Below are 115343 nucleotides of genomic sequence, written 5' to 3' on the forward strand. Positions count from 1 at the left end.
CGTTGGCACTGATGTTGATTTGATCTACTCCTGCCGGTAGAGCCGGATAGCGGAACATGGCATTCTTGACTTGCATGTCAATATTGAATGCGGGAACGGTATCTCCTTGCAGGATACCTTTGGCCGTTGCGGTAAGTGTTGCAGTTCCGTCTGTTTTCAGACTGGAGAATTCTGTGGCGTAAATGGCGGGAATCAATGACAAAATTTCCTTGAAGCCTATATCATTCGTGTTAAGTTTCAAGTCCATGTCAATAGCTGGGTCTTTCAAAGCTACCCAGCCGTCGATACCTGCTTGAATGGCGTTGAGGCGGATGGTGTTGTCTTTTAATGTGTATTTGTTGTTGACAAGGTCGGCATCTACGTCCATTTTAGCGGAGATATTGGCATTTGCCAGGAAAGGGATTCCATTCATCTTGTAGGTGAGTGATTTAGTTTCCGCTTCCAGTTTCAGAGTGGTATGTTCGCTTCCTAAGTCTCCGGCGCAGATAGCGTTGAAGTCGCGGATATCAGCATACATTTTACCTTGTTGGTCGTCATAAATCAGATTCATGTTTTTGATAACAAAGCGTTGCAGTTTCACTTTGAAGGGAGAAGATGTTTCTTCTTCTGTAACAGACGTTTCTGCTGTTGCTGCTGTATCCGGTTTCATGATATCCCAGTTGGCACGTCCGTCCGGTAAGACAATAGCATGTAACCGTGTGTCTTCAATAAATATTTTAGAAATATCGTAACCGCTATCTCCGAAAAGAGAGAATAAGTTGACTGCGGCGGTAACTTCTCCGGCTTGTACAAGAGTGTCATTGGCAAATTCACCTGTACCCTTCAGCCAGAAATCCTCGAGAGTGACAGAAGCCTGTGGAAAATTGCGGAACAGACTAATGTTAAGGTTCTTAAAGTCAAATTGTGCGTTAAGCATCTTGTTGCCTTCTGTTTTTACAATGTCGGCTATCTTTCCTTGGAAGGCGAAAGGAAGAAGGAACATCAAAATGATAATTACTCCTACGGTGATAGCTGCGATTTTCAAACCTTTTTTCATTTGCTTCTATTTTAAGAGTTTGATATATTACAAAGAACAAAACTAATAAAAGTTTTTGATATAGAGGGAGAAAGAAGTTATTTTTAGGGAAACTGTATCTAATTTAATTTCATCTGGTGCAGTTTTGATTCTTTTCACCACAGAAAGGAATTAAAACAGATCTAAGTTGTTTTATTAATTTCCGTACTGAAATGAAAATTGATATATTGATTACCTGGGCTATTTTTTCTTTCTAAGTTCTTCCGCAATTCTCCATTGCAGGGCGGCTTCTCCTTCTTTGCCGGCTTTTAACAGGGCGTCTCCGAAAAGTTCGTGTGCGCCGGCGTGTTCGGGTTTCAGGCTGGTGGCTTTGTCCAGGTCGGCGATGGCGCCTTCTGTGTTTTCTGTTTTTAGTCGGAGCTTTCCACGGTTATAGACTGCTTTAAAGTTTGCAGGATGGAGGTTGACAGCGGTGTTGAAACAGTTTTCAGCGTCGAAGTACTCTTTGTTGTTGAAGAGTGTGATTCCTTTTCTTATCCAGGCATCTATGTAGTTGGGATCGAGGCTAAGGGCTTTGTCGTAGTTGGCGAGGGCGGCACGTATGTCGTGGGCTTGGGTGACACATTCGTTTCCCATTAACAGATATTCGTGGGCGTATTGTCGTATACGTTCCTGTTGTTCGCGCATCTGTTCTTTGAGTTTTTTGTTTTGTTCTTTCAGTGTATTGATGATGCCGAGTTTGCGGCGGATCAAACGGCGGGGAACAGGTTTCTCAATATCGTAGCGGGAATGGATGGCACGGAAAAACTGTTCCAGACATTCTTCCATATCCCCTTTGTCGAAGGCGCGTGAGGCTGCGACATATTGCACATCGGCCTGTGCTTGTTTCAGGGCTTTGTCGATGGCTTGGCGGTTGTTGAAACGTCCGGCAAAGTTGACGATTTCGGGGCGGACGAAGACATCGGCACGGTTAACAGGCTTTTTGAGCTGGATGCCATCCAGTGAGGTACAACGGCTAAGTGCTACGTATGCTTGTCCTCCTGCAAATACACCACCTGTGAAGTCGATGACTACACGGCTGAAGGTCAGTCCCTGACTTTTATGAACAGTGATGGCCCATGCTAACCGGATAGGGTATTGAGTGAAGCTGCCTAACACTTCTTCTTCTATTTCTTTTGTTTTTTCGTTGTAGTGGTAGCGGATATTTCGCCATGATTCCAGTTTTACGTCACATTCTTTTCCATCGTCGGTGATGACGTAGATAGTTTCTTCTTCCTCATCAACTCCGGCAATGACACCAATCGTACCGTTTACCCACCTGCGGTCAAAATCGTTTTTGATAAAGATGATTTGCGCACCGGGTTTTAACACAAGCTCTTGTGAAGTGGGCAGACTGCTTTCCGGAAAATCTCCTTCGATAACTCCTTCAAAAGTAATGGGATCTCCGGGGAGTTCTGCTAATTTCTTTTCATTAATGGCGTCGACCGTATCTCTTCGGGTAGCGAGTGTGATGTACATATCCGCTTCAGATTCTTCAATCTGGCTTCCGTAGCGGGTGTTGAGTAGTTGCAAATCTGCAGCTCCGGCAGTATTGGTGCGGATATGGTCGAGGACGCTGACAAATACAGGGTCCGTCTGTCGATATACTTTTTGAAGTTCGATAGAGACCAGGTCTATTTGTCCGAACACTCTGGCAGAAAAAAAGTAAGGAGTGGGATAGAAGCGGTTCAAAATTTCCCGCTCATCGTTCTTCACGACGGGTTCCAGTTGGAAGACGTCACCCACCAATAAAAGTTGTTTTCCACCGAATGGTTCGCGAAGATTATGTGAATAAACTCGTAAGATACGGTCGATGGCATCAATGATGTCTGCGCGTACCATGGAGATTTCGTCGATAATGACCAGTTCTATTTGTTCCAGCAACTTACGATGTGGCTTGGTGTATTTGAAGAACTCGTGAATACGGCCACGTTGGAGACTTAAATTAGGATCATCCGGCAATAACGGATAGAAAGGTAGTTTGAAGAAACTGTGCATGGTACTTCCACCGGCATTGATTGCGGCAATTCCGGTCGGTGCAAGTACAACATGCTTCTTCTTGGTATGCTCGCAGACATAACGCAGGAATGTAGATTTCCCCGTACCAGCTTTTCCGGTCAGAAAGACAGATTGACGGGTATATTGAATCAGATTCAGTGCATCTTGAAATGCTGTGTTATCAGTATCTACGCTCATTTAGCACGTTGACGTATTTGCAAATTATTAAATGATTCCGAAATGTTTCATTGCCTTACTTATTCCGTCCTCGTCGATGGGAGCCGTGACATAATTGGCGGCAGCTTTCACGTCTTCTTTAGCTTGCCCCATGGCCACCCCGATGGCTGCGTGGCGAAGCATGCTGATGTCATTTCCTCCGTCTCCGAATGCCATCGTTTCTTCTAGTTTAATATCGAAGTAACGGATCATTTCATCAATTCCTTTCTGTTTGGTATCTCCTTTTGCCGTAACGTCTGCAAAGGCAGGATACCAGCGTCCTATCTCGCAGGTAGGGATGGACGGGCGGATTTCTTTTTCTTCTTCCTCCGTGATAAAAGGAGTCATCTGTATAATTTCCTTGCTTGTTGCTTCTTCAAAAGATACAGTAGGGATCACATTCACATGCAGAAAATCGTAGAATATCTTTTTCACCATATCATCAGGTTGGCAGACAGAGATATGATGTTCTTCTACGAAAATGCAGGGAACACCTTTCTTCTCGCAAAAAGCTGCCATTGCTTTCACTTCTTCCTGTGGTATGGCACTTTTATAAATAACCTGTTCACCGACAAAACAATAGGCTCCGTTCATGGTTATATATCCATCGATAAGGTTCCGGTCCTGCAATTCGGAAAGATTGTTGATAATGGCTTTCGGGCGTCCGGTAGCGATAAATATCTTTAGCCCTTTTGCGCGGGCAGCTTCCAGCGCCTCGATGGTAGAAGACGGTATACGGTGAGTTTCAAAACTGACCAGTGTTCCGTCTATATCAAAAAATAAAGCTTTCGTCATAAATTCCTTTTTGAATTGAGCACAAATGTACTACTTTTGTCTCACATAACATAAAAACATTATGCTGTATGAACTATAATTTTGATGAAATAATAAACCGTAACGGTACAGATTCTGTAAAATGGGATGCTGTAGAAAGTCGTTGGGGACGCAATGACTTGATTCCAATGTGGGTAGCTGATATGGATTTTCGTACGGCTCCTTTTGTAATAGAGGCTTTGAGAAAACGCCTAGAACATGAAGTGCTCGGATATACTTTTGCTTGCAAGGAATGGTCGGAGTCTATTGTTAATTGGCTAAAGGAGCGTCATGGCTGGACGATCCGCGAAGAGATGCTGACTTTCACTCCCGGTATTGTCCGCGGATTGGCTTTTGTTATTCATTGTTTTACGCAAAAAGGTGATAAAGTAATGGTCATGCCTCCTGTTTATCATCCTTTCTTTTTGGTAACGCAGAAGAATGAGCGTGAAGTAGTATACAGCCCATTGGTACTGAAAGATGGACAGTATCATATTGACTTTGACCGTTTTTGCCGGGATGTACAAGGATGCAAACTGCTGATTTTGAGTAATCCCCATAACCCGGGTGGACGCGTATGGACGAAAGAGGAACTTTCTCTAATAGCTGATATCTGTTACGAAAGCGGTACTTTGGTGATCTCTGACGAGATTCATGCCGACTTGACCTTACCTCCTTATAAACATCCTACTTTTGCTTTAATTTCGGAAAAAGCACGAATGAATTCACTTGTCTTTATGTCTCCGAGCAAAGCATTCAATATGCCGGGGTTGGCCAGTTCTTATGCAATTATTGAAAATGACGAACTTCGTCATCGTTTCCAAAAGTATATGGAAGCAAGTGAATTCAGTGAAGGACATCTGTTTGCTTATCTTAGTGTAGCGGCAGCTTACAGTCATGGAACAGAATGGCTGGATCAAGTGGTAGCCTATATTAAAGGAAATGTGGACTTTACAGAAACATATTTGAAAGAACATATTCCTGCCATTAAAATGATTCGTCCGCAAGCCTCTTATCTTATTTTCCTGGATTGTCGTGAGTTGGGACTCAATCAGAAAGAATTGAGCCGGCTTTTCGTAGAAGATGCTCATCTTGCATTAAATGACGGAACAACATTTGGCAAGGAGGGGGAAGGCTTTATGCGATTGAACATCGCTTGTCCGCGTGCCGTGTTGGAACAAGCATTGAAACAATTGGAACAAGCAGTAAACAATAGATAGATTTATTTATTTATTTATTCTCAACTGTACTTATCCCTATGAGAAAAAATACTCATACCTATGAGAATATATTTCCATTGGTATGAGAATCTTTTCTCATAGGGATGAGAATAATCTCTTGTCTGCATGGAATGAAACAGCGTTTATAATCACTTGTCTACTAGCTTGTAACTACCTGAAAAGGTTGATTACTTTTCTTCTTATCTCTAGCTTCAGTTGACAAAGTGCGTTGCTTATCCCTAACGAGATATTTTCCTCTTTTTCAATCCTTACTTCTGTATAAAATCTACCGGAATCAATCGTACTTCACTATTCAAACCAGAAGGCATAGGAGCCCAATGCCCATAATTAGCCGGACGATATCTTAAATCTACAATATTGATTTCCTTGAATTTGCGCCACTGCACTCCCTGTCTGTCCAATTCTGCAATCCGATTCGCAGGGAGGTTAGTGACTTCTATCTCGATGTGGTTTTTTCCAGGTTTCAGGAATTGCCCTACCTTAAGCTGATAAGGCACTGCCCATACACAGCCAGCTTCCTGTCCGTTGATTCGGACACGGGCACTTTCGCGTACGTCTCCCAAGTCAAGAATCCAATTGTCAGCTTTCAGAGCAGGCAACTCAATATCCAAAGAATACACGCCAGTTCCCATATTTGTTTGGGCTGCCGGATGATCTATGTTTGTCCATGAACATGGACGGTCTATATTAAATGTACCTTGAATTTCCGGTTTACTTTCAGCAAAGTGCAATTTCCAGCCACGATCCAGGCGGAGACTAACGGGTTGTTCTTTTACATACTTCCACGGCTTGGATGCCTGTAAAGGTTGTCGGTATGTTTGCAGGATGATAGACTCGCCCGATTTTAATTGTAGATAGACTTGTGTCTTTCCGTCTACCTGACGTACTTTCGCTTCTCCACATTCTCCGGTCATGGGGTTAAAGAGAGCGGCTGTTACGGCATTTGTACCTAAAGTGATCCAACCATCTACTCCTTTGTTTTGCAATGAAGAGATAAAGTAATGATGTCCTGTGTCATTTACTCTCCGAATGGTCTGTAACCCGAATTTTGTTTTCATTTCTTCCGCAGGGATATTGCAACTGGCCAATGTACGTGCATAATCCGTTCCAGTGATAATCTTACCTTTCCCAATCGGAGTAACGGTTGTTTCTGAAAACGATACGGCAGGCAGATTTTTCAAAGTCTGTTGATAACTTTTCCGTTTCTGTTCCAACTGACCATATCCCGACACATCTGTCGGATAGTTTTCGAGGAATACAATGGTAGCTCCTTGCTTGGCTAGTTCATAAAGATGTGCCAGCACATCACTCGGCATCAAGTGCGCAGCAGGTACTACCAGTGCTTTATAACCAGTGCCTCCCGATGTAACTAACCGTCCGTCTTTGAAACGGGTACTGCGAATAAAGTTGTCAGAGATATAATCCCCGTCATATCCGCTATTATTAATACGATGGATAGCATTGATAAATTTGGGAGCGAGTTTATCCATGTGGTGGATGGTGAAAAGTAACAATCGTCCCGGTTGCTCGTTCCACATATCATATACCGGAAGGTAAATCAGGAAATCATTATCCGGCCGTCCCATTTGCAGAAAACTCTGGCAACGGGTAATGTAATTGAAGAAAGAAGGAGCATCACGCCAAATACTATTTGTCGGGCTCATATTGATAGAAGCATAGAACAACCATCCGGGCCATTCAGCTTCTTTCGGAGAATAAGGAGTACCGTGGAAAAACATATGATTGACTCCGGAAACAAACATCAAATCCATATCCGGTTTACATTGCGACAGGGAAGTACGGAAATGCTCTGTCAGCCATGTAAATGTCTCGGAAGAAGTATATGTTTTTCCTGCAATGTGAGCTGCAGAGGAGGCATATTTCAGCATAGACAGGTCTGAATCATTCTTTTTGGTCAATGAATCCTGACGCAATCCTTCGATATGGAACTGCGACAGTCCGAAACCTTCACATTCCGGAATATCCACAGAAGCATAAATATCAATCAGATTACCGGGCGAACCATGTGCCTGATTACGGGTGATACTACCGTTCTTGTGTGCCCAGTCTGTCCATTGATGACTGAAGTTCTCCAATAAGAGGTCGGAAATGGTTTCCCGGTAATCCGACACGATGCGTTTGCTAACTTCCGGACGGTTTGCATCCAGAAACTCGGAGAAATGTTCTTCCAGTTTATACCCCCGTCTACGAGCGAACTGTTCCAGGAAATCATCCGTCCAGTCAGCTTGATAAACTTCGTATGAATCGTTGAAGAAAGTGTGTGGATAACTTGTCTTGCTACTTTTGAAAGCACGGTCAAAGCGGGAAAGATAGTTCTTTACTGCCTTTTTCGAGAGATGATTCATCACATAGCCTTCTCCTCCCGGAGCTGCCCGTTTCACTTTCTGCCTTGTTTTTCCGATGTAAAGAGCGATCACTTTCCATTTGCCGGCAGGCGCTTTCCATTGCAGCTTGTCTTTTTTGACGTGAGCAGTCAGGTTGATACATTTGCCTTTCTCATCGTATGCCATCACCCGGCTTAGTACGGAAAATGGTTGTTGCTTGGGATCGGTCACATTGATATCCTGTTCAATCTCTTTGCCGCCCTCTATTTCGTATGTCTGGAAGATAGCCTTGGTAGCCGCATCTTCGATACTGACTTCAGGTCCGCCAAAAGGCCATCCGGTTCCGGTGTTCATATCAATCTCAATACCCGTACGTTTTCCTTCCGCCTGTGTATGCTTAAGCACTTCCATCCAGCGCGGAGAAAGGAATTGAATTTCATTCGCGTCATTGCCTTGCACCCCGTAGATAGGAGTAATTTCTACTGCTCCCATTCCGGTACGTGCGTATTCTTCCAGATTATACGTCAGATTTTTTTCGTCTACGGCACTTCCCAGCCACCACCATCTGGCACCGGGACGTGCTTCCACCGGAGTGTCCGGCCATTGTTGTGCTTGCATTACTCCACCTGCGGCGAGCAGGCAAAGAACTATCAATTGTCTCTTATTCATCATTCTTTCGGTGTGTTATAGTATTCTATGTTTTCTGCGTCATCAGTTACAAAAAGCGGTCGACCGTCCGGCTGTTCAAAGTGGAAGCGGATGCCGTCGAAAGTAATGTTCCGTGCATGGCGGATATAAAACCCTTTAGCGGGAATAGTGCCGAACATCCAAGGTTCGGGATATACTTTCTCCTGTTCGGGCGGAATACGTTTACCATCTTCTTCGCTATATCCTCCTTTATAATAGAGGTGAATATTTCGGAAAGTTACGTTTTCAATACATGCACCCGGCACTCCGCTGATGATGGAAGAATAACGGCTGTCGGCATTCCAAACGTTGATATTGCTGATGAGAATGCGTTTCATGGTGCCTACAGGTGTACCTTCGGGGCTACGCATACGTGCCCCCAACCGGAGGAAGATAGGAGCGTTGACAATATTCCTCATCGTTATATTGTTGATAACAATATCTTCCAGATGTCCTCCGTCTACAGTTTCCAATGCCAGTCCCCTGCAATGTTCAAAGATACAATTAGTAATCGCAATATTGCGGAAGCCTCCACTACTTTCTGTTCCCAGTTTGATGCGGCCGGTGCGGTAACCATGATCGGGGGCTTGCGGTTCATCCAGTTGCCAGGTACCATCCAATACACTTCCTTTATCATAACCGCTTACGTAACAATCGCTGATTGTTACATTTTCCGTATCTTGGAAACATCCTAAACCGTAGGATGCTTTTAGTACAATGGCATCATCCCAAGGCGAGTTCACCGAGCACTGGCTGATACGCACATTCCGGCAACAATCGATGTCGAATCCATCCCGATTTGTATCTACTTTCAGATTCAGAATAGTCAGATGATCTACTCCTGTAGCCAACAGGGCAAAATGTCCGCAATGCAGCATGGATAAATCTTTCAGAGTCACATTTCTACACTCCTTCAAGCTGATAGCTTTATTGCCTACACCCGGCAGACGGCTTTCCTCCCGAGTCAGCCCTTTGCCGTAGATAAGTCCGGGGCCACTGATCGTTATGTTCTCCAGCCCGATTCCCCAAATTAAGGAATTCTTCCAGTGGCTGTGCCCGAAATCCTGATATTTGTTATGTTCATTCGGTTCGGCACTATCATATCCTTCCTCTTTTCCGGGGAAAGCGGCAAGAATACACGCACCTTGTTCCAGATACAAATGAATGTTACTTTTTAATCGGATAGAATAACAGGCATATTTTCCGGCTGGTAGGTAAACCGTACCCCCTCCGGCTTTTGCAGCTGCTTCAATCGCATGATTGATAGCAGGAGAATCGATGGTTTTTCCATCCGCTTTGGCTCCAAAGTCCTTAACGTTATAAATGGCTGCATGTATATAGATGCAACCAATTAACAGAGTGAATAATAAATAAGCTCTTTTCATTTTTTGTCGATTTGGGCAAAAATATCCGGTAACATATAATAGTTGTAATCCGCTTTTTCATTCTGTTCGTAGAAACAGAAGTAAAGTCGGAGTGGCTTAGTGACCTTTTCTTGAGAGAGGGTAGGAGATAAATTGCAACACCCGGTCAATACCGGTCGGTCTGTCCGTTTGCCCGATTCGTAAAGCATCAGGGGAGTTTCATCCTTATGTCCGTTGCTCAAGCGAATATCATCGCTGGGAGTAACAGCCTGTAAAGTACGTAATTTCATACTTTCTCCATAATAGCAAGTGAAAGCCTGTCCTTCCACACTGAAGACATTGATATCCGAATCCGGCTGGCAATCGCCGAAGCTCCAAAAGAGTTTATCCGCTTTTGATGTGGAAGTTACTTCTACTTCCAGGATAAATCCATGACTATCGGGCAGAGCTTTCCATTGGAAATGGATCCCTTCTACTTTTTCTTTAGGTTTCAGCCAGTGACTTTCATTTCCCTTTGATATTCCCAGCCGGAAAGTACCGACAGGCGGAGTCAGGGATTGTGCCTGTGCATCAATGAGCAAGATTCCCAGCAGTACGGTGGTCAGGAGCTGTTTCAGCATAGTTGAAGTGGATATTACTTTGTTCATTTTCCTTTAGTTCAATAGCGTTTTTGTCTTTCACATCCAATGTGATTTCAGACAAATTGAAGTTTTTTGTATAGCAGATTTTCCCCGGTTTATTGGTCTGCGCTTCGATGGCATAAAGATAGAAATTTTCCAGACGTAACGAGTCATTCCAGCCGGAAGCAGAGATAAATTCATCTACATTTTCTGCTTTGATTTTCGATACATACACATTGCGGAAGCGCGGATAACCTTTTTCGGGTGGTGTTACCGGAGTCAGCATCACTCTCCAATGTTCCGGAATATCTTTCCCTTCATACTCTTTAGGTAATACACTGTAGCTGTAACTGGGATTCCAGTTCAGATCCGCAGCCAGTACGTGGCGGACGTTTTTAGCTTTTACATCAGTCATATAGATATTTTCTATCGTTCCTCCGCGGTTCATGGCACTCTTTAACCGTAGTACAGCCGAGGTGCCGACTGCTTCAAGATTGTATCCCAATATATTCCGTATGCTGCCGGAGGTTTCACTGCCACAGGTGATGAGGCCTGCACCTTTGCGGGCTATACAGTTGCGTATTACTACATTTTCTGTGGGGAGATTGACACGCAATCCGTCTGCGTCACGTCCCGATTTGATACAAATATTATCATCATTGCAATCGACATCGCAGTTTTCAATCAGAATATTAGTGGACGAGTCGATGTCGATGCCATCCGTACTGGGGCCGTGTCCTCCCAAGTTATTATTAATGACCAGTCCGTCTATGGTACAGTAATTGGAATAAAGAATCTGGCATCCCCAAAAGCCTGTCCGCATCAGGGTGAATCCTTTGAGGGTAACGTCCGAACTGCGTTCCACGAGAATACCCCGTACACGTTTGCAGTCGTAATCTACAATCCAGCGTAATCCTTTCGCTTCATATTCTTTCCGCATTTCCCAATATTTATCCCAAAAGACTTTGCCCTGGCAATCCAGCGTTCCCTCTCCACTGACGGCAGCATTCTTTTCGTTGACAATGTTGATCACTGCTGCCGGCCATGTCATCTCAATACCTGCAATTCGCGAGTGGAATTCAGGATAGTGATGAATGTGAGGACTAGCCAGTAGAGTCACTCCCTTATCCAGTTGCAGGTTGACACCGCTTTTTACGAACAATGCCCCTGTCTGATAATATCCCGGTTGAAGGGTGACCGTGCCTCCGCCGGAGACGGAACAACTGTCGATTGCTTTCTGGATAGCCTCTGTGCTGAGCACCGTGCTGTCTGCTACTGCGCCAAAAGAATTAGCGGATAAAATAAGACTGTTTCCGGGCATTTGCCGGCTTCCTACACTGTCAGCCCATGACAAATCCGGTTGTTGCGGTACTTGCCCCCATTCGAAGCTGTTGCTTCCTGCCTGTTTGGCCGTTGGGGTGACGCAAGCTGCTGTCAAAAGTGTGCCTGCCAATAGGAACAGGGGAAAGATGCTTTTGGTTTTCATATTTATCTAATGCCTGATACTTAATACTTAATGCCTAATACTTATCTCCTAATTTCCGTCCGGTTTCTCTATTTCTGTGAAAGGTGATTCGTTCCAGTGGAAAGTGTTCACATCATCTGGGTGTGCCGGGTTATATGCCGGGTCTATTTTCAAGTGTTTGGCTAACTCGGGTACGGCTTTCTTCATACCTTCAATCACACACTGGGCTATCTGATAAGCGCCGTAGGGGTTAAAGTGGGTATTGTCTTCAAAAGCCTTGGTCTGTCCGGGATAAGTCCCTGCCGGATAGTGTACGAAGGCACGTTTGGATGTTTCCGTGCCTAATGCTTCATATAGTGTCCGAGTCATTTCGTTGAGGTCAATCAAAGGAATATTTTCTTTGGCGGCCAGCCAGCGCATAGCCTCCGGATAATCTTCATGTGTATCGCGGATATGTCCGGTTGCGTCAAAACTCCGGCGTTGGGTGGGAGTAACCAGTACGGGGTGTGCTCCACGTGCCCGCGCTTCGTCGATGAATGTTTTCAGGCTGGTCATAAAAGAGTAGTAAGCTCCTTTTCCGGGACCTTTCTGCTTCTGATCGTTATGTCCGAACTCCATGAAGAGATAATCGCCTTTCTTCATCTGACTCAATGCTTTTTTCAAACGTCCTGCTCCGATAAAAGTATTGGCCGATTCACCGGATTCCGCATAATTGGCGATACAAACATCTGTTCCGAAGAAATGGGGAATCATCTGTCCCCAACTAGCCCAAGGCTCGTTGTCCTGATCGACTACCGTACTGTTACCGCACAGAAAAACAGTGATAACCGACGGATCGGCAGGCTCGATACGGATACTTTGACACACAGGCGCATCCCCATTAAATTCCAATGTCAGTTTATCATCCCAGTTCAGTTTGGCTTTCTCACGGGGCTTGATTCGTACATATTCTTTTTCGGAGATACGAGGGGTACGCTTATTGATGATAAATGTTTCGTCTACGAATTGTCCTTTTTTAGTTGGCAGGTTCTCAATAAATAACCGACGTGACTCGCCTCTTACGGTGGTCACTCCTGCTTGTTTTTTACTTCCCAGGCGTACGGTAACTTTGTAATTTCCGTCTGGAACACGGACAGAGAAGAAGAAAGGTGCTTTACTTCCTTTCTCGGGTGTGGAGGTGAGGTCGTATCCATATCCCGTCTCCTCGCTATATCGGGGGGCGTCCGACAGTTGGTAGGTTCGGGCTTCTTCTTGGGCATTGACGGTTATTGTAGCCAAGAGTAGTAAGCCTATGATAGTAGTTTTCATTATAAATAATATGAATGTATATTGTTTATGGAATTTAGGCACGGATTACGCAGATTTTACGTTTTTTTAGAATTACGCACTCTATAAAGCAACAGCGTAATCCGTGCCTGATAATTTCCCATTTAGTTAATTTTCGGTTTGAGCTCGTCCGGCGAATCTTTGGTATAAGATTTTACGTCTCCTGCCACTTTGGTGAACAATGCCTGAATCAGCTCCGGAGATATATTCTCTGCCGGACGGAAAGCGTCTGAATTCATATAATCCAGGATTGCCTTGTGCATCTGGCGAGCAACGATTCGTTTTTCCGGTTGAGAAGTGATATCCATGCTGGTCATCATCAGTTTACCGTTCAATACGTTTGCTTCAAACAACATTCCGATTTTCCGGCTGATGAACCAAGTGTCGATGCTTTGAACGGTTGGCTGGAATTCTGCCGGGAAGTCGGTAAATTGCATCACCTGGGCTTTATTCAATAATTCCCACCATTGCAGGTTACTATGAAATTCCGTAGGAAATTCACGGAAAAGAGGATGATATTCATTCAGGAAAATACCAGTTGTGTGCGGCGGGCGCATCTTGAACCAGGAAGTATTCCAGAATACCGGGGTAAAGTACTGTTTGACTTCTTTTCCGTATTGTGTTTTGCCGGCTGCCGTAATCAAGACATTTCCCCCTTCTTTCAGTACGGAAATGGCTTTTTCATCCAGTGTGTCGGTTGTATATACATTTCCCTGTGTCAGTTCCACTTGTGCAGGATATACCCAGAAATCCCAGTCATTGACGGCATCACTGCCTTCAATACACACTTCCAGGTTTAGTTTCTGCGGAGTATTGATCCCGTTCAGGTTCATATCCACACTGCCTAGTGCACAAAGGTTTCCAATAGGAATCGTTTGTGTGCCGACAATTCCTTTGGCATATACCTTTCCGAACTTGTCTTTGATGGTATAGCTAGTTTTTGCTCCTTGCAAAGGGGCTGCACCAAAGTGGGAAACTTCGATGTCGGCATGGAATGTTTCATCATTGGCATATACAAACTTCGGAATACGGGCTAAGGGGACGGTCGGACTGCAAAAACGTCTGAATTGTTCTGCATTGATATATCCTTTTTCTTCAAAAAACACATCCAATACACCAACCAATGCCGTTCCCTGACCCGAATAATCGTTGAGAGCTAGCAATTGGAAACCTGCATAATCGGGGGTGCGCAATGTCTTTTCAATCTCATGTTTATAGCAAAGTGCCTGCAATTTGCCCGAAGCCATCATAAAATCATAACTTTGGCTTCCCATGTGGTTATCATTTAGAATATCCCTGAAAATCTCAAAGTTCTTCGCCTTGTTGACTCCGGTATATTTGCGGATTTCGTTGAAGTTCGGGAATACGCACCATTGACCTGTTTCGTGTGATACATACGGTTGTTTTACGGTGTCTATCCTTGCACGATAATCTGATTCGCTTTCCGGTTGTGCACCTGTCCAACTCAAACCGCGTGCTCCGGCTTTCACATGAAATTCATTGTGAGGTTGCCACTGCCAGCTGTTTCCTACGGAAGCTCCCGTGTATACACGACGCGGATCTGTCGCTTTCCAATAATCGACAAACTTGCTCACCCATGCTACCCAGCGTCCGGAAGGTTCATTACCACAAGCCAGCATACAGTAAGATGCATAATTTCCGTATTCTTTGGTCAGGGCAATTGTTTCATCCATCAGATATTTGTCAATTGGCTGGCCGTTACCAAGTCTTGGTCCGTGATTCGGCCAACTCGGACCTTCCGGTTGGAGATAGAAACCGACCAGATCGGCTGCGATAAAAGCTGCTTCCGGCGGGCAGAAAGAATGGAAGCGCATATGATTCAAACCATAGTTGCGGCAAATGCGGAACACTCGTTCCCAAGAAGCTACATCCATCGGAGCATAACCGGTCAATGGGAAGTCACAGTTTTCCACTGTGCCGCGAAGCATTGTTTTGCGACCATTGACGTAGAACCATTTTCCTTCTATTTTGAAATCGCGCATTCCAAATTGTACCTGTTTGATGTCGGTCTGTTTACCGTTGGTCAGTCTTGCTGTCAGTTTATACAGTGCAGGATTGAACTCATCCCACGTGAGGAAATCTTTTCCCATGGGAAGTTCCATCTCTATCGAATTGTCTCCCGGATGGATATTGAAGCTTTGCTGAACAGGAGCTACTTTGTGTTGAGTATCCGTATTGAAACTTTCGGCAGAAAGTGTAATATCTCCTTTGGTGGAAGAGGCAGACTGTATGTTCATGCGTACCAATGCTTTCTGATTGCTTAAATCAGGGTATATCTGAATGTCTTCAAAATGAACTTTGGGAGTGGCCTGTAATTCAATTCGTCCTACAATTCCATTCCAGTTACCTTGGGTCTGGTCGGTGATGCTGTGAGAGTCGGGACCTACATTGATTTCTTTGATACGGTTGTCGATGCGGATAGTCATCAGGCAGGTTTTGCCGGGAGTAACAGCCGAAGTCAGATCATACACATGAGGGACACAAAGACTGTTCTGCATACCGAGTTCCTGTTGATTGACCCATACAGTTGTTTCGATGTGCGGGCGTTCCAGGAAAAGAGTGATTCTTTCTCCTTTCCAGTTGGAAGGTATTGTAACTTTCTTTTGATACCAGGCTACCCCTACAAAATGTTTGTCGGGAGTCAGGAAAAAGGGAAGTTTCACTTGTCCTTCTATTCTGTATTTCTCCATGTATGGATTGAAATAGTAAGAGCTGTCATACAAGCTTCCGGTCCACCGGGTGCGGGCGGTTACTTCATCTCCTTTCAGCTTTTCGGGCATGGAGCCGGGGAGATTAATCTGATCATCAAGGCTTTTTTTGAACCATTGTTCCTTGGTGCCGATATCTTCCCGGTCTATCTGGAAATTCCATTTGCCGGATAAACTGAAAGAATGATTTTGCCCCGCTACGGTCAGTATAGAGGCAAATACGATGGCAATACTTACTAAAAGTTGTTTCATGATATTATAGAATTGATATGTTTTTCATCTCTAATTATAAAATCTGCCGCTAAAGTAGAGCTTTTTAAGGGTTTAGTAAATAGAAAGATGTACAGATACATAGAATATTGTATCAAAATGCACTTATAGGACGGATGGTGTACAAAACTACATGGATTTGAAATATTGTCCATGCTCTTTATCTTTGAGGAGGTTGAGAGATACCTTATCTTTGCGAGGTAAACTTTTTAATCTTAAAAGGAACCGTGAAAAAAGTAGTTGTTTGGATGGCTCTAAGTCTTTGCTCGGTAATGACAATCTTCGCCGGTGAAACTGCTTATCTCTTTTCTTATTTCATCAATGACAGTAAAGATGGATTGCATTTAGCTTATAGTTATGATGGGTTGAACTGGATACCTTTGAATGGCGGACGGTCTTATCTGACACCTTCTGTTGGTAAAGATAAATTAATGCGAGATCCGAGTGGCTGCCAGGCTCCGGACGGAACTTTTCACATGGTTTGGACTTCTAGTTGGACTAATCGGATTATCGGCCATGCTTCTTCCCGTGATTTGATTCATTGGAGTGAGCAACAGGCTATTCCGGTGATGATGCACGAGCCGACTGCCCATAATTGTTGGGCACCTGAACTCTTTTATGACGAACCTTCACAAACTTACTATATCTTTTGGGCGACTACCATCCCCGGTCGTCACAAGGAAATACCTACCAGCGAAAGCGAGAAGGGATTGAATCATCGTATTTATTATGTGACAACAAAGGATTTCCGTACTTTTTCAAAGACGAAGATGTTCTTCAACCCTGATTTCAGTGTGATTGACGCTGCCATTGTGAAAGATCCGAAGGCGGAAGACTTGATAATGATAGTCAAGAATGAGAACTCCAATCCGCCGGAAAAGAATTTGCGCGTTACGCGTACGAAGAAGATAGAAAAAGGATTCCCGACTAAAGTATCAGCGCCTATTACAGGAAAGTATTGGGCGGAAGGACCTGCTCCTCTTTTTGTCGGTGATACGCTTTATGTTTATTTCGATAAATACCGTGACCATCGTTATGGTGCCGTTCGCTCTTTAGATCATGGCGAAACATGGGAAGACGTGTCCGATCAAGTCTCTTTCCCGAGAGGTATCCGTCATGGAACGGCGTTTGCGGTAGATACTTCCGTGGTGGAGGCATTGATAGCCAATCATACTTATAATCCTTTAATCCCCGATAATGTGGCGGATCCTTCTGTTTCTAAGTTTGGTGATACCTATTATCTCTACGGAACCACTGATTTGGAATATGGTCTTGAACGTGCCGGAACACCTGTTGTGTGGAAGTCGAAAGATTTTGTAAACTGGAGCTTTGAGGGGTCTCATATTAGTGGTTTCGACTGGTCGAAAGGATATGAATATACGAATGATAAAGGGGAAAAGAAAAAGGGATATTTCCGGTATTGGGCTCCCGGGAGAGTGATTGAACACGATGGAAAGTTTTATTTATATGTCACTTTTGTCAAACCCGGTGATAAGATGGGGACTTATGTGCTTGTTGCAGATCGTCCGGAGGGGTCTTTCCGGTTTACCGAAGGAAAGGGGCTCTTTGCTTCTGGAGAAGAAGTCGATAGCCCGGCTATTATTAATGATATCGACGGAGAGCCTTTTATTGATGATGACAGTACGGGATATATTTTGGGGCGTCGTTGGAATGCGGCACGTCTTTCCGCTGACCGGCTTCATTTGGATGGGGAACCGGTGACATTGAAAACAGCCCGTCAGGGATATTCAGAGGGGTCGATAATGTTTAAACGCAAAGGTATCTATTATTATATTTATACATTGAGCGGTCATCAGAATTATGCAAATGCATACATGATGAGCCGCGAATCTCCTCTTACAGGTTTTGCAAAACCGGAGGGCAACGATATCTTTTTATTTTCTTCTCCCGAAAATCAAGTGTGGGGACCGGGACATGGCAATGTGTTCTACGATGAAGGAACGGATGAGTATATCTTTCTTTATCTTGAATATGGAGATGGTGGAACCACCCGGCAGGTATATGCTAACCGGAGTCAGTTTTACTTTACCCGCCCTACTGAAGGACATACGTGGTGGTTAGAGAAATCGATGGATGGAAAAAACTGGCGGACATGTGCGGAACAAGCTAAAGTAGAAGTTCGCTCCCCACATTTGGCGAAGAAGATAGGCGAGGCCCGTTATCTTCGTCTTCATATCCGCAGGGGAGATGCTGGATTATGGGAATGGAAAATCTATGAGAAATAATAATTTTCAGGCCCGGATTCTCTATTTATAAATTAATATTGAACTAATAATCACACTGATAATCTCATCGAATTTATGAAGTATATGATAAAAAGTAAAATGTTGGCAGCTTTTTGTGCCGCCTGCCTGCTGACCCTTTCAACCACAGCACAAACCTCTTCTTGGTTTAATGACAAAGATCTGACACTGACAGGCGTCTACTATTATCCTGAACACTGGGATGAAAGCCAGTGGGAACGTGACTTCAAGAAAATGCATGACTTGGGATTTGAATTTACTCATTTTGCCGAGTTTGCCTGGGCACAATTGGAGCCGGAAGAAGGGCGTTATGATTTTGCCTGGCTCGACAGAGCGGTAGCTTTAGCTGCTAAATATGATTTGAAAGTGATAATGTGTACGTCTACTGCTACTCCTCCAGTGTGGATGAGCCGGAAATATCCTGAAATTCTATTGAAGAATGAAGATGGAACGGTACTTGATCACGGAGCCCGTCAACATGCTTCATTTGCTTCTCCTCTTTATAGGGAGTTATCTTATAAGATGATTGAAAAACTGGCGCAGCACTATGGTAACGATCCTCGTGTTATCGGATGGCAACTTGATAACGAGCCTGCCGTACAGTTTGACTATAATCCGAAAGCGGAACTTGCCTTTCGTGATTTCCTTCGAGGCAAATATAATAATAACATCCAATCTTTAAATGATGCATGGGGAACTGCTTTTTGGAGTGAGGCTTATTCTTCTTTTGATGAAATAACGCTTCCCAAGCGTGTACAGATGTTTATGAACCATCATCAGATTTTGGATTATCGTCGTTTTGCAGCAACGCAAACCAATGATTTTCTGAATGAGCAATGCTTGTTAATCAAGAAATATGCGAAGAACCAATGGGTAACGACCAATTATATACCGAACTACGATGAAGGACATATTGGTGGTAGTCCTGCGTTGGATTTCCAAAGCTATACTCGTTACATGGTATATGGAGATAATGAGGGAATTGGTCGTCGGGGCTATCGTGTGGGTAATCCATTGCGTATTGTCTGGGCGAATGATTTTTTCCGTCCGATACAGGGAACGTATGGTGTAATGGAACTGCAACCAGGACAAGTGAACTGGGGCAGTATCAATCCCCAGCCTCTTCCGGGAGCTGTCCGTCTATGGATGTGGAGTGTATTTGCCGGTGGAAGTGATTTTATCTGTACTTACCGCTATCGCCAACCGCTCTATGGTACAGAACAGTATCATTATGGAATAGTGGGAACAGATGGAGTGACTGTTACCCCCGGTGGAAAAGAGTATGAAACTTTTATAAAAGAGATTCGTGAACTTCGTAAGCATTATGCTCCCCGTGAAGCGAAGCCTGCTGATTACCTTGCACGTCGTACTGCTATTCTTTTCAACCATGAAAACTTCTGGAGCATTGAGCGACAGAAACAAAATCGTACATGGGATACTTTTGCACATATTGAAAAGTATTATCGTACCTTAAAATCATTCGGAGCACCCGTCGATTTTATTTCAGAAGCCAAGAACTTATCCAATTATCCGGTCGTCATTGCGCCGGCTTATCAATTAGCTGATAAAGAACTGGTGGACAAATGGAGTTCTTATGTGAAGAATGGCGGAAACCTCATTCTGACTTGTCGTACGGCACAGAAGGATCGTTATGGTCGTCTTCCGGAGATTCCTTTTGGTTCTATGATTACTCCGCTGACCGGAAATGAAATGAATTTTTATGATTTGCTTCTTCCCGAAGATCCCGGTACTGTTGTTATGAACGGAAAAGAGTATGCCTGGAATACATGGGGAGAGATTCTGAATCCTCCGGCAGATGCTCAAATATGGGCTACTTATAAAAAAGAATTCTATGAAGGAAGTCCGGCCGTGACTTTCCGCAAACTGGGGAAAGGTACGATTACTTATGTTGGAGTGGACAGCCACAACGGAGCATTGGAAAAAGATATATTGAAAAAACTATATGCACTGCTGAATATACCGGTAATGGATTTGCCTTATGGCGTGACAATGGAATACCGGAATGGCTTGGGAATTGTTTTGAACTATTCAGACCAGCCCTATGCCTTCAACTTGCCGAAAGGAGCCAAAGCATTGATTGGAACTACAGAGATTCCTACAGCGGGTGTATTGGTGTTTTCAATGTGACCGACTATAAACTAATATTCTTATCTTTAATGTGTTTGAAGAATTAAAAATATGATACTGTAATGAAGACTTACTTACTGAAACCGATGGTAGTTGTCTGCCTTTGCTTATTGACAGCTTCCCTTACTTTTGCCGCTGATAATTATAAAATGGTAAAGGTGAAAGCTCCTTTCCCTTAAAGTATTTATCTATCCGGACAAAGACTTTCTGATTACAGATTACAGAGCAAAAACCGGAGGTGAAGTAAACAATACAAAAGCGATTGCTGCCGCTATTGAAGCGTGTCATAAATCTGGAGGCGGACGTGTTGTTGTTCCGGCAGGTATATGGTTGACTGGACCGATTTATTTTAAAAGTAATGTGAATCTTTATTTGGAGGAGAATGCAATTCTGAATTTTACGGATAATCCTTCTGATTATCTTCCGGCAGTGATGACTTCATGGGAAGGTTTGTAATGTTATAATTATTCTCCGTTACTCTATGCTTTTGAATGTGAGAATGTGGCAATTACAGGTAAAGGGACTCTTCAGCTGAAGATGGACATCTGGAAAGTGTGGTTCAAACGTCCTCAACCTCATTTGGAAGCATTGAAAGAGTTATATACGAAAGCTTCGACCGATGTTCCTGTTATTGAACGTCAAATGGCAGTAGGTGAGAACCACCTTCGTCCGCACTTGATTCATTTCAATCGCTGCAAGAATGTTTTATTGGAGGGGTTTAAGGTTCGTGAAAGTCCGTTTTGGACCATTCACCTCTATATGTGTGATGGAGGACTGGTGTGTAATCTGAATGTAAAAGCGCATGGACATAATAATGACGGTATTGATTTCGAAATGAGCCGTAACTTTCTAGTGGAAGATTGTTCTTTCGATCAGGGGGATGATGCGGTAGTGATTAAAGCCGGACGTAATCAGGATGCCTGGCGGTTGAATACTCCTTGTGAGAACATTGTTATCCGTAATTGTCAGATTCTTAAAGGGCATACTTTGCTTGGCATCGGAAGTGAAATCTCGGGAGGAATACGAATATCTATATGCACGATTGTACAGCTCCTAACTCTGTATTACGTCTTTTCTTTGTAAAAACCAATCATCGTAGAGGTGGGGTTATAGAAAATGTTTATATGGAGAATGTACAGGCAGGAACGGCTCAACGTGTACTTGAAATAGATACCAAAGTGTTATACCAATGGAAAGACCTGGTACCTACTTATGAAGAACGGATTACCCGGATTGACGGTATTTATATGGATAAAGTCACTTGTGAGTCGGCAGACGCTATTTACGAATTAAAAGGCAACTCCAAACTTCCGGTTAAGAATGTGAAAATCAGAGATGTAAAAGTAGGAAAGGTGAAGAAGTTCGTGAAGAAAGTGATCAATGTGGATAATGTAGTGGAACAGAATGTGACCTATGAAAGGGAGGCCAAATAATCATTTTCTGAAATTGGCAGAAAAAATCGTACTGTCATATTAGCATAATTTAGTATATTAGCAGCAAAATTGAAAACTTTATTCTAATATGAAGAAATCTTGTTTTTTGCTGCTATTAGCTATTTTATGTAGCAGTATAAGTTTTGCTCAAAGTCTGAAATCTGTCTCTATTTTAGGCGACTCGTATTCAACATTTGAAGGATACCTGCAACCGGATACTAATAGTATTTGGTATTACGTCTCTCCACGACAACAAACGGATGTGATTTCAGTAAAACAGACGTGGTGGCATAAATTCATCAAAGAGAATAATTACCGCCTCTGCGTCAATAATTCATTTTCGGGTGCAACGATTTGTAATACGGGGTATCGCAATGCGGATTACTCGGATCGCTCTTTTATAACCCGTATGGATCAACTGGGTTGCCCGGATGTGATTTTTATTTTTGGCGCAACTAATGATTGTTGGGCTGGTTCTCCGCTTGGAGAGTATCAGTATGCGGGATGGGCTAAAGATGATTTGTATAAATTCCGTCCGGCTATGGCTTATATGCTCGAGCACATGATTGATCGCTATCCTAATGTTGAAATCTATTTTCTATTGAATTCCGGTTTAAAGGAAGAGTTTAATGAATCAGTCAGAACTATCTGCAGTCATTATAATATTGATTGCATAGAATTGCATGACATTGACAAAAAGAGTGGTCATCCTTCAATAAAGGGAATGGAGCAGATTAGTGAACAGATTAAAGAGTTCATGGTGAAGAAGACGAAGTAAAAAAAGATCTTTAAAATATATTGCTATTTGTTGCTCTCTCTGATTAGAAAATGTAAGTAGAATTTAAATAGGTACCCTATCTTAATACCTCGAATATAACATTCTTTTCTTCTCTTTTTCATTGCTGATTCTCGAAATACCGATTTGTCTCTTTTTTAATTCATCTATCAATAAATCAAGTTTTCGTACATTGCTTACAGACATTTATATCTGGTCTGTGAATGATGTGCTACTGCTATCCTTATCTGATGTCTGTTATTTGATAATTTTTTAGTTGGAACAATTACAATTGAAAAATTCGCCATATAGTTTTTTAGGTTTATAAATTACTGTTTTCCATACAATAAAATAGAAACAAGAAGGTCCATATTCATTGGGCATTAATCTAATAATCACCCATAGCATGGAATATCGTGCAAAAGACGGTATTTTCCATGCATTTGTACGATTCTGCATTGCTATATCTTGATTAAGTCGTTATGTTTGGAACACTTTTTCACAGGTAGAGCGTAAAAAGTTGCTTTTAAAAAGAGAATCTAACTTTTGTTTAACTTAATAAATATAAATAATGCGAATCAGTATTTGATTCCTTAGTTAAAAATTAGAGTAATTAATGCGATGGCAATTTTTCCCATCGTATGTACCAGAAGTCCAGATGTAGATCTGACTTTCATCGCTCTTTGAATATTTGTTTTTTCATTCAACCAGTTGAATAATGCTTCAATGGGTTGTCTGACTTTTGAGACTGCCGTTGAAAACAAGTCTCTTGCCGCTTTCTCCCTTTTTGTTATTTCAGGTGATTCTTCTTTGATAGCTTTTACAGGAGTAAATAGCTTGAGTTTTTTGCATTCTTTTGTCTCTTTATAGAATGGTATATCCGAATATATTTTATCGGCATATATTTCTCTATTGTTCAGATTTCCCACACATTCTTTTTTGAATACAGTGGAGTCATTTTCATCAGCAGCGGAAAGTGAGCATTTCAGGAAAAGGTATAGTCCCTTTTCTACGGAAAGCCCCTGCATGGAGTTTTAGTCCGAAGTAATACATGTTCTTTGTCGAACAATATCCTTTGGAAGTAATCTCAGTGGCTACTTTTCCTACTTTGTTCTTTCCCGTGCAAGTAATGATAGGCATTGAGTCAACTAATGATTTCATACTGTCACAATCTTGAGTGAAGACTCGTAAACATCGCAGATATACATATATATTTTTATAAGTTTTAATTCTTTCTCCTTGGGAATCATAATTAGAACAATGAGTGGCTTTATTCTTCTAATATACTGATTTTTAGGGAGATTAGAAAATTAAATTAATGAGATAATTAACTGGATAATAACATTCTAACAAGCGAAAAGGTAGATGATTATCAACTGCTGATTCGCATTATTAATAGATTACGGGATAAGTAGCATACTCTATTCCTTATGCTCTTATTTTAAATAATTCTTTAATGGGCAATTGCTCTTTTTCAACCCTTCAGCAATGCTTTTCGCATTCATGTGCGCTCCTTTTAAGGAAGTGTGTGTATGGTCATGATTATAGAAAGTTGCCGCTTTCTTGATACCTGTCTTTTCCAGTTTATCGGCACTAATCTTATTCAGGTCAATGAAATAAGCTCCCGTAGCTTCCGCAGCTTCACGTGTCCACTTGCCAAAAGACTCGGTATTACGTTCTATCTTTCCATCTTTCCATTTGTTGCGTGGCGTATGACTTAGAACGATGGGAATGGCTCCTTTCTCTTGAACATCCATGATGAACTTCCGAAGATACCAGCCAAACGTATAAATTACCTGATACTTACCGGTCTTTTCCATTAGAAATACTTTGCTTTCATCACCGGAACCACGTAATTCGGCACGGGCCTTTCCTACATTAATATCTCCTGCATCATTATGTCCGAACTGAATCAGAACGAAGTCTCCCGGTTGCAAAGCATTGTATACCTTATCCCAACGACCTTCATCCAGGAAAGTGCGTGCACTTCGTCCTGCCATAGCCCGGTTCTCAACGGAAATCTTATTCAGATTAACCTCGTCGGCAATGACGCTTCCCCAACCCCACATACCGTTTTTATCTTTATCTTCATTTTTCACTGTACTGTCTCCAACTGTAAACAACACCGGACGTCCTTCTTTCCGGCTAGAACCTGTCACTGTATCTTTCTCAATAGGTTTCAGATAATTGGCTAATTCCAGCCCTTCATACGCACGTATTCCGTCAGCAGCAGATTCTGCATTGACTTTAGCACCGAAAGCACTTGTATGTATACGGTCGATGTAGAACATATATTTCACCTTATTCTTGCCGAACTTCTCAAATTTGCGGGCACTGATATCATTCAAATCAATAAAAGGAACACGCTGTTCTTCGGCTACTTGCTTTGCCCACAATCCGAAAGTCTTGTTGACACGTGTGATGATGGTGCTGTCTTTATCTTCCCAGGCATTGCGGGGAGTAAGCGAAAATAGGATAGGATGAGCACCTTTGGCTTTTACATTCTGAATGAAACGACGCATATATTCCCCGTAGGTATATACGGTTTCTTTTACTCCGGTTTCTTTAATCGTTACGTTCAGTGTATCTTTGCCAATTCCGGGAATGGAAGCACGGGCACGTCCGCTGTCGTATGGGCCGTTGTCATTGTGCCCCAATTCGATGATAACCCAGTCTCCCGGGCGTACTCCTTTGATTACATCCGGCCATAAACGGTTATAGAAAGTACGGCTACTGGTTCCACCCAATGCATGATTCTCTACAGTAATCCGGTTAGAGTCGAAATAATCACCTGCATAATAGCCCCATCCCCATTGTCCGTTGTTGCCGTTTCCTAAAGTTCCGGTACGCATGGTAGAGTTACCTACCAGGAACAGAACTGGGTTGTCACCTTTCCGGCTGGAACCGGCTTCCGGTCGCGAGGTACGTGCTTTATTCAGGCTGTCCAGCGTGTTGTCAATTACTTGATTGACATCTGCCATGGGAGTGGAAACTTTATTTTGCGCTTGCAGTTGCAAACTGAATGTAATGGCCGTCAGCCAACATATATACGGGAATAATTTGTTTTTCATGAATCTGTTTTCTTTGAAATCCCTCACTGACCGGTGTCTAAACAGTCAGTGAGGGAACTAGCTACTAACTAACCTCTAACTAAACCTAATGAATGATTATCTTTAAACCTAATGAAAAAACTGTCTATGTTATTTTAATTTATAAACTTCTGTTCCGGCAAGCAGGAAACAACCGACTCCGTAGTCTTCAAAGTCGGGCACACTCTTATAAGTAACCGGCTGTCCGTCTTTAGGCTCTTTGCCTGTTCCCTGCACATATCCCAGGAATCCGTTCGGGTGTACTGCATCTTTCACCATAGCGTTCCATGCTTTTAAAAGGACGGGAAGATATTCTTTGCGGTCGAGTAATCCGTTGCGCACTCCCCAAGCCATACCGTATACAAACAGCGCTGTTCCGGAAGTCTCTTTGCCTCCGAAGTTCGTCGGATCATGAAGGCTCACATTCCAGAAACCATCTTCACGCTGACATTTTTTAAGTGCCTTGCTCATAGCGAGAAAATCATTTGTATAGTCCTGACGATGTGTTTCATTAGTAGGGATTTCATCCAATACCCGTACAAGAGCTGCATATACCCAGCCATTTCCACGACTCCAGTAGCAATCCTCTCCATTCGGTTCTTTGTAAGGAGGATCAAAATCATGATCGCGCCACCATAAGCAATCTTTAGGATTATACATTCCGGCTTCTCCGTGCACGTTACGAGTATAAGAATACATATCCCACATCTTATCGTAGTATTTCTGTTCACCGGTCATTTTTCCAAACTTTGCGTAGATTGGCATTGCCATCTGGATAGCGTCAATCCACCACCAATCGTTCACCTGCGGAGTGTTGACTACCATATCGATACTTGCTTTTATATTCCGGATCATATTCGGATCGGACGGACACATATTATAAAGGTCGATATAAACTTGTCCGCAGCAATGATCATCTGCGTTACGGGTCGTATTGCCGTTTCTCATTCCCCATTTGTGGAAATCAGCCCAATCGTAGGCATACTTATAATAATCCTCACGCGGGTAAATGCCATACAGAGCCATTAATCCTTCATAATATACGCCTCTCGTCCATATATTGCTTGGACGAACTCTGCCAAAGAAAGAAGGCAATGTGTAATCGGCATACTTTTTCATAAAATAGTCGTTTACTTTTACGATAGTCTCTAAAGTCTCTTTTTGTGCAGGTAACTCTTGTGCCATGACCGGCTTTCCTGTCATAAGACAAAGAAGGGTTACTGTAAAGAATGAGAGTAGTGATTTCTTCATGGTGAAATAATTCTGTTTTATTAATTGGGGGGTCATTCTAATTTTCATTGGCAAAGATAAGGGACGCACTTTTCTTTTTCAATGGATTTCCGTTCAGATATATTCATTTTTGTTCACCGGGTAGTTATAATATGGTTTAAAAGTAGGCTATATGATGATTTCTACATAGATCTGTACAATATTCTATTTTATAAGTAGGCTGTGCCACTTACTTTTGTGTTGTAAATTGATTAACGATAAAACTATGAAATGCATAAGTGCTTTTTTAAGTCTGTGTCTGATAGCTGCTTTTGTAGTGGCGCAGCCGAACTATGACTTTTCGAAACTAAAACGCGAACATTTGGGACGCGGTGTGATTGCCATCAGAGAGAATCCATCTACCGTTGCCGTGTCTTGGCGTTATCTGTCCTCCGATCCGATGGACGAATCTTTTGATGTTTATAGAAATGGTGAAAAGCTAAACAAGCATCCGGTAAGAAATGCGACTTTCTTTCAGGACATATATAAAGGTACGGAATCCGTACTTTATACCGTCAAAGCTATCAAATCAAAAACGGAAAGCTGTTATCAACTGCCGTCCGATGCTCCGGCAGGTTATCTGAACATCCCGCTGAATCGTCCTGAAAACGGTACGATTCCAACCGGACAAAGTTATTTCTATGCTCCTAATGATGCTAGTATCGGCGATGTGGACGGCGACGGGGAATATGAGATTATCTTGAAATGGGACCCGTCGAACGCACACGATAATTCGCATGACGGTTACACCGGAGAGGTATATTTCGATTGTTATAAATTAAACGGGAAACATTTATGGCGCATTAATCTGGGACGCAATATACGTGCCGGTGCACACTATACCCAGTTTATGCTGTTTGACCTCAATGGTGACGGTAAAGCGGAAGTAGTAATGAAAACCGCCGACGGAACAGTGGACGGAAAAGGAAAAGTGATTGGAGATGCGCAAGCTGACTATCGGAATGAACAGGGACGTATTTTGACCGGACCGGAATATCTGACTGTCTTCAACGGATTGACAGGAGAAGCGATGCAAACGATTGATTACGTACCGGGAAGAGGAAATCTAATGGATTGGGGAGACAATCGTGGTAATCGTAGTGACCGCTTTTTGGCTTGCGTTGCTTATCTCGATGGCATTCATCCTAGTGTTGTGATGTGTCGTGGATATTATACCCGTACAGTATTGGCAGCATACGACTGGAATGGAAAGGAACTGAAAGAACGCTGGATTTTCGACAGTAACCATCCCGGTTGTGAAGATTATGCCGGACAAGGTAATCATAACCTTCGGGTAGGTGATGTAGATGGTGACGGATGCGATGAGATTATCTACGGCTCGTGTGCCATCGATCATAACGGCAAAGGTCTGTACACAACGAAGATGGGACATGGAGACGCGATTCATCTGACTCATTTTGATCCTTCCCGCAAAGGGTTGCAAGTGTGGGACTGCCACGAAAACAAGCGTGACGGAAGTACGTACAGAGATGCGGCAACCGGAGAAATACTTTTTCAGATAAAAGATAGTACAGATGTCGGGCGTTGCATGGCGGCTGATATTGATCCGACCCAAGCGGGCGTTGAAATGTGGTCTCTTGCTTCTGGAGGAATAAGAAATATAAAAGGAGAAGTGGTGAAAGCCCGTGTCAGAGGATTGTCATGTAATATGGCTGTCTGGCGGGAAGAAGTGCTGTTGCGCACAGTGGATAATACCGCTTTGCGCCTTTATGTCTCCACCATTCCCACTGATTACCGCTTCCACACCTTTTTGGAAGATCCTGTTTATCGCATCAGTATCGCTACCCAAAACGTAGCCTACAACCAGCCGACACAACTGGGATTCTACTTTGGACCGGATTTGCAGGGAACCATATTCAGAGGATGTAAAATACCTAAAAAATAAAATATGAATATTCGTATCATAGCCATTGCTTCGTTGCTGATAGCTTTGCCTGTCAGCGCATAGAAAAAGAAGACTGTAGTGAATGACTCAAACACCCCTTTGCATTTATTGCAACCTGCTTATCAGGGCACGTATGGTGATTTGACACCGGAACAGGTAAAGAAAGATGTTGACCGTGTATTTGCTTATATAGATAAGGAGACTCCCGCCCGTGTGGTAGACAAGAATACGGGTAAGGTAATTATCGATTATACTACGATGGGAGAGGAGGCGCAACTGGAACGTGGTGCTTTCCGACTGGCTAGTTATGAATGGGGAGTGACTTACTCTGCCTTGATAGCGGCATCCGAAGCTACAGGCGACGCACGCTATATGGATTATGTACAGAATCGTTCTCGTTTTTTGGTCGAAGTAGCACCGCATTTTAAGCGTGTTTATAAAGAAAAGGGTACAACGGACCCGCAGTTACTTCAAATCCTCACCCCACACGCATTGGATGACGCGGGAGCTGTATGTGCGGCGATGGTGAAAGTCCGTTTGAAAGATTCCTCGCTTCCTGTAGATGAGCTGATACGTAATTATTTTGATTTCATCATTAATAAAGAGTATCGTCTGGCAGATGGAACTTTTGCACGCAACCGTCCGCAGCATAACACTCTTTGGCTGGATGATATCCAAAAAATGGAAGGGGGAGCAGGTTCGCAGGATTTAGGCAATACGGAAATCGTACAGAAATGGTGGGACTATATGGCGGATATCATGGAAGTGAATCCGGACAACTCGCCGGTATCCATTCCTTTGCCGGAAGTATTCCATATGGATTGAATTTCAGGTAATTCTATCAGTCTGTAATTTTTTTTTAGGCGCGGATTACACGGATTACACAGATTTAAGAATAAAAAATCCGCGTTATCCGTGTAATCCGCGCCTAAGAAATGCTAATAATGGACCTTTGGCATTTTCACTTCCTACTATTTAATGGAGGGTTTCTTTTATTATCTCAACTATCTTGATTATTTTTGTTCAACATTTATCATTAATCTTGGAATCTATATGACGCAAAGACACCTTTTAGTCTTCACTTTCCTTGTTAGCTTTGTACTGAATTCCTATAGTGCAATAGAGCTTCGTTCTACACAAATGAGAACTAGTGACGGTCTTCCCAACAACTCTATCCGATACATCTATCAGGATAGCAAAGGCTTTTTGTGGCTGGCTACCTTGAACGGATTAAGTCGTTATGATGGTAACTCTTTCCTGACCTTTCGTCCGGAAGCCGGAGATAAAGTGTCTTTGGCAGACAATCGGATTTACGATCTCACAGAAGATAAAGATGTTTTTTTATGGATTTCCACTACACCTGAACTATATAGCTGTTATGATTTGCAACGTGCCCGTTTTGTTGATTACACGGGTTGCGGCGAGTTAAGGCAGAATTATTCTGCTGTATTCGTTACAGCCAACGGAGACGTGTGGTTATCACATCAGGGCAATGGTTGCCGACGTATGGTGCATCAGAAAAACGGTGAAATGACATCCACCGTATTCAGAACAGAATGTGGAAACCTGCCGGACAACCGGGTGAAATTCGTGAATGAAGATGCCAGTGGACGTATCTGGATCGGCACTCAATGCGGATTGGTTTCTGTCTCCAACGGACAATACCGGATAGAAGACCGATTGATTCATTTCACTTCTTCTCTGGCTTATAAGGATGACATGTATTTCCTTACGGTAGATGGAGATATTTATTATTACCATTCGGCTACGCAGAAGATGCAGAAGCTAGCTGCCCTTTCAACCGTTGCAGGGCAGACATCGCCTACCGGAAATTTCTTGTTGAAAGATAAATGGATGATTCTGACTACGACCGGAGTATATATTTATGATTTTACGACCGGAGAAGTAGCTGCTGATCCTCGTCTGAATATTAAAAAGGGCGAACTGATTCGCGACAACCACGGAGACTATTGGATATATAATCATACTGGACGCCTCACCTATGTGGTTGCCACAACCGGTGAAAGTAAAGATTTCCAGTTGATCCCTCAGGACAAGATCAGCTACATCGACTTCGAGCGTTATCATATCGTACATGATTCCCGGGGAATAATCTGGATTTCTACCTATGGGAATGGTCTTTTTGCTTATAATACAGCCGAAGATAAGCTGGAACATTTCGTTGCCAACATCAACGATCAAAGTCATATCAGTTCGGATTTCCTGCAGTATGTTATGGAAGATCGTGCCGGTGGCATCTGGGTCGCTTCGGAATATTCGGGTTTATCCCGCATTTCAGTGTTGAATGAAGGAACTTCCCGCATCTATCCCGAGTCCCGTGAACTGTTCGACCGTTCGAATACCATCCGTATGCTGACCAAGAGGTCTAATGGCGATATTTGGGTAGGTACGCGTAAAGGCGGACTTTATACCTTTGACGCGAATCTTCAGTCGAAAATGACGAATCAATATTTCCATTCCAATATTTATGCAATCGCTGAAGATCGCCAGGGACGGATGTGGACAGGAACCCGTGGAAATGGATTGAAGGTGGGAGATATCTGGTATCATAATACCCCGTCCGACCCGACTTCATTGTCGGATAATAACGTTTTTGCTATTTATCGCGATCGCAAAGACCGTATGTGGGTGGGTACATTCGGCGGAGGACTCGAATTGGCTGAACCTACTTCTGACGGGAAATATAAATTCCGGCATTTCTTCCAGAAAACGTTCGGAATGAGGATGGTGCGTGTGATAGAAGAAGATGAAAACGGAATGGTCTGGGTAGGAACCAGTGAGGGGATTTGTATCTTTCATCCGGACTCATTGATTGCAGATGGTGATAATTATCATCTTTTCAGTTATACAAACGGAAAATTCTGCAGTAATGAAATCAAATGTATCTATCGTGATACGAAAGGACGTATGTGGATTGGTACTTCCGGTTCGGGACTGAACCTCTGTACGCCGCAGGACAACTATCGTTCATTGAAATATGAGCATTACGGAACTTCCGAAGGGTTGGTCAACGATGTGATCCAGTCTATTCTGGGAGATAAAAAAGGAACCCTTTGGGTAGCGACCGAATATGGAATTTCCAAGTTCACCCCATCCATTCATTCTTTTGAGAACTATTTCTTTTCTTCCTATACTTTAGGAAATGTGTATAGCGAGAATAGTGCCTGTATGCGTGAAGACGGGAAATTGCTTTTTGGTACGAACTATGGATTAATTGTGATCGACCCTGAAAAGATACAAGATAGTGAAACGTTTTCTCCGGTTGTTTTCACTGATTTGTACGTCAATGGAACCCAGATGAATCCGCAGATGGAGGATTCTCCATTAAAACAGTCTCTTGCTTATTCGGATGAAATTACGCTGAAATATTTTCAAAACTCATTCCTGATAGATTTCTCCACTTTCGACTATTCGGATAGCGGACATACGAAATATATGTATTGGCTGGAAAACTATGACCAGGGATGGAGTGCTCCTTCTCCACTGAATTTCGCTTCCTTTAAGTACCTGAATCCGGGAACCTACGTACTGCATGTCAAATCCAGCAATGGATCGGGTATGTGGAACGACAGCGAGACTAGATTGAAGATTGTAATCGTCCCACCGTTTTGGAAGACTACCTGGGCAATGCTGTGCTATGTTCTGTTATTGATGGTAGCCTTGTATTTTGCTTTTCGTATCGTCCGGAACTTTAATGGTTTGCGTAACCGTATTAACGTAGAGAAGCAACTGACTGAATATAAGCTGGTCTTCTTTACCAATATTTCTCATGAATTCCGTACTCCGCTTACCTTAATCCAGGGAGCTTTGGAGAAAATCCAGCGTGTTACGGATATTCCGCGCGAATTGATATATCCTCTGAAAACAATGGATAAGAGCACGCAACGCATGTTGAGGCTCATCAACCAGTTGCTAGAATTCAGAAAGATGCAGAATAATAAACTGGCGCTTTCTTTAGAGGAAACAGATGTCATCTCTTTCCTTTATGAAATATTCTTGAGCTTCGGTGACGTGGCGGAACAGAAGAATATGAACTTCCGTTTCTTGCCTTCGGTGCCATCTTATAAGATGTTTATTGATAAAGGGAATTTGGATAAGGTGACTTATAACTTGCTTTCAAATGCATTTAAATATACCCCTTCCAACGGAACGATTATTCTTTCGGTGAATGTGGACGAAGGGAAACAAATATTGCAGATTCAGGTTTCGGATACGGGAGTGGGGATTCCTAAAGAGAAACAGAATGAACTGTTCAAGCGGTTTATACAGAGTAATTTCTCTGGTGACAGTATTGGGGTCGGTCTGCATTTGAGCTACGAACTGGTGCAGGTGCATAAAGGTACGATTGAGTATAAAGACAATGAAGGTGGCGGTTCTGTATTTACCGTATGTATTCCGACAGATAAGACGGTGTATTCGGAGAAAGACTTCCTTGTTGCGGGCAACGTATTGCTGAAAGAGGCAGATGGTCATGCACATCATTTGTTACAGCTTTCAGAAGAGCTCCCTGATCCGGAAAAGATGGCTGCTCCTTTGAATAAACGGAAAGTGCTGATTATTGAAGATGATAATGATATTCGTGAGTTTCTACGGGAAGAAATTGGTGCATACTTTGAAGTAGAAGTGGCTGCCGACGGCACATCCGGATTTGAAAAGGCCCGTACGTATGATGCAGATTTGATAATCTGTGATGTTCTGATGCCAGGTATGACCGGATTTGAAGTGACCAGGAAACTAAAAACGGATTTTGATACGAGTCATATTCCCATTATTCTTCTGACCGCGTTGAACTCACCGGAAAAGCATCTGGAAGGAATTGAGGCAGGTGCGGATGCATACATCGCAAAACCATTCAGTGTTAAACTGCTGGTGGCACGTGTATTTCGTTTGATCGAGCAGCGGGATAAATTGCGTGAGAAGTTCTCCAGCGAACCTGGTATTGTGCGTCCGGCTATGTGTACTACCGACCGGGATAAAGAATTTGCAGACCGCTTGGCTACCATTCTCGAACAGAATCTTGTCCGTCCGGAATTTTCTATTGACGAGTTTGCGCAGCTTATGAAGTTGGGACGAACTGTCTTTTATCGGAAATTGCGCGGTGTAACAGGATATTCGCCTAATGAATATTTGCGTGTAGTGCGAATGAAGAAAGCGGCGGAGTTGTTGCTGTCAGAAGATAATCTGACGGTTGCGGAAGTCTCTTACAAAGTAGGCATCAGTGATCCTTTCTATTTCAGCAAATGCTTTAAAGCACAGTTTGGGGTAGCACCATCGGTTTATCAGCGTGGTGTGAATAGTGGAAAAGATTCCATCGTGTGAGAAATTTAATACTTGTTGAAAACGATTTATTTGATTGTTTCGAGAAACTCTACTTCGATGATTCTTAACTGGTTTCTGCTACTGTTTTTTTCCAGTTCCATTTTATTGGTGGCCTTAGCCTCTACTTCGATAATCTGTCCGAAAGCATCTTTGTCACTGGTGTTTCCTTTTAAGCGGATGGTTATCGTGTTGGCACGTATGGGTTTTTCTACATCGAGATGAATATATCCCAGGCTTTTATCCGTGTTTCCGCTCCAAATCAAGGTGTTGCTGGCATATACTTCCAGCGGGTAACTTCGTGAACGCCATCCTTGCAGTTTGATGCATATATCGTCTATTTCGGCTTCTCTTTCCAATGTATAGGTAATCCATGCAGTGCTTAGTTTACCGTCATTCTTCCATTCGGTCAGTTCGATATCATCGTAGCTTTTTTCATTATCATCATTGTTGGAACCGGCTTTTGCCGAAACGATTCGTACGCTCTTTTTGCTGTCTTTGTAAGAAGGAGTAGAAGGTGTTTCGCCTCTATCCAGTCTGCCTTTCAAGGTAGACTGCGGAAGATAGGTACTCAAACCTTCAGTCACTTTTACAGGCACCGTTTCCAATGCGAGAGTGGCAGTCGGAAGTCCTTTAGCTTGTGCTGTTAGAGTTACTTTTCCGGCGGTCGTCGTACTACGGATCAGTGCGCGGTTGATACCACATTCTACCGGAAGGTTTGTATCAAGAATATGATTGTTTTCACCTTGGGCAATACCTCCACGCCATTCCGCATGACCGTTGAGGGTGAACTGAACGGTACGGTTGTCCAACGGACAGCGTTTTCCGTCTTTATCTACCACTTCCACCTGTATCAATGCCATATCCGCACCGTCTGCATGAAAGCCTTCAGGGTTTTGAATAGCGGTAAGTTTCAGACTGGCAGGCTCACCGGCTGTATTTACAGCATAGCGGCTGATTTCTTTCCCGGCTTTATTGTAGCTGACAGCTTCCAGCTTGCCCGGTATGAAGGCTACGTTGTCGAAAGTAAAGAGAAAGTTGTATTGGAGTTTGCCTTTACCCAGGGAGCTACCATTCAGGAAAAGTTCCACCTCTTTTCCGGTAGAGACTACCTGCACAGGTTTTACCGTATTTTCCGGGTAGTTCCAGTGCCCGATGATGTAGGTCTGGTCTTTTTCCGTATCTACCCATCCGTTCCACATTACCTGATGTGCGTAGAAAGCATCTTTTTCGATACGCATCGCATCCGTCACTCCACTTCTTCGGTAGTTTTCCGCACCCCGGTAATGAGTGTTAGTGTCGGAGAAGATAATTTTAGTACCGCCGGAGCTGACTTTGTTACCCGTTCCGGGACGCTCACGCCAATAATCATACCAGCGAGCTATCATGGTGATGGCAAGCTCGTTTTGGTTACGGTTATAATCAGTGGCTGGTTTGCCTTTATAAAGTGGTCCGTCACCTTCTTTGTGAAAAGGATAACTGTATTCATCCCAGTACTTTCTTAGACCTTCGTCACGGCAATATTCGGTCGCCCACATCGGATGATGTTCGCTTCTGTTAATGTATAGCATTTCGCCGCCGTATTCCGCTTCGCGGATATCCAACATTTCACGTGATCCGATGGCACGTCCGCCGAACGAGTCGTATTTGTCGCGGACAGCTTTCATTTCTATCATGTGTTCGCGGCTGATGGCTTTGTTACCACATTCGTAGAACAGGATACTCGGATTATTCCGGTTGTAGATAATCGCGTCTCGCATCAACTCTACCCGTTGTTCCCATTGACGTCCTTCACAGTCTTTTTCAGCATCTCCGGCAGGCATTGCCTGTATCAGACCTACACGGTCGCAGGATTCTACATCCTGTTTCCACGGAGTAACGTGCATCCAGCGAACCAGATTCGCGTTTCCTTTCACCATTAGGTCATTAGAGAAATCGCTCAACCAAGCAGGTACAGACAGACCTACTGCCGGCCATTCGTTGCTGGTGCGCTGCGCATATCCTTTCATTTGGATAATACGGTCGTTCAGCCATATCTTTCCTTCGGCAAAGCGTGTTTTGCGGAAACCGGTGCGGGTACTGACTTCATCGAATACCTGATTGTTGTCATCTTTCAGAGCGGTTTTTACCGTATACAAGTAACCATATCCCCAACTCCAGAAGTGAATATTATGGAGGGTGGCAGATGCTTTTACCGTTTTAGTTTCTCCGGCTTTCAAAGTCACTTTATCACCTTGGAAAGTTTTCATTAGTTTACCGTCTGCATCAAGTACAGTCACTTGATAGCTGAATTGCCGGGGAGCCTTACTGTCATTTCTGACTTCCGATTCGGCATGAATCGTAGCTTTGCGTCCTTGGATATCGAAGTCTTGGGCATAGACGTATATGCCTGTCGTTTTCAGGTTGCTATATAAGGGAAGAGTCTGATACACATTATCTGTAACGTACAGGAAGATGTTTTTAGGAATACCACCATAGTTGGCATTGAAATTACGGTCGTTCCACTGGAACTTGGAGTCAGTTCCTTCTTCTCTGTACATCCAGTCGTTGTCGGTGCGAACGGCAATCACGTTCTCACCCTCTTTGATATGCGGGGTCAGGTCGAACCCTACTGCCATAACACCGTTTTCGTGTTTGCCCAGATAGTGCCCGTTAAGATAGAAATCTCCGCGTTGGCGTACTCCTTCAAATTCGACGAACACTTTCTGATTACTTTTCAGTTCCGGAATCCGGAAACTCTTGCGATACCATACCACTGTATCTGTCAATTGTTCGATGGAAAGTTTGAATGCTTCATCTTCATTAAAGGCATGAGGCAAAGTCACTTGTTTCCATTTACTGTCGTCGAATTTAGTGTCTTTGGCTTTAGGAAAGTCTCCTATCTGCAGCTTCCATTCGCTGTTGAAATTGTATTTTTTGCGTTCGGATGCTTGTATCTTAATAACAGACAATGCAGCCAGTAGAAATATGAAAAGAAATGATTTGTGTTTCATGATAGTCTATTAACTTACTTGAATTGATATCCTCTAAAAGTACCTTTCATCTTTCTAAGGTCCGGGCCAAAATAGAATCCGGGTTGTGTTGGCTGGTTATAGCCTACATTTTGGGTAGCGATACTGATTCTGTATATCGGTTCTTCAAGAAAGGTGTGGAATCTGTATTCGGTCGGGATAGTCGATACGTATAGCCGGAGAGAAGCGTTGTCCTCGGAGCGTACGAGTACTTCTTCCCGCCAGTCGCCCACAATATCACCTTGCAGACAAGGATTCGACTTTGTACCATTGTTGAAAAGAGTTCCTGTGAATTTGACAAGTGGAACAAACTTTTTATTTTCCCAGTCGTATTTGATAATCATGTTTTTATCCAGTAGTTCGCGCAATAGGTCTCCATCCCACCAGACAGCCATATTGGTTGGCATATTTCTCATTTTGGGGGCTATGATTTCTCCTTTTACGTTTCGAATTCCTTGTGAATCTCCTGACCACATTTCCACACCCGGATGAGTCGGGTCAATGTCGGCGGCCATACAACGTCCTACATCGGTATTGCTTTTTAGTTGAAACAACACTTCTCCCGTTGCAGCATCTCTATAAGTGGAGCCGTCACGTTTGTTTTCGTGGCAGTCCCACACTTGCAGACCTTTTCGTGAAGGGTCAAAATGTGTCAGGTGGATGGCGTCTCCATGTCCCATTCGGGTAGAATAAAGTCCTTTGCCGTTGTGATCGATAGCACAGGAACCGTAAATGATTTCGTCGCATCCATCACCATCTACATCGCCTACACGCAGATTGTGGTTTCCTTGTCCGGCGTACTGCTCGCATCCGGGATGGTTGCTGTCGAATACCCAACGGTTCTTCAGTTCTTTTCCGTTCCAGTCGAAGGCGGCCAGAACAGTACGCGTGTAGTAGCCTCGGCACATGACAACACTTGGGTGTACTCCGTCAAGATAGGCTACACAAGCCAGGAAGCGGTCGCTTCGGTTACCTTTTGCATCTCCCCAGTCGGCAACGTTGCCGCGGGCAGGGATATAGTCGATGGTATGTAAGGCTTCACCGGTGTCTCCTGAAAAAACAGTCAGGTATTCTTTGCCTTTCAGAATACGTCCTTGTTTCATTATCTGATTTCTGCTGGGGTCGAAAGTTCCCTCTTCGCGATAGTCTGCATTTGCATCTCCTATTACTTTCCCTTTGCCGTCTATTGTTCCGTCGGCAGTCCGCATCACTACTTCCGCTTTGCCGTCACCATCCAGATCATACACCATGAATTGAGTATAATGAGCTCCTGCACGTATGTTTTTACCCAAGTTGATGCGCCATAGCTGTTCTCCGTTCATTCGGTAACAATCGATGTATACTTCGCCTGTATAGCCTTCATGTGCATTGTCGTGTGAATTGCTGGGGTCCCATTTGAGGATAATTTCGTATTCGCCGTCACCGTCTACGTCACCGATGGAAGCATCATTGGGACTGTACGTGTAGGTATCACCTGCCGGAGTTATTCCGTCTGCCGGTTTTTGCAGGGGAATTTCCAGATAGCCGAGAGGCGCGTTTTCCGGGAGTGTGTATGTACCGTCAATGTGATGCGTCTCCTTGCCTTTTAGAACAGGACGTACTTCATAAACAGCCGTTTTCTGACTGTTATTCTTATCACGGAACAGGGTGCTGACTGTGATGGGAGTGTCTGTCAGTTTCTTTCCGTCTCTGTACACATTGAAACCGGTCTGTATCGGATCGGAAGAAAGATACCTCCACGAAACGATTACTTCTGAAGGGTTTTCGCGAATGGCAACTACGCCGCGGTTTAGTTTCTCCCGTTGTAACTTTGAGTAGTTATAACCAGGTTGTGCTGTCATTGTTGCAACAGGCAGTAACATGAATATGCACAATAGATAAATTGCAATTCTTCTCATATTTGTTTCATCGGTTTGGACCTTATTATATTTATTCACTCGCAAAATTACTCCTTTTTTGAATGTATGAAATGGAGAAATGTACAAAGAATATATACAATTGTGCACCCTTTAAAATTAATCTTTCAGCTGATGTAAAATTCGATGTATGTATGAAAGTGCCTCCAGATATGGAATATTGTATATAGATAAGTAGTATTTGAATCTTTTGCATAGAACTCCATAAGAAAATCAATATCTCCATATCCTTTGCTTTGGGGCAAATGGAAACATGCGGTACTTTTGCAAAAAAAAGTAACGAGATATAGAAAATGATAAAGTCAGCATTTTTAATAGTAGCAACATGTTGCAGTCTGCAACTGTTTAGTCAGGAAAAATTTCCCGATGGTAAAATTATACCGGATTGGTTTTACAAAAATGAAAAAACTGATATAAATGGATTAGGAAAGAATTTCTTGATTACCGACTATGGAGTAGTGAATGATAGTACACTGTTACAGACAGAGAAAATTCAGGCTGTTATAGATTTGGCGTCCAATAATGGAGGCGGAGTCATTGTTATACCTGAAGGTACTTATCTTAGTGGTGCGCTTTTCTTTAAGCCGGGAACACACCTGCATCTGGAAGAGAAGGCTGTATTGAAAGGTAGTGACGATATTAGCAACTTTCCTGTAATAGAAACACGGATGGAGGGACAGAACCTAAAGTACTTTTCAGCTTTGATTAATGTTGATAAGGTAGATGGTTTCACCCTTTCCGGAAAAGGAAAAGTTGATGGAAACGGTGAACGATATTGGAAGTCATTCTGGTTACGGCGTAGTGTTATCCCTAAATGTACTAATATGGATGAACTGCGTCCTCGTCTACTTCATATATCTCATAGCAATAATGTACAAGTTTCAGATGTGCGACTTGTTAATTCTCCGTTTTGGACAACTCACATTTATAAGTGTGATAGCGTAAAACTTGTGGATTTGCATATCTTTTCACCTTCTTCTCCTGTAAAAGCTCCCAGTACAGATGCAATCGATATTGATGCATGTAAAAATGTACTTGTTAAGAGATGTTATATGTCGGTTAACGATGATGCGATTGCCTTAAAAGGCGGCAAAGGGCCCTGGGCTGATCAAGATCCCGATAATGGTGGCAATTGTGATATTATCATTGAAGACTGTACTTTCGGATTCTGTCACGGAGTGCTGACTTGCGGTAGCGAATCGATATATAATCATAATATAATTCTTCGACGCTGTGATTTGGATCAGGCTAAACGCCTGTTGTGGTTGAAAATGCGTCCGGATACTCCCCAACAATATAAGTACATCCTCGTTGAAGACATAAAAGGAAATGTCCGCAATTGTATCTTTATTGCTCCTTGGACACAGTTTTATGATTTGAAAGATCGCAAGGACATGCCGGTCTCGTATTCCAGCTATATTACAATGCGTAATATTCATCTGGATTGTGAGTCCTTTTTTGCTGTAGAGAAATCAAAACAATATAAATTATCCAATTTCTGTTTTGACAATTTGATTATTACGGCTAAAAAAGATGTGAAGATAGATGAAAATATTATTGATACATTGGTTATAAGAAAGGTTGAGATAAATAAAGTGAATTTAAAAAGAGAATAGTAGAAAGACTGGAAATTTGTACATAGCCTGTAAAATCGTACAAAATCGGCGTGTAATGGGTTGTACGCATATGAATTTACATAAGAAAGTCGAATTCTCCATATTCCTTTTCTTTAACTCTACCATGTAATGCGGTATCTTTGACATGTACTTATTCAGTAAAATATTGAATCTAAAACTATAAAATACAATGAAATTCAGTAGAATTATTTTTTGTCTGTGGTTATTGTTCTGTCTTTTCCCTTTAGAAATTTATGCAGATATACAACTTCCCTCTATTTTATCCGATAATATGGTACTTCAGCAAAATGCGAAAGTACGTTTTTTGGGAAAAGCACGTCCCGGAGAAAAGATTTTAGTAAAGACTTCATGGAGTCATAAGAAATACAAGGTGACTGCTTCAGAAAGTGGTCATTGGGAATTGATGATGCAAACACCGGCTGCTGTTACCGGACAGTCTGTAGTGTTGAAAGGCGATAATAAGATTCAAATCAATAATATATTAATAGGTGAAGTCTGGCTTTGTACGGGACAGTCAAATATGGAATTTCCCGTAGCCCGTAATCCGCAAGTGAAATGGAAAACAGGAATGTTGAATGAAGCGGAAGAAATGAAAGATGCTGATTTTCCGGAAATCCGCCTGTTTCATGTAGAGCATCAACTGGCACCTGATGGTGAAAAAGAAGATTGTGTGGGAAAGTGGGTGGTTTGTAATCCGGAGAATTTGAAAGACTTTTCTGCTATAGGATTTGTCTTTGGCCGTAAATTGTATAAAGACTTGAGTACACCGGTTGGGTTAATTCAGTCTACCTGGGGAGGAACACATGCTGAATCCTGGACAAGTATGAAAGTGATGGAAAACAATCCGCTGTATGCTGATGTCTTAAAACAATATTCGAAGGAAAAGGTGAGTAGGGAAAAAGATAAGTGTAAGGTTCCGGCTACTTTGTGGAATGGTATGATTGCTCCTATACTAGGGTATACAGTCAAAGGAAATATCTGGTATCAGGGAGAATCCAACTCTGTTCGCTATGAGAAATATCAAGAAGTATTTACTAACTTGATAAATAGTTGGCGGAAAGAATGGAACCAACCGGATATGCCTTTCTATTTTGTACAGATTGCACCACATTACAAACAACCGGCAGGTATTCGTGAAGCACAATTAAAAACATGGTTAAGTGGACTTGAAAATATTGGTATGGCAGTAGTGACGGATGCAGCCGATTCTACCGACATACATCCACGAAATAAAGTTGCACCGGGCGAACGACTGGCAGCTTGGGCATTAGCAAAGCAATATGGTAAAAAGATTGTTTATTCAGGACCTCTCTACGAATCAATGAAAGTGAATGGGGGAGAAATTACATTAGATTTTGCATTTGCGGAAGGTGGCCTGCAGACACCAGGCAATGAACCGGTAAAAGGATTTTTTATTGCCGGCAATGATGCGCGGTTTTATCCGGCTGATGCTGTGATTGATGGAAGTTCGATAACACTTTCTTCAACTTATGTTTCTGCACCTGTAGCTGTACGCTACGGTTATGGGGCTTTCTTTAGAGTGAATCTGTTTAATAAAGCCGGACTTCCGGCAGTCCCTTTCCGTACAGATACTTTTGCTTCCGACACTTATTATCGTCTGTTTGCCGATTCGGAAATTCGCCGTTTCCCGGAAGCTTGGCGGTTGGATCATGGAAAACGCCTGTATTTTGGCTATGCGCAAGGTGTGGGGTGTTGTGCTATGTTACAAGTTTGGAAGAAAACAGGAGACAAGAGGTACTTTGATTATGTAGAGGCATGGGCTGATTCTTTGGTAGATGATAAAGGGGATATTTATTTGTATAAGAAAGAAACCTATAATTTGGATTATATCAACTCCGGAAAAGTTCTGTTTGATTTGTACAATGAAACCAAAAAGGAGAAATATAAATTGGCTATCGAGAATTTGATAGATCAGCTGAAAAAGCAACCTCGTACAACAGATGGAGGTTTTTGGCATAAAAAAATATATCCCTATCAGATGTGGTTGGATGGATTGTATATGGCTTCTCCTTTTATGGCTCGATATGGAGCTGAATTTAATTGTCCGGAATGGATTGATGAGGCTGTTAAACAGTTCACTCTCTGCCATCAGCATACATACGATACCAAGACCGGACTTTATTATCATGCATGGAATGAGGATCGGAGCCAGCGCTGGGCTAATCCGGAAACTGGCCATTCTCCTAATTTCTGGGGACGTAGTATTGGTTGGTGGTTTATGGCTTTGGTAGATGCTTTGGAATATATTCCCCAAGATCATTCAGGCTATGCTGATATGATTAAATGGACGAAAGAATTAGCAGAAACTCTTTCAAAATACCAAGATAAAAATGGTTTATGGTATCAGGTAATTGACCAACCTTCACGTACCGGTAATTTCCCGGAAGCTTCTGTTACGGCGCAATGTATGTATGCCTATATGAAAGCTGTGAATAAAGGATACATTGATAGTCAGTATCGTGCTATTGCAGAAAAAGCCTTTAAGGGGCTGTGCAATAAACTGCTAATCTCAAATTCGGACGGAACATTGACATTGACAAGATGTTGCCAAGTGGGTGGGTTAGGTGGTAAGCCTTATCGTGACGGTAGTTTTGAGTATTATATAGGAGAGAAAATGAGAGATAATGACGCTAAAGCAACAGGACCTTTCATTATGGGATGTATTGAGTTGAATAAGTAATATGAAAATAAAAATTGTGAAATAACGAGATTTTATACGTATTTAAATAAATATATCTACAAATAGTTTAATTATTTAATTTAATTATATATGAAAAACATTACATTATTAAAAGCAAAAGTAGGAATATTGGCAGTTTCCTGTCTTTCCATTACTACTTTGTTTGCATGTGTTGATAAGGATGCTAGAAGTGATTTGAGTCCCAATTTGCCAACAGATCAAGCGCAAAATGGGGATTTTGGTGATCAAGGGGGAGGTTCGGATCAGGGGCTTAATTTCCCGGTTTTTGATGATGGAGTACTTGCTTTTCCTGGTGCGGAAGGATATGGGAAAAATGTAACAGGTGCTCGTGCAGGTGAGGGACGGGAAATTTATCATGTGACTAATTTGAATGATGCGGGTCCTGGATCTTTTCGTGATGCAGTAAGCAAACCTTGGCGCATTATTGTCTTTGATGTATCTGGTGTTATAAAATTGAGTAGCAATCCTATTGTTTTGAAAAGTAATCAGACAATTTTAGGACATACTGCTCCAGGTGATGGGATTGTTCTTTATAATGGACGTGTTTCTGCTTCAGGTGCACAGAACTTGATTGTTCGTTACTTGCGTATACGTATGGGAGCTGCATATCCTTCGGAACTGGATGCTTGCGGAATAGCTAATGGAGCAAATATGATATTCGACCATTGCTCTATGACTTGGGGAAAAGATGAATGTTTTTCTATCAATCCTGATGGTAAAGGAACTGCCCCAAAGAATATAACAATACAAAATTCTATAATCGGGCAGGGTTTGCAGAATCACTCGTGTGGTGGCTTAATGCAAACTGATATATCGAATGGGTGTACAATCTTCCGCAATTTATATATTGACAATAAAACTCGAAATCCGAAAGTTAAAGGATTAAACCAGTTTGTTAACAACGTTGTGTACAATTGGGGAAGTGGAGCTGCTTATAATATGGGTGGTGATTCTTCAGGTAAATCGGAAACAACTATTGAAAATAACTATTTTATAGTTGGTCCCTGTAATAATTGGCAGAATGTGGAAATTGCACCTAAAGTATATGAGGCGCAACAGGTACCAATGAATCCTGCAAGACCATTTACTGGTGGTAACAGTGATTTTAGAAGTTATTGTAAAGGTAACTATTATGACTATGACAAGGATGGAGCATTGAATGGAATAGAGATAACAGAAGTGAATTGGTCACAATATTGTAGTGGCTCTCCTACACTTCTTGAGGCTCGTTCAGATCTACATCCAATTATACGCAGTCAGAAAAGTGCACAGGAAGCTTATGAATGGGTAGTTGAAAAAGTGGGTGCTTATCTTCCGGTACGTGATGAAGTAGATAAATACTTGATAGATGAACTTACTTCGTTGGGAGGAAAAGGAACGATTATTCAAGATGAACGTAAAACAGAACAATTTCCGTTGGGAGGTCCTGGTACGATAAATGCTGCACAGAAACCTCTGGATTCAGATAATGATGGGATGCCAGATGCTTTCGAAGATGCATGGGGATTGGACAAATATGATCCGACAGATGCGGTAAAAGAGGCTAAAAATGGCTATTTGAATATAGAAAATTATGCCCTTTCGTTGGAATATCCTGATGAATATGAGTATGAACTTAATAAGAATAAACAATAATCAATTTGTGTAATATGAAAAACATGACATTTACAACAGTACTACTTTGTATACTGTTCATGCCTTTCTTTATCTCCTCATGTACAGATAAGATAGATGAACATTATGAAGAACCTGAATGGTTGAAAGGTAGTGCTTGGGAAGTTCTGGAAGATAGAGGGAACTACTCGCTATTTTTGCAGGCAGTAGAGTTGGCAGGTTTTAAGCCTATTATGGAGGGAAAAAGTATCCTGACTGTGATGGCTCCGGATGATACGGCTTTTTCGGCCTATTTGGAGAAGCACGGCTATTCCGACATCAGTGAAATAAATTTGGATGAATTGAAAAAAGTGATTGGTTTTCATCTGCTTTATTATTCTTACAATAAAAATAAGTTGGTGAATTTTCGTCCGGAAGGTGATTTAATAACTGATGAGGAAATGAATAAAAATGCGGGTCTGTATTATAAGTTTCGTACACGTAGTAGTAATGTTCCTACTATGGAAGTAGAGGCTTCTACGGGTAAACGACGTATGGTATATCATCTGGACCGTTTTATTCCGGTTTTCTCTTACCGTTTTTGGGATACCAAAAAGTTGGATGCAGCATCTAATTATACCTATTTTTATCCTAATTCCACATGGAAAGGGACAGGGGGATTCAATGTTTCCAATGCTGCTGTTAGTGAATATGAAATTTTGGCAGATAATGGTTATGTATATATTGTTGATCAGGTAATTGAACCTTTGGAAACCATTTATACCCAGTTGGAATCAAATGAAAATTATTCGATTTTTTTCAACTTATATAATGAAAATACCACTTATACGTATGACGCTACCTTATCTAAAGATTTTGGAGCAGCCTTGGGGGCCGATTCACTTTTTATTCATACACATGGTACTTCTTTGCCTGCTATAGCAGTGGAATGGTATTCAACGAAATATTCGGATGTAGCCAATAATGCCTCAAAAGCATATAGTGTATTTGCACCGTCAGATGTGGCAATGAATAATTTCTTTGATAATTATTGGGAAAAGGGTGGATATGAATCTTTGGATGATGTAGATGATTTAGCAATGAAATATATGTTGAATCAATTTATTTATAAAGATGGAATTGCATTCCCTGATGAAATTACGAGTGGAAAAGTTAAGAATATGTATGACATGATCTTTAACTTCGATCCTTCTAAGGTGACTGATAAATCAATGTGTGTCAATGGTGTCTTTTATGGATTAAATACAATTGATACACCTATTTTGTTTGCTTCTGTAGTCGGACCGGCTTTCCGTAACAAAGATTGTAATTATTATCTTTATATGTTGGATGGGACTGGACTGATAACTGCCTATTCTTCACAAGATACGAAGTATGTCTTGTTAGTACCTACTAATGAACAAATAGAGTCAGAAGATATTTACTTGAGAACTTATGCGGATGGAAGTAGGTTACAACAAGAAACCGAGGATGGATTGGTAGATGTTTCTTCTTCTGTAATGAGAACTATTGTAAACATACATACGGCTACAGGTGTAGACGGACTGAAAACAAATGGGACACAGGTTCTAGCTACACAAACCGGTTTTAATTATTGGTATGTGAAGGACGGGAAGATAACAAGTAGTGCAGCTTATAATCAAATTTTGGAACCGGATAATAATGTGGAACCTTTCTCTGAATTTACAGAAGTAAAGAACGGCAATGACAACTGGAATAATGGAAGAACTTATATGTATAGTGGAACAGCTTTGTTTCAAGCGCAAGAAGGTGATGGGTTACAACATAAATTAAGCGTTTGTAATGATAATCGTTATGTTTACTATCAGTTTGCACAACTGTTGCAGAAAGCTGATATGGTAATGTCTAGCAACTATATATTCGGACTAGCAGGAGCTTCTCATGTTATAGGTTTTATTCCGACAAATGAAGCCATTAGTACAGCAATAGCTGCAGGGCAAATTCCGGGCATGGATGCGACCGGAGCGGTAACTAGTAGTTCGAAACTTCGTCAATACCTGCTTTCATATTTTATACGTGATAGGGAAAATGCACTTATTTCTTATCCTTATCCGGGGTCGGCTATGAAGAGTTCTACATATGTTACTGCTAGTGGAAAGTCTTTGACGTATACAGATTCCGGAAGTTCATTAAGCATAATGGTAGATGGAAAAGTGGCAAACGTGATATCTGATTATAATTTCTTCCCGTTTGCGTTTGACGACGGATGTTTTCAGTTGATTGATACAGTCCTTTGATATAACCGAATTTAATATGAATATGAAATTAGTAAAATACATGCTGATAGCGATACTTGTTCTGGGGACAGGGGAAGTAGCCGCACAGGTACAAGTCGTGTCCGGTAAGGTGACCGAAATGCTGGGAAATCAGATCGAACCGATAGTAGGTGCGAATGTGAATATTGTGAACGCTCAAAACCGTTCTGTAGGAGGTGCGGTGACCAATTTGGATGGTGACTACCGTTTACAAATTCCTGCACAAGAAAACAATCTGACATTGGTATATTCATACATTGGTATGAAAACGAAACGAATCAAATATACTGGTCAGAAGGTATTGAATGTAAAACTGGAATCCAATGTGGAAACGTTGGATGAGGTTGCTATCACTGCTAAACGTATCGAACGTAATAATATGGGTATCGGACATAAAGAGAATGTATCTGCGACCCAGAAAGTGATGATGGAAGATTTGATTGCTACTGCTCCGATAGCTACGGTAGAAGAAGCTTTACAGGGGCAGTTGAGTGGTGTAGATATTGCATTGAGTGCTGACCCGGGAGCACGGAGTTCTATCCGTATTCGTGGTACCAGTACACTGAATGGCTCTGTCGAACCATTAATTGTGATTGACGGGGTTCCCTATACACAAGAGTTAGATGACGACTTTGATTTTTCTACTGCCAATGAAGAAGATTTAGGTGCTTTATTGAATATTGCTCCTACTGATATAGAATCGGTAGAAGTTTTGAAAGATGCGGCTGCTACGGCTATTTGGGGAACGAAAGGTGCTAACGGTGTGTTGTCAATTACGACTAAAAAAGGTAAGACTGGCAAGACTACATTTAATTTTTCTTCTAAGTTCACAGCAAAATTTGAACCGAATAGTATTCCAATGTTAAATGGATCGGAGTACATTGCTATGGTGCAGGAGGCTTTGTGGAATAGTGCTAATTATACAGGTTTGAATGCAGATACTTATTTAAAGTATTTGTATGATACACCTGAAATCAACTACTCGCCCAATTGGAACTATTTCAATGAATATAATGTAGATACGAACTGGTTGGACGAGGTACGTCAGAATGCATTTACTACAGACAATACATTTTCTATGAGCGGTGGTGGTGAAAAGGCCACTTATCGTCTGTCACTGGGATATTTAAGTGAAGGAGGTACAACCATCGGTACAGGGCTGAAACGTTTCAACTCATCTTTGCGTGTAGACTATAATTTCTCGGATAAGTTGAGATTCGGAGCAGATTTCTACTTTACACAGTCTGATAAGGATGACAATTGGGCACCAAAAGATAGCAATGTACGTTCGGAAGCGTTTAAAAAGATGCCGAATAAATCTCCTTATTATATGGATGAAGATGGAAACCGTTCTTCACAGTATTTTTCTTATCAGACGAAGGATTGGGAGGGTGAATTTAAGGCTGATAACAAGTCTGCATCCCATTTTAATCCGGTAGCTATGGCAAACGAAAGTTATAAAAACACCATGTCGCGTGATAGTCGTGCTAATTTCCGCATTGATTATAAAATACTTCCGTGTTTGACATATTCGGCTTATGCTTCTCTTAAGATGTCAACTACTACAACAGACAAATTCCTTCCTCAAGTTGCTACGGGAGTGGCTTGGACAAGTCAATATGCCAACCAAAGTACTGCTGCTTCTTCAGAGAGTTTAACGTTGCAAACAGAAAATAAATTGATATTCAATAAAAACTGGAAGGATAAACATAATTTGATTGCAACTGCTGTATTCCGTACTACACAAGCTACTAGTTCCAGTACTACAAGTACGTCTTATGGTAATGCTTCTTCTGGTCTTGCAGATCCGATTACAGGTAGTTCTGTTTATAGTCTGGGTTCAGGGGAGTCAGAAGCGCGCAGTATTTCCGGAACCGGTTTGATTAACTATACTTTATTGGACCGTTATGTATTTCATACCTCTGCAACGATGGATGCTAATTCTGCAATGGGTAAGTCAGAACGTTTGGGTATCTTTCCTACTGTGGGAATCTCTTGGAATATGCAAAATGAACCATTCATGAAAAATACAGAAGACTGGATGGATGAAATCAAACTTCGTTTCAGTATCGGACAAAGTGGTAATGCTCCGAAAGGAACGGCTGCTTATTATGGAGCTTATACTTCACGAGGAGAATATATGGATATGTCTGCTATTTATCCTAGCAGAATGCAGTTGAATAATTTGAAATGGGAAACTTCAACAGAATATAATCTGGGCGGTGATTTTAGCTTTTTCCATGGCAAGTTAAGACTGACTTTTGAGTGGTATAATAAATATATTAAAGACTTGCTGCAGAAAGAACCGAAAATGCCGACTACTACAGGATTCTCTAAGAATAAATGGTACAACTCTGGAAGAATGGAGAATAAAGGATGGGAGGCCCGTATCGATGGTGTATTGTATGAAAAGAAAGATTGGCGTGTTAGTGCTTATGTTAACTTGAGCCGTAACACTAACGAAATTACCGAACTGCCTGAAACAATGAATCCGGAACCTTACACCTTTAAAAATGGTGAGTATGCTATTCGTATAGAAGAGGGACGTCCGTTCGGTTCCTTCTATGGTTATCGCTACAAAGGAGTCTATCAGAATCAGGAGGCTACTTATGCACGGGATAAAGAGGGGAATGTCATGAATGATGTAAGCGGTAAGCCAATTGTTATGAAGAATGGTGCTAAGCAGGTATGTCCGGGTGATGCTATTTATGAAGATATTAATCATGATGGTGTGATAAATGAATATGATATTGTTTATCTGGGCAACTGTAATCCGATTCTTACTGGTGGTTTTGGCTTTACCGTTAAATATAAGCGTCTAAGTTTGAATGCATTATTCTATGGTCGTTTTGGACAGAAAATTATTAATGCGACTCGTATGGATAATGAATCTATGTATAATGCCAATAACCAAAGTAAAGCGGTTTTGCGGCGTTGGAGAAATGAAGGAGATAATACGGATATTCCACGTGCTTTATATAATGAGGGATATAACTATTTAGGGTCAGACCGTTTTGTAGAAGATGCTTCTTATGTTCGTTTAAAGACTTTGTCGTTGAGCTATTCCTTGCCTAAAAAGGTGTGCAATTATTTAGGTATCAATACGCTTAATTTCTTTGTTACTGGTTATGACTTGTTAACTTGGACTGGTTACACAGGACAGGATCCGGAAGCGTCTCTTCCTACTTCGGCTTCTAAACTGTCGAAAGATAGTGCAAATACACCTTGCTCTCGCCGTTTTTCTTGTGGTTTAAATTTGAATTTCTAATACATTTACAGACATGAAGAAACTGATTTATATAGGGATAATGGCAGGTAGCCTGCTGCTAAACAGTAGTTGCAGCGATTGGTTGAACTTGCTTCCCAAAAATGAACAAGTGACTGACGCTTACTGGAAATCGAAAGAAGATGTAGAAGCGGTCATTGCTTCCGGTTATTATTATATGCGTTCCTCCTGCCAGTCATTGCTGAAATGGGGAGAACTGCGAGGGGCCTCTATTTGTACCTTGACAGGTGATAAGGATGGGATGAAGTTGCAGAATTTCCAGTTGGATGGAACAGAAGCTATTTGTAAATGGGAGAACATGTATCAAGTGATCAACATGGCAAATGTGGTTATCGCTCATGCTCCGGGAGTGCGTGAAATAGATGACACCTATACAGAAGGCGCAATGAATGCACATCTTTCCGAAGCTTATTTTATGAGAGCATTAATGTATTTCTACTTGGTACGTAATTTTAAGGAAGTGCCTTTGGTAACAACTCCTTATGAAGATGACTCTACTCCGTTTTCTATTGCCAAATCTTCAGAAGAAGAAATCTTGAAGCAAATTAAGGCGGATGTGCAAACAGCTCTTGATTCTGGAGGTGCGAAGGAATTTTATGATAATGATAATTGGAATGCTTCCAAAGGCCGGGTTACTAAATGGGCTTTGTATGCATTAATGTCAGAAGTATCCTTGTGGACCGAGGATTATGATACTTGTATTAAGTATGCAGATCTATTAATCAACGCTACTGCATCACGTCGCCCGGCATTTATTACAATTCCGGAGAATTGGTATACAATTTTTAATCCGGGGAATAGTAATGAATCTATTTTTGAAGTGAACTGGGATGGCAATACTTATAGCCAGACAGGAGGACCAAGTGCTATGTATAAGACTGGTACAAGCCCCAATTATCAATATTCTACTAAAATGGGTGAAGATTTGGAAAATGATTATGCGGAAGTATTAGCGGGAAAGGATGCAGTTCGCAGTTGGTATGGCGCTTTTATAGCATTTACTGATGGAGAGAACACTGTTCATTGTATATGGAAATATAAGATGGGTGATACTGATCCGACGAACCTGGAAGCAATGCGTTTAAAAGATGATGCTAACTGGATAATTTACAGAATGGCAGATGTCATGTTGATGAAGGCGGAAGCATTAATTTGGAAAGGAAAGGAAAATTGGCAGGAGGCTGTTGATATTATAAATCAGATCCGTACTCGTGCTAACTTGCCTGAAAAAACTATAGCTTTAGATGAGGAGGATGAAAGCTCAATGATGGAAAACTATTTATTGCCGGAACGTAATATTGAATTGGCGGCTGAAGGTAAGCGTTGGTATGACATGATACGTTATGCCAAAAGTAAGAACTATGCTCATAAATCAGCTTTTATTGCTTTGGTTCAGCAATACAATACAACAGCGAATGCTAGTTGGATACGTTCAGTTCTTCAGAATGAGTATGCATGGTATTTACCAATTCATGCGGATGAAATTGAAAATAACACCTTATTGGTACAGAATCCATATTATGGAATAACAGGTAATAATTAATAAACAGCCATTTATGAAGACTTTAGGAAATATATATTTATTATTATTGGTTGCATTATTCAGTGCATGCAACGATCCCTATGAAGACTCTACTTATCAGGTTTATGATATGAATCCGGTATCGTCTTATCTGGAAACTCGTTCTGATGAATTTTCCGAGTGGATCACCGTATTGAAGTATGCAGATTTGTTTAATGCCGTGAATCAGGCTTCGTCTTATTTTACGGTATTGGTTCCTACAAATGAAGCTGTGCGCAGTTTCTATACTAAAAAGAATGTATCTTCTATTCAGGAATTGGGAAAAGACTATGCCCGTAGTCTTGCTGAATATCATATCGTGAATGATTCTATCAATCTGAATACTTTTGTTCAAGGAGGTAAACTGGAAGCTAAAACTCTTTCGGATGATTATCTTTCCGTCTCTTTTGATGAAAGTTCGGAGGCTGGAGGATTTAATTCAATTTATGTGAATAAAGAAGCACATGTAAAGGAACTGGCTATCCAAGTGTCTAATGGATATGTGTATGTACTGAATGATGTGATGTCTCCTTTGGTGGAAAGCCTATATGAACGTATCAGTGAAAGTAGTAATAAATACTCCATTTTTATTGATGCTTTGGAACAAACAAGTTGGAAAGATAGTTTGAGTACTATTTACGATGAAATAAGGCAGGAAGATAATACGGTTATTCAGCAAAAACGGAATTATACGTTGCTGGCTGTATCAGATGATACCTATCGTTCTGAAGGAGTTACTTCTGTTGCTGATCTGGCTGCTAAAGTAGGTGCAATAGGAACAGACTATAAAGATAAAGCAAACGAATTATTTCGCTATGTGGCATATCATGTGATTGGTGGAAGTTATTCTGTTTTTGATTTCAACAATTTTAGTGGAGGTGCAACTACACGATTGTGGACTACCAAAGCAGATGCAGTATTGGAAGCATCTATGCAGAGTGGCAATAAGTTGTATTTTAATTATAAAGGAGAAATTGATGGTCAATCGGTGAAAGCGATGTTTGTTGAAGACGGTTCCGATGTACAGGCTAAAAATGGTATTTTACATGAAATAGATAGCTGGTTGCCTTTGTGGGAATCCGAGATTCCGGTGTGCGTAGAATGGGACTTTGCTGATTATGAGGAGGTAGCTTCTTGGGTGAATGGTGGTTATGGTGATCCGGACCAAAAGTATCAGACGGCAGATGAAAAAGAGCACCAGTCGGATGTTTCTTCGCTCTCTTGTTACACCGTAGATGCCAGGAGCACTTCTACATCTCTAGATGGTCTAAACGGCGGATATTATCGCGTGGGCTATGCAACTCCGAAGACAACAGGCTCGGACTGGATCAATTGTAAAAATAAAGATCATATCTATTTGAATTTGGGATATAATGGTTCCGTCATCATGAAAACACCAATTCTGATAGCTGGCAAATATAAAGTGACGTTGAAAGTTACTTATGCAAAATCAATGGATTTTATGCGTACAATGACTAGTGGAAGTAATGGAGGTAAAATTAAGTTTACATTTGATGATGACACCGATACAGATGTCGAAGTTCCTATTTATGCGAGTATTACAGCCAATGAATTAGGACGTTATGATGTAGTTATTTATGATGAGATTGAATTCTCAAAGACGAAGGTTCATTCTATGAAGATGTTGGTTGCCGATCCGGCTGCTTCTACTCATAGCAAGTTCCGTATCCAATTAGATTATATGACTTTCGAACCGATAATTGAAGATGAATAAACACATACTTATGAAAACTATAAAATATATATTGTCATCTATATTGCTGATAAGTGGTATATATGCATGTAATGATGACTGGGATTCTCATTATTCCCAGGAAGAACAGGTAGTGAATAATGTAAATATTGCAGTAGTCAACAAGTCGGCTGTTGATTATTTACAGTCGCAACCGGAATTGAGTTCCATGTACCAATTGTTCAGTGAAACAGGAGTGCTGGATGAAATGGTTGAGAAGAATTTGTTGTTCACTATTTTAGTGGTTAGTGACGAGAATGCATTATCTCGTGCAGTTGCTACAGATGATAGAACTTTTTTGGCTAAATCACACATTTCGGATATCTCTCTTTCTCCGTCTAATCTTTCTGACGGACAACGTGTATTGATGTGGAATGGAAAATATGTTAATGTATCGAAAGTTGAAAATGAAGATGCATCTGCTTACATCTCCTTCAATGGCATAGCTGTGAAAAAGATAACGAAGGTGAATAATGGATATGTGTACGAAATGGAAGATTACGTGGAAACTCCCAAATCATTATATGAGTTAATTGAAGGATTAGGAGATGATTATTCAATTTTTAGGGAGATGATAATGGAACGTAATCAACTAACATTTGATAAAGAAGCTAGTAAAATTATAGGTGTTGATGAGACCGGAAGTAATGTCTATGATTCTGTATTTATAGTTACTAATCCTTATTTTGAGGCTAAAGACTTTAATCTGATGTCGGAGTCATTATCAGCAACTGTTTTAATTCCTTCCAATGATGTTGTTAATCAGGCATTGACTATAGCTCGTCAAAATTTGCAAGAATGGGGAATGCAACGAGAAGACTCTATTCTGAGAAATTGGACTTTCCAATCAATGTTTTTTAATAAAAAGCTTTCTAAATCGGATTTTGAAGATAATATAGATTTGAATTCTATTTTTAGTAAACAATGGAGAACAACTGTACAACGGGTTGATTTGGAGAATCCTGTTTCTCTTAGTAATGGTGTTGCATATTATGTGAAAGAACTGAAGATTCCTACCAATGTATTGATTTATCGTGTCAAAGATTTTATGAGATGGTATGAATACCTGTCAGAAGAAGAAAAGGCTCTTTATTTTGAAAATGAAAATCTAACTTTTGATAAAATGGAAACGAAAGTGACGGCATGGTCTGGTTGGCCTGGAGTTTTCCCTAATATAATCAATCGCGTTGTACGCTTTAAAACAACAGATGCTACAATTAAAGAGTATACGTTAAACTTTACTGCTTTCAGTTATGATGAAACTAACAAGGTAGCTACTCCATATACGATACCTCCTGGTGAATATGATTTGTGTTTGGGATTTGAGCAAAAAATGGGACATGACGTGGAAGTTTCTTTTAATGGAGAGTATGTAGGAACAGTTACAGCCTCTCAACTGACAAAGACTGATTTTCATTACGACCGTGGCGGACAGGGTTATCCTGAAGGATATGACACTAATAAAGCGACAGATAAAAAGAAAACTAATTATGATCGTGATGGAGGAAAAGTCGGTGTAATTACCATTGAAGGTACGGAACCGGTAAATGTGGTTATTAAATTCCATGGAATAAACGCAAGCAAATGTTGCTTCCACCACTGGTGTCTGAAACCAACAAAGAACTGTTATTAATTTTGATAAGGAATCAATATGAAGACAATAAAAATCATATTTACAACTTTGCTGTTATTACTGTCGGTTGCCAGTGTATATGCGCAAGGACGTAAAATTAGCGGTAAAATACTTTCACCGCTGAATAAACCGATTGAAGGGGCTATCATTTCGGCTGTAGGAAGTAAAGATGCGAAAACCGGAGTTGATGGAACTTTCAAAATGGAGTTGAAAGAGAATACGACTCAAATTTCAGTGTGGGCAGCTGGTTATTATCCGGAAACTCGCTTGGTAGATGATAATTCACAAGTGGTTATTCTGATGATGCCGGAGAGCACATATAAATATAATGAATCGGCTATATTACCAATGAGAATCGAAAGTTCCCGTCCGGAACTGACTTCTGCGGTGAATATCAATAAAAAAGATTTCACGCAGGGAAGTATGAAGATAGATCGGGCTTTGGCAGGACAGGTAGCAGGCTTGAAGACAACCCGTGCAGGTGGTATGCCAGGTGAGGGAAGTTATATGAACCTGCGTGGTATTCGTTCTTTTGTAGGTTCAAACGCTCCGCTTGTGGTAATTAATGGTGTCCCCTATTTACCTGATTCTCGTGAATCACAATTGATAAATGGATTTTCGAGAGATATATTTCAGGCATATAATATTCAAGATATTCAAAATATCACTGTACTGAAAGGAGCGGAGGCTTCTATGTATGGTTCGATGGGGTCGAATGGTGTTATTCTAATTGAAACAGATGGTGCAACTTCCGATAATTTGGATACGCGAGTCAGCTTTTATGGGCAGTATGGGGTGAATTGGAATAATAAACGTATGCCATTACTTACAGGTAATGATTACAAATCTTACCTTTCGGATATTGGTATGACTTATTTCGGTAATATGGAAGGATTTTTCTCGGAATTTCCTTTTTTGAGTGATCCCAATAGTAAATACAATTACTTGTATAACAATACCACAGATTGGCAAGATGAAATTTATAAAAATGGTTTTGTAACAGACAACCTGTTTCGTGTAGAAGGTGGTGATGCTATTGCCAAATATGACCTTTCATTGGGATATGCGATGGAAAATGGACTGATGGATTACACTAAAAGCCAGCGTTATCATACACAATTGAATACAAATGTTTTGATTAGTAAATGGGTGGAGATGACAGCGACAGTCGGTTTAGCTTATCTGACAGGCAATTATCAGCAACAGGGAATGGATAATGTTAGCAATCCGATCTTAGCAGCTTATTCACGTGCTCCGTTGTTAAGTCCTTATAAGAAAGATAATGATGGTAATATTTTGGATACTTACTCTACTTATTACTATGGCAATTCAACGAATATGGATTTTGCAGTCAGTAATCCTTTGGCTATCGTCAATACCCTTGATGGTCGTAACCGACAGTATGATGTAAATTTCAGACTTGGATTGGTTTATAAACCTTTCAATGGCTTATCGTTCAATGGTACATTCGGAATGTTTTATAATTATAATAAAGAACACCTATTTATTCCCGGACTATCAGATAAAAGTATTTTGCCGATTGTCGATCAGTATGGTAATGCAGAAAATACCGTGAAGGAAGGTGTAGGTGAAACTTTGAACATTTTCGCAAATGGTAATGTACGTTATCAGAGACTTTTTCAAGGTATCCACCATTTGAATATTCTTGCAGGTGCTCAAATGTTGATAACTCAAAATAAGTATGAAGGTGGTGCAGGCCGTAATACTCCGAATGATTTTTATCAAACATTGGGAGATACAAAAACAATCGGACGCTACTTTTACGGTTATCAGGAAAAATGGAACTGGGCGAATTTTTATGCTCATGCAGATTATACCTATCGTGATATGGTAGCAGCTTCTTTGAATGTGGCGGCTGATGGTGCGTCCTCTGCCGGTACTTATGGAAATCACTTTTATATATATCCTTCCGGTGGTGTGACTTTGCTCGGAAAAGGTTGGTTACCATTGACTAACTCTACATTAGTAAATCGCTTAAACTTGCGTGCGGAATATGGCTTGTCCGGTAATAGCCGTTTTTCTTCCAATCTTGGAAAATATTATTATACAAGTTTACCTTATATGACTACTTCCGGTATTGTTCGTGCCAATATATCAAACACCACTTTGAAACCGGAGAAGAACATACAATTCAATCTAGGATTGGATATGAGTCTGTTGCGTAACCGTTTGGAAGTGACATTGGATTATTATAATAATCTGTCCAAAGATGTCATTTTTGCAGTACCTCATACATCGGCACTTGGTTCTCTAAACTATTATGCAAATTGTGGAGAAATAAAAAATAGAGGTGTAGAACTGGCAGTGCAAGCTTCTTTGGTTCGTACACGTGATTTCGAATGGATTATAGGTGGTAATATTGCCCGCAATGAATCGGAGGTGAAGTCATTAGGAAACACATCACAATTGATTAATAGCTATAGTGATGGTGCGCAGTTGGTTTCCCGTGTAGGAGAGTCTCCTTATCAGTTCTATGGTTATCAGACGCTTGGGGTATTCTCTACACAGGCTGAAGCAGATGCTGCTAATCTGGTCAATCAAAAAGGACAGGCTTATCAGGCAGGAGACATCCATTTTGTAGATCAGAACGGTGATGGGCGTATCGATAGTAAAGATCGTGTCTCTTTAGGCAGTGCCGCACCGAAGTATTTCGGTGGCTTTTTTACACGAATCAGTTATAAATCTTTTGCATTGTCTGCAGAATTCTCTTATTCAAAGGGGAATCAGGCTTATAATGGTGTGAGACGTAGTTTGGAATCACTTTCTACTTTTGGCAATCAAAGTGCGGCAGTTGTAAACCGCTGGTCGTTGGAAGGACAACAAACTAATATTCCTCGTGCTCAATGGAACGATCCGATGGGTAACAATGATTTTTCGGACCGTTGGATAGAAGATGCTTCTTTCTTGCGCATGAAGAATGTTACACTTAGTTATAGTTTTGACAAGAAATTCCTGAATTTCTTCCGTTCCGGTACATTGTATGTAACAGGTGAAAATCTGTTGACAGCTACAAAATATTTAGGGTTGGATCCTGAATTCTCTTATTCTTATAGTGATGCTATGCAAGGATTCGACTATGCAAAAATGATGCAGCCTAAATCAATTAAATTTGGTGTTAATTTGAACTTTTAAGGATGATGAAAAAGAATATATTGAAATATGTGTTACTAAGCATGACATTCTTCTTAGGCGCATGCAACGATTTCTTCAATGTCGAGACGAAGAATGTATTAGATCATGACGGATACATCACCGAAGAAAGTGAGATGTATTCGGGGTATATAGGTATTATGACCAAAGTACAAGCCATTGGAGATAAAGTGATCTATTTGACAGATACACGTGGTGAATTGTTGGAACCAACTAAGAACGCTCCCAGTGAGTTGTATAGTATCTACAATTATGATACAGACCTGGCAGGAAATTCGTATGCCGATCCGGCTGCTTATTACGATGTAATTATAGCATGCAATGACTACTTGTCAAAGTTGTATGATTATAAAACAGAAAATCCGGCAGCTATTAATCTGGATCATTATAAAGCTTTGGTTAGTTGTACACTTCGTGTGAAAGCGTGGATATATCTTACATTAGGTAAGATTTATGGAGAGGCTGTCTGGTTTAATGATCCGATTCGTGAGATGAAAGATTTGAATGACTTTCCTGTGAAAAATTTGGATGAGATAGTGGAAGGCTGCCTTGATTTATTAACTAAAGGGTTTGATGGAATAGATGGCACGAATACAATGTCATGGAAAGAATGGCTTGATCCTGATACGGAAACAGCAGAAAGTACATATCGTTATTGGGACTATATGACACCAGAATTCTTTGCATTATATGGAGAGTTATGTTTGTGGCATGGTGACTACCAGAAAACAGTGAATGTTATTTTGAATACAATGAATGCAAAGTTTGCCAGTACGGTGAATGATGCAACACAGTATATGCATAATGTGAAGTTGACAGGTACATATAGTAAGATTTGGGATAATACTAATCCTCAACCACAAGAGACTGTTTCTGCTATTATCTATAATTATCAAGGAAACCAGACTAATAGTTTGTTGAAACATTTTGGGACAGAATCACCCAATGAGTATCTGTTGGCTCCGTCACAGGTAGGAATGGATCGTTATACTGATCCGGATTTTAATCCGCTTGGAGGTGCTACTTTGGATAAGCGTTCTACTTATTATTTTGCGAAAGATAAAAGTGGTAATTATGTTATCCAAAAGTATCGTCCGTCAAATAGCACAGCGCGTACCTATGCTTATCAAGATGATGTGCATATTTATATTTATCGTGGCAGTGAGCTGTATTTCATGTTGGCGGAGGCTCTCAATAATTTGGGACGTGTAACGGAAGCATCGGCATTGATTAATCAGGGAGTGAATGGAAGTTTTCCGAATGGTGGAGTGACATGGGATGGTTTTACAGATGACTGGACCGGAGCTAGTACGTTAGGTACTCGTCGTTATCCGGACCTGGGTATTCGTGGGGCATTTAACTTGGGTAATCGTGAGTTTACACGTGGAGATGCTAGAGCTAATGATGAAGCGATTCTTGATGAAATGATGCTTGAGTTTCCGGCAGAAGGAAAGATTTATCCTACTATGATTCGTATGGCACGTCGCTACAATGATCCAAGTATTATAGCTGATCGTGTTTGTCCGAAATATGCTGATCCGGAAGCTATTCGTGCTAAGATTAATGCAGAAGTTGGTGGAAAAGCAGGTTATTTCGTTCATTGGAATTTAAAATAAAGATCCTCAAATCATCCTTTGGTTTGGATTATTAGGGTGGAGTGACGCGGGTTTTTGAATGAGAATCCGCGTCATTTGTTTCAAATATAAATACTTTTGTAAATAACAATAATAAAGAATCATGAAAACATTCGCAGTATCTATTGCAGCACTTTTTATTTGGACAGCTTGCGGAGATGGAAATCAGCCGATAATTGACCGCGAGGCATTAGTGGAAAGGAATAGTCCTGTTGTGACGGCATTCGATTCATTAGCTTCACTTTCTGTAGGAAATGGAGAGTTTGCTTATACGGTAGACATAACCGGATTACAGACGTTTCCGGACAATTATAAAAAAGGAGTTCCGTTGGGAACGCAGAGCCAGTGGGGTTGGCATAGCTTCGCCAATCCGGACCGGCTTACTTCGGAAGAAACCCTGAAAGAATACGATTTTGGCAGGGGAAAGAAAGAACTTTACGCTACTCAATTCAAAGAAGAAGGCAGACAGCAGGATGCCGCTAATTGGTTTCGTGTCAATCCGCATCGTCTTCATTTAGGAATTGTCGGTTTTGACGTGGAAGAAGGTACGGATATTGAACAGGTAACTGATGTTCATCAGAAACTTTGCTTGTGGGATGGAAAAATCGAAAGCCGGTTTAAATTAAACGGTGAAGATTATCAAGTGGAGACAGTCTGTCATCCTTCTAATGATATGATTGCTGCAAATATTACCTCTAAGGCGCATACCGGGATTTGTTTTCGCTTTCCGTATCCTACGGGCGCTCATTGTGATGATGCATGTAATTGGGAAGCCGTTGATAAACATACAACGACTATTGTTACTCAAAATGAATCTTCCGCAGTTTTGAAACATACTTTAGATAGCACAGAGTATTTCGTAACTTTGTATTGGGAAGGGAAGGCTACTTTCAATGAGAAAGCAAAACATTATTTAGTTCTGACTCCAATGGACGATCATTTAGCTTTTACATGTGCTTTTACTAGTACAGCTCCTTCAACGCAGCCTGTTACTGTAGCACAAACTCAAGAAGAAGCAAAAAACTATTGGAACTCGTTTTGGAAGGAAGGCGCAGCTGTTGACTTTTCGGCATGTACAGACCCACGGGCCAAAGAACTGGAACGACGTGTGGTACTTAGCCAATATTTGCTTGCTATTCAGAGTGCAGGTACTACTCCTCCGCAAGAGACGGGGCTTACCTATAATTCGTGGTTTGGCAAATTTCATCTTGAAATGATCTGGTGGCACGAAGCTCAATTTGCTCTTTGGAATCGTAGCAACTTACTTGACCGTACATTAGGCTGGTATGAAAAGGCTGAACCGATAGCGCGTCAAATAGCCCAAAGACAAGGGTTTGATGGTGTTCGCTGGATGAAAATGACCGATCCTTCAGGAACAGAAGCCCCTTCCAAAGTAGGAAGTTTTCTGATTTGGCAACAACCTCATTTAATTTATTTGGCAGAATTACTTTATCGTGCTGATCCGACTAAAGAAGTATTGGAGAAATATAATCGTTTGGTACAGGAGACTGCAGAATTTATGTACTCTTTTGCTACATACGATGAACTGGAAGGACGTTACGTATTGAAAGGTGCCATTCCTGCACAAGAAACGTTGCGTGCTGCAGAAACAGTTAATCCTCCTTTCGAACTTTCTTACTGGCATTTTGCCATGCAGACCGCCCAACAATGGCGTGAGCGTATGGGACAGCAACGTAGTCTGGAATGGGATGAAATGATCGATAAACTTTCCCCTTTAGCATCTAATAATGAAGGACTTTATCTGGCTGCTGAAACAGCCATAGATACTTATAAAGATATTCGTTATACTTCCGATCACATGGCAGTATTAGGTGCAGTCGGTATTCTTCCGATGAATAAACTTATCCGGGAAGATTATATGAAAAATACATTGCACTGGATTTGGGATAACTGGAATTGGGGTAAAACCTGGGGATGGGATTATCCGATGACGGCTATGAATGCTGCCCGTTTGGGTGAACCGGAAAAGGCCGTCGGAGCTTTACTGATGGATAAACGCACAAACACATACTTGCCGAATGGTCATAATTATCAGGACGGTCGTTTACGTATTTATTTACCGGGTAATGGCGGCTTGCTGACTGCTATTGCGATGATGTGTGCCGGTTGGGACGGATGTACGGAGACTAATCCGGGATTTCCGAAAGATGGAACTTGGAATGTCCGTTGGGAAGGATTGAAGCCATTACCATAATCAAACACAAAAAAATATGAGTTATTTTCATCTGAATCTTATTTTAAAAGGAAAGCTGACTGTTTGTTGCCTCTTGATGTTGTCGGTGATACCATTAAATGCTCAAAGAGAGGCAAAGCAGATCGGTGACTTTAAAGAATCCATCTCCTTGAATGAACATCTGCGAGGTACAAAAAGGACGTTGCAATATCGTCCCGATGGTGATGAGTTTGTTTGTGTCAATGGTAAGAATCGGTATACCCGTGCTTTGTACGGTAGTCACAGTCCCTTCCGGGTAGAAACAAGTGACCGACCGGTTTTTGCTTTTTATAATAACGGACGCGGAGGAAATATAAGTTTCAAAGTCATTCTTCGTGACGGAACAGAATTGGCGCTTGATCGCACCGGGTATTGTGAATCCCGTTATTCGGCTGGAAAACGTACCTATTATTTGACAGACCCGTCTTGGGGAAAAGGAGAACTGCGTATTTCAGTATTGGCATTAGCCGATATGGATGGAGCTATTTGGCGTTTTTCTCCTTCGAATATGCCTAAAGGAGCTATACTTCGTTGGCAACATGGGGGAGCTACCGGAAAACGTTTGAGTCGTAATGGAGATATGGGGGTAGACCCGGCTGATTGCTTCGAACTTCCTGCCGAAGCGACCGACCTTGTCACAGGTGAACTTGCTTTGCAGAAAGAAGTATACTTGGTACGTGGGGAGGTTCCCGAAGGCTATAATGTCCGTAAACTCTATCAACAAGCGGAGGCAGCCTCTTTGGCATTGGCTTCTCATTTGAAGATAGAAACGCCGGACCCTTATTTGAACACGTTGGGTGGTGCATTGGTCGCAGCTGCCGATGGAATTTGGGACGGACAGGTTTGGTTGCACGGTGCTATTGGCTGGCGTATGCCGTTAAGTGGATGGAGGGCCGGATATACTGGTGATGCCTTAGGTTGGCATGACCGGGCACGGACCCATTTTGATGCTTATGCAGCCAGTCAGGTGACTGATGTCCCGAATACAATACCTCATCCGGCACAAGATTCTACAATGAATCTGGCGCGTTCGGAAAAACGTTGGGGAACTCCTCAATATAGTAATGGGTATATTTGCCGGAATCCTGGACGTAACAATCAGATGCACCACTATGACATGAATCTTTGTTACATGGATGAATTGTTATGGCACTTCAACTGGACGGGAGATACTGCGTATGTCCGCAAAATGTGGCCTGTGATTACCCGCCATCTAGCTTGGGAAAAATTAAATTATGATCCGGACAATGATGGTTTATATGATGCATACGCTTGTATTTGGGCAAGTGATGCGCTTTACTACAACAGTGGCGCAGTCACCCATTCGTCGGCTTATAACTACCGTGCCAATAAAATGGCTGCTTTTCTTGCTTCTTTAATAAGCGAAGACCCTTCACCTTATCAGAACGAAGCCGAGCAAATATTGAAAGCGATGAATAAGCGTCTTTGGATGCAGAGCAAAGGTTGTTGGGCGGAATATCAGGATTTTATGGGACATCGCCGGCTTCACGAAAGTCCGGGATTATGGACTATATACCATGCACTTGATAGCGACGTTGCCGATCCTTTTCAAGCATATCAGGCTACACGGTATGTTGATACGGAAATACCACATATCCCCGTGTATGCCGATGGACTGGAAGAGGGATATGCAACGATTGCCACTACCAATTGGTTACCTTATTCCTGGAGTATCAATAATGTGGCTTTCGCAGAGGTGATGCATACAGCTTTGGCTTATTTTCAGGCAGGACGTCCGGAGGAAGCATATCGATTGATGAAAAGTTCATTTCTGGATGGTATGTACTTAGGTAACAGTCCCGGCAATTTGGGGCAAGTCAGCTTTTATGATGCTGCCCGTGGAGAGTGTTATCGTGACTTTGGAGATCCGATAGGGGTAGCTTCCCGATTACTGGTACAGGGGTTGTATGGCATTTTACCCGATGTATTGAGCGGGAAGATGGTGATTCGTCCGGGATTTCCCGCAGGATGGTCAAAAGCTTCTATTTCTTTGCCTGACATAACCTATCACTTTGTCAGTGAGAATGATACAGATATTTACCGGATAGAGCAACGTTTTAAGGCACCTTTGGCATTGACGTTACAAGTGAATGTCGGAAGAGAAAGGATTCATTCTGTGAAAGTAAATGGGAAAGAAGTTGACTGGAGCTTTGCGGAAGCTGCTTCCGGTTATCCGGTGGTTGTTATTCCTGCTTCTTCTGCCAAAAAAGCAATTGTTGAAATTGTGTGGAAAGGAAACTGTCTGAATCCGGTTCTGCCTGAAATACAGGCGGAGGCTTTAGCGGAGATCCGTATTCCATCCATTTTAGGGGCGGTATTCGGTGAAATATATGATCCGCAGGGAGTGCTGATACAACCGAATGTTAGTGATACATCTATAAGAAGTAAGGTTAATGATCATTTGGGGCATCATACATTCTTTGTTCGCATGAAACAAGGACAGATGGAATGGTGGCAGCCTGTAAACGTACAGATTACAAAATCGGAAAAATCACCGGTCATTCTTCCTTTCTCACAGGTAAATACGTCAGAGTGCCGGGTGATGAATATGGATTCTTTGTTCAATGCGAATGTGACTGATATTTTCCGGAATGAGTATCTGACACCCCGTTCGCCTTATACCACTTTACAACTTCCTGTTCAGGGCATTGGCGAGTGGTGTCATCCGAAATTAACTGCTGATATTGATGATACAGGTTTGCGTGCCTTGGTACGTGATGAAATGCTGACTACCAAACTGGGTGTGCCATTCCGAACATTGGCTCAAGGAAGCAATATTGCTTTTACTTCGTTGTGGGATAATTATCCCGACAGTTTAAGTATTCCGCTTTCCGGTCGGGCTTCTCATGCCTATTTAATGATGGCAGGCAGTACCAATCACATGCAGTGTCGCATTGCTAATGGTATTGTTCGTGTATACTATACAGATGGAACTTCTGATGTATTGGAATTAGTGAATCCGGATAACTGGTGTCCTATTGAGCAGGATTTCTATGTTGATGGTCAGGCATTCACCGTTGTTTCTCCCCGTCCTTATCGCATTCATTTTAAGACGGGTTTGGTTAGCAATGACTTGGGAAAAGACTTAGGAATAAAGGGTGTTTATGGACGTTCCATTGAGGGGGGAGCGGGCATACTTTTGGATATGCCTCTGAATCCTTCCAAAGAGTTAAGTCATCTGACGTTGGAAACACTTTCAAACGATGTTGTTATCGGTCTGATGGGAGTTACATTGCAATAAAATAAAAATAACATATTAATAAAAGGATAAGAATTATGATGAGAAGAACTATTAATTTACTACTGATGTTGCTTTTTGTGGCAGAGGTAACATTTGCGAATACTGTTGATTTTGATAAAGCATTTAAAGAAAGCGCCCGTATCGAAAAACAGATTAAACGGACCTCTTTTCCGAAACGAACATTCCTTATAACTGATTTTGGAGCAAAAACGGATGATGAGGCTAATCCTTGCCATGAAGCCATTAATCAGGCTATTCTACAGTGCAGTCTGTCAGGAGGTGGCACAGTAATTGTTTCTAAAGGCACTTTTTATACCGGACCTATTACTTTAAAGAGCAATGTGAATTTCCATCTCGAAGAGGGAGCTGTTTTGAAATTCTCTACAGATCAAAGCCTTTATTTTCCGGCTGTTTTAACCCGTTGGGAAGGAATTGATTGCTATAATGCTCACCCCTTGATTTATGCTTATGGTGAAAGCAATATTGCCATAACCGGAAAAGGCATTATTGACGGACAAGGTAGCATGGAAACTTGGTGGCCGATGTGTGGAGCCGTAAAGTATGGTTGGAAAGAAGGCATGGTGGCTCAACGCAATGGAGGTCGTGAACGTCTGTTGATGTATGGTGAAACATCTACTCCTGTTTACAAACGTCTGATGAAGCCGGAAGATGGCATGCGTCCGCAGCTATTGAACTTACATTCCTGCCACACCATCTTGATTGAAGGTGTTACTTTGTTAAATTCTCCATTCTGGGTGATTCATCCTCTTTTCTGCGAGAGCTTGATTGTTAGCGGAGTGACTGTTTTCAATCGTGGACCTAACGGAGACGGATGTGATCCTGAATCTTGTAAGAATGTGTTGATTGAGAATTGTACATTTGATACGGGTGATGATTGTATTGCCATTAAATCAGGACGTAATGAAGACGGACGTAAATGGAATATTCCCAGTGAGAACATTATCGTACGTGGTTGCATGATGAGGAATGGACATGGAGGAGTAGTGATTGGCAGTGAGATTTCCGGTGGTTACCGTAATTTGTTTGTAGAAGATTGCCGGATGGATAGCCCGAATCTGGATCGTGTCATTCGTATTAAGACGAGCACTTGCCGTGGAGGACTTATAGAAAATGTATATGTGCGTAATGTAACGGTAGGACAATGTCGTGAAGCTGTACTTCGCATCAATCTGCAATACGAGAACCGGGAGAAATGTAAGAGAGGGTTTGACCCGATTGTCCGTAATGTGCATTTGAAGAATGTAACTTGTGAGAAGAGTAAATTGGGTGTGCTTATTATAGGGCTGGAGGATGATAAACATGTATATAACATCAGTGTAGAGGATTCTCATTTTAATAATGTAGCCAAAGGAGCAAATGATATTAAAGGGGCGAAAGATGTTACTTTCAAGAATCTTTATATCAATGGTGAATTGGTGAAATAGAAGATTATTGTAGTAAATCAGAATATCCGAATATGAATGAAAAAGAAGATTTAGAAGAACTCCAATGTTTTGTTTCAAATATACAGAATGATTGGAAAACAGCTTATGATGCACAAATTTATATCACATCTCTGTCTGTAATAAGTAATCATGATTGGAATAAATTAGAACTTTGGATAAATCTTCATCAGGATGGTTTTATCTATAAGTTAAGACATTATTATCCTGCACTTTCGGAAGACGATATACATATCATTCTTTTATTACGTATTGATTTTAATAATGCTCAAATTTCAGAGTTGTTTCATGTTTTAGAGAGTTCTTTTAGAATACGGCGTAGTAGATTGAAGAAAAAAATGAATGTTGCTTGTGAATCTATTACAGATTTTGTCAAATCATTGTATTTAGAATAATTCTCTTTTTTATAGTAAAACCATATATGAATGTGTGTATAAGTAAATGTATACGCATTTGTATATGGTTAATATTTTTCTCTTAACTTAGAAATGTATTCTTTTGCAACAAATTATCATTGAAAAACATTTTTCATTCATACTAATATTATGGAAAAATACAGATTATCATCGTATGCAATATCGATAGAATTAGAAAGTGAACCTGACGATAGCCTATTAATACATGGCTATACCGGTGCTATAGATTTAATAGATAAGTCCATAGTAAGGTTTCTGATAGAAAATCCTTATTTTGATAGGGCTGTGCTACCTTGTGAAGAAAGTACAAAAGATGCTCTTGAAAAAAGAGGATATATCACTTTACAAACAGAAGATGAAGAAAAAGAATACTTTAAACGTTTAGCAACAGCACTTTTTAGAAAAGAAAGTATGCTACGTAAAGGTTTTACTTTTCTAATTACCTATGATTGTAACTTTCGTTGTCCTTATTGCTTTGAAAAAGATATTCAGAAAGATGGAACAGCATTCACCAAAGAGATGGTAGATAAAGCCTATCAAGCTATATTACAGATAGCACCAGACGAAAGACTACGCTCAAGGTCAATAACCTTGTATGGCGGTGAGCCTTTATTAAAGAGAAATAAGAATATTATATCTTATATTATTGAACAGGGTAAAGAATTAGGATTTAAGTTTTCTGCTATCTCTAATGGTTATGACCTGAAATATTATGAAGATCTTCTCTCGCCGGAAGATATTAGCTTTATTCAGATAACGATAGACGGCATTAGAGAACGTCATAATCAACGTCGTATTCATTATCAAGGATACCCTACATTTGATACGATTGTAGAAAATATTGGAATTGCTTTGAATAAAGGAGTTGCTATTTCAGTTAGAGTGAATGCTGATCGAAACAATATAGAAGATTTAGAGGGATTACAAACGATTTTTTGTGATTTGGGCTATACAGAGAACCCTTTATTTTCTATAAACTCTGCATTATTAAGAAATTATTCCGATAGTACAGAAAAAGCCTATCAATACTTCTCACAGAAAGATTTTATAGAATGGCATAAAAAACATGGCTTGGAATCTACTTGCCAAGATTATGGAGTATATCGTAGAATTCATGCAGCGATAAAACAAGGTAAACCTCTATCTTTTCGTTCTACTTTTTGTAGTGCTCAAACGGGTGGATTTGTGTTTGATCCATTTGGTAGAATTTATACATGCTGGGAGACTGTGAATCAAAAAGAACATTGTATAGGTAATTATTCTTTGAATAATGATATTGTTTGGAATGAGCAAGTCGAAGAACGTTGGAGAAAGACCTATCTTTTGGAGAATGCTATATGCGCAAGCTGTAAATACGCATTACTGTGTGGCGGTGGATGTCCGGCACAAAACTTACAGAAACATCGTTGTACGCATATGGAGGATATAGTTCATAATGCTGCGAATAAGGCTTATTTAAGCATTAAATAAAATATTAATTAAAATTTATTTTTATGGAACAAAATGAGAAAAAAGAACTACGTTCTTTGAATGTAGAGTTGCCAACTCTTTATGTTGAAGAATTGGAACAGCGGTTAGAAACCGATCCGTTGGCTATCGGTGGATTACTATCTGGAGATTTTGATGGAGTTGAAGCATATTCTTGTGATAAAGATTGCGATGAATTTACTTGTGGCGTTCATTGCGAAGACCATTGTGGAAGCCATTGTGGTTCTTATACTTGTGGCGTAAATTAAGGTCACAGTAAATAAGCTTAATTTTAGTATGTTCTCTTGATTAGTTTGAGAGAACATACTAAATATGAAAGCTTTTGATTTTAGAATTTGAATAGCATGAGAAAATATATACTTTTATTTTGTATGGTAATCTTTTCTATTTCACTATTTGCACAACTGAAAATACAGGGGCATCTGATAGATGAAAAGAAACAAGATTTGATAGCGGCAACTATACGCTGCTATATAAATGATACGCTTTTAGTGATAGGAGGAGTTACAAATAGTAAAGGAGAATTTGAACTCAAACTTCCGTGTACAGAGCAAAAATACAAGTTGTTAATTAGTTATTTAGGTTATAAAGAAACTACTCTAGTCCTGAATCCGACCAAAGAAACTCTGATTCGTTTAGGAGAAATAATGATGGATAAGACAGTGGTACAGATACAGGAAGTTACTGTTCTAGCCCAAAACCGGATAAATACTGAAGACAAAATAATGGTATTCCCTACTCGCGAGCAGTTACGACATTCTTATGACGGATATAGTGCTTTGCGCATGTTAATGATTCCAGGGCTGGAAGCTGACCCGCGAAGTGCAACTATCTCTTATCATAGAGAAAGCGTACTATTGTGTATTGACGGACATGAGGCAACACGGGAAGAGGTGCAGAATCTAAACCCAAAAGATATTAAACGTGTAGATTTTTATTCTCAAGGTCGTCCCGATTACCCAGAAGCTTCTACTATATTAGATTATATACTTAAAGAACGGGATTACTTAGGAACAATCGCTTTAAACGCAAGGCATCAATTGAACAAACCAACAGGAAGTGGACGAGGAACTGCCCAGTATTTTGAAGGAAAATCAGAATGGGCAGTTTCAGTATCAGACAGTTATACTCATTTTAGAAATCATGACGAGGGATATACTGAAACCCTTTATCATTTCCCTAACGAAACCATTGTCCGGACAGATGATGAACTACCCTCATTGGATAATAACAACAATTTAAAAACTTATCTGAACTATATATATAAAGATAAGTTGCAAACATTTTATTCTTCTTTACGGATGAATAGGAGTATGTCCGAAAATGACAACTGGAACCGACAACGATATAATAATACATCTGCTGTTCTCGTGAAGCAAGAATATAAACATTCTGTTAGGTTGAATCCGGCTTTACAATTACGCTATAATCGTACTCTTCCCAAAAGGCAGGGACTTCGACTTGAGTTGTATGGAAGTTATGGAAACAACGATTACAATCGGTGGTATGAGCAGTGTACAGATGAAGTTGTCATGTCTTCTTATGCCAATGCTACTGCCGAAGATAGTTGGTATGGAAAACTTAATTGTAACTATAGTAAAAGTTTTAAAAATAAATCATCCGTCAATTTGACTCTAAATCAGAATTTTACGCATACGAACAACTTAAATACAAAAGAGGGGAAAAATTCGGAGATCTTTTTAAATAAAGGTAATACCAGTTTTTATGCTACATATAATTATCGCATTAAGAAGAAATTTAATCTACAAGCTAGCATTGCTGAACATTTATCGTATACAACGACGAATGGAAATCATGTGTTCAGTTCTTTTTTCATACCTTCATTGAAACTCTCCTATCTTCATAAGGGACATTCGTTGAAGTTGACAGGAACTGTCCGCAGCACAGAAACCAGTATTTCAAATCGTACCAATTATGAATATAGAAGAAATGAGTACGAGATGTTTGTAGGAAACCCAGAATTAAAAGACTATTTGTTATATAATGCAGGATTGAATTATACTTGGACTGTAAATTCAAAATGGACAATACTTTCTTATGCTAGTTTGTACACAAGTAATCAACAAGCTTATGGATTATATTATTATGATGACAAACGAAAAATGTTTGTATATCAAAATTTTAATGGAGGGAAATGCGTGCAACAGCATTACGAGTTGGGTATACAATACGATCTTATTCCTCAAACCTTTAGTATTAGAACGGTACTAATTTATGATAATGCAAATGTAACATTATGGAAAGAGCTTATTCATAATGATCTGTGGGGTACTTGTTCTCTTTACTACATGCGAAATGGTTGGAGTTTCGATATAAGATATATGTCACCTGTAAATTTTATGAATTATGATTCTGGGCTTAAAGGGCACTTACCCGGCAAGCTGGGATTCGGTGGAAGTTATAGCATTAATAACTGGAATATTGATTTACATATGCAAACACCGTATAAGGCAGTATCTAAGGGATGCCTTCAGCAAATTGGCTATGAAAGAAGAAGTGAAAGCCGAACACCTCGCGTCAGCGATCATGTGATTAGCTTATCGGTAAATTATCGTTTCACTTTTGGAAAGAAAAAACATAAATTCGATAACTCGGTTATACAAGATACGAATCAGTCAATTATATCAAGCGATTAAAACGAAGCAAATGAATTTACAAGAGATAGAAATCCGGCCATTTTCAACTTCTTCCCTTCATGAAACCTTTCTTATGGAGGTTTCGGGACGTTTCTTTGAAATAGGTAAAGATGTGGCTGAACTTCTGACCTACTTTAAATGTAACGGTTGTGAAGAAGCAAGTATTGAAGAATATTCTAAACAAAATGGAAAGTTTTCGAAAGAGGAGATTTTGACGTTTTTAAATGATTTTGCTAAGAAGTTGGAAAAAGAGAGCGAACTTCCTAACAAAAGAAAGTCTTTTCTGTATAATAGAGAACTCATATCAGCGAATGTCATCAACAAATGTTCCTCGTTGTTAGCTCCTTTATTTAATAAATGGTTCATATTGTTCGTCATATTATTTTTTATAGCTTTGGATGTTCTCTACTTTATAGAATACAGTACAATAGGTAAAGAACACCTAAATTTGAATATTTATATTTTAAGCGGATTACTATTCTTTTTTATTCTTTCTTCTCTTTTTCACGAGTTAGGACATGCTTCAGCTTGTCGCTATTTTGATATTTCTCATGGAGGGATCGGGCTTGGATTGTACATTAATATACCAGTCTTTTATACAGATGTATCAAGCGTCTGGAAACTTCCAAGAAAAAAAAGATGTATTGTTAATGTTGGAGGAGTCTATTTCCAGATATTACTTTTGATTCCATTTTTGGTAATTTATTTATATTCTCAAAGTAGTTTATTGAGCTATATCATATTGATTATGAATTTCAATTTCCTACTCACACTAAATCCATTCTTTAAATTCGATGGATATTGGATTATGACAGATGTTTTAGGTGTTGCCAATTTACGTCAAAAAGGAAAAGAATGGATGCTGTATATGATAAACAAATTTAGGCATAAAAATACTAATAAAGTTCCTTACTTAATGTCACTCTCCAAAGGAGCAAAAATAGCATTGGTTATCTATACAATAGTGGTAAACTTCTTTTTCGGATTTTATTTCTTGTACATGCTACCACTTTTTTTTATCAGATTCTATCATACTTTCCCTGAAAGGATTGAACTATTATTAATGAATCTGTCATATCATCAAATGCCAAATTGGGGGAATCTGCAACAGTGTATTTTACAAATAGTGTTTTTGTTTTTCTTTCTTTATATGCTGTATAGAATGTTGAGTCCGTTATTAAGAAAAATAATATGGAAAAAATAATGAATAGAATAGCTTGTTGTTTGTTGGTTTTTATGTTTCTTATGCGTTTTTTCTACGTACAAGATCCATACTTTATCTGTACTTTTCTTTTGGTTATTTGCCTTACTGTCTGTTTAACTAGGCAAATGATAAAACTGACTATCATTGATTTATGTTTGCTCCTTTTATGGGCATATATAGGGATAGGACCTACTGTTAATTTCGCAGGGAGTGCGTATTCTTTTATTACACTCACATCAAATATCCTGTATTACTTTCTTTTGAGGTATATTATCACATACGATAAGAAAGGAGAACAGTCATTGCTATCATCATTTACCGTTTGTATTGCTGTCTTATCCGCATTAGCCTTTTATTCTTTTTATCTTTTCTGTGTGTCAGTGCATGAAATGGGTTTTAGTTCTCTTTATGATTTCAGATTTTTATATAAACCATTGGGAGTACCCAATAATGAATGGAGTAGCCTTCAATGGTTGTTTGGCGGGATTATAACGGCTGTCTATATTTATAGTGAGAATAAAATAATAAAAGGTATAGCTTTACTATCAGGTGCAATAATCTTATGTTTGGCTTTGGTTTCATTCTCACGAGGTATTTATCTTGCAGGTATTGTTTTCATCATATTGTTAATTGTGCTGGAACGTAGGAAACTATTCGAAAGGAAAAAGATAATTATTGGTGAAGGTTATTGTTTGTTAGTACTAGTTGTTGTTTGCCTTTATTCTACAGAAATAAAAAAAACACTTCATGGAAATGAGACTGTATCCCAACAGCGTAGTACGAAAAGCCGAATAAATACCTTCCAATTAACAACGGATGTCTTGAAAGAATATCCTTTTGGAGTGGGACTCAACAATTACACATTGGCAAAGGACTATTATTTGCATGGAGAAAAAAGGGTTGACTCTTATACTTCATACGCTGCGAATTCATTTTTTAAGATAGGCATTGAAGGCGGATATGCCGGTCTGATATTTTATATATTATTTCTTTTATCCATAGTTTACTACTTAGTGAAGGCGAAGAAGCGTAATTTGTGGCTATTATTTCTTTTTCTGTTCGCCTTTTTTCTTCGGGAACAAACATTTTCTACATTCTTTGATTCCAGTAGTGTCCGATTATCAGCTTTGATATTAATCGCTTTCCTGCAAAAAGAAGAAATAGTGATTGTGCAACGATCGAATATAAAGATTTTAGCTGCTATACCTTGTTTGGCATGGATATGTGTATTTTATATTTTTAGATATAATTGTAACGTTAATCATGATGTTGCAAGATTAGTTAATCAGTCTATGGCTTATCGAAAGGCTAATATACCAAAGGCGTTGACATGTATAAAGCAAGCCCAATTAAAAAATCCCTTAGATGTTCATCTGGCTTATTATGAATATTGCTGGTCAGAAAAAGAAAATGCAGTTCACAACGAAGATAAACTTAGAAAAATGACGGAACTCTATCCTGACAAATTATTGTTCCGGTGGACACTATATGAGCAATATAAACAACAGCATCAGTTAGAGAACGCTGCAACTGAATTAAGATCTTGTATCTTACAAAATCCTCGAATTCTTGGGACTTCTTTTTGGAAAGAACTTAATGAACAAGAACCTGGATTCGCAGAGCTGGTAGTAGGCAGATTATTAAAAGAAAAACAGGAAAAGCCTTTAAATGTAATAGAATTAGCTAAATGGGGAAGTATAGCTTTACAATTAGGAAAAAACGATTTAGCACTGTCCTATTTGAATGAAGTTAGCAAACAATTACCCAACCTATCCCGGGTATGGTTTAATTTAGCTTCCATATTGGAGAAAGAGGGAAAATTAGAACAAGCTAGTCTGTACCGACAAAGAGGGAGTATAATGGAATTAGGTGTTTTTTCTAAAGACAGAAGTTATATGCCTCCCGTAGAGCAAGATATAAATAAAATAATCAATGAGCAATACTCTTTTTTATTTAATCTGTGGTATAATGAAAATTTGAAGAATGAAATAGAATAAAGATATGAAAGCGTTGATGAAAATAAGTTTTTTGCTTCTCGGCGTTACTGTTATTTGCTGGGGAGTATATTTCTACTCTGGAAATAGGATTATCACACGGAAAGTTTTAGCACATTATCAAAATGATTCATTGAAATTAGCGGCAGCAACATTATTGTTGGATAATATAGGTGACAAATTTGCTTATTGTAAAGAGGATATTGAACGTTATGACACGATTTTTGCACTTTATGATGAATTAAATAAAAAAGGAGAAACCTCATCAGAACCAGAACTGGCAAAAAAATGTTGGCATACCTTAATTCAGACTTATGGGAAAATGAAACCTTCACTATTTGAACGTGAATATGATAGGAAAACTTTATCTGCATCTTTTTTAATAGATAATATTGATGTGGCTTTTGAAGCATGGCAAACAGCCCCTAATTTTATCACGCGTGATTTTAATCTATTCTGCAGATACGTATTGCCTTATCGGGTTGGCAATGAGCCAATAGAGCCGGAGCGAAGAAAACAATTCGAGGAATTGCGTTCTCTAAGAGATTCTATGTTTGACGAAAGTCGGATTATAAAAGATCTATATCACGAATTTGTCAAAGTACGTAAATACCAAAATAGTAAGCAAATGTGGAATTATGCGATATCTTTAACTAAATCTCAATTAGAAAAAACTCGTAGAGGATCATGTCGTCATTTTTGTGAGTATTATGTGGCAGCTTTACGTGCTTGTGGCATTCCTGCAACAATAGATTATGTTAATTGTTGGGGGAACAGAGCTGGTGGACATGAATGGGTGGCAGTTCTAAAGGATAGTGGAGCATTTCTTGCTTTTGACGCATTAGATCGAAAGAAAATGAAATTGGCTTATAAACCAGCAAAAATTTATCGGCAAACTTTTGAAACACAGGTTATTGATGGGGATGCGAGAAAATATGTTCCTGACTATATGCTAAATCCAAATCGCATGGATGTCTCACATCTTTATTTTAATACCTATGATGTGGAGATAAAGGGCAGTGATATGAAACAATATAAGAACTATCCATATGGGGTTATTTGTGTGTTTGATAATAAGAAATGGGTACCTGTTGATTTTGGTAAGGTGACTGATGGGGTATTTCATTTTCAAAATATGATAGGCGATGTATGTTATATGGCTGGTTTTTATGTTAATGGAACTTTTATTTCGGCTACAGAGCCGTTTGTTCTAACCAAAAGTGGTGAAGTAAAATTGATTCAATGTTACACAAAAAATCATGTAGATATGCGGTTGGTTCGTAAATACCCGAAATTCACACGCATTTCTTCTTTTAGGAAAGGACTATTGGGCTCTAAAATAGAAGTATCAGATGATAGAGAATTCTCTTCAGGCAGGACTTTGATAACAATTGATGAATTAGGGAATGAAGATATTTTTGATTCAACCGTAACAGTGAATAGACCATACAGGTATGTGCGATTAGTTTTTGATGAACAGAAAGAAGGTAATTTGGCTGAAATAGAATTTTATGGGAAGAAGAGAGGGACAAATGTTGAAGTTCTATTGACAGGTGGATTTAGCGGAGAACCAATAAAGCAAACTAAAACAAATTGGACGATGGCTTTGGATCGGAGTTTTGATACTTATTTTAAGAAGAATAAAGGAGAAAAAGGTAATATTTGTTTAGATTTAGGAAAGGATAATTCATATGAGATAACGCGCGTAAGATATGTTCCTCAAACAGATTCTAACTTTATAGTTCCGGGAAATCAATATCGTTTGGAATATTGGGACAATTCTTCTTGGAAATTTTTTGGAGAACAGATTGCTACCGATTTTAGTTTAAATTTTTCAAATGTACCTGCTGGCCGATTATATATTTTACATAATCTAACCAATGGTGTGGAGGAGAGAATTTTTACTTATGAAGATGGTAAACAAGTGTGGTGGTAAGCTTTATCTGTTATTAAAAATGAATGTTATTTATGAAACGATTATTGACTTTATTAAATCGTTGCGTTTAAAATGATCTTTCTTTAAAAGCCGTATACAAAGTGTGTATATTTACCAATGTATACACATTTGTATACGGTTAATGTTTTTATATTAATCTATTAATGGTTTTCTTTGTTACAACGTGAATGATAAACTTTTATTTGGACTAATATTATGATAAAACATCTATTCTTTTTTATTTTCGTATCTATGCTACATCTATCTTATGGACAAAAAAGATACACAATCAGAGGTGAATTTCCTGATCATTCTTTGGATAATGAATATGTATTGCTATATGATTTCTCATCTCTTCAAGGTGAATATGAACGTTCAAAGCAAGCATTCATTGACAGTATATTGGTGGTCGATAAAGTGTTTTATTATGAAGGGACGATCAATCAAGAACCTTTTTTAGCATTAGTTCTTTGTAGTAAAAGCAGATATCTTAAATATAGCACAACTTTTATAGTAGAACCTGGCAATATTCAGATGCGCGTTGTTGACTGGGCAAGTGATGGTGACGTGTCAGGTACTTCTATTAACGACGATTACAACAAATATATTATTGAACGGGGGAAACTAATTGGTAAGACGCGTTCTTTAAGAACTAAACGAGAAGATACAATAAAAAGTGATACTCTAAAAGATAATAAATGTATATCTTTAAGTGAGGTATACACATATGCCGAGGAAGGGAAATTTATTTTCTTAGAGAAATATGCTATGTATCCAAATGTTGTACGATATTGGTTATCTTTCTATTTGAATGGGCGAAGAGCGTCAAAGAGTCCTGCTTTCTCCAAATGCCTGCATATTCTCAATTTAATGCCCAAAGCGGATCGGGACATCCTTTTGGCTTGGCGGGACTATACTATTAAAAAGGAGGAGTATAGAGAAAAGACTAAATCTCTGTTGGATAGTATACATAATAATGCCCCTCGTTTCATCGAGGCTATTTCAAAATAGCTCTCCTTAATATGAAGTTTGGGTGTAGTTGCTCTTTTGAAATTTAGTTGGAAAGTTCATAATGGTGCACAAAGGAATTAAATAGTGATTAACGGATTAGTAATTAATCGGTGCGGTTTTTAATTATTACAGAATAGAATGGATTTTCTCATCGGATATTTATTTTCAATCTTTCTATGTCTTCTTTCACCTTTTCTCTGTCTCTTCGATGAATAAGGAGTTTGCGGGTGAAGGGTAACAACTTCACCACCTCTTCACCTGTGGCGATTAGTTTCAAAAATAGTTTCACTGCTTGAAACTATTCGTTTCTCGGTGTGAAACACTTCGTTTCAAAGCATGAAACACTTTGTTTCTCGGCGTGAAACTTTTAGTTTCAAATAGGGTTGAAACTAATTACGAAATAGCTTTACTAATCTTGTTCAATGGTTAAATCAGGAAGCAGCCATTTGATTTGATTCACGATGAAGAGAAGGTGAAAGACCGACTATTCACCTGCAAACTCCTTATTTATCGAAGAAACAGAGAAAAGTGAAGGAGATGGAAGAATTGACCATGTTATAGAGAAAAGCATTGAATTGTTCAAAACCGTACCGATTATGAACCAATGCAAATCATAGGTCAGTATATGGAAAAAATGACATAAATATGGATAATAATCCTTGTCTCGAAATAGCCTGCTAAGTTTTTTGTATTCATTATTCCTTTTGGCTAGTTTTGCTTGTGTAAATCTTAAAAAGTCATGAAACACATAACTAAAATAAAAGCAATTTTCGCTATTTTACTATTATATATTATAATAGTTCCACCATTATACGCCCAATCTATAAGTGTCCGTTCATTACCTGGCTATGTAAAAGCGATAAATCAATTCAACCAACTGAACCCTCAAGAAAAGGTGTATCTTCATTTTGACAATACCGGATATTATTTGGGTGATACTATCTGGTTTAAGGCTTATGCGGTATTTGCAGAGCAACTTCGTCCCACCACTTTAAGCAAAGTGTTACATGTAGAGCTGTTGACTCCACAAGGAATGGTAGTGGATGACCGCCAATTAAAGCTTGAAAATGGCGAATGTCATGGTGAATTTGCCTTGAGTTCCCGTTATCATAGTGGTTTCTATGAAGTTCGTGTTTACACTCGAAGTCTGTTGAATTTTGGTGACGATTGTATTTTTTCTCGTGTATTTCCTGTTTATGATTCTCCGGAAATAGAAGGGCATTATACTGATCGGAAGATGAATAGTGGTTTTGGCTTGAAAGACGAACGTAAAAAGACCACAAAAGCTAAGAAAGTCAACCTTTCCTTTTATCCTGAAGGAGGAAATGCTGTGGTTGGGTTACGTTCGAGAATCGGTTTCAAAGCTACAGGAGAGAATGGAGAAGATTTGAATATAACAGGTGCGGTATATGATTCTTCCGGTGAACTGGTTTCATATTTCTCCACTTATCACCAAGGTATGGGATTTTTTGAAATGATTCCTGATAAGACTACATATAAAATTGTAGCCGATTATGATGGAAAGAAATATGACTTTTCTTTTTCAAACATTATTCCTTCAGGATATGTGATGCGTGTGACAGATTTGGATGCAGAAACTTATCAGGTACATCTGCAAAAATCTCCGGACTTGCCGGCTGATACTTTAGCCGTTTCTGTATCATGTCGTGGTACAGTTTATTCAGCAGAAGCTTTAGTTTTGGGTGATAAACCTTATATTTATCAATTGGATAAAGGAAAACTTCCTGCCGGTTGCCTTCAATTTACTCTTTATAATCAGGATGGTAAAATTCTGGCAGACCGTTTGGCTTTTAATCGTGCTCCGTTAGAATATTGCCGTGTTGCGGTGGAGGCGGATAAACCTTTCTATAAACCTTTAGAAAAGGTGAGACTATCACTCGCTGTGAAAGATTTGTCCGGTAATCCTGTATCAGGCAGCTTTTCATTGTCTGTGCGTGATGCCGGCACAGAAATTCATACTGGTTATCATGAGAATATCCTGACAAACTTGTTGCTCTCTTCTGAAATACGAGGTTACATCGCTCATCCGATGCAATATTTCGGGACGGACGACCGTAGTAATCGTATGAAGTTGGACTTGTTGATGATGGTACAGGGGTGGCGCCGTTACAATTGGCAGGTGATGGCGGGGGTATCTCCTTTTCATGTGGCACATTATGCTGAAGAGGGTTTACCAGTGAGTGGTGTAGTGAAATCTTTACTCAAGAATAGGGTGGAAGCGAATGTGGATGTTGTATTTTGGATTGTTAAGGATAGTGCTTCTTTCCATGGTCATTGCAAAACTGACAAAAAAGGGCGTTTCCATTTCCTGTTGCCGGATCATGCGGCAGTAGACGGTGAATGGCAGCTGGCTCTTTCTGTGACTTCGAAAGGCAAACCGAAACATTGCAGGATTATGCTCGACCGCCTTTTTAGTCCGGAAGCCCGCAGTTATTCTATTTCGGACTTTCAGGTGAAGGATACGGTTATTGTTTTTGCAGATACTTCAGATAGTCTGGCCAATAGTAATGTTTTAGGTATGATACAGAATCTTCCCCAAGTGGTGATAAAGAAAAAACAGATAAAGAATGAGATATTTCCGGATTTGGTTTGTAATGTGGAAAAGGATATTAGTAGGCTGATGGATCAAGGGAAGGATTATCCAGGAACATTGGGGGAATATATGGAAAGAAATATTTCTGCGGTAAACATGGTAGATACTGCGTATACGTATGCTAATAGTGCTATTTGTTATATTTTAGATGGTGGAGGTTCTGTTAATCCGCGAAAGGGCATCGGTGCTTCCGATCATCCGATAGAGAATATAAAAACAATAGAAGTGTATGATGGAAATCTTCGGGCTTGGATAGTGAGAAACATAGATAGTAATTATGGCTATTATCCTCCGAGTGATCCAACATCAGATTTTTATAGTATGAGACATTTATATGATGCTGTTTTTCAGGCTAACCAAAGGCTGGTATTATTCATCGTCCGTTTATATAACGATGTGTTGCATGACAAGTATAAGAAGGGAATGCGTTATACTTTTTTCAAAGCCTTTTCTCCTGTAAGAGAATTCTATCAGGTAAATCATAGTAATAGTGTTCCGGGAGATATAGATTTTCGTCGAACTTTGTATTGGAATCCTGATGTGAGGACTGATAATAATGGAAAAGTGAACGTTAGTTTTTATAATAATGCTACTTGTCGACAAATGACGATCAATGCAGAGGGGATAAATCGTGGGAAGTGTATTATTAAAGAATAAATTTATATGGAGATTTTACTTTTCATAGTGTTACATTCTATGTTGCAGTGCAAAAGATGTATCTTTGTAACCAGCAATCAAAATAACCCCAAGCACTGTATGAAATATAAATTATTATACCTCTTCGTTTTGTTTAGTTTTTCTATATCGAATCTGTATGCTGATATTGAACTTAGTTCCAAACAAATGAGAACCAGTGATGGGCTACCTAGTAATTCTGTACGATGCATGTTTCAGGACAGTAAAGGGTTCTTATGGTTGGGTACTTTAGACGGATTGACCCGTTATGATGGAAATACTTTTCTTACCTATCAGTTGGAAACCGGCAAACACGATCAGATTTCTTTAGCAGATAACAGAATAAAACATGTGGTAGAGGATAAAAATGGCTTCCTGTGGATAAAGACAGTACCGGAATTATTCAGCTGTTATGATCTACAGAAAGCTTGTTTTGTAGATTTTACCGGTACCGGAAATGATGGAGAGAACTATTCAGAAATATTTATGTCCTCTAATGGAGATGTGTGGCTTTGGCATAGAGGGAACGGTGTGCGTCAAATTGTTTGTGAGGACGATCGGACTATGACCTCTGTGAAGTTTAGAGCGAAATTTGGAAACTTGCCCGATGACCGGATTAAATTTATAAATGAAGATTCTAGTGGCAGGATCTGGATTGGTACCATGCAGGGACTTGCGTCTGTTTATAAAGGGAAAGTTGAATTTATCGATAGGAAATTGAATTTTTCTTCTTCTTTCCCTCATGGAGAGGATATGTATTTTCTGACAAAGAGTGGAGATGTGTATCGCTGTGTAAATGGATCGAAAAAAATAGACTGTTTAGCGTCGCTGTCTGCTATTGCCGATAATACATCTGTCAGTACACATTCATTGATAAAAGATAAATGGGTTATATTTACTTCCAGCGAAGGGGTATATGAATTTGATTTTCAGAACTTTCAAATAACTCCTTGCCGAGAATTGAAAATAAATAATGGAAAAGTTATTCATGACAATTACGGAGATTGTTGGGCTTACAATAACACTGGACGAATTTATTATATAAATTCGAAGAGCGGAGAAATAAAGGATTTTCAACTGATTCCTGAAGAGAAGATGAAATATATAGATTATGAACGCTATCATGTGGTGCGTGATGACCGGGGGATTGTGTGGATTTCAACTTATGGAAACGGACTTTTCACCTACGATATTCAGGAGGACCAGTTGGAACACTTTGTTTCCGAAGGGAAGAATGCAGGACCTATAGGGTCAGATTTCTTGTTATGTTTGATGAAAGACAGGACAGGAGGAATATGGGTAAGCTCCGAATATTCCGGTTTGTCTCATATTTCCATTTCAAATAAAGGCATTACACATGTCTATCCTGAATCGCCGGATGTTTTTGACCGTTCGAATACAATCCGGTTACTGACTAAAATGTCGAATGGAGATATATGGGTAGGAACGCGAAGAGGTGGATTGTATAATTATGATTCTCATCTGAAAACTAAGATAGATAATCATTATTTGCCCTATAATATTTATGCGATTTCAGAAGATAGTCAGGAGAATATATGGATAGGAACCCGGGGAGACGGACTAAAAATAGGAGATACGTGGTATAAAACGGATCCGTCTAATCCTTTTGCCTTATCTCATTCTAATATTTATTCCATTCTTCGTGATAAGAAAGATCGTATGTGGGTTGGAACATTTGGAGGAGGACTGGATCAGGCAGAATCAACGGAAAAAGGACAATACAAGTTCCGTCGTTTCTTTCAAGGAAAGAAGTATGGCTTACGGATAGTCAGAGTAATGGCAGAAGATGAGAAAGGGATGATATGGATGGGCACAAGTGAAGGTATCTGCATTTTCCACCCTGACTCATTGATCGCTAATGAAGATAACTATCATTTGTTCAGCTACACCGATGGCAATTTTTGCAGCAATGAGATTCGTTGCCTGTTTCGTGATAGCAAAGGGCGCATGTGGGTAGGTACTTCGGGTGCCGGGCTGAATCTATGCGAACTGTCAGACGACTGTCAGTCTTTGAAATATACGCATTATGGAATAGCTGAAGGACTTGTTAATAATATGGTGCAATCTATTTTGGAAGATCATTCGGGACAATTATGGATTGCTACGGAATATGGAATTTCAAGGTTCAATCCTAACAGCCATTCTTTCGAGAATTATTTCTTCTCATCTTATACATTAGGAAATGTGTATAGCGAGAACAGTGCGTGTATGGGGGCAGACGGTAAACTGATTTTTGGAACAAACTACGGATTGACGATTATTGACCCGAAGAAGATTCCAACAGAGAGATTGTTTTCTCCTATTGTTATCACAGGATTGTCCGTTAATGGAATTCAGGTGAAGCCTAATATGCCGGGTTCTCCTTTGCAAGAATCTTTAGCCTATTCGGATAAGATTACATTGAAATATTTCCAGAATTCTTTTATGCTTGATTTTTCTACTCTTGATTATTCGGATAATGGTCAAATCAAGTATATGTATTGGCTGGAAAACTATGACAAGGGATGGAATGTTCCGTCTTCTTTAAGTTTTGCTACTTATAAATATCTGGAGCCGGGCACTTACATTTTCCATGTGAAATATTGTGATGGTGCCGGTATTTGGAATGATACCGAAACAACCTTGAAGATTGTTATCGTGCCTCCGTTTTGGAAAACAAATTGGGCTATGCTCGGATATTTCATCCTGATGTTAATAGCTTTGTACTTTACATATCGTATCATTTTTAATTTCAATAGGTTGCGCAACCGCATCAATGTTGAAAAACAACTGACAGAGTATAAACTGGTATTTTTCACAAATATCTCTCATGAATTCCGTACTCCGCTTACATTGATCCAAGGAGCATTGGAGAAAATGTACCGGACGGATGATATTCCACAAGCCTTATTGCATCCGTTGAAAGTCATGGATAAAAGTACACAACGTATGTTGAGGCTGATTAATCAGTTGCTGGAGTTCAGAAAAATGCAGAACAACAAGTTGGCTCTTTCTCTGCAGGAAACTGATGTAGTTGCTTTCCTGTACGAAATATATTTAAGTTTCAGTGACGTAGCAGAACAGAAGAATATGGATTTCCGCTTTTTGCCGTCTGTGCCATCCTATAAAATGTTTATTGATAAAGGTAATTTGGATAAGGTGGTGTATAACTTACTTTCAAATGCTTTTAAGTATACTCCTTCGAGTGGGACAATTCTGTTTTCTGTGAATGTGGATGAGGTGAAGAAGTGTTTATACATTCAGGTAGCGGATACCGGAGTAGGTATTCCTAAAGAAAAGCAGGGAGAATTGTTTAAACGTTTCATGCAAAGTAGTTTCTCCGGAGATAGCATTGGAGTAGGGTTGCATTTGAGCTATGAATTGGTGCAGGTGCATAAGGGAACTATTGAATATAAAGATAATGAAGGGGGAGGTTCCGTATTTACGGTATGTATCCCGACTGATAAAACTGTTTATTCGGAAAAAGACTTCCTGGTTCCCGGCAATGTCCTGCTGGAAGAAGCGAATATGCAGACTCACCATTTGCAGCAACTTTCAGAAGAATGTCAGGAACATGAAAAGGCGGTAACTGCATCGAGAAGACATAAAATATTAGTCATTGAAGACGATAATGATATTCGTGGGTTCCTGCGGGAAGAGCTTAGTGTTTATTTTGAAGTAGAAGTGGCTGCGGATGGAATATCCGGATTTGAAAAGGCATGTAATTATGACGCAGACTTGATTATCTGCGATGTATTGATGCCCGGAATGACCGGTTTTGAAGTGACAAAGAAATTGAAAACGGAATTTGCGACAAGTCATATTCCTATTATTCTGCTGACTGCCTTGACTTCACCGGATAAACATTTGGAAGGACTTGAAGCCGGAGCGGACGTTTATGTTGCAAAGCCATTTAGTTTTAAGCTTTTGCTTGCGCAGGTGTTCCGGCTGATAGAGCAATGCGAAAAGTTGCGGAAGAAATTTTCCAGTGAACCGGGGGTAGTACGTCCTGCTTTATGTAACACGGACCGGGATAAGGAGTTTGCAGATCAGTTGGTGGCTGTGGTGGAAAAGATTTATTCTCAATACAACATTTCTATTGATGAATTTGCGCAAATGATGGGGATGGGACGAACTGTATTTTATAAGAAATTGCGTGGAGTGACCGGATACTCACCTAATGAATATTTGCGTGTCGTACGAATGAAGAAGGCTGCCGAACTGTTTTTGACTGAAAGAAATCTGACTGTTGCCGAAGTTTCTTATAAAGTGGGTATTAACGATCCTCTTTATTTTAGTAAATGTTTTAAAGCGCAGTTTGGAGTATCTCCTTCGGCTTATCAAAGAGGGGAGAGAAGTAAAACGTAGTATATATTTACCTTGAATCCGGTTTGTGAAGGATAGACCGGATTCAAGATAAGTATGTTTATCAGTTACATATTGAGGTCTAATTTATAGATTTCACTTCCGGCAAGAAGGAAACATCCTGTTCCGAAATCCTCAAAATCAGGAACTTTGTCGTATGTGACAGGTTGACTGTCTTTCGGTTCTTTGCCAGTTCCCTGTACATAACCAAGAAAACCATTCGGGTGAACTGCATCCTTCACCATAGCATTCCATGCTTTTATGATTACAGGCAGATAGGTCTTTTTATCTAATAGGCCGTTGCGTACGCCCCAAGCCATACCATATACGAAAAGAGCTGTGCCGGAAGTCTCTTTGCCTCCAAAGTTTGACGGATCGTGGAGGCTGACATTCCAAAAGCCATCTTCGCGCTGGCATTGTTTCAGTGCTTTACTCATAGTCATAAAATCATTGATGTAATCCTGATGATGCTTTTCATTAGAGGGGATTTCATTCATAACTCGAACCAAAGCTGCATATACCCATCCGTTACCACGGCTCCAATAACAGTTTTTGCCATTCGGCTCTTTGTATGGAGGATCGAAATTATGGTCTCTCCACCACAAACCTTCTTTGACATTGAACATCCCGTTCTCTCCGTGCTTATTACGGGTATATTCGTACATATCCCACATCTTGTCGAAGTATTTCTGTTCACCTGTAAGTTTTCCCATTTTGGCAAATATAGGCATCCCCATCTGGATAGCATCTATCCACCACCAGTCGTTTACTTGTGGAGTGTTGACCAGCATATCCATATTGGCTTTCGTTTTCCGTATTTTCTCAGGATCGGGGCAAATGTTGTATAAATCGAGATAAATTTGGCTGGCGCAGTAATTATCTGCATTACGGGTGGTTGTCCCACGGTGGAAGCCCCACTGGTGGTAATCCGCCCATTCTTTGGCGTAGAGATAATATTCGTCTGCGGGATAGATGGAGTAGAGCGCCATTAAGCCTTCGTAATATACACTTCGTGTCCAGATATTACTGGGGCGAACTACTTTTTTCACAAAAGAAGGAGTGCGATAATCGGCATATTTCTTCATGAAATAGTTGTTCACCTGAAGGGTTACTTTCAGAATTTCTTTTTTATCGGGAGCTGTTTGTGCTTTTATGTTCCCGTAACTCAATATTATTCCTGCAAAAAATAGTATAAGATGCTTTTTCATTTTATAATAAATTAGATTACTATTGTTCTTAGATTGAGGCACACAAAAGTAAGCCTTTCTTTACCTGTTGCAAAGAAAATGCATTGTAAGGAAAGTAATATTGAAATTTGTACGGAAAATATGTAATATTAGACTTTATCAGCCGAGATGAGGCGTTTTATCTCTTCTGCAGTCTCCGTGATGTATTGAGGCGCAAATTCTTCCAGTTCTGTGCGTGGTCGAAATCCCCATGTCACTCCGCAAGCGGTTACACCGGCATTGGCTGCTGTTTGCATATCTACACCGGAATCGCCTACATAAAGAACATCTTCTTTTCGTACATTGGCAAGTTTTAATATATCAAGAACGACTGTCGGGTCGGGCTTGACATTCACTCCTTCCCGCTGCCCGAAAACAGCAGTAAAGCGGATTTCCGGGAAATAATGAGCAACGAGTTTCTCGGTAGCAGCCTGATATTTGTTGGAAGCTACGGCAATCTGAATACCTGCGGATTGCAGATACGACAATAACGCTGAAATACCCGGATAGGGACAACTATCGTCTGCATTGTGAATATCATAATAAGGAATAAACTCGTTGCGAACGCGGAGCACATTTTCTTCCGTCTTTTCCCCTTCGGGTAATGCACGTTCAAAGAGTTTGTTGATGCCGTTTCCTACCATGAAATTATACTTTTCTATTTCGTGTGTAGGATAGCCTAATTTATTTAAAGCGTAATTTGTACTGTGGGCAAGGTCGGCGATGGTATTCAGCAATGTTCCATCCAAGTCAAATATAATTAGTTTCTTCATTCTTACTGTATCTTATTGTTCTCCTTTAATCTCTTTTACCGATACAAAAATAGGTAAAAAAGATAAGATAGAGAAATCCTTATCCTGTATGCTGGATTTTTAACTTTCTCTATCTTCTTGACTGTTGTTTATCCTGAAGAGATGGTTCCGGCAGTTAATTTACTCCTCCGCCGAGAGCATGATACAGGTGTATGACGCCTTGTATCTTGCTGATTTGGTCTTGTGCCAGTGTTAGTCGGGCATTGAGCAACGACTGCTGGGCTGTGAGCACCTCTAGGTAATTGGCAGAAGTGTAACGTACCAATAGCTGTGTCTTTTCCGTGGCGGCTTTGAGGTCGGTTATCTGTTGAAGATCAAGGCGAATACGTTTATCGGAAGTCTGCCATTCGGTAAGGGCGTCGTTTACCTCGTTCCCTGCATTCAGCAGAGATTGTTCAAAACGCAGGCAGGCTTCTTCCTGTCGGGCACGGGCTATTTTCAGGTTGGCGATGTTCGTTCCTTTATTAAATAGCGGGGCAGTGAGCTGGGCGATGACATTGGAAAGCCATTTTCCTGGATTGAGAATGGTGCCGCCACCATTGTTTGTCCAGCCGAGTGTGCCGGAGAGTGTAAGGTTCGGATAGAAGGCGGAACGGGCGGCGTTGGTGGCATAGAAGGCTTCGGACAAGGCCGCTTCTGCCTGTCGTACATCAGGGCGGTTGGATAATAGTTGGAGAGGCAGACCGAGGAAGATATTGTCGGAGAACTCTTGTTCATTCAGTATGCCACGTTCGATGGTGTGAGCAGGTTCTTTCAGTAAGGCAGAGAGGCTGTTTTCTGTTTCGCTGATGTTTCTGCCGATTGAGAGTATCTGAGCATCAAGTGCTGTGCGGTTGGCTCGAGCTTGATGTATTGCCACATCATTAGTTCGTCCGGCTTTTGATAATGCTTCTAGGGTGGCAATCGTTTCATCCCAGTTTGCCAGAGTTTGTTCGGATATAGCAAGCTGGGTATCGAGCATCAACAGTGTGTAGTAGCTTTCGGCGATGGTTGCTACCAATTGCGTCTGCACAGCTTGTGCATAAATGCAACTTTGTTCGAGTGCTGCGATTGCTCCACGTTTGGCGTTGGTTACTTTCCCGAAAATATCTACTTCCCATGTAGCAGCGATTCCTAAGTTATATGTTTTTTTTGTTTCACCGTTGTAACGACTGACGCCGGCTTGCGGTGTCAGACTGACGGAGGGCAGATATGACAGGCGGGCATTCGTTAATATGGCTTGCGATTCCTCTATTTGCAGGCGGGCAATGTTCAAATCAGTGTTTCGTTTAAGCCCGGTGGTTATCAGAGTTTGCAGATGCGGGTCAGTGAAAAGTTCGCGCCAGAGTTTTGTTGCCATCGTAGTACTGTCTGCCGATTGTACCGGCATCCGGTAGAGGCTGTCTGTATTTATGTCTGTTTCCGGGCGGGAGTACCGGTTGTATATGCCGCATCCGCTCAACAAGTAGGAGGCAGCGAGAAGCATTCCTATATAATATTTTCTTTTCATGTCTCAATTCTTACAATTATTTATCAATTGCATAATCTGATGGTAATTATAATTCTTTACGTCCGGGGAGGAAACGTTCCTGTATGTATTGGCAAAGGATGAACAGTGAGGGTACGACAAAAAGTAGTGCTACTGTGCCCAGTAGCATACCACCTACGGTTCCCACACCTACCGAAATGTTACCGTTGGCCCCCACACCTTGTGCGAACATCAGCGGCAGCATACCGAAGACCATTGTCAATGAGGTCATCAGGATGGGACGCAGACGGGCTTTGGCGGCAGACATAGCGGCGGTGGTGATGCTCATGCCTTGATGGCGGCGGTCGGAAGCATACTCTGTGAGCAGGATGGCTGTTTTGGAGAGCAGACCAATGAGCATAATCAGTCCTGTCTGCATATAGATGTTGTTTTCCAGTCCCCATAGTTTGGCAAAGAGGAAACTTCCCATCAGGCCAAAGGGAACGGAGAGAATAACGGCAAACGGAATGAGCAGGCTTTCGTAGAGTGCACAAAGAATGAGGTAGATAAAGACGATGCAGACGATGAACACCAGTGTCGTTGTGTTGCCTGTTGCTGCCTCCTCGCGTGTCATGCCGCCGAACTCGTAGCCATAGCCTTCGGGCAGGGAAGTACGGGCTACTTCTTCAATCGCTTTGATAGCCTGTCCCGAACTGTAACCGTCGGCAGGAGCACCGTAAACGGTAATGGCGGAGAAAAGGTTGAAACGTGAAAGACTTTCCGACCCATATACTCGTGTGAGTGTGAGATACTGTGTGACGGGGGACATTTCGCCGTTGGCATTACGTACATAGATATTGTTCAGTGCTTCGGTGTCCAAGCGGTATTCGGGTGAAGCTTGCACCATCACACGGTATAGTTTCGTAAATCGGTTCAAGTTGGACGAATAGCTGCCTCCTATATAGCCTGAAAGCGTGCTAAGCACATCAGTCGGCGATATACCGTTGCGTTTACACAGGGCGGCATCCACTTCTACTATGAACTGTGGGTACTTCGTGTCGAACGTTGTGTAGGCACGTGATATTTCAGGTCGACGGTTCATTGCATCGATAAAAGCACGTGTGTATGTCAACAAATCTTCCATGCTACTCCCTTTTTTGTCTTGCACATATAGTTCAAAACCATCGCTCATGCCATAGCCCGAAATCATAGGACTGGTGGAGACGCGGATCTGTGCTGCCTTGATAGCATCGGTACGGTGGTATATTTCTTTCATGACGGAGTTTACGTCATCGCCTTCTTTCGTGCGTTCGCTCCAGTTCTTCAAGCGGATGGTGAATGAACCGGCAGAGGCGGATTGGTTATGGCGAGCATCTTTCCCTGTGACGCGTGAGTATATTTTGATTTGAGGAATATCATGTATGGCTGCTTCAATTTCGTCCATGATACGCTCCGTTTCCTCCAGATTGCTGCCGGGGGCGGTTTGAACGTTCACGTTGATAGTGCCCATATCCTCTTGAGGCACAAGTCCCGTTTTAGTGGTATGCATTAGCACGACCAGTGCCACGCATGCCACCATGATGCTGCCTACGGCAATACCTTTGTGACGGAACAGAAAAGAAACACCTCTCATATATTTTTGTTGCACATGGCGGAATGAGCGGTCGAAGGCGTAATGGAAACGGTCGGAGAAACCAGGCTTTCCGTCGTTCTCCATGCTTACACGCGGACGCATAATCAGGGCGCAGAGGGCTGGACTGAGCGTCATGGCATTGAGTAGCGAGATCGCAACAGCGACCGCCATTGTCAATCCGAATTGTGTGTAGAATACTCCTGTCGTCCCACCCATGAAACTTACGGGGATGAATACTGCCATAAAGACAATGGTCGTGGTTATCAGTGCTGAAGTTAGTCCGCTCATGGCATCCACTGTGGCGTGGTAGGCAGTGGTGTAACCTTCGTCAAACCGTGCCTGTACGGCTTCCACTACAACGATGCTATCGTCTACTACTGTACCTATAACTAACACGAGGGCAAAAAGTGTCAGCAGGTTCAGGCTGAATCCTACAACATAGATAAAAGCGAATGTTCCTACCAGTGATACAATGATGGCGAGTGAGGGAATGAGGGTTGCCCGCAAATCGTGCAGGAAGAGATAGACCACCAGCACTACCAGAACAATGGCGACAAATAGTGTTTCCACTACATTGGCGATAGAGGCATCGAGAAAGTCCTTTGTGCTCGTAATGTCGGTCAGTATCATGCCTTTGGGCAAGGAGGCGGAGATGTCCGCGGTTACATCGTCAATTTCCTTGATGATTTCATTGGCATTTGAACCGGAGGTCTGTGCCATCATGCAGTTAGCTCCCGGATGTCCGCTTGTCTGGCTGAGCATGGCATAGTTCTCCGCGCCGAGTTCGATACGTGCCACGTCTTTCAGGCGTAGTACTTCGCCGTTAGGCAGAGAGCGAATGACCATATTCTCGTAGTCTGTCTCGTCCTCATAGCGTCCCCTGTATTTCAGTACATACTGGAACGTGTTTGCCGACTCTGAACCGAGCGTGCCCGTAGGCGACTCCACGTTTTGCTCGCCCAGCACTGTTGCGATGTCCGAGGGCATCAGACCGTATTGGGCCATTTGTAACGGATCAAGCCAGATGCGCAACGAGTAGCTGGCTCCCCAGATATTCACGTCACCTACACCGGCGATACGAGACAGGCGCGGTTCGATATTGATTTTCATGTAGTTTGTCAGGAAGTTGGCATCGTAGCTATCGTCCGGTGAGTAGAGCGACAAGGCTTTCAGCGAGTTGCTCTGACGTTTGCGTACGGTGATACCTGACTTTGTGACTTCTGCCGGAAGTAATCCTTGTGCTGATGCTACCCGGTTTTGTACGTTCACTACTGACATGTCGGGGTCAGTACCCTGGCGAAAATAGACACTGATGGAAGCTGAGCCGGTATTGGTGGCGGTGGAAGTCATGTACATCATATTCTCCACACCGTTCAATTGTTCTTCAAGTGGTGTGATTACACTCTTCATCACTGTTTCAGCATTGGCTCCGGTATAGGTGGCGGAGACACGCACTGTGGGTGGTGCAATGTCGGGAAACTGCTCTACCGGCAACTGACTCAGTCCGATAAGTCCAACGATGATGATAGCTACGGAAATGACACCCGAAAGTATCGGGCGGTCGATGAAAGTCTTGACGGTCATGATTTACTCCTTTCCGTTTTGGGGATTGACAATTGCGCCTTCACGTACTAGGCCGGCACCTTCGGCAATGATCACGTCTCCTTGCTGCAAGCCTGTTTCCACTACATACTCTATGCCGTTGTTCAGCCGGAAGACAGTAATGGGGGTGGCCTGTGCCTTACCGTCGACAACTTTGTAGACAAAGATGCGGTTCTGTAATTCATAGGTGGCTCCCTGTGGAATGACGATGCAATTCTCCCTTATGTTCGGTAGGATGACCGTTCCACTGCCACCATCGCGAAGCAGGTTTTTTCCGTTCGGGAAATCGGCACGGAGTGTTACAGCTCCAGTTCCACTGCTGACTATGCCACTTACGGCACTGATGCGCCCTTTCTCTGCATACATCTTGCCACTAGCCATGCGTAATTCTACTTCAGGCATTTGCTTGATGAATTTGTCGAGTGAACCATACTCTTCTATTAGAGCAATTACTTGACTCTCGGTGAGCGAGAAATAAGCATACATTTGGCTGTTATCCGAAACTGTGACGAGGGGTTCGGCGATGTTGCTGTTCACCAATGCTCCTATACGATAAGCAATCATACCTGTCACACCGTTTACGGGGCTTTTCACCTCTGTATAAGAAAGGTTGTTGCGAGCGTTTACCTCTTGCGCACGTACCTGAGCGAGTGTGGCTTCGGCGGCAGCAAGATCGTTGCGGGCGGTGCTGAGGTCGTAATCTTGTACTACGTTCTTTTCGCGTAATACTTTTGTGCTTTCCATGTTCAATTGAGCGGTAGCAAGCCGTGCTTCGGCACTTTTCACGTTGGCTTCTGCTTCTGCCAGTGCTGCACGATAAGGCACTTGGTCGATGATGAACAGTACTTGTCCACGATGTACGTTTTCACCTTCACTAATGCAGATGTGTGTGATGAGTCCGTTCACTTGCGGGCGTATCTCTACTACTTGTTGTCCGGCAAGTGTAGCGGTGTATTCAGACAGCAGTGTCCGGTCTTCTCGTTTTACAGTCATAGTTTTGTAGTTCGCACTCTCTTGTGTAGCCGGTGATTGGTGGCAGGCGCACAGTGTCAGCCCCACAAACAGGGCTGGAAGCATTCTCTTTTTCATATTCTCTGATATATCCGTTTCTTATTTGGGTTTCTATATGTCAGACACAAAAGTAAGGAAACAGAGTGGGCTGTGCTGTATATAAATAAGGATGTGGGGGTAAACGGTGAAAATGTGGGGACGAATGGCTTGATTTCGGGGGCAGACATCTTCCTGCAGAGTCCTCTTTCTGCAGAAAAAGGTGTATCTTTGCATAAGATAAGTTGCGCCTTGGCAATTTGAAGTAAGTTTCGTTGCGTTTGGTTCACATTATCTTTGTGTCATTCAATCAATGAGATTAATGTAAATGTTATGATTATGGAGAAAAAAGCAATTATTACTGTAGTGCTGGCCGTATTTTTCGGTCTGGTACAAGCACAGAACAACTTTGTAAATCCTGAACACGTGGAGTCTGTGACGGCTATTAGCCGGGTATTGGGTGACGGACGTAAGGTGGCAACCGTTATATTGGAATATGATGTACCTATCAGTAACAAGAGTCTTACTACAGACAGTTATCGGGTAGAGGGAAAAGAGGTAACGCGTATCTATGCCAATACTGTACCAGAAAGAGCGGAGGTAGGTGTGAACGGTCGCTATGTAATTATCGAAGTGAAAGCTGAAGTAGATCTCAACGCACAGCCCAAACAACCTACAGAAGCAGATATGGAGAAGAAAAAAGAGCGTGACCGGATGCAGGGTGGTCCCGGACTACGTGCCGGATGGAGTACAGGTGGCGATGATGAATATCCGGGCAATGCCGTGGTAGTACAAACCAGGAATATCAAAACCGTCCAAGGAAAGATTTATAAGGCAAGTGAAACGCCTATAGAAAGTACTGTGGAGAAATGTCTCGTGGCAGATGATTTCAAACAGGAAGAATTTGTCAGTCCTTATACTGGTCAGGTGTTACCTTATAATATATATATCCCCGAAGATTATAATCCTGAAGAGAAATATCCGCTGGTGCTATTCATTCACGATGCCGGTGTGGCAAGTGGTCCTGTCACACAGACGCTTTACCAGGGGAATGGTGCCACATCGTGGGCAGAGCCGGAGGCACAGGCACGCCACAAGTGTATTGTCGTGGCTCCCGAATATCCTTTCATCACGGTAGATGATAACTGGAATTACAGCCACCACCTTGATGCTACTATCGCTTTGCTGAAAGATCTTCAAACGCGTTATTCCATCGACTCTACCCGTATCTATACCAGTGGGCAGTCTATGGGCTGTATGTCTTCTATCGTGATGATGCTGAAGGAACCTGACCTTTTTGCCGGAGCATTACTTGTGGCGGGCAAGTGGAACCCGGAGTTGATGGGGCCACTCGACAAGCAGAACATTTGGATTATCTCCTGTGAAGGTGACCATTCATCCAATACGCTGCAAGGCCAGGCTGTTGAGTTGTGGCGTAATCAAGGCAGCACTGTTTCAGAAGCCACGTGGGATATGACACTTCCTGTCGAACAACTTTCCGAGGAGGCAAATAAGATGCGTGCCGAGGGGAATCATTTGCTGTTTACCCACCTCACAGGTGGAAATCACCGGGCTACGTGGTTTGTTTCTTATGGTATTGAGGGCGTACAGGACTGGCTGTTTGAGCAGCATAAATAAAATTTTCATTGAAGATGAAGAATGTGTCCCGTTACATCGACCTTGCCTTTTGCCTCATTTTTCTGCCGCTGATGATACTTGTTTTTCCGGTGGAACGATGGTGGGGCACGTATCCTGTGTTCTTCAGTTCATTCATCGGTTGGCTGTATATCACTTACTTTGTTTATAAGTATTTCGTTATCCCCCGGCTGTTTCATGCGGGCAGGCAGCGTATTTATGCTCTTGCGGCTATTGCTGCTTCCCTGCTGATAACTTTCTTTTTCTCATCTTACGAAATTACATCACCGCTCTATCATATCAACCAACACGAACGTGAACTTTATTCATATCTGATTTGGGGGGTGAGGCAGAATCAACAAGCAGTATGGCTGCATTACATTGTCGTGGTGATATTTTGTTTTGCCGTGGGGATGCTGAATGAAGCGTACCGCCAGCGATTGGCACGCAAGGAAGTAGAATATGAACGCAACAAAGCGGAACTGGCGCTTTATAAGGCACAAATCAATCCGCATTTTCTTTTTAATACGCTCAATACGATTTATGGGCTATTGATTATGCATTCCGACAAGACTGAAACCACATTGGAACAATTCATAAACTTGACGAAGTATATGTACAATAATGCCAACCATGAGTTTATCTCTCTATCTGAGGAGGTGGAATATATCAGCCAATATATTGATCTTCAGAAGTTGCGTCTGAATGAGTTTGCAGATGTATCTTTTAGTTACGAGGTCGAATCGCCCGAAATGTCCGTTCCGCCTATGATGCTGATTACTTTTGTGGAGAATGCTTTCAAGTATGGCATCTCGTCCAACGAGCCTTGTTTCATTCACATTCACTTGGAACAAAAGGGCGATACGCTCTGCTTTGAAGTGGTGAATTCCGTTTTTGAACGTAATGTGAAGAACTCCAAACGAATGGGGATTGAAAACTGCCGCAAGCGTTTGTCCTTGCTCTATCCCGGTCGTCACCGACTGGATTTAGGATGCAGTAGGGACAACACGTTCCATGTCCGGCTTGAACTTAAATGTGCGCCTTTATGATGAAATGTATTGCTATAGATGACGAACCTATTGCGCTGAACATTATCAGTCAGTATTGCCGACGACGGGGAGATTTGCAGATTGAGACATACAGTTCTCCCCGGCTGGGTATGCAGCGCGTCCGTGAGTGGCAACCGGATATCGTGTTTCTCGATATTGAGATGAATGGGATATCGGGTATTGAACTGGCACGTGAATTGCCTTTGTCTTGCTGTCTGATATTTACTACCGCATACGCTCATTATGCCCTTGAAGGTTTTGAAGTGAATGCTGTTGACTTCCTGCACAAACCCTATTTTTATGACCGCTTCGATCGTGCTGTGCAGAAGGCGGAGCAGTGGCTTAAGATGCACGATTTGCTCAGTGTATCGGAGGCTGCTTCTCGACAGTTGGTGTTGAAAGTTGAGTATAAAAATGTGACTATTTCCATAGATACCATTCTTTATATTGAATCGATAGATAATTATGTCAAGATACATGGCACCGATGGCAAGACGGTACTTTCCAAAATCACATTGAGAAGCCTTGAGGAACAGCTCCCCCAAGGAGAATTTATCCGTATACATCGTTCTTTTCTGGTTCCGAAAAAAAGAGTAGCTAAATTCTCACGCTCCGAAGTGGTTTTGGTAAAAAGCGGGAAAAGTCTGCCTGTGGGGAAGAAATACGCAGAAGATGCGATGATGCTATTAGGAAAGGAAGAAGGCTGATTCCGGATTATTCAGCCTCCTTCTTGTTTTGACTATTGTTTTTTGTTGGGGGGAGAATGTCTTTACTTCTTGGTGATACGGAACCAGTCTACATCTGTCCATCCTCCGTCGTTAGTAACGATGGCAGGACGTGTGCAGAACATACCGACCTTAGCGCCGATCCATTGTCCTTCTTTTGCCTGGAAAGGATTACCCAATGATTCATACTTCTTTCCATCGAGGCTGTAGCTGAAATGACACATCGCAATGAGGTCATGTCCGCCTTCACTACCCTTGATCTTCTTGCCATCACAACTGAAGCGAACTTTCAGGTAAACCGTATTTTGAGAAAGATCAACAGAAGCATTTGCCTGTTCCGGTTTTCCTTTATCCGCTCTTTTACATTCAACTTGAGATAACACTAGTCCTTTATCTGTATTTTCCAGAATTATTCCGGCATAATCCCTGCCCATAACAACAAGTCCGGTGCGTTCACCTTTAAGTTTAGGGTTAGGGCTGAACGTAAGTTTCATTGTTGCGGTGAAATTATCAGAAGGAGTTTTCTGCAAGAGCAGGTTGGCTACATCCCACAGATTCTTATATTCTTTTAAAACCGGATAAGAATATAACCTCACATAACTCTTGTCGCCTGCGTAATAGGCCCATTTCTCATTGATGTTAGCGTGCCATTGCCATTGCGGAGAAAGTGTATATCCGTCGAATTCGTCACTTTCTTGTGGAGTGCAGATAGGATATGTCTTACCTACATTCGGCTTCTTGTAAGTCAAAACAGGTTCGCCGCAGCCGTCACCGTCTTTATCAATACCGATAACAGGCCAGTCATTTACCCATTTCATGGGTTGGAGATGCATAATACGTCCGTAAGCACCGACATCCTGAAAATGGAGGAACCAGTCTTCTCCGGTAGGAGTATCCACCCATGCACCCTGGTGAGGACCGTTGACTGGAGAGTTACCTTGCGCGAGTACTGTTTTCCATTCGTAAGGACCGTAGATGTTTTTAGAACGTAGTACGACCTGCCAGCCAGTCGGTACACCACCGGCCGGATGAAAGATATAATAATAGTCGTTTCTCTTATACATTTTAGGACCTTCGCAAGTCTGATGTGCTTCGTGACCGTCGAAGATAATACGAGAAGGAGTGATCGCTGCATTTGCTTCCGCATTCAGTTCGCAGATAGTGATTACACTTTTCAGTCCGGCACGGCTTCCTGCGTATGCGTGTACCATATATACTTTTCCGTCTTCATCCCAGAACGGACAAGTGTCAATAATACCTTTTCCAGGTTTCACCAAGACCGGTTCGCTCCACGGACCTTTCGGATCTTTGGCTTTCACCATAAAGGCTCCCTGATCGGGATCTCCCCAAAAGATATAAAACTCACCGTTGTGATGACGGATAGCCGGAGCCCAGACACGATTACCGTGTTCCGGCCGTTCCGGAGTTTCGATAGGAGGGAGGGCATTGGGAACTGCGGCACCGATGATTGTCCAGTTGACTAAATCTTTGGAATGAAGGATTTGCAATCCCGGCAAACAGTTGAAACTGGATGAAGTCATATAGAAATCATCTCCTACGCGGCAAGCGTCCGGGTCGGAGTAGTCGGCATAAAGCACCGGATTTTTGTATTTACCGTTTCCGAGGTCGGAAACCCATACTTCAGATACATAGTTCTTCTGTGCTATTGCGGTAAAAACCGTAAATAAGCAAAAGGCTAAAGTCTGTGTCAATCGTTTCATGTTATAGATAGATTATTTTATAGATATGATTCGTTGGTTTTATCTGATGGCAAAGGTAAATAAAAAGACTCTGCACAAGGAGGAATATTTGTGCAGAGTCATAGAAAAATTGGTAGATACCTCGTAATTTTTGTTTAGTTGTATTTGTATCTGCCCTATTTATTGGTGCGGTCATCTTTTATTTTCACTGTCACCGGATGAGCCAGCTCTTCTTTCCATTCGCGGAGATGAGCAAACCATGCTTCCGGCGTTTTATATCCGAATGTCTCTTTCATCGAGGTGAAAGTAGTGTGATATTGGAAATATTTATTTCCCGGAGCGGTAATTGTATAAAGGAAATTGGCTTTATCCTTTTCTTCCGATTTCACATAACGTTGAGGGATACAAGTGCCCAGCCCTACAGTTTCTTTGGCATATTTCACGGTGTCGTTTACCGGCCAGTCTGTTCCCCAGCTTCCCACGAGTCCTTTATGGTCGGAGAAAGACTTGGAAGTACCCACGATGTCTTGCACACCTGTACAGAAAACTTCTTTATCGAGCGGTTCGTCAAAGAATGCTTCGATATGGAGATCGCGATGTCCGGCATAAAGCGTGTAGCGTGTCATCATATTCAGTTCCTGATCCTGATATTTCCATCCGGTCACTTCAATTTCTGCAATCACCCGCACCGGTCCGTAAGAGATGATACGTTCTGTACGAGTGTCCACCGGAGTGATATGCGTTGCCTTTTGTCCGTCCCAACCTTTCAATGCGCCCGGTCCGCAGCTGTCGAACACACGAAGTACATCATCCCCGAATCCTTTAGCTAACTGCTCATCCGTCGGGTAGAACTGCGATTCTTTGATCTCCAGCCCTTTGTTGAACTTGCCGTAAATATCCGGTGTCTGTTTCTCATTGAAATAAAGACGATATCCCACCAGCTCCGATTCCAGAACCGGACCGTGAGGACGTACCATGCTGTATATATTGCTGGTGCCGGGAACGGTGATAGCCTGTACCCGTTGATGTTTGCCTTTCCGATTGTCTACTATAAACATATCGGCATAAACTCGTTCCGGATAAGTCTTTGCACTTTTCTCCGAAGAGAGTGTAACCTGGAATATTTTTCTGCCGTGAGCAGGAAGGTCGGTCACAAAGACTAGTTCGTCCATCTTGCGGTCTCTGTTCAAATCGTCCAGCTGCGAAGGAATTTCCTTTATTCCTTCCATGACAATGGCAGATTTAACTTTGAAGCCAGCGTGCAACTCATACAGATTGATAACAACCGGAGCATCCGCTTTGGCCTGATGCCAGTTGTTTTGTACTTCAACTGTGATGGTTTTCTCCTGTTTCTGCGCTTGGGCAGACAGACTGAAAACTCCTAAAAGGAAAGTAAAAATAAAAAGATTCTTCTTCATGATTTTCTAAGGCTGAAATTATACGTCGTATTTCTCCTTGCAAAAGTAACAGAAAAAAATAGCAGACTGTCTATCTTTTGAAAAGATTATAGTCTGCTATTTGAGCTTTTTACTCTATATAATGATATTGTGGTTTTCTATGCAATGAACTTTATTTGAGACTTAAAATTTCTTCTTTCGCTCCCAGTTCTTCATAAACTTTCCCGTTTACGGTCAGATTCTTAGCATTTTTGACGTTTAATATATTGTTGCCTTTGGATGATTCCACATATACATTCTCCAAAGTAACTCCGTCAACCTGGCTGATAACAACGCCATCCGTAGCTTCTGTCATCACGACATTCTTAACGGTAATGTTGCTGATCGGCATTTCCGGCAAACCATTGAAGAACATGGCACGTCCCGAACCTCTGCAAACAATATTAGAGATATGAATATTGCGGAAAGCGGGTGTTTCTTCCGTTACCGGAGGAATACTTGTCTTCATGCGGTTCAGCAAATCCTCTTCCGATTCTTCGCCGGCACCTTTTCCACCGTAGAACAAGTCGAACAACAACGGTTCGTTCGGAATGTTAATCATGTTGATATTATTAATGTAGATGTTTTCTACCACACCGCCACGTCCGCGAGTGCTCTTGAAGCGCAAGCCTACGTCTGTGCCCATAAATGTGCAGTCTTCCACATAGATATTCTTCACGCCACCCGACATTTCGCTACCTACTACGAATCCGCCGTGTCCGTGCAGTACCGTATTATTTTTCACAATAACGTTCTGGCAAGGTTCACCGCGACGGCGTCCGTCTTCATCTTTACCGGATTTAATACAGATTGCATCATCTCCCGCATCGAATACACTATTAATAATCAGCGCGTTCTTGCAAGATTCCAAGTCGATGGCGTCACCATTCTGGGAATACCAAGGATTGATGACCATGATATTATTTACTGTGAAATCTTCGCAGGACAAGGGGTGCAGACACCAGCTTGGTGAGTTTTTGAAAGTAACACCTTCCAGCAGCACCTTCTTGCTTTGGGCGATGCTTAACAGCACCGGACGCAACCACGGACGGATTTCAGCCCATTCTTCGTCTGTATTGATCCCTTCGGGTACATTGAAATCTTTACAAGCCATTGCACCTTTCAGTGAACCGGTTGTGGGGTACCATATCTCTTGTTTTTCGTCGAGAACACCTCCCGAGTTTACCAGCTTTTTCCATTGTGAAGCAGTCAGTTTGCCTTTTTTTACCGGACGCCAACAGTCGCCGTTTCCGTCAAATGTGCCGTATCCTGTGATAGCGATATTCTCTGCATTGCGTGCGGAAATAGGCGATTGGCAACGACGGGTTTCCAACCCTTCAAAAGAAGTGGCAATGATAGGATATGCCTCAAAATCACCGGTGAAAAGCACCAATGCATTCTGTTCCGTATATAAATTCACGTTGCTCAATAGTTCGATAGGTCCTGTCAACCAGATACCTTCCGGGATAATCACTTTCCCCCCTCCGCGCTGATTCACCTCTTTAATGGCATCGTTGATTGCTTTTGTATTCAGGAACAGACCATCGCCTTTGGCTCCGAATTTCTCAATGCTTACCTCGTAAGCAGGAAAAACCGGTTGCTGTACTTTGGGCATCTCAAAAGGTAGATTCTGGTAAAGAGCGTCACTGATGGAGCTCTCTTTTACGACAGTCTTGCTTTGTTTACATCCCGATGAGATAAACGGTAAACAGCATAGGACTATCCAGAAGAGTCTTTTTGTCAATGTGTTCATTTAGTAACTTATTTCTATAGGGTTATACATCTATTGTTTTTCTTGGTAGTTGGGTGATGATTAATGAGGGCGATTTCATAATTCTTATGTCCTTCCGCAGGCGATCTGTCGCAGGCAGCCTGCAGGAGAGGAATAAGACGAATTCATGTTAACCTAATTCTAACCTTAAATAAATATTATGAAAAAACCTCTTAATTATCGGTTGCAAAGATAGGTGGCAAACCCCAAGAGGATGTGGACTAATTGATAGAATACGTGTATTTTTTGTCATTTCTGTCTATTATTTGCACACTTCTCGTGTTTTTATGCAGAAAGTTCCTATCTTTGCACAAAATTTAACTATTAAAAGATATGAGTTACAACTTGTTGAAAGGAAAAAGAGGTATTATCTTCGGTGCTTTGAACGATCAGTCTATTGCCTGGAAGGTGGCAGAGCGTGCCGTAGAAGAAGGTGCAACTATTACATTATCAAATACTCCGATGGCTATCCGTATGGGAGAAGTCGATGCTTTGGCCGAAAAATTGAATTGCCAGGTTATTCCGGCAGATGCCACCAGTGTAGAAGATTTGCAAAATGTATTCAAAACCTCCATGGATATACTGGGTGGACAAATTGATTTTGTACTCCACTCTATCGGTATGTCTCCCAACGTGCGCAAGAAACGTACTTACGATGACCTTGACTATGGAATGTTGGATAAGACATTGGATATTTCAGCTGTTTCATTCCACAAAATGATTCAGTCGGCTAAAAAATTGAATGCTATTGCTGATTACGGTTCTATCGTTGCTTTGAGCTACGTGGCCGCGCAGCGTACTTTCTATGGCTACAACGATATGGCAGATGCAAAGGCATTGCTGGAATCTATTGCACGCAGCTTCGGTTACATCTATGGACGCGAACATAGCGTGCGTGTGAACACTATCTCACAGTCTCCTACATTTACTACTGCCGGTTCGGGCGTGAAAGGTATGGATAAACTGTTTGATTTCTCCAACCGTATGTCTCCGCTCGGAAATGCTACGGCTGACGAATGTGCCGATTATTGCATCGTGATGTTCTCCGATCTTACCCGTAAGGTGACTATGCAGAACTTATTCCATGACGGCGGATTCTCCAGCGTAGGTATGAGTCTTCGTGCCATGGCTACTTACGAGAAAGGACTCGACGAGTATATGGACGAAAATGGTAATATCATTTACGGATAAAAGATTATGAAACTACGGATCTCTCTTCTTATTATATTATTTAGTATGCTTTTCACCTCCTGCGGGATAAGCACAGGAAAGGGTACGGAGCAGAAGGAAGAGGAGATTTCTGTTCTAAGATATGATAAGCTGTTGAGCGAATACGTTCGCTCTAACAGCTTTTCTGCTATGCAGAAGTTGACGATGGACTATCGTATGCCGACGAAAATCCTGATTGAGGATGTATTGTCTATTGGTACGGTAAAAGATGATACTATTTCGCAACGTCTGCAGAAATTCTATTCGGATACAACTTTAGTCCGTTTGCTTAGCGACGTGGAAGCAAAGTATCCTAATCTGGATGAGGTGGAAAAAGGACTTAACAAAGGATTCCGGAAACTGAAGAAGGAAGTGCCTGATACGAAAGTGCCGTTTATCTATTCGCAAGTGTCTGCCTTCAACGAATCTATTATTTTGGTGGATTCTTTATTAGGGATCAGTCTTGATAAATATATGGGGGAAGATTATCCTCTCTATAAGCGTTTCTATTACGATTATCAATGTCGTTCGATGCGTCCGGAACGAATTGTGCCGGATTGTTTTGCTTTTTATCTTTTGAGCCGTTACGGAATGAACTATCATGAAGGTACTTGTTTGATTGACTTGATGATGCACTCCGGAAAAATCCATTACGTAGTGCAGAACTTATTGGGATATAGTGATATCGGCGAAGCGATGGGATATTCCAAGGAGGAGAGCGACTGGTGTAAGGAGAATGAAAAGGAGATATGGAATTATATCTGTACCAACGATCATCTGCATGCACGAGACCCGATGGTGATCCGCTATTATATGAAGCCCGCTCCTGCTGTCGATATGTTGGGTGCTCAAGCTCCGGCATTGATCGGAACATGGATGGGAGCAAGAATCATCGCTTCTTATATGAAAAAGCATAAGGACATGAAACTGAAAGATCTCCTGGAATTTACTGATTACCATGAGATGTTAAGTGAATCCAACTACCTGGCTTCCTAAACAGTTACATTTCTCAATTTTTAATTAGCTTCGCTCAAGACCTTATTTGATTTTTAATATTAAAAGTATAGCCTCAATTTAAAAGTGGAAACTGCCCTCTATTTATTGCCCGTGACGTTAGGTGATACATCTATTGAAAAGGTATTGCCTTCTTATAATAAGGAGATTATCTCCGGTATCCGATATTTTATAGTCGAAGATGTTCGTTCTGCCCGTCGTTTCCTGAAAAAGGTAGACCGGGAGATTGATATTGATGCATTGACATTTTATCCGTTGAACAAGCATACTTCCCCTGATGATATTTCCGGTTATCTGCAACCTTTGGTGAGTGGAGCTTCAATGGGGGTTATCTCCGAAGCTGGTTGTCCGGCAATAGCTGATCCGGGAGCGGATGTGGTTGCCATCGCACAGCGTAAAAAGTTAAAAGTGGTTCCTTTGGTCGGACCTTCTTCCATTATCCTTTCCGTGATGGCTTCCGGTTTTAACGGGCAGAGTTTTGCGTTTCATGGTTATCTGCCGATTGAGCCGGGAGAGCGTGCCAAGAAGCTGAAGACACTGGAGCAGCGCGTGTACGCTGAAAATCAGACGCAGCTTTTCATTGAGACGCCTTACCGGAATCATAAGATGATAGAAGATATTTTGTTGAATTGCCGTCCTCAAACAAAGCTCTGTATCGCTGCCAATATTACTTGTGAAGGAGAATATATACAGACGCGTACAGTGAAGGACTGGAAAGGGCACGTGCCTGATTTATCTAAGATTCCCTGTATTTTTCTCTTATATAAATAACTCCTTTCAGGTGTTCATATTCATCTTCGAAACAGCTGCTGAAGAAGCCTTTTCCTAAGTTTTCCTCTATCTGTTTGAAACTCCACAGTTTACTGTTTTTAAAGCGGGGGGTACAAAGGATAGAATCATCTTTGATATCGACAATGAATAGATAGATAAGACGGTTGGTCACTTCATTCTCGAAGTGATAAACGATATTGAATTCAGGCTTGATACCTTTTTCATGGGGGAAAGCATTGTTGATTAAGCGAGTGGCGCCTGCTTCCAGAGATTCTCCGTAACGGAGATAACATTCCATGGGAATATCTACTTTGCTTCTGTCTAGGATGGCTGTTGATGGCCTGTCGCAAAGGAACAACATTCCGTGAGTGGATATGGCAATTCTTATCACCGGATTGATGTATGCATTTTTATAATTAGCTGCTTCTATTGCAGGTGTTTTCCCGATCACGTCTCCTTTGGTATTTACAATAGGAACATATTCTGTGTGTGACATTAAGTGATTGAAGAAACGAATGGCTATCTGGTTGAACAGGATACTCATTAGAAAGACGGTAGGGGGCAATACTTTATAGAGTACAAACGTACTCGTCTTGCTCAACGGATCTTGAAAAACGATGGTAATGCTGATTATAATAAAATGCAATATACCGAAGATCAAAGCAATACGTGCGGATACAACGGCGGCTTCGGCTCCCTGTGCATATAAACGTTTGTTACAAGAGCCTATCTGTTTTAAAAAATGGTTGATAAACCTTTTCTTATGCATGTAAAGACTCAACATCGGAATGAGAATACTGACTTCCAGCGTAAGTGGAAGTGCACCGGGAGGAACATAATCACCGGGAATAAGAGCTGCCAAGGACAATAGTGCCAGCACTCCGGTTGCTATATAGAGGATAAAATTTGGAATTAACATTCCCTTACGTCGATAAGAAAGGTATATACCTACAATACCTATGCCTGTACCGATGTAAATAGCCGTGTCTTGCGTTATAAGTTCACACAATAAAATGGAAATAATAACGGGGATAAAACCCAGCGACATATTAAATGCGGAAGAAAGTATTCCTTTATGAGCCATCTCTATATTTATGTTTATTTGTCGGTTCTATCTATAAAACAAATCGTGTATGTGTTTTGTTTGCTAACGAATATGTTTCTCTGCGTGGTAGGAGGAGCGGACAAGGGGAGCGCTTTCTACGATGTTGAATCCTTTCTCTAAACCTACAGTTTTATATTTTGCAAATTGCAGCGGAGTGATGTATGCCGCAACGGGATAATGCCGGTGACTCGGTTGCAGGTATTGGCCTATGGTAAGAATCTGACAACCGGTTGTTAATAGATCATCCATCAATGTTTCGACTTCCTCCGGGGTCTCACCCAGTCCGACCATAATACCGCTTTTAGATTTAACTCCCTTTTCGGAAATGTGTCTGATGACTTGCAAACTTGTATCATAATTTGCCGCACTGCGTACTAACGGGCTAATGCGGCGTACGGTTTCCATATTGTGTGAAATAATGTCGGGACGGGCTTCGATTACCAAATCTACCAACTCCATCCTGCCTTGAAAATCAGGAATGAGCACTTCGATTGTTGTCTGTGGATTCAGTCTTTTGATTTCTCGGATGGTACGTGCCCAATGTTCTGCTCCCAAATCCGGCAGATCATCCCGGTCTACGGAAGTGATGACAGCATGATCCAGCTTCATCAGTGCGATAGATTCTGCTACATGGGTAGGTTCGTTTGCGTCTAACGGATGCGGGCGCCCGGTTTGTGTGTTGCAGAATTTGCAACTGCGCGTACAGATATCACCACCGATCATAAAGGTAGCAGTTCCTTTTCCCCAGCATTCTCCCATATTGGGGCAACGTCCACTGCTACATATGGTATGTAAGCAGTGGGAGTCGACAATCCGTTTGGTTTCGGTGTATCGTTCGTTGGCACCGATATTAATTTTCAGCCATTCGGGCTTACGTACTCTGTCCGTCATTATAAATTGTTCAAGAAAAAGTTGGTCAAGCGTGTGTATAAGTGTTGGCGGGTATTGCCACCATATATTCCATGATTGCGGTTCGTGTACACTTGCATATCAAATTGTTTTCCAAGTTGAACCAATTGTTCGGCATATTCCGCACAGTTTTGGAAGTGCACATTGTCATCTGCCATGCCATGCACCAACAACAAGTTTCCATGCAGTTTGTCAGCACGGGTGAAAGCTGATGATTCCTTATATCCTTCTGCGTTCTCTTTCGGAGTACGCATGAAACGTTCGGTGTAAATCGTATCATAGAAACGCCAGTCAGTTGGTGCGGCCACTGCTACTCCCGCTTTGAATACAGGCGTTCCTTCGCTCATACTCATGAGGGTCATGTAGCCACCGTAGCTCCAGCCCCAGATTCCGATGCGATCTTTATCCACGTATGGTTGTTTGCCGAGATACAAAGCAGTCTCTACCTGGTCTTTGGCTTCTTTGACTCCGATTTTCAGATAGGTACATTTCTCAAAAGCTTCTCCACGACCTCCTGTGCCACGACCGTCCACGCATACCACTATATAACCGAGGCTTGCCATATAAGTTTCCCAACTGATTCCCCAGGTATCCAATACCTGTTGAGAGCCCGGACCGCTATATTGATACATCAGTACCGGATATTTTTTGGATGCGGAGAAATTAACCGGTTTCATCATCCAGCCGTTCAATTTCACGCCATCTGTGGTTTGGAAAGTAAAGAACTCTTTTTGTGGTACAGCATATCCGGACAATGTTTGTTTCAATCCGTCATTGGTAATAAGCGTTTTGAGTGTTTTGCCCGAATTATCATTCAGTGTAACCAGCATCGGAGTATTCAAGTTAGAGAACTTGTTCATGTAATACTTCATCGATTTGCTGAAGAGCGGTGTATTTGTTCCTACCTGTTGGGATAGTTTAGTCTTCTTGCCTTTCTTATCTATTTTATAGACAGCTTTGCGCAGAGGACTCTCTTCATTGCTGGTGTAATAGAAAGAACCATCTTCTTCATCATATCCCAGAAAATCTTTCACCTCAAACTTACCGTTAGTAACCTTTTTAATCAGATTACCTCCCATGCTATACCAATAGAGGTGGCTGTAACCGTCACGCTCGCTAAGCAGACTGAAATATTCCGGATAGAACTGGATATTATCGAAAATATTCTCCTTAATATAATAAGGGGATTCATCGCGGAGTATAAGTTTGCAAAGTGTTGAACGAGGGTCGGCAAAGTAAAGATCAAAACGGTCCTGATGACGGTTCAATGTCATGATAGCCAATTTGTTGGCATCCTTTGTGAAGCGGATACGCGGAATGTATCCATCTGCATCCAATGGGAGTTTCATTGTACGGGTGACATGTGATTTGATATCATACGTACGTACCTCTACTTTCGAATTCGGATATCCGGCTTTCGGATATTTGTATGTATATTCGCCCGGATAATCTTTTAAGGCATCAATACGGGGTGCTTGCCCGGCAAATACCGGGAAAGAGTAGGAGGGAACTTCCGACTCGTCGAAACGGATAAAAGCAATCAGCGTATTGTCGGCGCTGAATTCCAAGGCACGGTTGAAGCCGAATTCTTCTTCATACACCCAGTCAGGAATACCGTTGATTACAGAATTCTGTTTGCCATCTTCTGTGACCTGGCTTTCGCTGTTGCCGTAAAGCAGCTTGACAAGAAATATATTATTGTTGCGGACAAATGCGATCATGGTACCGTCCGGAGAAAAGACGGGGACCTGTTGAGGTCCACCGTCAGACAGCCGTTCAATAATGTTGTTTGTCGTAACGCCCTTATCATTTCGTTTTAAAGGGTAAATGTAATGTACAGCTGTGTATGAATGCCTATAAATAGGTGTTGTTTTAGTAGCAATCAGTAATTTCTGACCGTCGGGCGAGAATTGGTAACTGTCGAAGTTCTTGAAGTCACATTCGCGTGTAGTATTTACATCGAAAATCACTTCTACTTTCTCACCTGTCTTGAAAGAGTATTTAATGATTTGCGTGCCGTCAGCGTTCATCTGTGTGTAGTGTTCGCCATCAGGCATAGGGATTACTCCCTGAATATTTTCCGGGCGGAAACGTCCGGAGGTAATATCTTTTAAATCAAGTGCCTTTTGTCCTTGTGCCATTCCGGTCAGACAGAGAAGGCAGAGTAATAAAGTGATGCTGATCTTTTTCATCTGCGTTTATAATCGGTTTTGGTTTTAATTCGTACTTGCAAAAGTAACAATAAACTTAGATTCAACAAAGCCTGACCAATTTTTATATAGATTTGATAAGGATTATTGGGTGAGATTCAATATCTTTGTGAAAAGGACTTTAAACATTACCACTATGAATTCAAAAAGAAAAGACTTGCAATATGCTTCTGTCTTCTTATTGGCCGTGGCATTGACGTTCCTGATGGGGAAGGGTGATAATCTGTGGTTGGTGTCATGGGGTGACTTGATACCAAGTTTGTTTGTACTGTTCATAGCAGGTGATTGTTTACATAGTTCCCTGCTTCGTATCAAACGTGGCGAAGAGGATGGAGGAGCTCGGTGGAGCACTTGCTTCACTTTTCTGGTATTCAGCATTGTTTTTATGGGAGACTTGTTCTTTATCGGCAACTTTATAGTCAATAAACTGTGGAGCTGAAAGAGATGTAACATACCTGTATCACAGGTGTTTTATAGTAGATTCTTCTTTTTAACTATAATTTTTAGTTTGATTAACTAGATGAATTAGTTTATGAACTAAAACTTTTCGTTATTTGCAGCAAACAAAGTTGCAGATATGAAAGGATTAACGGCAAAAGAAGAGGAAGGAAGTATCTTAATAATTCTTACCCGAATGCCGTTTCTTCTTTGGTTAAGGAGGAAGATATTTCCTTGGATGAATTGAAACAGCTCATCAAGGAAGTAGAACAGGCTGACAAAAAACACTAATCTATTAAACGAAAATCTATGCTATGGGAGTTTTTTCATTTATATATTAAAATCATCTGGGAAAGAATGGAGTGATTGAAGTAAATCTATTAGTGAAAGAGGAATATCAAGCCCGTCAAATGTCTATTCGTGCTGTTAATGATACAGTCACTTCAACAATAAAAGTAACTGCATCTGAAGAAAATAGCAGTAGATTTTAGATGTCTTCTGTTTCTAAATATTGTCAAAATGTAATGTTATAAAGATTGACGGAGGTACGCTAGTATCTCCGTTTCTTGTTCCGGGTGGAACCATTTTATTTCTTCATCTCTTTTGAACCAGGTCATCTGTTTACGCGAATAAATGCGGGAGTTTTGCTTGATTTTATCTATAGCAAAGGGGAGTTCCCATTCTCCGTCCAGATATTTGAACAGTTCTTTATAACCTACCGTATTTAGTGAATTGAGGTGACGATAGGGAAGTACGGAGCGTACTTCTTCCAATAATCCTTCCCTCATCATTTGGTCTACCCGGCGGTTGATACGGTCATAAAGTTCTTCCCGATCACGAGTCAGACCGATTTTCAGAATACGGAAAGGACGCTGTTTTTTTTGTTGGGTGCGAAAAGAAGTATAAGTGCGTCCGGTCATATAGCAAATCTCTAGTGCATGAATTACCCGCTTGGGATTCTTCAGATCTACAATCCGGTAATATTCCGGATCTAACAGGCGAAGTTCTGCGCAGAGTTGTTCAAGGCCTTCCTCCTCATATTTTTGTAACATGAGTTGACGGGTTTCCGCATCAACGGTAGGAATGTCATCAATCCCCTTACAGATAGCGTCTACATACATCATTGAGCCACCTGTGAGAATCACGACTTCGTGTTGCGCGAATAATTTCTCCAGAATATCCAGTGCTTCTGTTTCGTATTGAGCAGCGCTGTAATAGTCTGTAAGGTGGAGCGTGCCGACCAGTTGATGTGGAACACGTTTGAGTTGGTCGGGAGTAGGAGCTGCTGTGCCTATTTTTAATTCGGCATAAAGCTGTCTCGAATCGGCAGATACAATGCTTGTCTGAAATGTTTCTGCCAAGCGTAGACTCAACTCCGTTTTTCCCACACCTGTAGGACCTATAAGAACAATGAGAGTAGGCATAGATTTTTAAGTATTAAGTATAGAAGTATTAAGTATTAAAGCGTACGGGAGTAAAAAAATATTAGGTATTAACTGCCTGACACTACATAGCAATTAATACCTAATACTTGATATTTAATACTTAAAATTTTTCTTCTTCGTATGGGCTGCTAGTGTCACCACCTATGTCAAATCCTTCCTGATCGAAATCTTCCATGTCGAAGTCTTGGTCTCCATAGAAGTTTTCATCCAAATCAAGAGAACCTCCGGCAGCGGCCATTTCTTCAAAATCTACCGTTTGTTTGGGAGCGTCTCCTGATTTCTTGGTGCATTTGGCGCCATTCATATCTTTTCCGGTGATAATCTCGGATAGTTCGATGAAGAAGCAACGTTCTGTCATGTAATCGAATACATATAGCAGTTTCTGTTTTTCATCTTCAACCAGTTCGCTGATAGCAGTTTCTTTCATCACCCAGCTATCTATTTCCGGATTGTCGTCCATTTCTTCCAAGGTTACTTCTTTTTCTTTTTCCCAATCGTCATCGCAGATAAAGAAAGAAGTCATCTGGTCGTTTGCGTACCCTGTTGATTTCAGTATTGCTTCATGGAAGTCATAAAAAGTTGCTTCCGGATCAATTTGTATTTCTCTGACAAAATCGTCAACTTCATCAGATATGATAGTAAATCTGTATATCATAATATGACTATTTTGAGCTGTTTATTTAATAATACCACGTTCTGAATTACGGATGAAATCGATGATATAGTTAATTTCCGGGCTCTTTTCGAATTCATCTTCTATTTTTTTCAATGCTTCTGTCGTGTTCAAACCACTTTGGTAAATGATACGATATGCATTGTGAATACTTTCGATCACTTCATTGGAGAAGCCACGACGGCGCAAGCCGATGATGTTGATTCCACTGAAAGCGATCGGCTCGCGTCCTGCAATAATGTAAGGAGGAATATCTTTACTGAAGCGGCATCCGCCCTGAATCATTACATGACTGCCTACATGACAGAATTGGTGCATCAATACATTGGCGCTGACAATCGCGTTATCATCAATGACGATTTCGCCTGCCATCTTGGTAGAGTTACCAATGATACATCCGTTACCAACCAATGCGTCGTGTGCTACGTGTACACCTTCCATCAATAAATTGTTATTTCCCACAATCGTGCGCCCTTTAGCTGCTGTACCACGGTTGATTGTTACATTTTCACGAATCAGATTATTATCTCCGATTTCGGCTGTCGATTCTTCACCTCGAAATTTGAGATCCTGCGGAATGGCTCCGATAACGGCACCCGGAAAAATCGTGTTTCCGTTACCAATACGTGAACCGTATAAAATATTGGCGTTAGCCATAATTTTATTGTTGTCGCCGATAACTACGTTCTTATCTATAAATACAAAAGGCGCAATTTCTACATTTTCCCCAATCTTAGCTTCGGGATGGATATACGCTAAAGGACTTATCATGCTTTTAAATATCAATTATTACTTATTTTTTACTATTTGTGCCATGAACTCTGCTTCGCAAACAACTTTCTCGCCGACAAACGCATATCCTTTCATGGTAGAAATACCACGGCGGATAGGTGCCAGCAGTTCTACACGAAAGATGATTGTATCTCCCGGCACTACTTTTTGGCGGAATTTCACTCCATCTATTTTCATGAAATAGGTAGAATAACGTTCAGGATCATCTACGGAATTCAAGACAAGCAAACCTCCGACTTGTGCCATTGCCTCCACTTGAAGTACTCCCGGCATAACGGGTTCTTGTGGGAAATGTCCCTGAAAGAAAGGTTCGTTGGCTGTAATATTTTTAATACCTACAATGTAGTTGGCACCAATTTCAATCACTTTGTCCACCAGTTGGAAAGGATAGCGGTGAGGCAACAATTCGCGGATACGGTTTACGTCCATTACCGGCTCACGGCTACAGTCGTAACTTGGAGCCTGTATCTCGTGCAGACGGATTTCTTTCCGCATCTGACGGGCAAATTTATTGTTGATGGTATGCCCCGGACGAGTAGCGATGATACGACCTTTAATCGGTTTGCCAATTAAAGCGAGGTCACCGATGACATCCAGTAGTTTGTGACGGGCACATTCATTGGGCCAAACTAACGGTTTGTGATTAATATAGCCTAACTGATCGGCATCCATGTGAGGTACTCCCATCACATCTGCCAACTTGTCGAAGCTTTCCTGTGACATCTTGCGTTCGTAGATTACGATCGCATTGTCCAGGTCGCCACCTTTAATCAATCCGGCAGAGAGCAACGGTTCTATTTCACGAACAAAGACGAAAGTACGGCTGGCAGCCACTTCGTCTTTGAAATTATGCATATCTTCAAGTGTAGCAAACTGATTCGGGATAATAGTCGAATCGTAAGAAACCAGTACATTCAGACTGAAATTCTCGTCAGGTAGTACAATAATAGAAGACCCTGTCGTTTCATCCCGGAACTCAATTTTAGACTTGATAATATAAAAGTCTTTGACGGCATTTTGCTCTACTGTTCCTACACGTTCTATTTCTTGTACGTAATATTGTGCACTACCATCTAAAATAGGAAATTCCGGTCCGTTAACTTGGATCAGGCAGTTATCAATGCCCAATGCGTAAAGGGCTGCCATACCATGTTCAATGGTGCTTACTTTGACTCCATTTTTCGACAATACAGTACCACGGGTGGTTTCTGTTACATTGTCAGCTACTGCGTCGATAGTTGGTTGTCCTTCTACGTCAATGCGTTGGATTTTATATCCGTGATTGTCCGGAGCCGGATTAAAGGTTACAGTGAGATCAAGTCCAGTGTGAAGACCTTTCCCGCTCAGTGAAAAGCTATCTTTCAGCGTTTTTTGTTTCAGCATTGGTTACTTATTTAATAGTTGTTTTAATTCTTCTACTTCTTTGCGCAACTTACGCAGTTCTTTCTGCATATCCGGCAGGCTTCTTTGTGCAATGGATGATTTGAAATATTGCTTCAGTTCCATAGGAGGAGTTCCGATAAGCTGGCTACCGGACTTGATGTCTCCCGGTACGCCTGATTGTGCGCCTAATCCAACTTTATCTCCTATTTTAGCATGTCCTGCAATACCTACCTGGCCACCGATCATACACCATTCACCAACTTTGGTAGAACCGGCAATTCCGGCTTGCGCAGCCATAACGGTATGCGAACCTATTTCATCATTGTGTGCTATTTGTATCAGGTTGTCCAACTTGACACCGCTATGTACTACCGTAGCTCCCATTGTAGCACGGTCTACACACGTGTTAGCACCTATATCTACTTTATCTTCCAGAATAACAATTCCGATTTGCGGAATCTTATCGTATCCGTTCGGAGTGGGAGCAAAACCAAATCCGTCAGCTCCAATCACTGCACCCGAATGAAGGATACATTCATTACCTATGCGGCAATCATGATAAACATTTACATTGGAGTAAAGCAAGCAACTGTTGCCTATTTTCACGCCGTCTCCAACGAAAGTGTGCGGGTAAATTTGAGTATTATCTCCGATCACGGTATTTTCACCGATATAGGCAAAAGCACCGATGTATACGTTCTCACCAATTTTGGCGCTGGGTGCAACGAAAGCTAATGAATCTATACCTTGTTTCTTAGGCTTACTCATCTCATAAAGATTGAGCAATTTGGCCAGACTTTCATATGCATTGTCTACTTTGATAAGAGTAGCTTTAATTTCGTGTTCGGGAGTGAAGTCCTTATTAACCAGGACAATGCTTGATTGTGTCTCGTAGATGTAAGGTGTATATTTGGGATTTGACAGGAAAGAAATTGCTCCGGGCATTCCCTCTTCAATTTTAGCGAATGTGTGTACCGTAGCGTTTTCGTCTCCAATGATTTCCCCTTGGATAAATGCTGCAATTTGCTTAGCCGAGAACTCCATGTCTTTAATTTAAAATTTAATTAGTTCACAAATAACGGATTTTTTTTTCAGATTTCCGTGTTATTGCATGAATATTTTATACTTATCTGTGTAATCTCTGATAGCAGAGATAGTATTTCTTTACCTTTTTGGACAATAATGAGATGTTCAGCATGTCCGATGCTTCGGCAATATTTTTGATAGTGCCGTCTTTGTAGATAATATCAATACTGTCATCTGCCGGGTCATACATATTCTTTTCGATGCTGGGGGTAGAGACAAAATAGTTCGCTTCGGAAAGGGTTATGCCTAATTGCTGGCTGATGTGCAAAGTTAATTCTTTTTTTCTGTCCTCACTAATAGGTTCCGACGAAATTTCCACTTTAAAGATATTTCGGTTTATCATT

Annotated in this window: 69 protein-coding genes and 4 pseudogenes (2 of these 73 only partly in view); 40 read left to right on the forward strand and 33 right to left on the reverse strand. The window is 41.2% G+C overall.

The annotated features are described in order from the left end of the window. The 3 genes from GD631_RS09475 to GD631_RS09485 form a co-directional block, all read right to left on the reverse strand. Nucleotides 1-1036, reverse strand: the 5' end (the start) of a protein-coding gene (locus GD631_RS09475; RefSeq protein WP_143257999.1) for an AsmA family protein. The gene continues 1493 nt to the left of window position 1, outside the view; only the first 1036 of its 2529 coding nucleotides appear in the window; the start codon lies at nt 1034-1036; the stop codon falls past the left edge of the window. Nucleotides 1037-1255: 219 nt separating this feature from the next. Beyond that, complete coding sequence (locus GD631_RS09480) at nt 1256-3250, reverse strand: tetratricopeptide repeat protein (RefSeq protein WP_143258000.1); 1995 nt, start codon at nt 3248-3250, stop codon at nt 1256-1258. 27 nt (nt 3251-3277) lie between these two features. Further along, entirely contained in the window at nt 3278-4063 is a 786-nt protein-coding gene (locus GD631_RS09485; RefSeq protein ID WP_143258001.1) for a Cof-type HAD-IIB family hydrolase, read from the reverse strand. Between the two features lie 68 nt (nt 4064-4131). Between GD631_RS09485 and GD631_RS09490 the strand changes: the two genes are divergently transcribed. Beyond that, on the forward strand, nt 4132-5301 hold the full coding sequence (locus GD631_RS09490; protein WP_143258002.1) for a MalY/PatB family protein: 1170 nt from the start codon (nt 4132-4134) through the stop codon (nt 5299-5301). Between the two features lie 269 nt (nt 5302-5570). Here the strand turns inward: GD631_RS09490 and GD631_RS09495 are convergent, their stop codons facing one another. The 6 genes from GD631_RS09495 to GD631_RS09520 form a co-directional block, all read right to left on the reverse strand. Continuing rightward, the gene (locus GD631_RS09495) at nt 5571-8339 is read right to left on the reverse strand and encodes an alpha-L-rhamnosidase (RefSeq protein ID WP_185911615.1); all 2769 of its coding nucleotides are present in this window, start codon (nt 8337-8339) and stop codon (nt 5571-5573) included. After that, entirely contained in the window at nt 8336-9739 is a 1404-nt protein-coding gene (locus GD631_RS09500) for a rhamnogalacturonidase (protein WP_143258003.1), read from the reverse strand. The genes GD631_RS09495 and GD631_RS09500 overlap by 4 nt, the downstream gene beginning before the upstream one ends. Continuing rightward, nucleotides 9736-10338, reverse strand: a complete 603-nt coding sequence (locus GD631_RS09505) for a DUF4450 domain-containing protein (protein ID WP_143258475.1) — start codon at nt 10336-10338, stop codon at nt 9736-9738. The genes GD631_RS09500 and GD631_RS09505 overlap by 4 nt, the downstream gene beginning before the upstream one ends. Further along, nucleotides 10289-11824 (reverse strand): glycoside hydrolase family 28 protein, encoded by a 1536-nt coding sequence (locus GD631_RS09510; RefSeq protein WP_143258004.1) that lies wholly within the window; start codon nt 11822-11824, stop codon nt 10289-10291. Before GD631_RS09510 ends, GD631_RS09505 begins: the two co-directional genes overlap by 50 nt. 48 nt (nt 11825-11872) lie before the next feature. Next, nucleotides 11873-13111, reverse strand: a complete 1239-nt coding sequence (locus GD631_RS09515) for a rhamnogalacturonan acetylesterase (protein ID WP_143258005.1) — start codon at nt 13109-13111, stop codon at nt 11873-11875. 122 nt (nt 13112-13233) lie between these two features. Then, the gene (locus tag GD631_RS09520) at nt 13234-16110 is read right to left on the reverse strand and encodes an exo-beta-1,4-galactosidase (protein WP_143258006.1); all 2877 of its coding nucleotides are present in this window, start codon (nt 16108-16110) and stop codon (nt 13234-13236) included. Between the two features lie 245 nt (nt 16111-16355). Between GD631_RS09520 and GD631_RS09525 the strand changes: the two genes are divergently transcribed. The 4 genes and pseudogenes from GD631_RS09525 to GD631_RS09540 all read left to right on the forward strand — a co-directional run bounded on the left by GD631_RS09525 (nt 16356) and on the right by GD631_RS09540 (nt 22751). After that, nucleotides 16356-18374 carry a family 43 glycosylhydrolase gene (locus GD631_RS09525; protein ID WP_185911616.1) on the forward strand — a complete coding sequence of 673 codons (2019 nt, stop codon included), beginning with the start codon at nt 16356-16358 and terminating at the stop codon, nt 18372-18374. A 75-nt stretch (nt 18375-18449) separates the two neighbouring features. Beyond that, the gene (locus GD631_RS09530; RefSeq protein ID WP_143258008.1) at nt 18450-20540 is read left to right on the forward strand and encodes a beta-galactosidase; all 2091 of its coding nucleotides are present in this window, start codon (nt 18450-18452) and stop codon (nt 20538-20540) included. A gap of 62 nt (nt 20541-20602) precedes the next feature. Next, nucleotides 20603-21973: pseudogene (locus tag GD631_RS09535) on the forward strand (alpha-d-galacturonidase). Nucleotides 21974-22061: 88 nt separating this feature from the next. Then, on the forward strand, nt 22062-22751 hold the full coding sequence (locus GD631_RS09540; RefSeq protein ID WP_143258009.1) for an SGNH/GDSL hydrolase family protein: 690 nt from the start codon (nt 22062-22064) through the stop codon (nt 22749-22751). A gap of 590 nt (nt 22752-23341) precedes the next feature. Here the strand turns inward: GD631_RS09540 and GD631_RS09545 are convergent. From GD631_RS09545 to GD631_RS09560, 4 genes are all read right to left on the reverse strand, one after another. After that, complete coding sequence (locus tag GD631_RS09545) at nt 23342-23677, reverse strand: transposase (protein WP_223225818.1); 336 nt, start codon at nt 23675-23677, stop codon at nt 23342-23344. Between the two features lie 34 nt (nt 23678-23711). Continuing rightward, the gene (locus tag GD631_RS09550; protein WP_185911617.1) at nt 23712-23909 is read right to left on the reverse strand and encodes a hypothetical protein; all 198 of its coding nucleotides are present in this window, start codon (nt 23907-23909) and stop codon (nt 23712-23714) included. A 275-nt stretch (nt 23910-24184) separates the two neighbouring features. After that, entirely contained in the window at nt 24185-25819 is a 1635-nt protein-coding gene (locus GD631_RS09555) for a rhamnogalacturonan acetylesterase (protein WP_185911618.1), read from the reverse strand. A 129-nt stretch (nt 25820-25948) separates the two neighbouring features. After that, nucleotides 25949-27088, reverse strand: coding sequence for a glycoside hydrolase family 88/105 protein (locus GD631_RS09560; protein WP_143258010.1), 1140 nt, complete (start codon nt 27086-27088; stop codon nt 25949-25951). Between the two features lie 244 nt (nt 27089-27332). Between GD631_RS09560 and GD631_RS09565 the strand changes: the two genes are divergently transcribed. The 4 genes and pseudogenes from GD631_RS09565 (at nt 27333) to GD631_RS09580 (ending at nt 34352) form a co-directional block, all read left to right on the forward strand. Continuing rightward, complete coding sequence (locus GD631_RS09565; RefSeq protein WP_143258011.1) at nt 27333-29012, forward strand: rhamnogalacturonan lyase; 1680 nt, start codon at nt 27333-27335, stop codon at nt 29010-29012. Between the two features lie 3 nt (nt 29013-29015). Then, nucleotides 29016-29687: pseudogene (locus GD631_RS22430) on the forward strand (glycoside hydrolase family 88 protein); the annotation flags it as partial. Then, nucleotides 29688-29837 (forward strand): annotated as a pseudogene (locus GD631_RS09575) (L-rhamnose mutarotase); the annotation flags it as partial. Nucleotides 29838-30065: 228 nt separating this feature from the next. Continuing rightward, complete coding sequence (locus GD631_RS09580) at nt 30066-34352, forward strand: hybrid sensor histidine kinase/response regulator transcription factor (protein WP_143258012.1); 4287 nt, start codon at nt 30066-30068, stop codon at nt 34350-34352. A gap of 26 nt (nt 34353-34378) precedes the next feature. On the opposite strand, the gene GD631_RS09585 is transcribed toward GD631_RS09580, so the two are convergent. Next, nucleotides 34379-37342, reverse strand: a complete 2964-nt coding sequence (locus tag GD631_RS09585; RefSeq protein ID WP_143258013.1) for a glycoside hydrolase family 2 protein — start codon at nt 37340-37342, stop codon at nt 34379-34381. Between the two features lie 14 nt (nt 37343-37356). Continuing rightward, nucleotides 37357-39258 carry a rhamnogalacturonan lyase gene (locus GD631_RS09590; RefSeq protein ID WP_143258014.1) on the reverse strand — a complete coding sequence of 634 codons (1902 nt, stop codon included), beginning with the start codon at nt 39256-39258 and terminating at the stop codon, nt 37357-37359. 311 nt (nt 39259-39569) lie between these two features. Here GD631_RS09590 and GD631_RS09595 point away from each other — a divergent pair, with 311 nt between their 5' ends. From GD631_RS09595 to GD631_RS09705, 23 genes are all read left to right on the forward strand, one after another. Next, nucleotides 39570-40892: a rhamnogalacturonidase gene (locus tag GD631_RS09595; RefSeq protein ID WP_143258015.1), complete on the forward strand. Its 1323-nt coding sequence runs from the start codon at nt 39570-39572 to the stop codon at nt 40890-40892. Between the two features lie 190 nt (nt 40893-41082). Continuing rightward, complete coding sequence (locus GD631_RS09600; RefSeq protein WP_143258016.1) at nt 41083-43614, forward strand: glycoside hydrolase family 88 protein; 2532 nt, start codon at nt 41083-41085, stop codon at nt 43612-43614. 90 nt (nt 43615-43704) lie between these two features. After that, nucleotides 43705-45270, forward strand: a complete 1566-nt coding sequence (locus GD631_RS09605) for a pectate lyase family protein (protein WP_143258017.1) — start codon at nt 43705-43707, stop codon at nt 45268-45270. Between the two features lie 14 nt (nt 45271-45284). Further along, on the forward strand, nt 45285-47507 hold the full coding sequence (locus GD631_RS09610) for a fasciclin domain-containing protein (RefSeq protein WP_143258018.1): 2223 nt from the start codon (nt 45285-45287) through the stop codon (nt 47505-47507). Between the two features lie 16 nt (nt 47508-47523). Then, nucleotides 47524-50793 carry a SusC/RagA family TonB-linked outer membrane protein gene (locus tag GD631_RS09615; RefSeq protein ID WP_143258019.1) on the forward strand — a complete coding sequence of 1090 codons (3270 nt, stop codon included), beginning with the start codon at nt 47524-47526 and terminating at the stop codon, nt 50791-50793. Between the two features lie 13 nt (nt 50794-50806). Beyond that, nucleotides 50807-52354, forward strand: coding sequence for a RagB/SusD family nutrient uptake outer membrane protein (locus GD631_RS09620; protein WP_143258020.1), 1548 nt, complete (start codon nt 50807-50809; stop codon nt 52352-52354). 13 nt (nt 52355-52367) lie between these two features. Further along, a complete protein-coding gene (locus GD631_RS09625; RefSeq protein ID WP_143258021.1) occupies nt 52368-54107 on the forward strand; it encodes a fasciclin domain-containing protein in 1740 nt (579 codons plus the stop codon). Beyond that, nucleotides 54100-55758, forward strand: a complete 1659-nt coding sequence (locus tag GD631_RS09630; protein ID WP_143258022.1) for a hypothetical protein — start codon at nt 54100-54102, stop codon at nt 55756-55758. The genes GD631_RS09625 and GD631_RS09630 overlap by 8 nt, the downstream gene beginning before the upstream one ends. A gap of 18 nt (nt 55759-55776) precedes the next feature. Further along, complete coding sequence (locus tag GD631_RS09635; protein WP_143258023.1) at nt 55777-58911, forward strand: SusC/RagA family TonB-linked outer membrane protein; 3135 nt, start codon at nt 55777-55779, stop codon at nt 58909-58911. A gap of 2 nt (nt 58912-58913) precedes the next feature. Continuing rightward, a complete protein-coding gene (locus tag GD631_RS09640; RefSeq protein ID WP_143258024.1) occupies nt 58914-60545 on the forward strand; it encodes a RagB/SusD family nutrient uptake outer membrane protein in 1632 nt (543 codons plus the stop codon). Between the two features lie 121 nt (nt 60546-60666). After that, nucleotides 60667-62778, forward strand: a complete 2112-nt coding sequence (locus tag GD631_RS09645; protein ID WP_143258025.1) for a hypothetical protein — start codon at nt 60667-60669, stop codon at nt 62776-62778. A 16-nt stretch (nt 62779-62794) separates the two neighbouring features. Next, nucleotides 62795-66058 (forward strand): DUF4450 domain-containing protein, encoded by a 3264-nt coding sequence (locus GD631_RS09650; RefSeq protein WP_143258026.1) that lies wholly within the window; start codon nt 62795-62797, stop codon nt 66056-66058. A gap of 35 nt (nt 66059-66093) precedes the next feature. Then, nucleotides 66094-67503 (forward strand): glycoside hydrolase family 28 protein, encoded by a 1410-nt coding sequence (locus GD631_RS09655; RefSeq protein ID WP_185911619.1) that lies wholly within the window; start codon nt 66094-66096, stop codon nt 67501-67503. Nucleotides 67504-67535: 32 nt separating this feature from the next. Continuing rightward, complete coding sequence (locus GD631_RS09660) at nt 67536-67916, forward strand: hypothetical protein (RefSeq protein WP_004301645.1); 381 nt, start codon at nt 67536-67538, stop codon at nt 67914-67916. A gap of 150 nt (nt 67917-68066) precedes the next feature. Then, complete coding sequence (locus GD631_RS09665; RefSeq protein WP_143258027.1) at nt 68067-69407, forward strand: radical SAM/SPASM domain-containing protein; 1341 nt, start codon at nt 68067-68069, stop codon at nt 69405-69407. Nucleotides 69408-69430: 23 nt separating this feature from the next. Further along, complete coding sequence (locus GD631_RS09670; protein ID WP_143258028.1) at nt 69431-69673, forward strand: hypothetical protein; 243 nt, start codon at nt 69431-69433, stop codon at nt 69671-69673. A 96-nt stretch (nt 69674-69769) separates the two neighbouring features. Beyond that, a complete protein-coding gene (locus GD631_RS09675; RefSeq protein WP_143258029.1) occupies nt 69770-72082 on the forward strand; it encodes a carboxypeptidase-like regulatory domain-containing protein in 2313 nt (770 codons plus the stop codon). A gap of 10 nt (nt 72083-72092) precedes the next feature. Beyond that, nucleotides 72093-73286, forward strand: a complete 1194-nt coding sequence (locus GD631_RS09680; protein ID WP_143258030.1) for a zinc metalloprotease — start codon at nt 72093-72095, stop codon at nt 73284-73286. Then, a complete protein-coding gene (locus GD631_RS09685; RefSeq protein ID WP_223225819.1) occupies nt 73274-75283 on the forward strand; it encodes an O-antigen ligase family protein in 2010 nt (669 codons plus the stop codon). Before GD631_RS09680 ends, GD631_RS09685 begins: the two co-directional genes overlap by 13 nt. Before the next feature lie 4 nt (nt 75284-75287). Continuing rightward, nucleotides 75288-77216 (forward strand): transglutaminase domain-containing protein, encoded by a 1929-nt coding sequence (locus GD631_RS09690; RefSeq protein ID WP_143258032.1) that lies wholly within the window; start codon nt 75288-75290, stop codon nt 77214-77216. Nucleotides 77217-77432: 216 nt separating this feature from the next. After that, nucleotides 77433-78227 carry a DUF4369 domain-containing protein gene (locus GD631_RS09695; protein WP_143258033.1) on the forward strand — a complete coding sequence of 265 codons (795 nt, stop codon included), beginning with the start codon at nt 77433-77435 and terminating at the stop codon, nt 78225-78227. A 739-nt stretch (nt 78228-78966) separates the two neighbouring features. Continuing rightward, nucleotides 78967-81498, forward strand: coding sequence for a hypothetical protein (locus GD631_RS09700; protein ID WP_143258034.1), 2532 nt, complete (start codon nt 78967-78969; stop codon nt 81496-81498). Between the two features lie 99 nt (nt 81499-81597). Beyond that, the gene (locus tag GD631_RS09705) at nt 81598-85884 is read left to right on the forward strand and encodes a hybrid sensor histidine kinase/response regulator transcription factor (RefSeq protein WP_143258035.1); all 4287 of its coding nucleotides are present in this window, start codon (nt 81598-81600) and stop codon (nt 85882-85884) included. 65 nt (nt 85885-85949) lie between these two features. Here the strand turns inward: GD631_RS09705 and GD631_RS09710 are convergent, their stop codons facing one another. From GD631_RS09710 to GD631_RS22435, 6 genes are all read right to left on the reverse strand, one after another. Further along, nucleotides 85950-87089, reverse strand: coding sequence for a glycoside hydrolase family 88/105 protein (locus GD631_RS09710; RefSeq protein ID WP_143258036.1), 1140 nt, complete (start codon nt 87087-87089; stop codon nt 85950-85952). A 128-nt stretch (nt 87090-87217) separates the two neighbouring features. Then, the gene (locus tag GD631_RS09715) at nt 87218-87880 is read right to left on the reverse strand and encodes an HAD family hydrolase (RefSeq protein ID WP_143258037.1); all 663 of its coding nucleotides are present in this window, start codon (nt 87878-87880) and stop codon (nt 87218-87220) included. Nucleotides 87881-88034: 154 nt separating this feature from the next. Then, a complete protein-coding gene (locus tag GD631_RS09720; RefSeq protein ID WP_143258038.1) occupies nt 88035-89408 on the reverse strand; it encodes an efflux transporter outer membrane subunit in 1374 nt (457 codons plus the stop codon). A gap of 46 nt (nt 89409-89454) precedes the next feature. Continuing rightward, nucleotides 89455-92583: an efflux RND transporter permease subunit gene (locus GD631_RS09725; RefSeq protein ID WP_143258039.1), complete on the reverse strand. Its 3129-nt coding sequence runs from the start codon at nt 92581-92583 to the stop codon at nt 89455-89457. 3 nt (nt 92584-92586) lie between these two features. Further along, a complete protein-coding gene (locus tag GD631_RS09730) occupies nt 92587-93594 on the reverse strand; it encodes an efflux RND transporter periplasmic adaptor subunit (RefSeq protein WP_223225837.1) in 1008 nt (335 codons plus the stop codon). Next, on the reverse strand, nt 93557-93646 hold the full coding sequence (locus tag GD631_RS22435; RefSeq protein WP_370511893.1) for a hypothetical protein: 90 nt from the start codon (nt 93644-93646) through the stop codon (nt 93557-93559). The genes GD631_RS09730 and GD631_RS22435 overlap by 38 nt, the downstream gene beginning before the upstream one ends. A gap of 341 nt (nt 93647-93987) precedes the next feature. Here GD631_RS22435 and GD631_RS09735 point away from each other — a divergent pair, with 341 nt between their 5' ends. Genes GD631_RS09735 through GD631_RS09745 form a run of 3 tightly spaced genes read left to right on the forward strand, consistent with a single transcriptional unit; the run spans nt 93988 to nt 97039 of the window. Continuing rightward, the gene (locus tag GD631_RS09735; RefSeq protein ID WP_143258041.1) at nt 93988-95286 is read left to right on the forward strand and encodes an alpha/beta hydrolase-fold protein; all 1299 of its coding nucleotides are present in this window, start codon (nt 93988-93990) and stop codon (nt 95284-95286) included. Nucleotides 95287-95300: 14 nt separating this feature from the next. Next, the gene (locus GD631_RS09740; protein ID WP_143258042.1) at nt 95301-96332 is read left to right on the forward strand and encodes a sensor histidine kinase; all 1032 of its coding nucleotides are present in this window, start codon (nt 95301-95303) and stop codon (nt 96330-96332) included. Further along, entirely contained in the window at nt 96329-97039 is a 711-nt protein-coding gene (locus GD631_RS09745) for a LytR/AlgR family response regulator transcription factor (protein ID WP_223225820.1), read from the forward strand. The genes GD631_RS09740 and GD631_RS09745 overlap by 4 nt, the downstream gene beginning before the upstream one ends. Before the next feature lie 62 nt (nt 97040-97101). Here the strand turns inward: GD631_RS09745 and GD631_RS09750 are convergent, their stop codons facing one another. The 3 genes from GD631_RS09750 to GD631_RS09760 form a co-directional block, all read right to left on the reverse strand. After that, complete coding sequence (locus tag GD631_RS09750) at nt 97102-98778, reverse strand: glycoside hydrolase family 43 protein (protein WP_143258043.1); 1677 nt, start codon at nt 98776-98778, stop codon at nt 97102-97104. A 155-nt stretch (nt 98779-98933) separates the two neighbouring features. Beyond that, a complete protein-coding gene (locus GD631_RS09755) occupies nt 98934-100175 on the reverse strand; it encodes a DUF4861 domain-containing protein (RefSeq protein ID WP_143258044.1) in 1242 nt (413 codons plus the stop codon). 151 nt (nt 100176-100326) lie between these two features. Next, nucleotides 100327-101946, reverse strand: a complete 1620-nt coding sequence (locus GD631_RS09760) for a glycoside hydrolase family 28 protein (RefSeq protein WP_143258045.1) — start codon at nt 101944-101946, stop codon at nt 100327-100329. Nucleotides 101947-102297: 351 nt separating this feature from the next. Between GD631_RS09760 and GD631_RS09765 the strand changes: the two genes are divergently transcribed. The 3 genes from GD631_RS09765 (at nt 102298) to GD631_RS09775 (ending at nt 104958) form a co-directional block, all read left to right on the forward strand. Continuing rightward, entirely contained in the window at nt 102298-103155 is an 858-nt protein-coding gene (locus tag GD631_RS09765) for an enoyl-ACP reductase FabI (RefSeq protein WP_143258046.1), read from the forward strand. Nucleotides 103156-103161: 6 nt separating this feature from the next. Further along, on the forward strand, nt 103162-104169 hold the full coding sequence (locus GD631_RS09770; protein ID WP_143258047.1) for a gliding motility protein GldB-related protein: 1008 nt from the start codon (nt 103162-103164) through the stop codon (nt 104167-104169). 84 nt (nt 104170-104253) lie between these two features. Next, entirely contained in the window at nt 104254-104958 is a 705-nt protein-coding gene (locus GD631_RS09775) for an SAM-dependent methyltransferase (protein WP_143258048.1), read from the forward strand. Here GD631_RS09775 and GD631_RS09780 read toward each other — a convergent pair. The 3 genes from GD631_RS09780 to GD631_RS09790 form a co-directional block, all read right to left on the reverse strand. After that, complete coding sequence (locus GD631_RS09780; protein ID WP_143258049.1) at nt 104924-106042, reverse strand: hypothetical protein; 1119 nt, start codon at nt 106040-106042, stop codon at nt 104924-104926. The genes GD631_RS09775 and GD631_RS09780 overlap by 35 nt on opposite strands. A gap of 63 nt (nt 106043-106105) precedes the next feature. Then, a complete protein-coding gene (gene lipA / locus GD631_RS09785; protein WP_117809773.1) occupies nt 106106-106954 on the reverse strand; it encodes a lipoyl synthase in 849 nt (282 codons plus the stop codon). After that, complete coding sequence (locus tag GD631_RS09790) at nt 106954-109164, reverse strand: S9 family peptidase (protein WP_143258050.1); 2211 nt, start codon at nt 109162-109164, stop codon at nt 106954-106956. Before GD631_RS09790 ends, lipA begins: the two co-directional genes overlap by 1 nt. 154 nt (nt 109165-109318) lie before the next feature. Here GD631_RS09790 and GD631_RS09795 point away from each other — a divergent pair, with 154 nt between their 5' ends. Together GD631_RS09795 and GD631_RS09800 are read left to right on the forward strand one after the other, a co-directional pair. Beyond that, a complete protein-coding gene (locus GD631_RS09795; protein ID WP_143258051.1) occupies nt 109319-109621 on the forward strand; it encodes a hypothetical protein in 303 nt (100 codons plus the stop codon). A 170-nt stretch (nt 109622-109791) separates the two neighbouring features. Continuing rightward, nucleotides 109792-109911 (forward strand): annotated as a pseudogene (locus tag GD631_RS09800) (BlaI/MecI/CopY family transcriptional regulator); the annotation flags it as partial. A gap of 236 nt (nt 109912-110147) precedes the next feature. Here GD631_RS09800 and miaA read toward each other — a convergent pair. From miaA to GD631_RS09830, 6 genes are all read right to left on the reverse strand, one after another. Further along, nucleotides 110148-111044, reverse strand: a complete 897-nt coding sequence (miaA, locus tag GD631_RS09805) for a tRNA (adenosine(37)-N6)-dimethylallyltransferase MiaA (RefSeq protein WP_143258052.1) — start codon at nt 111042-111044, stop codon at nt 110148-110150. Between the two features lie 121 nt (nt 111045-111165). Further along, complete coding sequence (locus GD631_RS09810) at nt 111166-111720, reverse strand: IS1096 element passenger TnpR family protein (protein ID WP_143258053.1); 555 nt, start codon at nt 111718-111720, stop codon at nt 111166-111168. A gap of 21 nt (nt 111721-111741) precedes the next feature. After that, the gene (lpxA, locus tag GD631_RS09815; RefSeq protein WP_143258054.1) at nt 111742-112509 is read right to left on the reverse strand and encodes an acyl-ACP--UDP-N-acetylglucosamine O-acyltransferase; all 768 of its coding nucleotides are present in this window, start codon (nt 112507-112509) and stop codon (nt 111742-111744) included. 18 nt (nt 112510-112527) lie between these two features. Continuing rightward, nucleotides 112528-113913 (reverse strand): bifunctional UDP-3-O-[3-hydroxymyristoyl] N-acetylglucosamine deacetylase/3-hydroxyacyl-ACP dehydratase, encoded by a 1386-nt coding sequence (locus GD631_RS09820; RefSeq protein ID WP_143258055.1) that lies wholly within the window; start codon nt 113911-113913, stop codon nt 112528-112530. A 3-nt stretch (nt 113914-113916) separates the two neighbouring features. Then, nucleotides 113917-114957 (reverse strand): UDP-3-O-(3-hydroxymyristoyl)glucosamine N-acyltransferase, encoded by a 1041-nt coding sequence (lpxD, locus tag GD631_RS09825; protein WP_143258056.1) that lies wholly within the window; start codon nt 114955-114957, stop codon nt 113917-113919. An 82-nt stretch (nt 114958-115039) separates the two neighbouring features. Then, nucleotides 115040-115343 carry the end of an HD domain-containing protein gene (locus GD631_RS09830; RefSeq protein ID WP_143258057.1) on the reverse strand. Its footprint extends 926 nt past the window's final position, so only the last 304 of its 1230 coding nucleotides appear in the window; the start codon falls outside the window, past its right edge; its stop codon occupies nt 115040-115042.

Origin of the sequence: Bacteroides luhongzhouii (assembly GCF_009193295.2) — a bacterium.
Taxonomy (GTDB): Bacteria; Bacteroidota; Bacteroidia; order Bacteroidales; family Bacteroidaceae; genus Bacteroides; species Bacteroides luhongzhouii.

Bases quoted from the DNA above. Each gene is read 5' to 3' on its own strand.
- GD631_RS09480 (WP_143258000.1), bottom strand. From the start codon at position 3,250: ATGAGCGTAGATACTGATAACACAGCATTTCAAGATGCACTGAATCTG.
- GD631_RS09485 (WP_143258001.1), bottom strand. From the start codon at position 4,063: ATGACGAAAGCTTTATTTTTTGATATAGACGGAACACTGGTCAGTTTT.
- GD631_RS09490 (WP_143258002.1), top strand. From the start codon at position 4,132: ATGAACTATAATTTTGATGAAATAATAAACCGTAACGGTACAGATTCT.
- GD631_RS09495 (WP_185911615.1), bottom strand. From the start codon at position 8,339: ATGATGAATAAGAGACAATTGATAGTTCTTTGCCTGCTCGCCGCAGGT.
- GD631_RS09500 (WP_143258003.1), bottom strand. From the start codon at position 9,739: ATGAAAAGAGCTTATTTATTATTCACTCTGTTAATTGGTTGCATCTAT.
- GD631_RS09505 (WP_143258475.1), bottom strand. From the start codon at position 10,338: ATGCTGAAACAGCTCCTGACCACCGTACTGCTGGGAATCTTGCTCATT.
- GD631_RS09510 (WP_143258004.1), bottom strand. From the start codon at position 11,824: ATGAAAACCAAAAGCATCTTTCCCCTGTTCCTATTGGCAGGCACACTT.
- GD631_RS09515 (WP_143258005.1), bottom strand. From the start codon at position 13,111: ATGAAAACTACTATCATAGGCTTACTACTCTTGGCTACAATAACCGTC.
- GD631_RS09520 (WP_143258006.1), bottom strand. From the start codon at position 16,110: ATGAAACAACTTTTAGTAAGTATTGCCATCGTATTTGCCTCTATACTG.
- GD631_RS09530 (WP_143258008.1), top strand. From the start codon at position 18,450: ATGAAGTATATGATAAAAAGTAAAATGTTGGCAGCTTTTTGTGCCGCC.
- GD631_RS09540 (WP_143258009.1), top strand. From the start codon at position 22,062: ATGAAGAAATCTTGTTTTTTGCTGCTATTAGCTATTTTATGTAGCAGT.
- GD631_RS09550 (WP_185911617.1), bottom strand. From the start codon at position 23,909: ATGAAATCATTAGTTGACTCAATGCCTATCATTACTTGCACGGGAAAG.
- GD631_RS09555 (WP_185911618.1), bottom strand. From the start codon at position 25,819: ATGAAAAACAAATTATTCCCGTATATATGTTGGCTGACGGCCATTACA.
- GD631_RS09560 (WP_143258010.1), bottom strand. From the start codon at position 27,088: ATGAAGAAATCACTACTCTCATTCTTTACAGTAACCCTTCTTTGTCTT.
- GD631_RS09565 (WP_143258011.1), top strand. From the start codon at position 27,333: ATGAAATGCATAAGTGCTTTTTTAAGTCTGTGTCTGATAGCTGCTTTT.
- GD631_RS09580 (WP_143258012.1), top strand. From the start codon at position 30,066: ATGACGCAAAGACACCTTTTAGTCTTCACTTTCCTTGTTAGCTTTGTA.
- GD631_RS09585 (WP_143258013.1), bottom strand. From the start codon at position 37,342: ATGAAACACAAATCATTTCTTTTCATATTTCTACTGGCTGCATTGTCT.
- GD631_RS09590 (WP_143258014.1), bottom strand. From the start codon at position 39,258: ATGAGAAGAATTGCAATTTATCTATTGTGCATATTCATGTTACTGCCT.
- GD631_RS09595 (WP_143258015.1), top strand. From the start codon at position 39,570: ATGATAAAGTCAGCATTTTTAATAGTAGCAACATGTTGCAGTCTGCAA.
- GD631_RS09600 (WP_143258016.1), top strand. From the start codon at position 41,083: ATGAAATTCAGTAGAATTATTTTTTGTCTGTGGTTATTGTTCTGTCTT.
- GD631_RS09605 (WP_143258017.1), top strand. From the start codon at position 43,705: ATGAAAAACATTACATTATTAAAAGCAAAAGTAGGAATATTGGCAGTT.
- GD631_RS09610 (WP_143258018.1), top strand. From the start codon at position 45,285: ATGAAAAACATGACATTTACAACAGTACTACTTTGTATACTGTTCATG.
- GD631_RS09615 (WP_143258019.1), top strand. From the start codon at position 47,524: ATGAATATGAAATTAGTAAAATACATGCTGATAGCGATACTTGTTCTG.
- GD631_RS09620 (WP_143258020.1), top strand. From the start codon at position 50,807: ATGAAGAAACTGATTTATATAGGGATAATGGCAGGTAGCCTGCTGCTA.
- GD631_RS09625 (WP_143258021.1), top strand. From the start codon at position 52,368: ATGAAGACTTTAGGAAATATATATTTATTATTATTGGTTGCATTATTC.
- GD631_RS09630 (WP_143258022.1), top strand. From the start codon at position 54,100: ATGAATAAACACATACTTATGAAAACTATAAAATATATATTGTCATCT.
- GD631_RS09635 (WP_143258023.1), top strand. From the start codon at position 55,777: ATGAAGACAATAAAAATCATATTTACAACTTTGCTGTTATTACTGTCG.
- GD631_RS09640 (WP_143258024.1), top strand. From the start codon at position 58,914: ATGATGAAAAAGAATATATTGAAATATGTGTTACTAAGCATGACATTC.
- GD631_RS09645 (WP_143258025.1), top strand. From the start codon at position 60,667: ATGAAAACATTCGCAGTATCTATTGCAGCACTTTTTATTTGGACAGCT.
- GD631_RS09650 (WP_143258026.1), top strand. From the start codon at position 62,795: ATGAGTTATTTTCATCTGAATCTTATTTTAAAAGGAAAGCTGACTGTT.
- GD631_RS09655 (WP_185911619.1), top strand. From the start codon at position 66,094: ATGATGAGAAGAACTATTAATTTACTACTGATGTTGCTTTTTGTGGCA.
- GD631_RS09660 (WP_004301645.1), top strand. From the start codon at position 67,536: ATGAATGAAAAAGAAGATTTAGAAGAACTCCAATGTTTTGTTTCAAAT.
- GD631_RS09665 (WP_143258027.1), top strand. From the start codon at position 68,067: ATGGAAAAATACAGATTATCATCGTATGCAATATCGATAGAATTAGAA.
- GD631_RS09670 (WP_143258028.1), top strand. From the start codon at position 69,431: ATGGAACAAAATGAGAAAAAAGAACTACGTTCTTTGAATGTAGAGTTG.
- GD631_RS09675 (WP_143258029.1), top strand. From the start codon at position 69,770: ATGAGAAAATATATACTTTTATTTTGTATGGTAATCTTTTCTATTTCA.
- GD631_RS09680 (WP_143258030.1), top strand. From the start codon at position 72,093: ATGAATTTACAAGAGATAGAAATCCGGCCATTTTCAACTTCTTCCCTT.
- GD631_RS09685 (WP_223225819.1), top strand. From the start codon at position 73,274: ATGGAAAAAATAATGAATAGAATAGCTTGTTGTTTGTTGGTTTTTATG.
- GD631_RS09690 (WP_143258032.1), top strand. From the start codon at position 75,288: ATGAAAGCGTTGATGAAAATAAGTTTTTTGCTTCTCGGCGTTACTGTT.
- GD631_RS09695 (WP_143258033.1), top strand. From the start codon at position 77,433: ATGATAAAACATCTATTCTTTTTTATTTTCGTATCTATGCTACATCTA.
- GD631_RS09700 (WP_143258034.1), top strand. From the start codon at position 78,967: ATGAAACACATAACTAAAATAAAAGCAATTTTCGCTATTTTACTATTA.
- GD631_RS09705 (WP_143258035.1), top strand. From the start codon at position 81,598: ATGAAATATAAATTATTATACCTCTTCGTTTTGTTTAGTTTTTCTATA.
- GD631_RS09710 (WP_143258036.1), bottom strand. From the start codon at position 87,089: ATGAAAAAGCATCTTATACTATTTTTTGCAGGAATAATATTGAGTTAC.
- GD631_RS09715 (WP_143258037.1), bottom strand. From the start codon at position 87,880: ATGAAGAAACTAATTATATTTGACTTGGATGGAACATTGCTGAATACC.
- GD631_RS09720 (WP_143258038.1), bottom strand. From the start codon at position 89,408: ATGAAAAGAAAATATTATATAGGAATGCTTCTCGCTGCCTCCTACTTG.
- GD631_RS09725 (WP_143258039.1), bottom strand. From the start codon at position 92,583: ATGACCGTCAAGACTTTCATCGACCGCCCGATACTTTCGGGTGTCATT.
- GD631_RS09730 (WP_223225837.1), bottom strand. From the start codon at position 93,594: ATGACTGTAAAACGAGAAGACCGGACACTGCTGTCTGAATACACCGCT.
- GD631_RS09735 (WP_143258041.1), top strand. From the start codon at position 93,988: ATGGAGAAAAAAGCAATTATTACTGTAGTGCTGGCCGTATTTTTCGGT.
- GD631_RS09740 (WP_143258042.1), top strand. From the start codon at position 95,301: ATGAAGAATGTGTCCCGTTACATCGACCTTGCCTTTTGCCTCATTTTT.
- GD631_RS09745 (WP_223225820.1), top strand. From the start codon at position 96,329: ATGATGAAATGTATTGCTATAGATGACGAACCTATTGCGCTGAACATT.
- GD631_RS09750 (WP_143258043.1), bottom strand. From the start codon at position 98,778: ATGAAACGATTGACACAGACTTTAGCCTTTTGCTTATTTACGGTTTTT.
- GD631_RS09755 (WP_143258044.1), bottom strand. From the start codon at position 100,175: ATGAAGAAGAATCTTTTTATTTTTACTTTCCTTTTAGGAGTTTTCAGT.
- GD631_RS09760 (WP_143258045.1), bottom strand. From the start codon at position 101,946: ATGAACACATTGACAAAAAGACTCTTCTGGATAGTCCTATGCTGTTTA.
- GD631_RS09765 (WP_143258046.1), top strand. From the start codon at position 102,298: ATGAGTTACAACTTGTTGAAAGGAAAAAGAGGTATTATCTTCGGTGCT.
- GD631_RS09770 (WP_143258047.1), top strand. From the start codon at position 103,162: ATGAAACTACGGATCTCTCTTCTTATTATATTATTTAGTATGCTTTTC.
- GD631_RS09780 (WP_143258049.1), bottom strand. From the start codon at position 106,042: ATGGCTCATAAAGGAATACTTTCTTCCGCATTTAATATGTCGCTGGGT.
- lipA (WP_117809773.1), bottom strand. From the start codon at position 106,954: ATGACGGACAGAGTACGTAAGCCCGAATGGCTGAAAATTAATATCGGT.
- GD631_RS09790 (WP_143258050.1), bottom strand. From the start codon at position 109,164: ATGAAAAAGATCAGCATCACTTTATTACTCTGCCTTCTCTGTCTGACC.
- GD631_RS09795 (WP_143258051.1), top strand. From the start codon at position 109,319: ATGAATTCAAAAAGAAAAGACTTGCAATATGCTTCTGTCTTCTTATTG.
- miaA (WP_143258052.1), bottom strand. From the start codon at position 111,044: ATGCCTACTCTCATTGTTCTTATAGGTCCTACAGGTGTGGGAAAAACG.
- GD631_RS09810 (WP_143258053.1), bottom strand. From the start codon at position 111,720: ATGATATACAGATTTACTATCATATCTGATGAAGTTGACGATTTTGTC.
- lpxA (WP_143258054.1), bottom strand. From the start codon at position 112,509: ATGATAAGTCCTTTAGCGTATATCCATCCCGAAGCTAAGATTGGGGAA.
- GD631_RS09820 (WP_143258055.1), bottom strand. From the start codon at position 113,913: ATGCTGAAACAAAAAACGCTGAAAGATAGCTTTTCACTGAGCGGGAAA.
- lpxD (WP_143258056.1), bottom strand. From the start codon at position 114,957: ATGGAGTTCTCGGCTAAGCAAATTGCAGCATTTATCCAAGGGGAAATC.